Genomic DNA, 113444 nt, shown 5'->3' on the forward strand with positions numbered 1-113444 from the left:
CCGCGGCAGGCACCGGCCAGACCGGGGTGATGGTTGGCGTTCGTCATTCGTTCTAGGAGACACAGCATGAAGTGCACCTCGATCGCGCTTGCGGCCGCCGCAGCGCTCACACTCGCCGCGTGCGGCGGCAACGATCTCGGCAGCGCCGCCAACAGCAGCGCCAACAGCTCCGCGTTGCCGCAACTGAGCGCGGCCACGCCCGGTACGCTTGCGGGCAATTGCGCCGCACTCGCCGCGAAGCTCAGCTTCGCCAATACTGTCTTCACCACGGTGTCGGATGTCGCGGCGGGCACGCTCAAAGTAGCCGGCAAACCGATCGCCGAACATTGCCTGATTCAAGGCCGCATGAACCAGCGGGTCAGCAGCGTCGACGGCAAGACCTATGCGATCGGCTTCGAGATGCGCCTGCCGATTGCGTGGAATGGGCGTTTCTTCTATCAGGCCAATGGCGGTCTCGACGGCAATGTGGTCACGGCCACCGGCGAGATCGGCGGCGGTGGTCCCACCAGCGACGCGCTCAACATGGGCTTCGCAGTCATCAGCTCCGATGCGGGGCATAGTTCGGCGCAAAATCCGCTGTTCGGTCTGGACCCGCAGGCGCGCATCGACTACGGCTACAACGCAGTCGCCACGCTCACGCCGATGGCCAAGCAGGTCATCAAGCTCGCTTACGGCAAGGCGCCGGATCGCAGCTATTTCGACGGCTGCTCTAACGGCGGACGTCATGCAATGGTCGCGGCGGCACGCTCGTCGGCGGAATATGACGGCATCATTGCGGGCGATCCGGGCTTTCATTTGCCGAAGGCGGCCGTCGGCGAAATGTGGAGCGCGCAGCAGCTCGCGAAAGTGGCAACAGCGACGACCTCGAACGGCCTGCCCGATATCACGACCGGCTTCACCGCCGCGGAACGTCAAATGGTGGCGTCGAAAATACTGTCGAAGTGCGATGCGCTCGACGGCGTCAGCGACGGCCTCATTCAGGATATCAAGGCATGCCAGGCAAACTTCAGCCTTGCTACCGATGTCCCCACCTGCACGAACAACGTCCGCGACGGCACGTGTTTGACGAGCGCGCAGAAGGACGCCGTCGGCAATGTGTTCTCCGGCGCACGCAACAGTGCGGGCACGGCCCTCTATGCAAGCTTCCCATACGACGCCGGACTCGGCCCTGGCTGGTCCGGATGGAAGCAGGGCAACTCGATCACACTCGACCCGGCCGCGGCGGCCTTCACGTTCACCACGCCGCCGCAAACCGCTTCAGTGTTGAGCCAGTTGTCCGCGTATGCGCTGAACTTCAGCATGGACACCGACGCGCCGAAGATCTTCGCCACCAGCGGCGCGTATAGCGAGTCGGCCTGGTCGTTCATGACGCCGCCCGACGAGACCAATCTGAGCGCATTGAAGCAGCGCGGCGCGAAGCTGATGGTCTATCACGGCACGAGCGACCCGGTGTTTTCATCGAACGACACGACCGACTGGTATCAGCGGCTCACAGCCGCCAATAGCGGCGACGCGTCGAACTTCGCGCGGCTTTACACGATTGCCGGCATGAACCATTGCAGCGGCGGTCCGAGCACCGACCAGTTCGACATGCTCACGCCGCTCGTCGCATGGGTCGAACAGGGCAAGGCGCCGGACAGCGTGGTCGCCACCGCGCGCGACGCAGCCAATGTCGTGCCGAACTCGGACGTGCCCGCCGCCTGGGGCGCGGGACGCACGCGGCCGCTTTGCCCGTATCCGAAAGTGGCGCGCTATCAGGGCGGCGACGTCAACGCCGCGAGTAGTTTCGCTTGCAGCTGAGTTTGTAGCTGAATCAGGAGCGGGCCGTCGGTCCGCTTCACTGTCCCGCCTCGCTGTCCCGCCTCGCGCATGCAATGTGCTTGTGTACTACCGCCTGCGCGAGGCGCGGCCCCGTCTCTCCTCATCCCTGCATCGCGTTGAAAAAATCACCGCGATTCGGCGGTCGGCACTGTTTCTCCTCGCGCGCCTCGCACCTATGCCCGACTTACGGTTCGCCAAGCGCCTCGCCGCCAGTTAGAATCCCCTGCATCTCATGCCGACGCACAGCGTCGCCGCCCGGAGCGGGAACGCGAATTGCTGACAATGGTAGTTTGAGCAATGGACGGTTCCTGTGCGAACCATCGCTTCTCAGCACTTTGAACGACTCTTCGACAATGACTAACCACGAATCTCAGACGTCTCCCCGATCTAACGTGGAAACGGGTGTCCCCGGTCTCGACGAGATCCTGGGCGGAGGTCTGGTCCGCGGCGGCGTGTATCTGCTGGAAGGCATGGCCGGCGCCGGCAAGACCATCCTGTCGAGCCAGATTGGTTTTCATCGTGTAAGTCAGGGCGAAAAGGTGCTGTACATGACCTTGATCGCCGAATCGCACGACAAGTTGCTGGGTCATCTCAAGGGTCTCAGCTTCTTCGACGAAAGCGCGGTCGCCCAGCAGATGCTGTTCGTGTCCGGCTATCACGAACTGATGAACGACGGCCTCGACGGCTTCCTCAAGCTGATTGCCTCGATCATTTACGATTACCGCCCGAGCCTCATGATCATCGACGGGTTTCGGAGCGCGCGCGAGTTCAGCGAGACCGAGCTGTCGCTGTCCAAGTTCATCCACGAACTGAATGCACTGGTCGCGGCCATGGATTGCACGACCTTGCTGCTCGCGCCGCTGTCCGGGAACGAACCGCATCCGGAACATACGCTTGTCGACGGCCTGATCGAACTGAACCGCTACAGCGACGGCATGCGCCGCGCGCGCGAAATCGAAGTCCACAAGATGCGCGCGCGCAATCATTTGATGGGCAAGCATTTCTTCCGCATCGCCGAAAGCGGGCTCCTGATGTTCCCCCGCCTGGAAGCGCAGGGCGCCCTGCCGCCGGGTCCGGTGGATCTGAAAACGCGGCTCGGCTTCGGCCTGCCGCATCTCGACGCCCTGCTCGGCGGCGGCTTTGCGCAAGGCTCTACAACTACGCTGATCGGGCCGTCGGGCGTCGGCAAGACCCTCCTCTGTCTGCAGTTTCTCGCGGCCGGCATCGCGCGCGGCGAGCGTTGCGTGTACCTCGGTTTCTACGAGGGACCGCAGCGGCTGGTCGGCAAAGCTGAGGCCGTGTCGATCGGACTCGGGGACGCGTATGCGGACGGCCGCCTCCTGATTCAATGGCAGCCGGCCGTCGAACTCGCCGTCGACGAACTTGCGGCCACCGCGCTCGCCACGGTCAAGAAAATCGGTGCGTCGCGTATCGTTATCGACGGCGTGGAAGGTTTCCGCGATTCCGCGTTGCGCACCGAGCGCTTCGGCCTGTTCCTGAATGCGCTGCTACACCAGCTTCGCGAAGCCTGCATCACCACGCTGCTCACCGAAGAGTTGCCGCTTTACGCCGATCCCGGCCACGCGAAGAGCGTGCGCGTTTCGGCGCTGACCGAAAACCTCGTGCTGCTGCGTTACGCCGAAACGGAAACGGGTCTGCGCCGCATGATTTCGGTGGTCAAGCAGCGTGAAAGCGCCCACGACACTTCCTTGCGCGAACTAGTGATTTCGTCTCAAGGTCTCGATGTCAACGAAAACCCGGCGAGTGTGGCCAGCCTGCATGCGCCGGCCGGCCTTTCGGCCACACTCCAGCCGCGAAGAAATCCCTAGCCGACCATGAAAACCATTCTGGTCGTGGACGACGAGTTCGACATCCTGACAGTCTGGCGGCTGCTGCTGGAGCGGCACGGCTATACCGTGCTGACGGCGTCGAACGGGGCCGCCGCGCTCGAGCAGATACGCAAGACCCGGCCCGACATCGTCGTGTCGGACTGCATGATGCCGGTCATGTCGGGGCTCCAGTTGTGCGCGGAGCTGAATGCCGATTCCGATCTGCGCGCCATTCCAATCATCCTGTGCAGCGCTGCTGCGGATATCCCCGTGCAGCCGAATCCCCGAATTGAATATGCGCGCAAGCCGCTTTCATTCGATGCCTTGCTGGCCATGCTTCAGCGTATGGGTGCGTAAAGAGTGGGAGCGGAGTAGGAGCGCCGGAACGCCCGTGCGGCAGACCGGCGCAAGCGTCCATCCGCAAACGCTTATTCCTCCCTCTAGGTAAAACCCCGAATTCCTGGCACTTGCCACACCGACTACTCTCGGCACACCCATCTAACAGAACGTCGTTCTATCTAGTAGAACGACGTTGGCGAGAGACACCGACGGAGGAATTCCATGGCAAGCCTGCCGATCGACGACGCATCCGGCGCGTCGCCCCACTCGAGCGCCGACGCGCCGGCGCTCACGCCCGGCGTCAACGCGCGCATCGACCGCCTGCCCGCGACGCGCGCGGTGTGGATGCTGGTGTTCCTGCTGTCGATCGGCGGCTGGTTCGAGTTCTACGATTTGTTCTTCACCGCGTACGTCGGGCCCGGCCTCGTGAAAAGCGGGGTTTATTCGACCACCACCGCGTCCTTCTTCGGCGTGTCCGGCCTTGGCGCGTTCGTGGCGGCTTCGTTTGCCGGGCTCTTCATCGGCACGTTCTTTCTGGCGGGCATGGCCGACCGCTACGGCCGCAAGGCTGTGTTCACCGTGTCGCTGCTGTGGTACTCCGCCGCGACGCTGATCATGGCGCTGCAAAGCACGGCGCCCGCCATCAATCTTTGGCGCCTGATCGCCGGCATCGGCGTGGGCGTCGAACTGGTGACGATCGACACTTACGTCAGCGAACTTGTGCCTAAACATTTGCGCGGACGTGCGTTTGCATTCGTGCATCTGGTGCAGTACACCGCGGTGCCATCGGTCGCGTTTCTCGCGTGGTGGCTGGTGCCGCGTACGCCGTTCGGACTCGACGGCTGGCGCTGGGTCGTGATCATCGGCGCGTTGGGCGCGGTGGTGGTGTGGGCGATTCGCCGACGCCTGCCGGAAAGTCCGCGCTGGCTCGCGCAACAGGGCCGCGCCGCCGAAGCCGAGCAGGTGCTGCGGGCGCTGGAAGCGAAAGTCGCCGCGCAATACGGCAAGCCGCTGCCGCCCGCCGTGCCGACCGTCGAACCGGCGACCACCAAGGCCGCCTTCCGCGAAATCTGGCAACCGCCGTATCGCAAACGCGCAATCACGATGCTCGTCTTCAATCTGTTCCAGGCAATCGGCTTTTACGGCTTCGCTTCGTGGGTGCCGACGCTGCTCGTCTCCAAAGGCGTGACGATTACACACAGTCTGCTGTACTCGTTCGTGATCGCGGTGTCGAATCCGTTCGGACCGCTGATCGGCATGGCGATCGCGGACCGCATCGAACGGAAGACGTTGATTGTGCTGTCGGCACTCGGCATTGCCGTGTTCGGCAGCCTGTTCGCAACGCAAACCTCGCCTGCCATGCTGATGACGCTCGGCGTGCTGATCACGCTGAGCGGCACGCTGCTCTCGGTCGGCTATCACGCGTACCAGACCGAACTCTTCCCGACGCGTTTGCGGGCGCGCGCCGTCGGCTTCGTCTACTCGATGTCGCGTCTGTCAGCCATGTTCTCCGGCTTCATGATCGCCTTCGCGCTGCGTCACTTCGGCGTAAGCGGTGTGTTCGCGTTGATCAGCGCGTCGATGGTGATGGTGATGGGCGCGATCGGTATCTTCGGGCCGCGGACCAACCATCGCAATCTCGACGAGATTTCACATTGAACGCATTGAACGCATTCTGAACAAGAGGTTTTGAACATGACGCTGCCGTTGGCTGGAGTCCGCGTACTGGACTTATCGAATGTATTGGCCGGGCCGTTTTGCGCGTATCAACTCGCGTTGCTCGGCGCCGAAGTGATCAAGGTCGAGCATCCTGAAGGCGGCGATCTGGCGCGCCGCCTGGGCGCCGACAAGGAGGCGTCGGCGCGCAACATGGGCGCCTCGTTCGTCGCCGTGAACGCGGGCAAGCAATCCGTCACGCTCAATCTGAAAGACCCGCGCGGCAAGGCGATTCTGCGCGATCTCGTGAAAACCGCGGACGTGCTGGTGGAAAATTTCCGGCCCGGCGTGATGACGCGTCTCGGCCTCGATTTCGACGCGCTGCGCGAGGTCAATCCGAAGCTCGTGTATTGCGCGATCTCCGGCTTCGGCATGGACGGCGAGTTTTCGAAGCGCCCTGCTTACGATCAGATCATTCAGGGTATTTCCGGCGTGATGAGCGTGACCGGCGATGCCGACAGCGCCCCATTGCGCGTCGGCTATCCGGTGTCGGACACGGTGGGTGGCCTCACGGCGGCGTTCGGCATTTGCGCCGCGCTGCTCGACGCGCGCACCACGGGACATGGCCGCTTGCTCGATGTGTCGATGCTCGAAGCCACGCTCGCGACAATGGGATGGGTCGTCTCGAACTTCCTGAACGCCGGCGTCACGCCGACGCCGATGGGCAACGAGAATTTCACCGCCGCGCCCTCGGGCACCTTCAAAACCGGCGACGGCCCGCTCAATATCGCCGCTAACGAAAACAAACAGTTCGCGAGCCTGTGTCAGTTGATCGGCCGAACGGATCTGCTCGACGATCCGCGTTTTTCCGAGCGCAACGCGCGCAAGGTGAATCGCGCCGCGTTGAAAGCGGAAATCGAAGCGGCACTCGCGCGCGACAGCGCCGCGAACTGGGAGGACCGTTTCTTCGAAGCCGGCGTGCCGGCCGGCCGCGTGATGTCGGTGCCGGAGATTCTCGCGCATCCGCATCTGGAGTCACGCGGCTTCATCCGCGAATTTGCCGCCGATGCCAATACGGATCGTCAGCGCGTGACTCGCGCGGGCTTTCGTCTGCACGATGCTGACACGGCGCCGAGCACGCCCGCGCCGGTTCTCTCGGCCCACACACATGAACAGCTCGCCGCGCTCGGTTACGACGACGCACACATCGATCAACTACGCGCCGAAGGAGTGATCTGAACATGACGCATGCACTCGACGCAGCGAAGCTCGCTGCCGACTATTGGAGCACCTCGATCATCGACATTCACCCAGGCTCGATCAACGTGCGCGGCTTCCCGATTCAGGAGTTGATCGGCAACATCAGCTTTCCGCAGATGATCTGGCTGATGCTGCGCGGCGAATTGCCCGACACCGAGCAGGCGCGCTTGTTCGAAGCAGCGTTGGTGTCGTCGGTGGATCATGGGCCGCATGCGCCCTCGATTGCGATCTCGCGGATGGCGACCAGTTGCGGCTTGCCGCTAAACGGCGCGATGGCCTCCGCGATTAACGCGTTGGACGACGTGCACGGCGGCGCAGGTCAACAGGCGGTCGAACTGTATGACTCGATCGATGCGCGCATGCAGGCGGGCGCCACGTTGGACGACGCCGTAGAACAAGGCGTGGATGCGTTCATCGCGGAGCACGGTAAATATCTGCCCGGCTTCGGGCATCGCTTTCATCCGGTCGATCCGCGTGCGCCGCGGCTTCTTGCGTTGGTGGATGAGAACGTGCGTACGGAGCGCATCAGCGGACGCTATGCCGCGATTGCGCGCGGCATCGAAGCGCTGCTGATGAGCCGCAAGAGCAAGCCCGTACCGATGAACATCGACGGCGCCACCGCTGTGATTTACGCCGAACTCGGCTTTGCGCCGGAACTGGCGCGCGGCGTGTTCTGCCTTTCGCGCGCGGTCGGGATTCTGTCGCATGCATGGGAACAGCGCGGTCGCAAGGAACGCAACAAAGGTCCGATGCCGCGCCAGATGGCCTACACGTACACCGGCAAGCCCGAGCGGCATTTGCCTTGAGCCGTCCGCGTTGAACCGCTCACCCCAAAACTACTTGCCCTGAACTACTTGTCCTGAACTTCGGTCGCACGCCGCTGCGCGTTGCGCATGGCGCGCGAATCGCCGCCCAGGGCATCAGTGGCGCGCGCGGCGCAATCGAATAGCGCGCCGAGATTGCGTTCGAGGAATGCCTGATCGATACGCGAGCTCGGACCGGCCAGCGTCAGCACGCCACGCAGGCTCTGGCGCACGCCGAATACCGGCATGGAAATCCCCGCCGTCTCCCGGTCGCGTTCGCCAATCGACACACAGTAGAAGTCGTCGCGAATCTTCTCGTACGGTGCGCCCGGCATGCCACCGAAGGCGAGCAATGCAAGGCCGCCCGAACCGCTTTCCAGCGGCAGCACGTCGCCTTCGCGCACGTGAAAACGCACCGCGTGCTTCGAATCCACCCGATGCAAACACACCCGCACCGCTTCGTCACGCACATAGAACGACACGCTTTCGCCGCTGGTTTCCGCGAGATCGCGCATGAGCGGCACGACAATATCGCCGAGGTTCAGGCTGCGCTGGTATAGCGCGCCCAGCATGAAGGTGGCGGAGCCGAGCTGATAGCGGCCGTCGTCGAGACGCAGCAGCAAGCGGTGCTGGATCAGCGAGCCCGCGAGCCGCAACAACGTGCTCTTGTAAAGCCCCGTGCGCGCCGCCAGTTCGGCGAGCGTGAGCGCGTCATCGTCTGGCCGGAACGCGAACAGGATGGCGCAAGCACGATCGATGACGGCCACACCTTCGCTTTCCTTCGTGTTCGATTTGTCCGCGGGCGTTGGCATGGATGGCATAACTTCATAGGGAAGCGGAAATTTTACGCCATGACGCGGGGCTGTCATACCCGCCACACGCGCTTTGGCGCTGATTCCGTGCGCAATGCCGAACTCGAGCGGCCACCGCCGTGCGAACGCCTGCCGGATGCATCACGTTGCATCTTGAGACGATCGCGCGATTTGTTGAGCGCGCCCAGCATTCAGCGTTTGGCCGCCGCCTTTTACAGTACGTCATCGATCGCGCACAGCCGGAACAGCGGCGCGCGACGCAACTTTCGGAGGATCGGTGATGAACAGCAATCGTGGCACGATTCCAGTTGCTTTCTTCGGGATCGCGGTGGGCGTGTTGGCGTTCGCCAATTTGTGGCGCGTGGCGATCAGGCTCTGGCACCTGCCCGCCGTGGTAGGCGATGTGATGACAGTGGCCGCGCTCGTCGTGTGGCTCGTTATTCTGGCGGCCTACGGGCAAAAATGGCTGACGCATGCCGACGAAGCGCGAGCGGAAATGCAGCATCCGGTGCAATCGTCGTTTGCGGCGCTCGCTCCTATTTCGAGCCTGCTCGCGGCCCAGCTTCTGCAGCCTTACGCGCATACATTGGCGCTCGCGCTGTTCGGCGTCGCCGTAGTCGCGCAACTCGCGCTCGGAGCGTATTTGCATGGACGGCTCTGGCAAGGCGGCCGCAAGCCCGAACTGGTGACGCCCGCCATCTATCTGCCGACCGTGGGCGCGAGCTTCGTGGCGGGCACGGCTTCGGCCGCGTTCGGCTTTCACCAACTGGGCGAACTCTTTTTCGGAGCAGGTTTGCTGTCCTGGCTCGCGATCGAATCGCTGATCCTGCACCGCGCCGCCGTGCATGAACCGCTGCCCGACGCATTGCGCCCGGTGCTCGGCATCCAGCTCGCACCGCCGGTCGTCGGGGGCGTGACCTATCTGAGTCTGAGCAGCGGTACTCCTGACCTGTTCGCCACGATTCTGCTCGGTTATGGCTTGTACCAGGCTCTGCTGCTCCTGCGTTTGCTGCCGTGGATTCGCCAACAGGCCTTCGCGCCGGCTTACTGGGCCTTCAGCTTCGGCGTCGCCGCACTGCCGACGATGGCGCTCCGGATGGTCGAACGAGGTGCGACGGGTCCGGTCGAATACGCCGCGCCGGTTCTGTTCATCGCGGCGAATGTGATCATCGCGATTCTGGCGGGGAAGACGTTGGGCTTGCTGGTGCGCGGCAAGCTGATTCCCGCCACTGCGGTTACAAGTGCCCTGCCGGCACCGCAGGCATCCGTCGATTCACGCATTGCACGGGTCGGCTGAAGCGCCCGAACTGCGTCAGCGAGACGAGGCGCGTCCCGTCTCGCCGAAGCGTATCAACGCAACGCGATCACGATCAGCACGGCGCCTACGATCGCCACCGCGTCTTCGTTCAACGCGGCCGGCTGGTCCCGCCCAAAGGCACGCGCCAACGCGCCGCGGACTCTCGCGCCGCCCAGGGTGCCGATCACGGCGCCGATCAATCCCGCGATCAACCCGTTGCCCACTCCGCCATGCGCCGCGCCGATCGCCGCGCCGCTCAAGCCGCCAAGCACGAGACGCGCGCCGAATTGCATCGGCACGGTACGGCTAGGGGTTTTCGGCAGTTGATCGGTGATCAGTTCGACGATGGCCAGCACCGTGAAGATATACGGCGTGGCGGTAAAGCCGAGGAAGGCCAGCGGCGTGTCTTGCAACGGCAACCAGCCCAGATGCGCCGCCCAACTGACCGCGGCGGGCGCGGTCATCGCGCGAAGACCGGCCACGACGCCGATCAGCAATGCCAGCACATAGACAGACATAGGGGACTCCGAATCAAGGCAGCGATGCGTGGTTGATCAAGCCGACGGCTTACCTGGACGAACGTCGGCAGAAGGTGTCGAGCATTTCCATGGACAGTCAACTTCTCACCGCATCCATCGAGGCCGATTCGCTGTTGGCTCCTTTCGGTGTGGCCCTAGTGTCGCACACTTCGATCGGCGCTTCGTCCTCGCATCGCGTTGCGTGGAACGCGTGTGTGCCTGTCCCCGCCGGGATCAGATAGACGCCACCACCAAGGCGCCCACATCCGCGATCGCCGCATTGCTGCGCGCCGCTTTGCCATCCGTTTCGGTGAGGTACACGGTCACCAGCACCGGACCGCGTCCAGGCGGCCAGAGAATCGCTACGTCGTTGGCCGTGCCGTGATCGCCGGTGCCGGTCTTGTCGCCCACGCCCCAATCCTTCGGCAGCTTGGCGCGAATCCGCGCGCCGCCGGTCTCGTTAGCGGCGAGCCACGCCAACAGTTGCGCCCGCGACGATGACGACAGCCGCTCGCCGAGCAGCAGCTCGCGCAGATTGCCGAGCATGGCGTTGGGCGTGGTGGTGTCGCGCAGATCGCCGGGAGTCCCTTCGTTCAGCATCGGCTCGATGCGATCCAGCCGCGTGACGCCGTCACCGAGACTGCGAGCGAACGCGGTCAATCCCGCCGGGCCGCCAAACGTGGCGAGCAACAGATTCGCCGCCGTGTTGTCGCTGAGCGTGATCGCCGCCTTGCACAGCTCGGCGATGCTCATGCCCGCATTGCCGGTCAGTTCGCGCGTGTGCTTGCTCGTGGCCGGCGAATTGGACACCACGTCGCTTTGTGAAAACACCACGCGCCGCTGCAAGTCTTCCTCGCCACGATCCGTACGCGCCAATACAGCGCCCGCCACCAGCATCTTGAAGGTGCTGCACATGGGAAAGCGCTCGTCGGTCCGCAAGCCGGCGTGCAAGCCGGACATCGTATCGACGATCGAGACACCCAGCCGGCCGCCGCTCGCCGCTTCGATTTCAACGAGCCGCCGGCGGATCGCATCCGCCTTCGCCAACTGGCGCCCCTGCGCTGCCGCGCCCGTTTTCACCGCCTTGCCGGATGCCTTGCCAAACGCGCCGGCGCTCCCAACCGCAAGCCCAGCTATCGAAACGCCCAACATCGCCCCCGCGAACTTCCGTCTTGTGATCATCGCCGCTCCTTTGTGAAGCCGCCACTATCGGTTTTCCGCCGGTCGCTGACAAACGATGATAAGTTAGCCTACTCCCAAGAAAATCTTATGCCTTCGCCATGAGACCGTACCTTCCGTTGAACGCGCTGCGCGCCTTCGAATCGTCCGCGCGGCATCTGAGCTTCACGCGCGCGGCACTCGAACTGAACGTCACCCAGGCCGCCGTCAGCCAGCAGGTCAGAACCCTGGAGGAGCGGCTTGGCACCACGCTGTTCAAGCGTCTGCCGCGCGGCCTCGCCATGACCGACGAGGGCCTCGCGCTGCGTCCGGTGCTGACCGATGCATTCGATCGCATCGAAGCGGTGCTCAAACAATTCGAAGGCGGCCACTTTCACGAGGTCCTGACGGTGGGCGTGGTGGGCACCTTCGCGGTCGGCTGGCTGATGCCGCGCCTCAAGTCGTTCCGCGACGCGCATCCGTTCGTCGAACTGCGGCTGCTGACCAACAACAACCTGGTCGATCTCGCCACCGAAGGCCTCGACTTGGCGATCCGTTTCGGCGACGGCACGTGGCCCGGTTCGCTCGCGACGCGCCTGCTCGACGCACCGCTCGCGCTGCTGTGCACACCGGAGATCGCCGCGCGCCTGTCGAAGCCGGAGGATCTCGTCGACGAAACCTTGCTGCGCTCCTATCGCACTGATGACTGGCTGAGCTGGTTCGGCGCCGCGGGCATTCCGCCGCGGACGATTCGCGGGCCGGTGTTCGATTCGTCGCGGCTGATGGTGGAAGCGGCAATGCAGGGCGCGGGTATTGCGCTCGCGCCCGCGCTGATGTTCGATCACGAGATCAACACAGGCCGGCTGGTGCGCCCGTTCGACGTGGAGGTTCATGCCGGCAGTTACTGGCTGACATGGCTGAAGGGCAAAACCATGACACCGGCGATGCTGCTGTTCAATCAATGGATCATCAAGGAAGCGTCTGCGCAGACGTAGAACTAGGCAGCCAGCAATGCGCGGCGATGTCCGTTCATGGCAGGCCGTTCGGCTTGCGGCGGAAACACATTCCACGAGCCGTCGTCGTGACGGAAGAAGAAGATCGACAGCATGCCACCCGGGCGCAAGGCTTCCACGCATACATAGCGCTGATGTTGCGACGCACGGTGGCAGAACTGCACGACGCGTGCGGGCATCGACGGGGTCGGGGCAAGCCATTTGTCTACGGCCCAATGCAAGGTCTTTTCCGCTGCGGCCATGATGTTCTCCTTGAATCCTTGAACGGTTGAATTACTGAAACGAGTCGTTGAAGTTCGACGCTGTCGGTTCACGCCAACTGAGCGGCGCCGTGAACGCCCTTCGCGCTGCTTTCCACAAAGGCCTTCACGAGGCACACCAGCGCATGTATGCCGGTACGCGGATGGCGCAGGCAGCAATGCACTTGTTCGCTACGGCTTTCGCCAATCAGGCACCATGCGCAGAAGTGCTCGCAGTTGTTCGTTAGCAGCCGATAGTGGTTTTCGCCGAGACGGGAGCGTGCGCGGCGTACGGCTTCGTCGCCGACGTAGCGGGCGGATGGGGTCGGACGAATCGTCAACGGATGGCCGGCGGCGAAGCGTTCCAGTTCTACTTCTTCAACCGGGCCGCGATGCGCTGAACCCGCGAAGCCCGAGTAATGAACCACGCGTCCATTGCCCACATAAATGCCGTGGTGCTCGTAACCGCGACGTTGCGTGACGAGATGCGCGCCGATCGGCAGGTCGATGGTGGACGCGGCGTCGCAGCGGTCTGCACTGTGTTCGCTGCTGGTTTGGTTCGTGTTCATGGCTGTCTCGCTTCGATTCCAACACTGTTGCGAGATCTTTTGCATCATCCGGGCCATGTGCGCGAAAGCCTTCATTTAAAGGGCTTCGCGGGAAATGGTGGGATTCTGGAAGCGACGAGTGTGCGTTGCGGCCCGACAGAAATCCCGCCGAAGTGTCAGCGAGCGGCGCTCATTTTTAGCGCTGTAGATGGGGAAAGTACTTCGGGTTGAAGAGGTGTGACGAACAGCAGAAATGTGTTGGGTCGCGCATCGGTTCGAGTGCGGGCATGTTGGCTGCCAGCCGACCGATGAATTCATGCGCGTCCATGCACTGCATAAGCAGACGCTCGGAATCGCCCGGCAATCAAGGCGCTACGACAAAGCGCACGAATCATTCGCAAATTGGCATAGCACTTGCACTATAACGGCCAGATACATCTTAACCGCGCGTCACCGCGCGCGTTACACACGCGGCCAACCGGAGAAACGACATGGCTTCTATTACAGTGAGCGACCTCTCGCTGAACCTCGCGCTAGACCGTAAAGCGATGGCGGCGATCCGCGGCGGCGGCGGCGCCCCGTGGGTGTACGGCTGGATTCAGCCCTACGTGCGCGATACGCCGAGCATTGGACCCGTCGTGAACCTGTACGACGTCACCAACAACTTCTATGCTAACCAGATGATCAACACGTTCCAGTCGGTCGATGTACGCAACACCGGCGCGAACTCGAACATCCGTGTCTCTCCCGACGCACGCAGCACAAACGACATGGTGTAAACGTTGTGACCTGTGCGAGCCAATTTCGCTGGACGTCGTCCGCGCGTTCCGACGCCGGATGCGTCCGCGAAATCAACGAAGATTCGTGCCTCGACCAGTCCGCGCTCGGACGCTGGGCCGTCGCCGACGGCATGGGCGGACACGCGGTCGGCGATCTGGCGAGCCGTCTGGTGATCGACGCGCTCAGCGGGCTGACGCCGCCCGTCAGCATGAAGTCCTTCGTCGCCGATGCGCGCGCGCGCCTGCAAACCGCCAATCGCCAATTGCGGGAAGAAGCCGCGCGCCGCCAGGTGCAGCGTATCGGCAGCACGGTCGTCGTGCTGCTCGCCTGTGATCGCTTCTGCGGCTACATCTGGGCCGGCGACAGCCGCCTGTACCTGCTGCGCGAAAACAGCCTGCGGCAACTCACGCGCGACCACAGTCAGGTGGAAGCGCTGAAGTCGCTTGGCGTGCTTACCGAGGAAGAGGCGCGGCATCATCCGGCGCAACACATGATCACGCGCGCCGTCGGCGCCACCGATCTGCTCGAACTCGACGACGATGCGATCGAGGTCGCGGACGGCGACGTCTTCCTTCTCTGCAGCGACGGCCTGAGCAACGAAGTCAGCGAAGAAGACATGCTCGCTGTGCTGAGCAATGCGGCCAGCGCGAACGCGTCTGAAGAACTCGTCGACATGGCGCTCGCGCGTGGCGGCCGCGACAACATCACCGCCGTGGTCGTGCGCGCCGAAGACCCTAACGCGGCCGACAAAACGCTGCTCAACCCGGCGCCATGAAACTATTGGCGTGACGCCGCGGTCTCAGGTCTCGTTGTCTTCATCGTCGCGGTCTTCAGCGCCGTTCTTGTTCGCGGCCGGCTGATTACGATTGCGAAAATCCTTCGAATGCAAGCCGTGTTTCTTCAGAAGCATCTGCAGATGCGAGCGATTCATGTCGATACGACGGGCCAGTTCCGCGACGGTGCCGCTCACTTCGCGAAGGCCGCGCTCAAGGAAGGCTTTTTCGGCGTCGTCGCTGGCGGCGCGTTTCGCGTCGCTCAGCGACATCAGGTTCGCCACGCTGATCGGCTCCTGCCCACTTGCGGTCGCGGCGTTGGACGCCGCCGCCGACCCGGGCGCCGCCGGCCGCATATCCACAGGCAAATGATCGACGTCGGCCATGTCGCCGGCGAGGCACGACACGCGATACATCACGTTGCGCAACTCGCGGATATTGCCTGGATACGCATAGTTCAGCAGAAAGTCCCGCAAACGCGGCGTCAATCGCACGGGCCTGCGCTTTAACGTGCCGGCGGCTTCGTCGCCGAACCACGAAATCAGCAACGGAATTTCGTCGCGACGCTCGCGCAGCGGCGGCAACGTCACATGAATCACGCTAAGCCGGTAGAACAGATCCTCGCGGAATTTGCCCTCCTCGCTGAGTTGCCGAAGATTGCGATTGGTCGCCGCGACGATGCGTGTGTCCACCGCAATCGTTTCATCGGACCCGACGCGTTGAATCTCATGCGCTTCCAGCACACGCAACAGCTTGACCTGGCCGGCAAGCGGCAATTCGCCGATTTCGTCGAGAAAGATCGTGCCTGTATGCGCGCTTTCGAATTTGCCCTTGCGATCGTTCGAAGCGCCCGTGAACGCGCCCTTGCGATGCCCGAACAATTCCGACTCCAGCAGGTTGTCAGGAATCGCGCCGCAGTTCACGGAAATGAAGGGTTTGTCGGAACGTGAACCGTTGGCGTGAATCACCTTCGCCATCAGCTCCTTGCCGGTGCCGCTTTCGCCGTCGATCAATACCGGTAAATCGGTCGGCGCGGCTTTCTCAGCGATTTCCAGCGATTCGAGCAGGCGTGGATTGTCGCCGAACGTCCCTTCAAAAATGAAACTGCGTTCGAGCAACGCCTTGCGGCGCGCGCCACGCGACAGGTCGGCGCGCTCCTGCGGCTCCGCGGCCACCGCCGCCTGCACGAAGCGCTCCTTGTGCGAAAGCTGCATCACCTCGTCGCGCAGCGAGGTGGCTTGCCGGAGCAGCTTGTCGATGTCCGCGCGCTCCAGCCGCGACGACCAGCGCAGTGTCGAGCGTAGAATCTCGATCCGCTCGATCAGGCCCGCGTATGAAATCGCGGGGCTGGCCTCTTCAATCTGGTCGAGTATCTTCATCATCATGCACTCAACTGTTTCTGTACCAGCTGGTAATACATGCCGCCGCGCTGAATCAGTTCATCGTGGCGCCCCTGTTCGACAATCGCCCCTTCATACAGCACGAGAATCTTGTCGGCACGCATGATCGTGCTGAGCCGGTGCGCGATGATCACCGCCGTGCGGCCCTTCAGAATGTCGTGCATATTGCCGAGGATATTGCTCTCCGATTGCGAGTCCAGTGCCGAGGTCGCTTCGTCGAATACGAGCAGACGCGGATCGTGATACAGCGCCCGCGCAATGCACAGCCGCTGGATCTGCCCGCCCGACAAGCCGATGCCGCGCTCGCCGACAATCTGCTCATAGCCGAGCGGCATCTTGCTGATGAATCCGTGCGCGTCGGCCATCTTCGCGACCTCCTCGATGCGGCGCCGGTCGGGCGCGTCGTCGCCGCTCGCGATGTTCTCGGAAATCGTGCCGGAGAACAGCAGATTGCTCTGCATCACATAGCCGATCTGCGCACGGTAATAGGCTTTATCGACCACGCTGAGATCGTAGCCGTCGATCGTCATCTTGCCTTCGGTCGGCGTATAGAAGCCGACCAGCAATTTGGCGAGCGTGGTCTTGCCCGACCCGCTGCGTCCGACAATCGCCACCAGTTCGCCGGGCTTGATATCGAAGCTGATGTTTTCGAGCACGTACGCCGAGTCGTTTTCGCCATAGCGGAAATAGACGCCGCTGAGGCTGATCTCGCCTTGCAGTTCGGGCAACATCACGCGCGACGGCAAATCCTGGGGCTTCTGCTCGGGTTCGATATCGAGCACATCGCCCAGGCGCTCCATCGCCACGCCCGCGTCGTTCAACATGCTCCATAAACCGACCAGGCCCATGAGCGGACCCAGCACGCTCCCCATGAACGCATTGAACGCGATCAACTGACCAATCGTCATTTCGCGCGCCAGCACGAGATTCGCGCCGACCCACAGAATCGCGATCGTCGTCGCGGCGTTCAGCAACTGACTGCCGAGTCCCACGAGAATGTTGAACGCGTGGGCGCGATATTGCACTTCGAGCGCCTTCGCGTACTTCTTCTCCCAGCGCAAGCGCACCGGCCGCTCGATCCCCATGCCCTTGATGGTCTCCACGCCGGCGAGCGCTTCCATCAGAAACGACTTAGATTCGGTCGACGCGGTGAACACTTCGCGCGCATAGCCTTTGATCTTCGGCGTGGCGATCGCGGTCAGGGCCATGATCGGAATGACAAAAGCAATCAGCACCAGCGTCATCTTCACGTTGTAGACGAACATGATCGTGAAGTAGATGAAGACCATCAGCAGGTTCAACGCCGTGGTGACAGTGGACTCGGTCAGGAACGCACGGATCGTCTGGTTCTCCTGAAAGCGCGCGAAAATGTCGCCGGTCTTGCGCTTGGCGAAAAACGAGAACGGCAGTGACATGGTGTGCTTGAAGAACTGCGACATCATCGCGAAGTCCATATTGCGCACCATGAAGTTCGCCAGATACGCGCGAATCGACGACATCAATTGCGAAAAGACATTGGCGATGATCAGGCCGCCGATCAGCAGATGCAGCAGGCTGACATTCTGATGCACGATCACGCCGTCGAGAATGTTCTGGATAATCAGCGGCGGAATTACGCCCAGTACCTGAATCACGAAGGTGGCGAGAAACAGGTGGCCGAGAATCTTCTTGTACGGCTTGAGGTAACCGACAAAGCGAATCCACGGCGAACGCGCGGCGGACATTTGCAGCAGATGCGGTCCGCCGGTAAACAGCAGACAGGTGCCGCTCCAGCCGCGCTCGAAATCTTCGACCGTCATTTTCTTGAAGCCGACCGCCGGATCCGCGACCCACACGTAATCCTTGGAGAGCCCGTAGACCACGACGTAGTGATAGCCCTCCCAGTGGACAATGAACGGCAGATCGAAACCGCGCAACGAATCGAATGTGCATTGCACGCCGCGCGCTGTAAAGCCGAGCGATTCGCCGGCGCGCGCCAGACTGTCGAGCGTCGCGCCCTGGGTCGTGACGTTGGCGAGCTCGCGCAACTTACCTAGCGTCATTGGAATACTGTAGTGGCGGCATACCATCGCAAGGCACGCCGCACCGCAATCCATTTCCTCCGCCTGCTCGACCAGCGCGAAGCGTTTGATGACTTTCTCGCCGAACTCGGGCTTGCTTTGCAAATCGAGCATCAGCGGCAGCTTGCGGCGCTGTTCGACCCGTTTTTGCCGCTGCAATTCGCGGTCGCCGTAGCGAATGCGCTCGTCGAGCACTTCGCGCAGTTTCGGATTGCGTTCGAGAATGAAGTGAACGGTGCGCTCCGGAATCACCAGCAACCGCGTATCGGTTGTCGCGACCACCGACGCCATCTGCTCCTGGCGCATCAAACACGCTTTTTCGCCGAATATCTCGCCTTCTCCGAGCGTGGCGAGCGTGTAGTCATGCCCCTCCTCGTGCCGCACGATACGCACTTCGCCATGGCGCACCACGTAAAGGCGCCGGTCCTCGCGTCCGTCCTGCTTGAGGATTTCCTTGCCCGCGGCCACCCGTTTCACGCCGACGCTGCGCACATACTCTTCGAGTTCGGCCTTGTTCAGTTTGCCGCGCAGATCGAATAACTGCGCGACGAAACCGCCCGCCGAATTGATCGCCACATAGCTGGCAACGAACGCCAACGCGGCCTGATTGCCCGCGATCACAGGCTCGATCGCGGCGCGCGGAATGAACAGCAACTCGGTTTTCGCCGACGACCGCACCGACGCTTCGTGGACATAGGTGCGCAACATCGCGATATCGGCGAAGATCTCGCCCGACTTGCGCACCCCCATGCTGGTTTCCTTACCGTGCTCCTCAGTAAATATCCGCACGGAACCCGAACGAATCACATACAGCCCGTCAGCCGTCTCGCCCGCTGAGCAAACCGTTTCTCCGAACGAATAGAAGCGCGCTTGCGCGTATTCAGCAAGACGCTCGATCTCGTCGCGCGAGAACGGCGAAAAAATTTCCACCGAGGTGAGAAACTCGGCTGCGGAGGGCGCGGTCTGGGGTGCATCCATGTGCTTACGGACCTCGAATCGGCGTGTCGCGGTGTTGTTTCAATACGGCGCGTGGTCTCGAACGGCCTAGCGCGCTTCGATCACGTGCTCCTGGGCGCGTGAGATCAACCAGCTTTCGCGCAGCAGGCGCCGGACTTCGGAGGCCACGTCGGCGTCGAGCGTCGCCGGATATTTGGCCGTCACGGCGAAAATCTCGAAGCACGAACGATCCGCCGACGGAAACGGTCCCAGCAGATCGCCCACCGCCGCGTTGAAAATCTTCGCTTCGATATCGGGCTTCAACGAGCCGCGCAGCACCTTGCCGATCACGCCGCCCGCCTCGCGCGTATCCGCGATGGAATGCTCGCGCGCCATGTCGGCGAAACTGTCGGGATCGTCGTGCAGGTACGAAATCATTTCTTTCGCCTTGCCCTCGCTGTCCAGCACGATGTGGCTCACCTCGATCGCATCGAACTTCGGCGAATTGAGCGCGAAGTAATCCTTGATCGCGGCCTCGTTACCGATTTCGTCGAGCATCTTCTCCTGATACAACCCGTCCGTAATGAAGACCTCGAATTCGTCGAGACTGACATTCAGGGCGTCGAGATACTGATTCATATCCGTCGCGCGGTGCAGGCCGCGTACGCGGCGGAACTGATCGGCGCGTTGCTGGATTTCATCGGCGGTGACAGTGATGCCCTGCTTCTTCGCTGCGTGAACCGTGAGCTTGTCGCGCACGATCTGCTCGATCAGGCTCTCGAACTGGCCGGTCAGTTTCAGAAGACGAATGAACTCGGCCACGTCCACGACTTCGTCATCGATTCGCACTATCGCGGTCATTTCTTCCGCTCCTTTAATTGACGTGTGATCCGTGCGGTCATCCCGCCACCTGCCTGAACGGATCGAGACCCAGATCGATCAGGCGCCGTTCGCGCACCACGATCTCAGCGCTTGCCGTCATGCCGTAGCGCAACGGATAGCGCGTGTCGGCAATCTGGTAGTAATTTTTGTCGAGCGTGACGCGGCCTTCGTAGACCGGCTGCTTGTCCGTCGCCGACGGCTTGGTGGCCGGCGAAATATAGGCCAGCGTGCCGCTGATCAGCCCGTAGCGTTGATAAGGGAAAGCGTTGAATTTCAGTTTGACCGGCAGGCCCTCGTGCAGAAACGCACGATCGTGTTCGGCGATTTCGATCTTCAGCACGGGCCGTGCGTCTTTGGGCGCAATGCCACCAAGCGGCGCGTTTGCCTGAATCTTGTCGCCACGCTGGGTCGACGTCACGTCCGTGATGACACCCGAAACCGGCGCGAGAATCAGCAGGAAATTGTCTTTGTCGATGTTCTCGAAGCGAATCCGCGCAGCCGCCTCGGACACCAACCGTGCGCTTTGCAGTTGCAGGCGCAACTTGTCTTCGGCGTCGGTAATGTCGCGCACCGCCGAATCGTATTGAAGCTGCAGGTCGGTGGTCTGCTGGCCGCTGGTTTCCAGTTGCGCGTTCGCCTGCGTGTATTCGTGGCTCAAGCGGAAATCCAGCTCCGCGAGTTTCGATTGGGCGACACGGTACGCGTTATCCGCCTCCATTGCCGCCGTGCGTTTTTGCTCCACCTGCAATTCGGCAATGCCGCCGCCACCCGGCTGCGCGAACAGCCGCGAGTAGCGGTCCAGTTCCTGGCGCGCCGCTTCGCGCGTGCGCCGGGCGTTGTCGAGCATGCTGCGCGCCTCGTCGAGTTCGGCCTTCTGTCCTTCCGCTAGTTTGGTCGTGCCTTCGGAGACGCGCGTCTCGTGCTGGCGGGCCTCCACTTCCATCTGCGTTTTGAGCGCGGCGGCCTTACGCTCCATTAGCGCTTTCTTCTCGGGGAACTGCTTCCAGTCGCGCTCGGCGTCTTCCAGTTTGAGCTGTGCTTGCAATGCATTGCTGGCGGCCTCGATTGCGCCGCGCGCGTTCAGGCGCGCCAGCACATCGCCTTTCTGCACCGGCTGCCCTTCGGCGATATACAGATCGGCGAGTTCGCCGTCGATCGGCGCATAGATGCGGCGCACCTCCGATTCCGGCGACAAGGTGCCTTGCGCGCTGACGATCACGTCGGCCCGCCCCACGAACGACCACAACAGCCCGACCACGACCAGCGCGACCATCGCCCAGATCAGCGCGCGCGCGAGCCGCACCGGCTCCGCCATCAGGATCGCGATGCCCTCGACGCTGTGATCTTCCAGCGCCTCCGACAACGGCCTAGGGTGATTGTCGCGTTTCACTCTGCTCGCCTCCGATCAATGCCAGCTTCGCTTTCAGAAGGCCCGGGTCTAGCACCATGCGCAACTCCGTTAGCGACCGGCGCTGCAAATTCGCTTCGGCTTCGATGTCCGCCAGCAGACGGTCGAAGTCGGCCGGATGATCCGCCTTCAGTTGCGTGTAGATACGCATGCCCTGTTGCGCCGACGTTTGCGCATCCGAAAGCAGACGCGCTTCACTGCGAAATCCCGGTGAAATGCCGGCTTCGAGCCGCTGCGTACCGCCGATCGATCCGCCCGCGCGATACTGCTTCCACAGGCTCTGGGCGCGCAGCAGCAGATCTTGCGCACGCGCGAGCGCTTTGTCATGCAAGGCGGCGACGTCTTTCTGGATCGACTGCAGGAACCACACGTCCGTTGCCGGATCGAGGCTGGCGTAGAACGACAGCAGACGCTGGTCGTAATCCTTGTCGCCGCGCGTCTTCTGCAACTGTGCGTAGTGTTCGAGCAATGCCTTCTTGTGCGCCAGTTCCGCCGCGAGCACGTCGGACCACGGCCCTGCGGGCATGGCCTGCAGACCGGCGAGTGCCTGTTGCGCGTCGCCGCGTTGCCAGGCCGCCGTCACCGCATCGTGGCGAGCAATCACGTCCGGCGAAGGCAAACGGCTCGCCGCCAGCTGTTGAAACTGCGCCTGAAACGGCGGCGTGCTGAAGCGCGCCGTTTTCAACATCGCGAGCAACGGCACCAGTTGCCGGCTCAGCGCGGCGTTCAACAAATCGGTGTATCGGCGCAAATCCTGACGCACCCGATCGATGCCCGCGAGACGCGGGTAACGCTGCGCGTAATCGTCGAGCACGGGCGGCAGCGCGTCGGGCTTATCGCGCGCCAGTTCGGTGCGGATCGTCCCATTCAGACGGTCGATGGCGGCGAGATACACCGAATCGTCGCTTTCCAGTTTGCGCAGATGGCTCAGCGCCTGCGCATAGGGATCGGCGAACACGGGCACGTAGGAGGCGATGCGGTCGAGCGCGCGCTGGTGGCTCTTCGCGTCGTCTTCCCAGCGTTGCAGCAGGTTGTTGATCGTGCCCTCGTCCGCGTACATGCGAATCGGCGCGTCCATGCCGCCGCGCGCCGCGACGAAACGCTCCAGATCGCCTACCCATTGCAATTCGTTGATCAGCGACGCGGCGTCCGCGTTATTCGCGCTCAACGAACGCATTTCCGTGAGCAACGCGTCGGCCTGATCGAACTGCGCCTTTTGTAGCGCATTCAGCCAACTGGGGAGCTTCGCCTTCAACAACGCTTCGCTCGCGAGCGCGCTGACTTTAGTGTCGGTGGGATGGCTCGCCAGATAGCCCGATGCCGCCGTGACCGCGCTCGTGTAATCGCCGTTCGCCAGCAAATTCTTCAACTCGCGCTCCGAGGAACCGCGCATATACAGCGTGGTTCCAATCGCCGCCAACACCACGACGCCCGCGCCGCTCCATATCGCCACGCGCCGCACGCTCGCGCGATCGTCGATCGCAAACGCCTTGCCGAGTTCGCCCGCGAGCAAACGCCAACGGCGCGGCCGGCCTTTCGCGGCGGCCGCGTTTGCAGCGCCATGCGCACCGTTGGTTCCTTGCGTGCCGGTCGCCCCTTTTGCCGAGCCGGTCGGCGTGTCGCGCTTCGCATGCGCGGACGCGGGCTGTGCCGCCTCGTTGACTTCATCTTCACGTTGGAGGCCAGGGTCGACGCAAAAGATATCGAGGAATGAATGCGCGGCGCCGACGAAAGTGGTCTTGTCGGGATCCACCGCCTCGTCGGCGGCCGGATTGACGAATAGTTGTGTCACGGTGGGCTCGACTTCAGGGGGTTTCTGCAGCGTCACCCTGTAGACGAAGTGGTCTCCGCCAAATGCAACGAGGTCTCCTTCGACCAGCGGCAGCGCGGATTCATCCAGCCGCTTTCCACCGACAAATGTGCCGTTGGTGCTACCGAGATCCTCGACGTAGAGCTCGCCGCCCTTCAGAAAGATGTGCGCGTGACGGCGTGAGATGTAGTTGACCTGATGCGGATAGCGGTCCTTGTAGCGCGCAAAGACGTCGTCTGTCTTACTGACGAGAAACGGGAATGCCTGCACCTCGATAGGTTGCAGGCCGAGATCGTCGCGCTGCGGCACCAGCAGCAATCCCGGCGCGGCGGAAGGACTGGCGGCCGCCACGATACGCGCGCGCGGTTCGATGCTCACGCGGTAGCAGAGTTCGCCACCAAAGCACAGTTCGTCGCCGGCGCGCAGACGCGCCGGAGTCTGCCGCACCGCCACGCCGTTCACCGTCGTGCCGTTCTTGCTGCCGAGGTCGGCGACGTAGACCGCGCCGTGTTCCGTGAAAACCCGCGCATGACGGCGCGACAGGCGCGCAATCCGTTCGGCCGGATAATCGGTAAAAGGTGCTTCGCTGCGCCCGATTGCAAACAGGTTGTCGACGATACGAATCGCGTCGAGCGCGGGACGTTGCGCGGACGCGACCGGCGACAGCACCACGTCGAACGCGGCGTCTTCTGTCGCGCGCATCTCAGCAATCGGAGCTTCGCCGGCGGCCATTTTATCTGGATCACTAAGCGTTTACCCGTTGCGGCGAGAGCGCAACGGAAACGGGACGAAGGACTACGGCGAAAAGATATTGTTCATGTGAGCCGTGCAAAAGCCGACTCCTTAATGATTGTAAGTCACACATGGCGAGTGTCAATTTTCCGATCATCGGTTATGAACGCAACAAGTGCGTCGAATGCAGCCGAAATACCCCACGCTGCACGCCACGTTGCGGATTAGCTCAGTGTTCCTTTACTTGTGCCTGCACGTCGACGCTCGGCCAACCTCCGCCCAGCGCCTTATAAAGCAGCACCGTGTCGGACAGAATCTGTTGATGGTTGGCAAGCAGTTCCTGCTGCGCCTCCAGCAAGGTCCGTTCGGTTTCGAATACCTCCAGTTGCGACACCACGCCGAGGCGCAATTGCGACTGGATCTGATCCGCGACGATCTGCAGCCGCGACACCTCCTGCTCCAATTCCACGCGCTGCTGCTTGTGCGAATTCAGGTTGACCAGCGCGTTTTCCACTTCCTCGAACGCACCCATCACCGCCACGCGATACTGTTGCTCGGCCACCGTCGATTGCGCTTTGGTAACTTTCACATGCGCCCGCACGCCGGGATCGAGCACCGGAATGTTGATGCTGGGCATGAAGCCATACGTGAACGATTTCAGCAGATCGGTCAACGCGAAACTCGCGGTGCCGGCGTGGCCGGTCAGGCTGATGGTCGGCAGTTGCGCGAGCTTGGCCTGCCCAACGAGGTCGTACGCTTCCAGCACTCTGAACTCGGCGGCCACCACGTCGGGACGCCGCGCGAGCAGTTGCGCGGGCAAGCCGTCCGGCACGGACGGCAGTTGCACGCGCTGCTGCAAATGCCCTTTGGGCATCTGGAATTCGCCCGCCGGCACGCCGATCAATGTACAGAGCGCGTTGTTGGCAAGCGCGCGCGAACGGCGCAGGTCGAGCAACTGATTGGTCAGGCGGTTGATCTCGGCCTGCTGGCGCAACACCTGGGTTTGCGGCACGAGCCCGTTGCGGCGCTGCCCGTCGTAAATGGCGAGGATTTGCCGGTTCGTTTCGAGCGTTTTCTGTTGTTGTTCGATCTGGTCGTCGAATTGCAGAATCTGGAAGTAGGTGCTCGATACGTTCGATACCAACTCAAGATAGCCGGCGCGCCAGTCGGCCTCGCTGGCGTGAAATTCCGCCTTCTGCGCCTGCACGCCTTTTTCGACTTTGCCCCAGATGTCGATGTCCCAGTTCACCTGCGTCGCGAGGTTGTACTGCTTGGAGAAAGTTTGATGCGTGGTCTTTTCGAAATCGGCGCCGGCGCCGATATCCATGGTCGGCAAGGCACCGGCCCTGGCTTCGCCGATCTGCGTGCCGGCCACGTCGATACGCGCGGCCAGCACCTTGATATCGAAGTTGCCGGCAATCGCCTTTGCAATCAGCGTGTCGAGATAGGGATCCTGGAAGCCTTTCCACCAGTCGGGTTCGATCGTCGCGGCGGCCGAGACGGGCGAGCCTTTCTGATCCGACCACGAGGCTTTGGCGGGCGTGTCGGGACGCTTGTAGTCGGGCATGCTGACATCGATACAGGCCGACAGCGAGAGCGCGCATACCGTCGCCGCGCAAACGCTGCGCAGTGCGGATGTCCTGCGGAAAAAGCGCTGACGAGCTGACGAAAGCAACGCTGACACGATGGTCTCCGATGACGCCCACTTCGTTGCACGAGAAGCACGCGCCCTTTAAGTAAAGCATCTCCTGCGCGGCTTCACCATCGAAGCGAGGCGGGAAGATCGGCGCGGGAATGGGGCGGTGGAACGGGGGTGGCGTGAAAAGAACGATTGGCTGTGAAATCTTTTTGAGGAGCGGCCGGTAAGCGTCCGCGGAGGCTGTCGCGCCTCCGCGGCGGCCTGCGCCGTTTAGTGCACGTTGATGTTGTTGCTCGCGGTCACGTGCGGGTCGATCGTGCTCGAGATGCCGGCGACGAACGCTGCGTTGTTGCCGTTGGCGTTCTGGATGTTCATCGTCGTGTTGATCAGTTGGGTGGCGTCGACGGTCTTGCTGTTGTTCGGCGCATACACCGGCATGAAGTTGAAGTACGACGAGGACGGATAGTAGCCGGTACCGCCACGCACGGCGCTCATGGCCTTGCTGTCGAGTTGTTCGGTGATGGACAGGTCTTTAATCATCAGCGTGTTCATGGTAAATCTCCTGGAAGGGAATACAGCACAGTTTGCGGTTGGGTTCGAGCAACTTGTCTGCTCGAGTGTCACTAATGCATGGGCTGTGCCAGGATTGTTTTCCTATCCTAAGAAATGTGCCTGAATGCCGTGGATAAAGGGTTGCGGAGCCGCAGGGACATTGAACGCGAGATGGAACGGTGAAACGGCGCGCGGAGGATGGTGGATCGTGGCCAACAACCCGCGCGAAATTGTTGGTTGCGGCGTGACACTGAGGCGTTAGGCAGCGCGCCGCGTCAAGCCGCGCAATGAACAAGCGCGCGTCACCGCGCGATGACGGTGATCTTCTTCGAATACACCGGTGGATTGTGCGGCACATGCATGTCGTCGCCCATCAGCAACTGCAGTGTGTGCTTGCCTGGGGGGAGTTGAATCATGGTCTCCGTTTCACCCGCGCCGAAGTGCAGATGATTGCGATCCGACGGAATCTCCTGATCCATTGGCGGCAAGTCCGTGTCGATCAGCAAGTGATGGTGGCCGGTATTCGGAAACTTGACGCCTTTCGGCGCCACGCCCATGTACCGCAGGCCGAACCACACCTTGAACGGCTTGTTGGCAGGCACCACCTGGCCGTCATTGGGATAGCCGATGTACGCATAGGCGCCGGCGGGCGCCGGCGTCGTACCTGCAAGGGTGGCATTCGGCGAAGCCAATGCCGCCGACATGACGAGCGCCGCGACCGCGATGATCTTGTACATGAAGGTCTCTCCGTCCTGACGGATTCGCTTTGAACGAACGGATCGCGCTAGTCTTTTAGCACGGTGATGGTGATCTTTTTCGAATACACAGGCGGCACATGCGGCACGTGGTTGTGGTCGCCGAGAATGAGCTGCAACGTGTGCTTGCCCGGCGGCAACTCGATACGCGCGTCCGTCTCGCCCGCACCGAAGTGCAGATGATTGCGATCCGATGGGATCTCCTGATCGAGCGGCGGCAGGTCGGTGTCGATCAGCAAATGATGATGGCCGGTGTTCGGGAACACGACGCCCTTCGGGCACACACCCATATTCCGCAGTCCCATGCGCACCCACAACTTGCCGCCGTGAATCACGGTGCCGTCCGATGGCCAGATGATGTATTCCTCGGCGCCCGGCGGCGACGCCGTATGCTCGGCCGCCGCGAATACGCTCGGCACCATGTTGCCGACCATGAGGAACAGCGTTGCGCGCAACGTTCGGCGCAATGCGTCGCGACGCGCTTTCGATCCATGACGCGCGTCGAGAACAACGGGGGTAACGGTTCTTCGCATAGCGCACTCTCCCGAAGAGTGGTCATGGCCAATGGCGCTCGGCTGGATGTCGCGGATGTGTGCGAGATTGGACGGCCACCTGCTTAAAACGAGCTTGCCGCCCTACTTTGTGAAACTAGCTTAGGACGTAACTTGCCAAAAAGATACGCCACGCTCGTTAACCGTATGACGCATTCGGGGCACGCCGACAGTTGTGGCGCGCAAAGCGCGTGCTATCGTTATTAAGAGGTTGCAGATGGATGGTCGATAAGGGGCGTCGGTGTTTCGCGCGATTTATTCCGGCGGCGGCCGCGAGTTGTGCGGTCCTCGATTGCCTATGTTCTGTCCGGAACAAACAGGATGTGAAGATGTGGCGAATATTCATGCTGGTGTGCGTGGCCGGGGCAATGCAAACGCATTGGGGCGATGCGTTTGCAGCGCAACAACGTGAGGGCGCCGAGCACGGTGGGAGTGCAACAAGCTTGCCGCTCTCGCTGGTTACTCCGTTCGCGCCGCAACCTGGCAACGCGCGTTTTCCCCGGATCGCGCTTGTGATCGGCAATGGCGCATATGGTGCGGACGGTGTGGGCGGTGCGGGTCGCGATGGCTCACAAGTGGAGGCGCTGCGGGAGAACGCGCCACGCGACGCCGCCGCCATGCGCGACAGGCTCCAGACGCTTGGCTTTGACGTCATCATGCGCACGAACGCGACGCCGCGGCAAATGCGCGAGGCCATTGGCGAATTCCATCGGCGCTTGCAGGCAGGCGGCGTCGGTCTCTTTTATTTCGCGGGACATGGCATGCGGATCGGCCCCCAAACACTGCTCATTCCCGCAGGACTCGATGCTCGCTCACCGGCTGCGATCGTGAGCAACGGTGTTGATCTGCACACCGTATTGCAGGCGATGCGCGGGCCGCGAGACGGCCGGCTCAATCTCGTGATCCTCGATACGTGTCTGAACGATCCATTCTCGCCGAGCCCGACGCACGATACATCCGCGCTTCCCGCCAATACGGTGGTTACCTACGCAACCGCGCCCGGCGGTTTCGCCGCGGACGGTACACGGCATGGCGTCTATACGAATGCATGGCTGCACGTACTCGACAGCGCGCCGTCGCTGACGCTGGCGGCCCTGTTGCAACGTGTCGCAGCACAGGTACGCGAGGCCACCGGCGGCCAGCAATCGCCGTGGCTTGCCTCGTCGCTTCCTCGGCCCTTGCTGACGGCCGATGCCGCATCCACAGCGCGGGACAATCCCATCGTCACGCTGCACAGTAGAGGCATTCTGCCGAAAGACAGCAGCGAACAATACGAAATCACGTTCTGGAACTCGATCAAGGATAGCAACTACCCGGGCGACTACGAGGCCTACCTGAAGGCCTATCCGAACGGCCGCTTCGCCACGCTCGCTCATGCGCGCATCGACCGTTTGCGTGCTGCGGCGTCCTCGAACGCGCCGTCCGCCGCCACGCCTGCTGCGCCTTCAGCAGCACCCGCGCCACAGGCCGCACGGCCGACAGCGCCGGCCAGTACCCCGGCACCCAAGCCCGCTCCGAGTGCCGCCGCAGCCGCTGCGCCACCCGCGGCGGCGGTCGCGCAAAAGCCCGTCACGCATACGCCAGTTGCCGGCGAAAGCCGCGATTGCGCGACCTGTCCGATCATGATTGCCGTGCCCGCCGGTTCGTTCTCGATGGGCAGCAGTACCGACGACCCGTCCGAAAAGCCCGTTCATCACGTGACCATCGGCGCGCCGTTCGCGATCGGCAAGTATGAGGTAACGGTCGACCAATGGAACGCGTGCGTCGCCGCCAATGCGTGCCAGAAACTCACGCCGGAGAGCAACACCAATAAAGCCGCACCGGCGCGCGACCTCAGTTGGGACGACGCGCAGCAATACGTGAAATGGCTGAGCAAGGCCACCGGCAAACCGTACCGTCTGCCCACCGAAGCGGAATGGGAATACGCGGATCGCGGCGGCACCACCACCGCCTACTGGTGGGGCGACCAGATGCGCAAGGGCAACGCCAATTGCAAGGACTGCGGCGACCCGTGGCACAAGGAAGGACCCGAGACTGCCGGCTCCTTCGCACCGAATCCGCTCGGCCTGTACGACATGAACGGCAGCGTCTGGGAATGGACCGCCGATTGCTGGCACAACTCCTACCAGGGCGCGCCCGCCGATGGCCATGCATGGGACAGCCCCGGCTGCGACATGCGCGTGATTCGTGGCGGTTCGTGGCGCGAAGGCGGCGGCTACATGCTTAGCGCGACGCGCTTCAAGTACAGCGCGGGCGTGCGCCAATCGCAGGACGGCTTCCGCGTGGTCAAAGATCTGAAGTGACTTGCCGGGGGGGCCGCGTTCGAGTCTCGATCGGACTCACAGCCTATTACGAGTGAATACGAGAGAAACCGCGTTCCCGCTCCTGTCAGGGCGAGCGCGGTTTCGTCGTGATCGGCGCGAAATCGGCGACGATGTGATCGCGGCCGTATTTGCCGCCGATCTGCGCGAGGCGCGCATCGAGCGCCCGCAGATAATCGGCGCGCGACTCGCTCTCCGGGCGTGGCTTGTCGAATAGCGGCGCCGGCGTGATCAGCAGCACCACCATCTCCGATCCGAACGGCTTCGAAATGATCCAGTCACCGGCGCCGCCGACCGTCGCGGCATAGTGAGGCGGCGCCTGATTGTCCTTCGCGCGCGGGCTCGGCACCATGTGCACGACGCTGCCGTCGAGCTGGTAGTAGTCGAGGTTCACATACGAGTCATAGCCGGGCGTGGTGATGTCGACCACCAGCGGATCGCCGTCGCTCAGCTGACCGCCCGGCGGCCGCACATGCAAGGCCGCGAGGTGGCCCGCCTGCATGTTGTGAATCCAGTAGGGCGCGAACGCCTTGATGGTGTCGCATTTGTCGTCGGCGAGCGGCTCGACCTGGAGCGTCAGTGTATCGATGCCCGGCAACGCCGCGAGCGTGTCCTTCAGATGCGCCGCGCCATAGCGTTGCGAGACGTAGCCCCTCACCGTCAACGAGTGGTCCTGTACTGAGGCGGATAGCGCGGAACAAGGCACTTGCGTCAGCGCCGGTGTCACGGCGGCAAGAGTCAGCGCCGGCTTCGGCGAGGGCTTCGCTGCGGGCGCCGCCGGTGGCGTGACGGGCACTGCCGCGACCGGACTTGCCGGAGGTGCGACGGGCGGCGCGCTCACTGTCCCTTCCGAATTCGACGAAGCCGCCTGCTCGGTCAAAGCCTGCGATGCGCCTGCTTCCGTCTGTGCTCCGTTATGCCGGTTCGCCCCCGAGCGGAAGGCGAACACGCCGACCGCCGCGGCGCACACCACCGCGAAACTCGCGAGCCCGACCTTCGCCAGCGTGCCCGACTTTTCCGCGCGCGCTTCGTTATCGAACTCCGCGATGAAGCGCGCCACGCTCGGCATGCGCGTATTGCGATCGAACGACAGCGCGGCCCGCAGCGCGCGCCATTGTTTTGAATCGAGATTGGCCGGCCGCTGCGGTTTGAAATCGGAGTTGCGGGCTTGCGTCGCGGACAAGCGGTCGAACGGATGGTGGCCGGTCAGCAATTCATACGTGATGCAGCCGAGCGCGTAAATGTCGTCGCGCGGATCCGGCTCGCGGTGCTCGATCATTTCCGGGCTGGCATACGCGGGCGTCAACGCACCGAGGCTGCCCGGATCGAAGACGGTTGCATCGCTCTCTTCTTCCGGACGCTGGAACACGCGTGCAATGCCGAAGTCGATCACTTTCACTTCGGCGTCCGTCGTGAGAAACACGTTGGCGGGTTTGAAGTCGCAATGCACGAAGCCGCGTTCATGCGCGTAGGCAAGCGCGCTGCACATGCCGCGCACGATCGGCAGCGCCGCGCGCACCGGCATGCCCTGATAGCCCGGCGTGCGCAGCAACTGACTGAGCGGCTTGCCGGACAGGTACTCCATTGTCAGATAGACGATCGGCCCGTCGCGGTCGAAGTCGTACACCGTGATGATGTTGCGATGCGCGAGCACTTGCGCCTTGCGCGCCTCGCGCTGCAACGCGACGAGTGAATTCGGGTTGCCGCGAAACTGGACGTTGAGCACCTTGATCGCGAGATACGGTTTGCGATCCGATGCCTCGAGCTTGCGCAGATCCAACGCCTTGTAGACCGTGCCCATGCCGCCCACGCCGAGGCATTCCTCGAGCACGAAGCGGTTGTTGAGCGTATCGCCGGTGCCTTTGATCTGGTCGTGGCCCGCGGTACTGCCGGCGCCAGCTGCGTTCGCTGCGCTGCCCGCACTTGCTGACCGTATCGACGGAATCTCGACCGTGGTCTGGATGCCGGTTTCGTCGCCGCCCGCGGCCACGTTCGAGACGCGCAACTGCTCGATGCGCCGCCGCACTTCCACGTAAAGATCGTCGGGTAGCGGCGCCTTGCGATGTGCCGCGCCAAGCATGTCCAGCAGCTGCGTAGGGCCGAGTCCTTCGGTGGTCAGCGTGCTGTCGAGTTGAGCCACGAACTCGTCACGGGACAGCTCGCCGTTCTGAAAGTCGTGAATCACACGCGCAAGGCTAGCCATATGTGCGAAGCGCCGCCGCTGCCGTTGGGCCGGATCGCGTGCGACCCAGGCCTGTCGGGCTGATAGAGAACCTTTCGTAACCAGTTACATGTGCCGCTTCGATACTAGCTCCCGCTCCGTCCTTTCGCAAACCAGGATTGCCCCGCTGCCGGCGCAGCGCGTCCGTGTCGCGCGATCTCCAACAGCATGCGGTGGTCTGTCGGCCGCATACCGTCGGCCGGTCATCGCGTCCGCGCCGCAGTGCGTTCGCGCGCGCCCGGCACGACGACGCGAAACCCTTATGCCGCAAGCCTTCGCGAACTTTCTTAGGAACCTTGAATAAAACTGGCACAGCCTGTGCATGAGTGACACCCGAGCAGACAAGTTGCTCGCACCCGATCGCAGCACCCTGACCTTTACCCTCTGGAGACTCACCATGAACGCACTGATGATCAAAGACCTGTCCATCACCGAACAACTCGACAGCCGCGCCATGAGCGCCGTGCGCGGCGGCACCGGCTACTATCCGTCCTCGTCGTACTTCAACTTCAGCCCCGTCTTTGCTCCGAACGACAGCAAGAAGGTCGACGCCACCCAACTGATCAACAACCAGCTGAACCTGCAGAACGCCAACGGCAACAACGTCGCGTTCGCCACCGGCATCAGCTCGACGGTCAACCCGTACGTCACGACCAGCAACAACATCCACGTGTAATACGTCGCGACACGGGGCGCCCGGCTCGCCGGCGCGCTTCGTCCGCCGACGATTACCCCCGTCTTCCGCGCACCTTTGGAGAAGCACCATGTCATCCCTCATGATTCGCGATCTGTCCGGCACCCGCGAGCTCGACCGCCGCGCCATGTCGGCGGTGGCCGGCGGCACCGGCAGCAGCGTGCCCGGCCTGCCCTCGGCCGCCGGCCTCGGCGGCATTGCCAACGTCAACGTCTCGATCAACCAGAACCTCAACCAGATGCAGTACGTCAACGTCGCCGCACTCAACAACGTCGGCGTGATCGGCGCGGGCTTCGTGCCGCTGCACCTGAACGTCAGCCCGTCGCTGTGGGGCGCTAACTACGCCAACGTCTGACCGCTTGGCGTCGCAAGGGCCGGGGGGCCTCAACCGTGCCGGCAGATCATCGCCGGCCGGCGAGTCGCAGCGAGATTTCCTATACTGATTGTGCGGGGAGACCGCAGCACATTTCACGACACATCCGGGCGGCGGCCGGCGCATTGCACCGGCCCACCGCCCGATTTCATTTCCGGAGCCATCATGGCCAGGCTGATCATCAAGGACCTCACCAACAGCGTCGAACTCGATCGTCAGGCAATGACGGCCATCGTCGGCGGCGCGCGTATCGGCGCGCGGCTGAACGCGGCCGTGCCACTGGTGCCGGCCTCGGCACGCGTGGTCGAATATCCGCCGGGCTTCGCCGCCGCGCATCAGACGATTGCCAAAGCGGCCATGCAGCGCAAAACATAGCGCGCCCCGCTTCGGCGTTGCACAGTCACAGCAACGGCACGCGTTACACACGCGTGCCGTTTGCTTTTGTTGTCGGCGGAGCGCCATAAGCCGACATCCCACCCTCGATTGGTGGGAACTCGCCGAACAGTTTCTCCGAATCTCAAGCTCACTTAACGCCATATTCGAAGAACGCAAATCGTCTATTGCCTGCTGGCCTTGCGTCGCCGCCCCGCATTCTGTTCCTCGTTTATTGCTCATAGAAATTGGCATGCCCCTTGCAGAACCACGGTCGAGCACCACACCGTGCTCACTCATCCACCCTCAGGAGTATTGCCATGAAATCCATCGTCATCATCAAGGATCTGCCACGTTCCGCGGATCGTCCAGACGACGAAACGACACTCACTGCCGCGCAGATGAAGGCTGTGCGCGGCGGCCGTTCCGTCATTGTCACCGTCGATCATGGCCCTCTCGGCCAGGTCGACGACTTTGGAATCAACACCGCCATCTTCGAAGGACGTATCAAAGGGCCTTACTTATAGGACGCGCGAAGTGTCCGCAATTAGAAACGGGCCCCCTTCACATCTTTGCCGTTGGAGGGGGCCTGTTCATTGATGGGATTCTGATTTCAACGCTCTGGTCAGGTCGAATACCGTCGCCGCGGCCCGTGTCGCGCGATCTCCAACAGCATGCGGTGGTCTGTCGGGTGTGCGCCGTCACTCGTTCGCGGCTCACGTGTGACCATCGACTGGCGCCGTGGCAGCATCTCGACGCGAAACCCTTACGCCGCGAGCCTTCCCGAACTTTCTTAGGAACCTTGAATAAAACTGGCACAGCCTGTGCATGAGTGACACCCGAGCAGACAAGTTGCTCGCACCCGATCACAGCACCCTGACCTTTACCCTCTGGAGACTCACCATGAACGCACTGATGATCAAAGACCTGTCCATCACCGAACAACTCGACAGCCGCGCCATGAGCGCCGTGCGCGGCGGCACCGGCTACTATCCGTCCTCGTCGTACTTCAACTTCAGCCCCGTCTTTGCTCCGAACGACAGCAAGAAGGTCGACGCCACCCAGCTGATCAACAACCAGCTGAACCTGCAGAACGCCAACGGCAACAACGTCGCGTTCGCCACCGGCATCAGCTCGACGGTCAACCCGTACGTCACGACCAGCAACAACATCCACGTGTAATACGTCGCGACACGGGGCGCCCGGCTCGCCGGCGCGCTTCGTCCGCCGACGATTACCCCCGTCTTCCGCGCACCTTTGGAGAAGCACCATGTCATCCCTCATGATTCGCGATCTGTCCGGCACCCGCGAGCTCGACCGCCGCGCCATGTCGGCGGTGGCCGGCGGCACCGGCAGCAGCATGCCCGGCCTGCCCTCGGCCGCCGGCCTCGGCGGCATTGCCAACGTCAACGTCTCGATCAACCAGAACCTCAACCAGATGCAGTATGTCAACGTCGCCGCACTCAACAACGTCGGCGTGATCGGCGCGGGCTTCGTGCCGCTGCACCTGAACGTCAGCCCGTCGCTGTGGGGCGCTAACTACGCCAACGTCTGACCGCTTGGCGTCGCGAGGGCCGGGGGGCCTCAACCATGCCGGCAGATCATCGCCGGCCGGCGAGTCGCAGCGAGATTTCCTATACTGTTTGTGCGGGGAGACCGCAGCACATTTCACGACACATCCGGGCGGCGGCCGGCGCATTGCACCGGCCCACCGCCCGATTTCATTTCCGGAGCCATCATGGCCAGGCTGATCATCAGGGACCTCACCGACAGCGTCGAACTCGATCGTCAGGCAATGACGGCCATCGTCGGCGGCGCGCGTATCGGTGCGCGGCTGAACGCGGCCGTGCCACTGGTGCCGGCTTCGGCACGCGTGGTCGAATATCCGCCAGGCTTCCCCGCTGCGCATCAGACGATTGCCAAGGCGGCCATGCAGCGCAAAACATAGCGCGCCCCGCTTCGGCGTCGCACAGTCACGGCAACGGCACGCGTTACACACGCGTGCCGTTTGCTTTTGTTGTCGGCAGAAGCGCAGCGCCGCAACCCGTTAACGCAAACGACCTACGAAATATTCCCCTCTGGCGGCAGCGCTCTCCGCTTTTTCGCCATGAAAGTTGGCTTGTGCAATTAGCCTGGCGAATGTCCGCACGCGGCGACGCCGCCCGCTCTACGCTCACCTATGATGCTTAGGACGCCACGTGGATTTTTTTCGCTGTCCGCCAATAGCACGCTCTATCCGGACAGCTTGCTGGCGCAGAACTGAACACGACGCACCGCATCCGCGACGCGCCGTAACCACAAGCGACGATGGCAGCGCGCCACGAGCCGGCATCGCCATTCCCGGATTGGAGGAACGCAATGAAATTTATCGTCCTATGGAACGGTCTGCCGACCGCAGAGAGTTCCGTTATAGAACGTTTCATGAAGACCGGCGGCCAGGTGCCGGACGGCGTCAAATTGCTGGGACGCTGGCATGCTATAGGCGGCTTGCGCGGTGTTGCAATCGTGGAGGCCGACGACACCCGTGCGATCGCGGCGCTGGCGCTCGGATGGGGCGACCTGCTGACGATGGACATCTCCCCGGCCCTGACCGACGAAGACCTGGGCGCCGCGCTCGGCAAGCATATGGCCGCGGGCAACAAGTAAGCACGCCATGAGCACCGGGTTCACCGCGCCGCCTCCGAGCGGGCAACTGCTGCCGTTCCGCGAATCGCTGCTTGCGATGCTCGGCATCGCTTTCGTCGCGATGCTGGTGGCGCTGGATCAAACCATCGTCGGCACCGCGCTGCCGCGCATCGTCGCCGATCTGAAGGGCTTCGACCTGTACGCGTGGGTCGCGACATCGTACATGCTGGCCTCCGTGATCACGATTCCCATCTTCGGGCGGCTAGGCGATCTGTTTGGCCGCAAGCGGTTCCTGATCGCGGCGATCCTGTTGTTCACCGGCGCCTCTGTGTTGTGCGGCCTTGCCAGCAGCATGTTGTTGCTGGTGGTTTCGCGCGGACTGCAAGGGATTGGCGGCGGCATTCTGATCGGCACGGTGTTCGCCACCGTCGCCGATCTGTTCCCGAATCCGAAACTGCGGCTGCGGTGGCTCGTGTTCGTCACGTCCGCCTTCGGCGTGTCCAACATGGTCGGGCCGACGCTCGGCGGAATGTTGACGCAGTATGGCGGCTGGCGGCTGGTGTTTTTCGTCAACGTGCCGGTCGGGCTCGTCTCGCTGCTGTTCGTGCAGCGCTTTCTGCCACCGCTGCTTCACCTGCGGCGCAAAGGTCCCGTGCGGCTCGACTGGCTCGGCGCGTTCGTGCTCGCGGTTACGTTCGGCTCACTGCAAGTGCTGATCGAACTGTTTCCAAGGCGCGGCGTCGATACGACTACCATCGTGCTGACCGTCGTAGCCGTGACTTGTGGACTGATTCTCTGGCTATGGGAGCGGCGCATCGGCTATCCGATCGTGCCGGTCGATATGCTGATGGACCGCAAGCTCTCCGCGTTGTTCGCGATGTCGGTGCTCGGCGGCTTCGCGCTCTTTTCGCTGGTGTTCTATGTGCCGCTGCTGTTCCAGGGCGGCTACGCGATGTCCGCGCATGACTCGGGCATGCTGATCACACCATTGCTGCTCGGCACAACCGTGGGCAGCGTGCTCAACAATCGTATCGTCACACGAGTCCGCCGCGCGAACGGGATCATGTATGTCGGCTTTGCGCTGTCCGCGCTCGCCTGTCTGAGCGTGGTCGTCTTGCGCGGCACGGAACCGCATCTGGTGTGGGCCTCGTGCATGGGCATCAGCGGGCTCGGCCTCGGTCTGGTGGCGACCAGCCTGACCGTCTGCTCACAGCAGATCGTCGGACGGGACCATGTCGGCGCGGCCACCGCGCTGCTTCAGTCGCTGCGGACATTCGGCGGCATGCTCGGCACGGTGATGACGGGCGCGTTGCTCGGCCACCTCTATTCGCGTGGGGTGCATCGCTCGCTCGATTCCTACCAGGCGACGCAGTGGTTCAAGTCCTTCGCCAGTCCCGAGTTGCTGGTGGATCGCGCGGAACAGGCCGCGCTGATCAATCGTCTGGTGAGTGCCGGCCAGTCGGGCGACGCCATGATGCGCTCCGCGCGCGAGGCGCTGGTGCAGTCCATTCACATCGGCATTCTGGTGGCCGGCGCCGCCGCGTTGACCGGTCTGTGCCTCGCCTGGTTCGTGCCGCCCGTGCGCATCAGCTATCCGGAAACCGAACTCGCGCCGGATGGGCAACCATCCGCCGACGCCATTCCTCCGCACCGCAGCGTACTTTGAGCGCGCTGCCGGTACACCCTCGAATCTTCTTCTTGCGTTCTGTATCAGTCGATATATAATCGCTTTTTATATCGACCGATACAGAACCAGTCCTCAGTGACGCCGGAAGGATATTCATCATGGCAAGACCCCGCCAATTCGACGAACAAGAGGTGCTGGAAGCCGCCAGCGCCGCCTTCTGGACGAAGGGCTATGACGCGACCTCCACGCGCGACCTGGTTAAATCCACCGGTCTGACGCAGCCGAGTCTCTACAACGCGTTCGGCGACAAGCGCACGCTGTATCTGCGCGCGCTCGAGCATTATCTGGAGCACACGTTGCGCGAACGGATCAGGCGTTTAGAGCAGACCGTATCGCCGGCTCTAGGCATCACGATGTTCTTCCACGAGATCCTTGAACGATCGCTCGCCGATCCCGCGCAACGTGGCTGCATGCTGGTGAACTCGGCGCTGGAAACCACATCGGAGGACGAAGCATTCCGCGCGATCGTCGCCACGGAATTCTCGGAAATGCGCGCGTTTTTCTACCGCCGCATGATTGCTGCCAGCGAGAGCGGTGAAATCACCACAGCCGTTTCCGCCGATGACGCCGCCACTCACCTGCTTGCCACGCTAATCGGCGTTCGCGTTCTCGCGCGGGTCAATCCGCAACAAACGCTGCTTGTCGGCGCGATTGCACCCGTGTTGCTGCTGCTTGGTTTGCCTGCTCTACCGCCGACCGGCTTCAACGCCTGAGTCACGCGCCTGACAAGGCGCACCCCTTCGCTTTCCCACCGACATCCGGCAGCGCCGCCACCAGCGCGCGCACCGGTAAAGGAACCGTCATGTCCGCTGCTCCGATAACGTCAGCTAGTCCGGTCTCACTCGATGCCCGCGCGCTCTTCGCAACGCTCGCGGGTCTGTGCGGCAGTCTGGTCGCCATTGGCCTCGCGCGCTTCGCGTACACGCCGTTGATTCCCTCGCTGATCCAGGCGCATTGGTTCACCTCGTCGCAAGCGGTAACGCTCGGCGCGGCGAACTTCGCCGGCTATCTGGTCGGCGCGTTGATCGGCCGTCCGCTCGCATCCGTACTGTCGAACCGCAGCGCGTTGCGCCTGCTGATGGCGGTCGTGACCGCCGCCTTCTTCGCCTGCGCGTATCCGCTTTCGGTGAGCTGGTTTTTCGCGTGGCGCTTGTTGTCGGGCATTTCCGGCGGCGCAATCATGGTGCTGGTGGCGACGTCGATTCTTCCGCACATTCCCGTGCCACGGCGTGGCTTCGTGAGCGGCATGATCTTTCTTGGACTCGGTCTCGGCATTGCGGCATCCGGCACCTTGATTCCAAAACTGCTGCACTATGGCTTGCAAACTACGTGGATCGGTCTCGGTGTCGTGGCGCTGGTGTTGACGGCGGTGAGCTGGTGCGGCTGGCCTTCGACGAATCCGCCCGCGCCGGTCGCGCCTTCCGGTGCGCATCACGCAGCGCGCCCTCACGGCTTGACGCTTCGCGTGCTGTATGCGCAATACGCGGCAAACGCACTCGGCCTCGTCCCGGCGATGGTGCTGCTCGTCGACTATATCGCTCGTGGCCTGGGACGCGGCGCCGCTATCGGCGCGGACTACTGGGTGCTGTACGGCCTCGCTGCAATCGCCGGCCCGGTGATCTGCGGCAACGTGGCCGATCGCATCGGCTTCGGCAAGGCCTATCGCGTCGGATTGATTCTGCAAGCGGCCGCCGTCGCCATGCTCGCGTTCTCGGGCAGCACGTTGGTGCTGGCTGCATCGACCGTGATTCTCGGCATCTTCACACCGGGCATCGTGCCGCTCGTGCTCGGCCGCATTCACGAACTCGTGCCACACGATCACACCGAACAGCGAGCCGCATGGAGTCGCGCGACGACAGCCTTCGCGCTGTTCCAGGCGCTCGGCGGCTATGGGTATTCGTATCTCTTCTCGCATACGCATAACGACTACGCGTTGATCTTCACTTGCGGCGCGGCTGCGCTCGCTCTCGCCTTCGTCGGGGATTTGATTGCGTCGCGTAACAGCACCGCCCGCTAAACGGCGGCGTGACGGTTCCACGCCGCTTCCGGCTCGGCTTTTCGCCTTGGGCATGCGGTTTGCTCAGCAGTTACACCGATACTGCCTTTCGCAAGAACACTCGCCATGCGGGGCTTGCGCGGCTGTCGTGAAGGCAGATCCAATCAACCAGGCGGAGGTCATTCATATGTTGGGAACTATTCTTCTAGTCGTGCTGATTCTTCTCCTCATCGGTGCGCTCCCCACGTGGCCGCATAGCCGCGCGTGGGGTTACGGTCCCACCGGCGGTCTCGGACTCGTCGTGATCGTGGTGATCGTGTTGCTGGTCGTCGGCGTCATATAGCCTTAATTGCCATGGCGTCGCGTAGTACCCGCACTGCTTGAAAGCGGGCCGGCCGCCGGATATCCGAGCAGTTCGCTGCACGGATATCCGGCGGCCTTGCTATGTCGACGGTCGATGCACATCCTTATCTTGTCACCCTGGGAGCAGCAATGGAAAAGTTACTCGCGAATCAGGTCGCTCTGGTCACGGGCGCCAGTTCGGGCATTGGTTCAGGCGTCGCCAAAGCGCTCGCGGATGCGGGCGCGGCCGTCGTCGTGAACTATCACTCACATGCCGAAGGGGCGGAGCAACTTTGCGCCGAGATCGAGAAAGCCGGCGGCGCCACTCTCGCGGTGCAGGCCGACGTCGCCAACTCCACGCAGGTCGAGAAGATGTTCGCAGCATGCCGCGCGCGTTTCGGCAGCGTGGATATCGTGGTCGCGAATTCGGGCGTGCAGAAAGACAATGCATTTGCCGATATGACGCTGGACGACTGGCAGCAGGTGCTGGCGACCAATCTCACCGGCCAGTTCCTGACGGCACAAGCGGCCGTGAAAGAGTTTCGGCGACGCGGCCCGACGACAACGTCCAAAGCGCTCGGCAAGATCATCTGCATGAGCTCGGTTCACGAAGTCATTCCGTGGGCGGGGCACGTCAATTACGCGGCGTCCAAAGGCGGCATTCAGATGTTCATGAAATCGCTCGCGCAGGAGGTCGCGCCCGAACGCATTCGCGTCAATTCCATTGCGCCGGGCGCGATCCGCACGCCGATCAACAAGGACGCATGGGACACCGAAACCGCGCTGCAGAAACTATTGAAGTTGATTCCCTACGGGCGTGTGGGCGAAGCGGACGACATCGGCAAGGCGGCCGTCTGGCTCGCATCGGATGAAAGCGACTACGTGGTCGGCACGACGTTGTTCGTCGACGGCGGCATGACGCTCTATCCCGGTTTCACCGACAACGGTTAGCCGTTGCCGTCGAGCAGTTGCTCGAACAGATCCGCGTGGCCCATTTGGCCGCCCTTAAGCATGATTTCCATACCGTCGAGTTCCGCTTGATCGGCATGGAGACGGCACACGGTAACGCCCGCCGATAACGGCGCGAGATACGACAATCCCCAAGCGCCGAGTGCGTGCACGGCAAAACTCGACGTGTCGCCGCCCGCAATGCCGATGCGTTGCAAGCGCACGGCACCGAGCACCTGTTGCAGCAGTGACGCACAGGCGTGCGCGAGTTGCGGCAACGCGCCGGCTTCGCTCGGCGCGCGGCGTGTCGTGAAAGCGAGCACATTGCGTCCGTCGCGCAAGGGGCCGGCTATCGCCGCCACGCGTTCCACCAGATAGTCCGAGGCTGCGTCGCCGGTCATTTTCAGCGGGTCCAGTTCCACACGCAGATAGGATTGCGCGGCAGCGATCTGTATTTCGGTCAATGGCGAGAGGCTGCCTGCAAGCACGAACACGGGGCCGTGCGCGCGCGCCAATGGCGGCGTGGTTCGGGTCTGTAAAACGCCGGGCTCGGCGGGAGTTTCACGCGCCAACACATAAGCCTGCGCAACGCTGCTCGCACCGACCGCGAGCAATGGCGCCGTCACGGCGGCATGACGCACGATCACGCGGCCAACAGCTTGCAGATGCGAATCGTCGAGTACGTCGAACAGCACGGCGTCGGGTTTCGAATCGAGCCGGCGCTGCACTTCTTCCTGCAATTCGGCGGCACCGCGCGCGTAGCAGCGCCAGTCGATCGATTGCACATTCTTCACACCTTGCCGCACAAGATGCACGCGCAAATCCGCTTCATTCATGGGCGTGACCGGATGGCGGCTCATGGTCGGATGACGATCGATGCGATAGATCGACTGCGCGCTATTGTCCGCGCCGGCTGCCGCAAACAGTTCACCGAACACGCAATAGCGCCGCAAATTCGGCTGACCGCCGACCACCACGACGAGTTCGTTCGCGCAGTACTCGCGCAACGTACGAATCGCCACGCCGATGCTGCCGGTTTCCGGCGCGCTATCGAACGTCGAGCACACTTTGTAGTGCATCACCCGTACGCCGAGCGCGGCGAAGGCGGCGCCGACGCGTTCGAGTTCCTGTCGCTGCACCGCGGGCGCCATGGCCCGCGCGGCGCCGGCAACGCCAATCGCGTCGAGACGGCCGAGCATCGAAAGACGCGCGGCATCCGGTGGTGCGAAGAACAGCATGGTGCGCAAACCGGCGCGGGCGAGATGCGCCAGCGTGTCGGTTGCGCCGGTGAAGTCGTCGCCGTAGAAAGCGTAAGCCGGACCGCTGCTGTTTGCTTCGTCGCTCATCTTTTGGTCCGTCTCGCCCGAAGCGTTCACGTGCGGCTGCCGAAAAACGCCAGCGCGCGCCGCAGTTCCGGCATGTGCTCGGCGTACACCGGCAGCGGTGTGCCGGCCTGCATCGCCGCCCATGCCTGGCGCACACTCGTGACGCCTGCTGCCGGGCCATCCGGATGCGCGAGAATACCGCCGCCCGACATGAACAGCAGATCGGTGGAGCGCACCGCGTCGAAGGTCGCTTGCACGGTGCCGGCCCATTGCCCAGACGAAAACGCGGGCAGCACCGTATCGTCGCAACCCGGGGCAAGCGGCGTCGCGCAGTCGCGCGCCGACTCGATTACTTCGGCGTCGCTCTGCGCGAATTTGCCGGCGAGACCGTGCACATGCATATGATCGACGCCGCTCAAACGCCAGAGCGTCTGATACGCTTGAAACGACATGCCCAGCGCCGGATCGCGCGACATCATGCCGTAGCCGTTACGGTGCGCGTGCAGCACGAGCGGCGTCGCGCGGCGCAGTGTCTGGATCGCGGAAAAGCCGCACCAGTTGATGCTCGCCATCACGCAACTGCCGCCTTCGCGCTCGACCAGTTCCGCGTGACGGCTCATGGCGTCGAGGTCGTCGGTGATATTGAACGCGACCATTACGGGGCGGCCGCTGCGCTCACGGTAGCGGCGCACTTCGGACATCACCGCGCGCACGCGTTCCGCCAGCGGCGCATGCGCGGGGTTCGCGCATACTTCGTCATCCTTGATGAAATCGACGCCTGCTTCGCACAGATCCCGCACCAGCGCCGCCGTTTCCGCCGCGCTCAGGCCGACGTTCGGCTTGATGATCGTGCCGATCATCGGCCTGTCCTTCACCTCCGTCAGCGCGCGCGTGCCGGCCACGCCATGACGCGGCAATTCGAAACGCTTGCGGTACGAAGCCGGCAAGCGCAACGACAACAGCCGCATGCCGGTCACTTCGCCGAGATCGTACAGATTGCCGGCGACGGTCGCGGCCAGCGTGGGCAGGTTCGCATCGATATTGGCGAGGGGAAACGACAGCGTAATGCGCGCGCGCCGCCACGGCCCTGGCGTGCCTTGACGCTCGAGCCAGGCGTTCGGCAAGCTGGGCCGCGCCGCTGCTTCGAGTTCTTCGACGCGCAACACGCTCGCGCGGCTGCGTGCGCGCAGCGCATCGGATTCGTTGGCGACGCGCACGAAGGTGCCGCTTGATTGCTCGCCGGCCATGACGTCGGCGACGCGTGCGGGATCAAGCGGCGTCTCGATCAGGTAGTCGGCCTCGAGCGTGTCGTTATCGACCGCTTGCTGTTGCAGCGTCTCGTTCATAGCGTGCCCAGATCGGGGAAACGGCGCACCGGCTCGCGGCCGTCCCAATCGCGCGACGCCGCGTAGATCATGTCGAAGAGCTTGCCTTTCGGCCCGGCGATCTCGGACAACTCGATCACGGTGCCCGGATGATTTTCCGTATCGAAGTACACGAAGCGTCCGTTGCGCCCCACTTCGCCGCTCATGGCGACTTTGAAACCCTGCTCCCGCAGTCGCGCGAGATCCGCGTCGAATGAAGTGGTCCAGTACGCGTTGTGCTGCAGGCCGGTATGGCCCGCCGCGAGAAAGTCGCGGTACATGGACGGCGCGTCGTTGCGTGTCTGAATCAGTTCCACCTGCAGCGGCCCCGAGTTCGCCAACGCCACCGAGTTATGCACCTCGTACGATTGCCCACGGTAGGTGTAGTTCTCGATCGGCACGCGTTCGTTGTAGAACCACGGACCCACGCCGAGCACGCGGCTCCAGTAGTCCATCGCGGCTTCGATATCCCGCACCACGTATCCTGCCTGCCGGATTTCGCCAAAGAAACGACTCATGAAACTCTCCCGATGCTGCGGGGTTGAAAGACGAGCGACGCCCCGGCGCGGCGATGACGCAGCACCCGAAGGTCGAACCTGCTAATGAACTTGAGATATCTGCTTAAAGAAACCCGATCGAAATCCAGGGAATCGCCGCGACCAGAATCAGGCCGACGAGCAATGCGCCCATATAGCCGACAATCGGACGAATGCCCGCATCAGGATTGACCTTGCTGATCGCGCACGCCGAGTAGTAGCCGACCCCGAACGGCGGTGAGAAGAGGCCCACGCCCATCGAAAGAATCACGACGATCGCGTAATGCACTTCATGCACGCCCGCGAGCCGCGCGATGGGAAACAGCAGCGGCCCGAACAGCACAATGGCGGGAATTCCTTCGAGCACGCTGCCGAGCATCACGAACACGACGATCGACACGGCGAGAAAACCGTAAGCGCCGCCGGGCATCGAGCCCATGAACTGCGCGAGGTCCTGCGAAAAGCCGGATTGCGTGAGCGCCCAGGCCATCGCCGTGGCGCAGCCGATGATAAAAAGAATCGCGCCCGACAACGTCGCCGCATCCACCAGCATGCGGCCGAGCCGCCGCCATTCGAAACGGCGATACACCAGCAGACCGATCAGCATCGAGTAAGCGATGCCGATGGTGGAGACCTCTGTCGCCGTTGCCACGCCTTCAACCACGGCCATGCGAATCAGGAACGGCAACGCCAGCGCCGGCAGCGACACGACGAACAGTCGCCCGATCTGCCGCTTGCTGAAACGCTGCGCGCCGCTCAGATCTTCCTTGCGATAACGCCACCACACCACCACGCACAGAATCAGCGCGAGCACCGCGCCCGGCAGCATGCCCGCAGTGAAGAGCGCGGAGATGGACAACCCCGTCACCGAGCCGATCGTGATCAGCACGATGCTCGGTGGAATGGTTTCGCTTTGTGCGCCGGTCGTGGCGAGCAGCGCGACCAGATCGCCTTCGGAAGCGCCGCGTTTTTTCATCTCCGGAAACAACACCGGCGCGATGGCCGCCATGTCCGCGACTTTCGAACCGGAGATGCCCGACACCAGATACATCGCGCCGATCAATACGAACGACAGCCCGCCATGCACATGACCCACAAGGCTCGCGAGAAACTCGATCATCGCGCGCGCCATGCCGGTCATTTCGATCAGCAAGCCGAGAAAGACGAAGAGCGGCACCGCGAGCAGCACGAGATGCGACATGCCTTCGTCCATGCGGCCGACCACGACTTCGAGCGGCGTAAAGGTCGAGAGACCGAGATAACCGAACGTAGCGAGCGCAAACGAAAACCCGATGGGCACGCCCGAAAAAATCCCGATCCCCACCACGCCGACGAAAAAGATCACCAGATTGGTTTTGCCGAGCGTCTGAAACCACGGGCCGGCAAACACGGCAACCGCGGCCAATACAGCGGCGATCGCGAGCACGATCAGGACGTCGCGCATGCGGCTCACCTGAGCAAGACGAATCAGGCCGACCAGCAGCATGAGCGCCGCACCGACCGGCAAGGCGAGCGCGCGCCACGCGTTGCTGATCTGCAGAGCGGGCGTCACGATTGCCGCCTCGCCGGACGCATAGTCGTACGCTGGTGCGATCAACAGCGCAAGCAAGCCGATCGATGCCGCGATCGCCAGCGTATCGACGAACGCGCGCCGCTGCGGCGACAGGCGGCTGACCAACGCCGTCATCCGCATATGTTCGCCGCGCCGCAACGCGAGCACGGCGCCGAGCATGGCGAGCCACAGGAACAGAATGCCGGCCAGTTCATCCGACCAGACTAGCGGCTGATGCAGCACATAGCGGCACACCACGCCCGCCAACATCACGACGATTTCCATCGCAAGCAGCGCCGCCGCGCAGACTTCGACGAGCGCGATCAGACCGCGATCGAAACTCCTCAGCCAGCGCCGCGACGTGCTCGCCGCGTGCAATGGCACGCCCGCGTCCGCCGGATTCAATGCGTGATTCGACATGCTGCTGCCTCCTCGCGGCGGCTCGCCGCGCTTCGTCTCAGGCTCACCCGCATGCAGCACGATCAGGCCAGCTTGCCAACCGATTGTTCGAGCAGGTCCCACGCCTGATTGCCAAACTTGCTCTTCCATTCGGCGTAAAAACCCGCCTGACGCAGCGCCGCGCGGAACGTGTCCGGCGTGGGACGATTGATCGACAGACCCTTGCTTTGCAGATCCGCGACCGCCGCGTCGTTCAGCTTGCGCACGTCTTCGCGCTGCTTCAACGCCGACTGGTTGAACGCATCGCTGGCAATGCCTTGCAGATCCTTCGGCAAGCGCTGCCACGCGCGCGGATTCAGCACGAACCAGTAGCCGTCCCACATGTGATTGGTGAGCGAGCAGTACTTCTGCACTTCGTAGAGTTTCGCGACCTGCACGATCGGCAGAGGATTTTCCTGCGCGTCGACGATATGCGTTTGCAGCGACGAATAAACTTCGCTGAATTGCAGGCTGGTCGGCGAAGCGCCAAGTCCCTTGAACATATCGATGCTGAGCGGACTCACCGGCACGCGAATCTTCAGACCGCGCATGTTCTGCGCGCTCGTAATGGGACCGTTGCTCGTTGTGGTTTGACGAAAGCCGTTGTCCCACATCTTTTCGAACGATTCGAGGCCGGCCTTCTGCATCGCGGCGCGCACGTAAGCGCCGAGCTTGCCGTCCATCGCGCCCCACACCTGGTTGTAGTCGCTGAACGCAAAGCCCACCGCGTTGATCGCGACCGACGGCGCGAGCGTCGATACCACCAGCGCCGACGGCGTGAACATCTCGATGCCGCCGCTGCGCACCTGCGCGAGCATGTCGGTGTCGCCGCCTAACTGGTTGTTAGGGAATATCCGGATCTCCATGCGCCCTTTCGACGCCTCTTTGATCTGATTGGCCGCTTCCTGCGAGCGCACGTTCAGCGGATGCGTGAGCGGCAGGTTGTTGCCGTACTTGAACACGAACTCCGGGCCGGACGCCGCGCGCACGATCGCCGGAAAGCCCAGCGCGCTGGCTACCGGCACGGCGGCTGCCGCACGCAGCAGGGTGCGTCTCGCGAGGTTGGTCATTTGAGCGTCTCCTTGCTTATAATTGATGTGACTGTTGAATCCATCAAAAACCATCATCGTCCGCTCGCTGCGCGCTGATTTATAGTCACCGGTGCCGCGTCGTCGTGTGATAGCTGCAAGACTAGGCGTGCGCGGCTAGCGCTGTCAAACCGCGAACCTGATGTTTTTTGATGGACTTCCGTTCTGCGAAGGAAGGACTGCCATGTCCGATACGCTTCTCCTCACCGCCGCCGCGCGTGCCCGCATTCCCGACATTGCGCGGGCCGCCGGTGTGTCGACCGCCACGGTGGATCGCGTGCTCAATGGCCGTGAAGGCGTGCGCGCCGTGACGGCGCAACGCGTGCTACAAGCGGCCGCCCAACTCGGCTATCTGCTCACGCCCGAGGCGCCCGTCGTGCCCGCCTCGAAGCCGATGCGCATCGCGTTCCTGCTGCCTGCCGGCACCAATCGCTACTTGCACATGCTCGGCGACTACATCGACTTCGCACACGATCAGTGGAACGCGCTGGACATGAAATGCCGCGTGCACTACGTCGAGAGTTTCAACCCGAAGGAATTGGCCGACCGTCTGTTGCACTACGGACAGCGTGCGGATGGGGTGGTGTTCATGGCGCTCGAACATCCCGTAGTGCGCGACGCCGTGAATGCATTAGCGGATCAGGGCGTGCCGGCCATCACGCTGATTTCTGATTTATCGAATGCGCGGCGACTGGCTTATGTGGGCATCGACAATCGTTCGGCGGGACGCACGGCGGCGTTGCTGCTCGGGCGCTTCATGGGCCCGCGGCCGAACGGAAAGATCGCGATGCTCGCGGGCAGTCTCAACTATCGTGGCCATGAAGAGCGCGAGATCGGTTTTCTGCATTTGATCGAATCGACGTTTCCACAAGTGCGCGTGATCGGATTGCGCGAGGGACACGACGATAGCGAACGAAACTATATGCAAACGCGCAAGCTGTTGGAGCAGCATCCCGACCTTGCCGGCATTTACAACAGTGGCGGCGGATCGGATGGCGTGGCGCGCGCGATCGTCGAAGCGCGCTCAGAGCAGAAGATTCTGTTTGTCGGCCATGGCTTGACGCCTGACACGCGAGCGTTGTTGATCGACGGCACCATGGATGCGTTGATCACGCAAACGCCACAAGCCATGGTGGGAAATTGTCTGCGCATATTCCGCAACGTGCGCGAGAAGCGTGACGCGATGAGCGACGTTAAGCCAGTGCAATTCAGCATTGTTCTGCGGGAGAATCTGCCTTGACGTTGCCGTGGCCATGCCGACGGCTCAGACCACCACGTCAGGCACGCGGGATGCTCAATCAACTTCGTATTCCAACCTCGATACGAAAGGAGATCACATCATGCCTTACCTTCTCGGCTGGCTGCTTGGCGTCCCGTTGATCGTACTGGTCATCCTGTACCTCATCTTCCATTAATCGTTGCTACATACTCGCAAGCGCGGTTGATCGGAGGTTCCGTTCTACCGCGCCGCAGCCCTTCCGGCTACGGCGCGAAAGGCGATGCCAGCGTCCGGGCGTCGCCTTTCGCGTCTGTGCGATGCTCGTTTTGTCGACGTATGGACGCGCGCATCTTTCCGCTTGTACCGCAAGCGATGGCGCGTAAAACTAACCTTTCCTAGTCCGCGCAAATTGCCATTTCTGCACACGTGCGCTCAGCAGGCGTACGAGCAAGGAGGGACCGATGGCAAGCAATGAGTACACGCTGTCACACCAGGACGTGGTGAAGGCCGTCATTATTCATCAGGATATTCACGAGGGTTTCTGGACGTTGAACATCCAGTTCGACGTCGCGGCCGGGCACGCTGCGCAACTCCCGGACCCTTGCCTTAACGTGACGATCAAGGGCATTGGCATCATGCGCGCTTCGCCTTCTGATCTGTTCGCGATCGACGCCGCTATCGTGAATCCGCCGGGGCCTCAGCATGTGGAGGGAACGGTACGCATCGCGGCGGGTGTCAACGGCACGCAACAAGGCGGCATGCAATTTTGCCGCGACGTCTATCGCAGTGTCGCTGTACAGAGTGCGGCCAAAGCGCCGACCAAACGAGGTTGATCGAGCGGCCGCGCGTCGCTTGCCAATGCACTGCCTCAATCGATGCGGGGCGGGGGTCGGTTGTCGCGCGGACGGTCTTGTTGACAAGCATCGGTCGGGAACATGCATCCACGCCCGGCGAGCGCGTCTTGCGGCGCTGATGACGCCGCAATTCGCCCGCGTGCCGTCCTTCCTGTGAAAGACGGCGAGACACCGGACGGCAGCTTGTGGCCGCGCGAGGCTGCGGGCGCGAGGCCCGTGGCCCGGACGGTTGTCCCGGGCATGAATGCACCCTGAAAATATACCGGGACGCCGGCTGGATAGGCTTCTTAAAGCAACAGGCTTCCCGCACGATGTCGGGACGATCTTCCTTTAGAATGCAATTTTCAGGGATAAACTTCCAGTGACGGCCACGACCATCCGAAATCGCCCGCTCGACAACCAGGATCGCAAGATCATGCGCGAGTTGCAAAAAAACGCGCGTCTGAGCAATGCCGAATTGGCGGAACTGGTCGGCATGTCGACCACCGCATGCTGGAATCGCACGCGTCAACTGGAAACCGAGGGGTATATCCGCGGCTACGTCGCGCTGCTCGATCAGCAGAAGCTCGGCTTCGCGGACATCGTCCTGCTCGAAGTCACGCTCGACCGTCACGACGACGACGCCCTCGCCCGCTTCGGCGCCGAACTGGCGACGCTAACCGAAGTGCTGGAGGCGTATCTCGTATCGGGCGATTACGATTATCTGGTGAAGGTTGCGGTCGACGGCACGGCGGGCTACGAGCGTTTTCTGCGTGAGAAGCTCTACAAGATCGCCGGCATCCGTCATAGCCGCTCGATGTTCGCCTTGCGTTGCATGAAGAGCATCCCGTCCGTGCAGGTGTGAAAAGCGTGCAGCGCGCGGGCCTGAATGCGTGGACTCATATTCGGCGCAATGCTTTCTGACACGCCGCCAGCACCGCGCCCGCCGCGAGCAGCAGCGCGGAATAGACCAGCCCGCGTGCGAGACCCGCGCCGTCCGAGACCCAGCCGATCACCATCGGCCCGACAATCTGCCCGAACGCAAACACAATCGTGAATGCGCTGATGCCCTTGGCCCAATGACTCGCGGGCAGATTGTGGCGCACGAAAGCCGTGGTCGACGCTACGGCGGAAAGAAACGTCGCGCCGAACAACACACCTGACACGAACGCCACCCACGGCTGCGTAAACAGCGCAGGCAGCAGCGTCGCGATCGCGAGCAAAGCGTTCAGCACCGCGAGCGCCTGGCCGCCGCGCATGCGATCCAGCAATCCCGACCACACTCGCGCCGAGATCACGGTCGCCACGCCGAGCAACAGATAGAAGCACGTGACAACAATTGCGCTCATGCCCGCATTGCGCAGCAGTGCGACGATAAACGTCATGTAGCCGATATAACCGACGCCAAACAGCGTGTAGCCCGCCAGCGCCAGACTGAATCGCGGCCAGCGGGGTGCATCGGCGGCAGCGTGTGATTGCGTGGCCGACGACGCCATCGCGTGCACGCGTTCGACTTTTCTCGCCGCGCCGACGGCCGCCGCCGCGAGCGCCGCACACGCGAGCGCTAGCGCGAACCACGCGAACTGCCAGCCGTGCGGCACGTTGAAGATAGTCAGCGGCACCAGCAGCGACGACGCCACAATGCCCCACCCCGTGCCGCCGTAATACAAGCCGAGGACGAGCCCCGCATCGTGCGGTCTCGCCGATGCAAGCCGCGCCGCCAACACGCCGCCGCTGATGAAGATCGCCGCGCTGCTCACGCCGGTGATCACGCGCAAGGTGAGCAGCGCGTTCGTGTCGGCAAGCAGACCGCTGCCTGCCATCAGCAGCGCCGTCGCCACGCAACCGCCGCCGAACAATGCCCCAGCCGACCAGCGGCGCGCAAGGCGCGGGAAAGCCAGCGCGCCGAGCAGATAGCCCAACGCGTTGGCCGTATTCATCGCGCCGGCTTGCGCGAAACTCCAGCCGAGGTCGAGTTTCATCGACGGCAACAGCAGCGCGTACGCGAAGCGGGCGAGGCCGAGCGCGATCGCGCTGCCCAGCGATAGAGACGCGGCGAGCATCAGCGTGGGGAGTCGTTGCGCTGCTTCGGTCGCCTCAGAAGTCGATGCGGCGTCGAGTGTTTTTATCGGCATGGGCGAGCGAAAGTGGGCAAGGAGGCTACGAGCCGCTTTTGCCAGAAGGGCTGAATTCGGCACTTCGTCATCATATCCGCGGACGCCGGGCGCGGTTGACCGTTAGTTGCGTGAATGGCTTGCCGCGTGTGGCTCGGATAGCGCCCGCGTTTGGCGCGGAGCGTCGGACAGACGCTAAACCCAACCAAGAAGTCATTTTCTAAATGCGAATGATTTGCATTTACGTGTAAATTAGCTCATTATTCAGCCCATACCATCCGCCGAACCCGAAATCATGACGACGCTAGACATCAGCCGCCCCGAAACCGAAAGCCCGCGCCCAGCGATGGCCAAGCCTGCCACTGGCGCCGGCCCGCATGCTTCGGCGGCGCTCGACGTTCTGCTATCGCGTCAATCGCAATGGCCGCTGACCGAGCCCGGCCCGGCGGACGCCGAACTCGACCTGATTTTCGACGCCGCCTTGCGCGCACCCGATCACGGCAATCTGCGTCCCTGGCGCTTCGTGACGATTCGCGGCGATGCGCGCGGCTCACTCGGCGACGTACTGGTCGACCTCGCCAACGCCCGCTCACCGGACGAGCCGCGTTCGGCGCATGCGCATCGCCGGCAGAAAGCATTCGCGGCGCCGCTGGTGATCGCGCTCGGCGCGGCGATCTCGGCGCATCCCAAGGTGCCCGAGATCGAGCAGCTGCTGGCTGCCGGCGCGGCGGCAATGAACATGCTCAACGCGATCCACGCGCTCGGCTACGGCGGCTTCTGGTCCACCGGACCGGACAGTTACGAAGCACGCCTGCACGACGCGCTGGGTTTCGCTGCGAACGAGCGGCTGCTCGGCTTCCTCTTTGTCGGTACACCGAAAACACTGGGGCAAGCACCGGTGCGTGCGGCGCGCAGCGCGCACGTGCGCGAATGGCAGCCGGCGCAACCTCCGCGGTAACCGCGACCAACGCATAAGCACCCGACGCAGGCTCTGCGTCATCGCCCATTCGTCGCACGCGACAAGCGCTGGCCTGCGACGCGGCACCCGTCCCGTCCGGGCAGCGCGATTCATTGGACCGTGTCCATCCAGGAGCATCGATGAACTTTCGCTCTCAGCACAGCAGCCGTCCGGAACTGATCGACGATCATCCGACCGACACCGCCAACGCGCCCGACCGCACCGTCCTGAGCGCCGTGCGCACATGGCTGCGGCCCGCTTGCGAAACGGCGCGCGGCGGCGTGCACTGGCGCGACGTTCTCAGCGGCGTCGGTCTGCGGCAGGACGGCATCGAACACTTCGATCTGCTGATGCGTTCGCTGATGCACGTGTCGTATCGTCCGCTCGATATGCGCTGCCGTTGCGCAAGCGACCTCGGCAAGGACGAAGCCGTGATTCTGCAAACCATCGCGTTGCTGCAAAAAACGCATAGCGGCGCAGCCTTGCGCCTGCTGAACGAATGGCTTCCCGCGCCCGCGGTGAGTGGCGTCCTGAAGCTGATTCGCTGGTTCGCCATCGACCTGCTCGACGCCGGCGTCGAACTCGACGTGCAAGCACGGCGCGTCACCTACATGCATTGAGGAAGCAGGCCTATGTCATTGGAACTGGACCAGGCTTGCCCGGCGACTTCGCCTGAGCGCGGCAGCCGCGAGTCGCGCGAAGTCGCAGTTGAACGCAGCGCCGGCGAATCTGCCGTGCAGCCCGCCAGCGTCGCACCTCCCGCCGCAGCCTTCCTGTGCCATCCGCTGACGCGCAGCTATCCGTACAACGTCGCCGCGCCACGCGCAGGCGAACTGCATCTTTGGCGATTCCGCTGCGAATGGCTGCCGGTGCCGGTGCAGGAAGGCGATACCTGGTTGTCGAAGAGCGAACGCGAGCGCGCGCGGCTGCATCCGAACGCCGCGTTGCGCAAACGCTTTATCAGCGCGCGCGTGGTGGTGCGCTGGATCGTCGGGAATCTGTTCGACTGCGAGCCGAACGCAGTGGATCTGCGAGACGACGGCAACGAGAAGTTGCAGGCGCGTCATCCTCGCGACGGCCGCAGTATCACGATCGATATCGCGTACGGCGGCATCTGGATCGTGATCGGCGTTGCATCGGCGACGCTGGGATTGAGCGTCGTCGTGCCCTCGCCCGGCGCGGCGCCCGACGAAACGCCGGAAGCCTCGCGGCGGCGCGCTCGCTACGGCAGTCTGTGCAATGCTTTGCGTTACGCGCCCGTCGACATCGATATCGAACTGCTGTTCAGCCACACCGCAACCGGTGCGTTCAATCTCGCAGAACATGGCCGTTGGCATGTGCTCGATATCCCGATGGCCGGCAAGATTCGCGCGGCGGTCGCGCTTGCGCAGCCGGCCACGCAGCCGCTCACCCACGTGCATACGTTCGGCTGGCCGAAGGCTTTGGCGTTCGGGCAGGCCAACGATTAGGGCGCTCAGTTTCTTTACGCTTGCCGCAATGTGGTCACCGACCACGCCACGCACGCTGCGTAGGCGGCCGGTGGGGCGAGCCAGTGTGCGGCGACACCGCGCATATCCGCGGGAATCTGTTCGCGCAGCGTCACGCAGGCGCTTTCACGCGGCAGCACTCTCAGATGCTGCAACCCGCGCGTTAGGCCCACGCCCGTCGTTTTAACGAGCGCTTCCTTGGCGACCCACGCGTCGTAAAACGCAGCGCTCTGCTGTCCCGCGTCGAGACGTGCGATCCACGCGGCCTCTTCCTCGTCGAGCGTCAAGGCCGCGATCGAACGCCAATCGAATTTGTCGCTGCGCTGCTCGATATCCACGCCGACGCGCCGAACCGGCGACATCGCGATCAGCCCGTGCGCGCCCGCATGCGATACATTGAAATCGAAGCGGTCCGAATCCGCGAGATGAGGGCGGTGATTGGCGTCGAGCGCAAAACGCACGGCGTGCGCCGCGATGTCGAGCCGCCGCGCGAGCTCTTCACGCAGCACGGCGCGCACGCTGGCGAAGCGCAACGCGTCTTCATGGCGGCGAAAGTGATGAGCGCGGGTGCGTTCGTCGTCGCTGAGGGAGGCGAAGGCAGGTGCGTCGAGCGACGCAGTGAAGTCGATGTCGATCCGCCACAATGCAATGTCGGGCGGGCCGTCGTGAGGCAGAGGAACAGGGTCGATGGAATGCATGGTTCGGACGTGATGGGTGCAATCGCGGACGCATAGCCGCGACTCTACCCGATATAACGTCCGAAGCCTTCGATCTTCAGCGACGCTTCATGTCTTCGACGTATCGCTGACATGGCCCATCAACTGACAAAGGGTGGGGTGACACCCAAGACGCTGCGGCGCGTTCCTCACACAGCTCGCGAACTGTCGCGACCAGAATGCATCATTCGACGATGCCGTCTCAGAACCACTCGAGATTTTTTCGCGGCATGCTGCAAGCGTCGCGGCCAACGCTTTCGCGCTCAAAGGATGCGCGTAATTTACCGTTGGATAGTCGCCGAATAACTGCGATAACGGCGAATCTTCGACTGCCGCCAATTCTTTGACCGCGAGTTGCGTGGCTATCTGCAGCACTTCGCACTCGACTTCGGAAAAAAAGGCTTCAGGCACGTCCAGACCGGGCGCGTAATGGTTGATCCAGAGCAACGCCGATTCGGCAAACAGCGCTGGAGAAAGCCATTTTCCGTCGACTTTCATCGACGCCAACTCCTGAACGACAAGGTCGCTTATCAAAAACAATTTCATCTCGTGTCTCTTTCCAGCCGAACGCGGGAAATTTCCCGCCGGCAACGCACGAGGACATGGTGCGCCGGCACGAAACAATGTGGCCCACCGGAACGTCACACCCTATGCATCCTAGCTCAACAAGCCAGCTAGTATGAGGCAGAGCACCAGCCGCTTTGCTAAGAAGAATCCGATAGTCGGAAAGAAAAAAGTGAGAGAAGTCACGGGTTATCAACCGCGAGTTTTAGAGGAAACGCGTGCAACAAATCGTTACTATCGACGTCTCCCGACATCTGCCTTACGCGAAGATAATTTTTTGGTCGCGCGAGTTGCTTAAGCGGCCCGCGGCTGCGTTTCACCATTTCGGGCCGGCATGTCGGTTGCGCCCTCGCGGGCATGCCGTAGCGCTTCGAGCAGCGTGGCGTGATCGCCGATATGGTTGGCGAGCAGCAGGATTAACTGAGCATTGGCCGACTGGCTCTGCGCATCGTCCAGATCGCGATGCATATCGATCAATGCCTCGTAGAAATCATCGGGGCGGGCGAGATTCGGTTGCGTGTTGAGTGTCATGTTTGTCTCCAGCCATTTTTTCGCTGATGCCGCGAGCGGACTTCGCCGCTCATTCAAGCAGTACCTTCGACGCACAACGCGCGTTTCAACGCATTCCCGACATCACCCGCATCGAGTTGCCGCCAACGCGCGCAAACATGCTGGTCCGGACGGATCAGATAGAACGTGCCGGGCTTTGCGTCGTAGCGTGAGTGAGCCAGCCCTTCGGTATCGTGTACGAGTTGCGCGCCCGTAGACGCAACGGTCTGCGGATCGCCACACGTCACCACGACGAGCTTCAACAAAATCGGTCCCGCACGCAACGTGTCCAACGCGGCCTGAATCGACTGATCGATTCCTTGTTCGCCGCAGAACAGCACGCCGGTGAATTGCTGGCCGAGTTGCTGCAGCAGCCATGCCGGTTGTGCCGCGACTTGCACCGGTGCATCGACGCACGACGCCCCCGGCACCGTCGCCCCTTCAAACTCGTCACAGTCCGCTGTATTCAGCGGAGAATCACGCAACACCGCCGGCACGGACAACCGGCCGCTATTGGCCAACTGCCGCGCAAACGGATGACGCCGCGAGAGCTTCAGCACCGCATCGCGGAACACGCGGCTGACAGGAGTCTTCGGCGTAATGAAATCGGTGGAGCGCGTGGAGTTGCGGATGTTTTCATCAGCGGCGTATTCGCGTTCGCTTGCATAGGTGTCGAGCAAGGCGTCCGCGGCTTTGCCTTCGAGCACCATCGCCAGTTTCCATGCGAGGTTTTCCGCGTCCTGCACGCCGCTATTTGCACCCCGCGCGCCGAACGGTGACACGCCATGCGCTGAGTCGCCGGCGAACAGCACGTTGCCGTGCCGGAAGCGCTCCATGCGCAAACACGAAAACGTGTACACGCTGACCCATTCCAGCTCGAACTTCGCGTCAGGCCCGAGCAACGCGCGCACGCGCGGGATGACGCGCTCCGGTGTTTTTTCCAGCACCGGATCGGCGTCCCAGCCTAACTGGAAATCGATTCGCCACACGTTATCCGGCTGACGATGCAGCAGCACCGATTGATTCGGATGAAACGGCGGATCGAACCAGAACCAGCGTTCAGTCGGAAATTCTGCTTCCATCTTGACGTCGGCGATCAGGAAACGATCTTTGAACGTCACACCTTTGCTGTCGAGTCCCATCAAATTGCGGATCGGGCTGCGCGAGCCGTCGGCGGCGACCACGTAGCGGCCGCGCAATGCGTACTCGCCATCGGGCGTGTCGACTGTCAGCGTCACGCCGGCGTCGCGCGTGCCGGGCGCACCATCTTGCCGCACGCCGACCACTTTGCTTTTCCAGCGGATCTCGAGGTTCGGCATCTCCTGCGCGCGTTCGAGCAGGAAACCTTCAACGTAGTATTGCTGCAGGTTGATGAACGCGGGCCGGTTGTGGCCCGCTTCCGGTTGCAGATTGAACGTGTACACCAACTCGTCTTTCAGGAACACCTTGCCGACATTCCAGCTGACGCCCTTGTCCACCATCCGCTGACCACACCCCAGGCGATCGAAAATATCGAGCGAACGCTTCGAAAAGCAGATCGCACGCGATCCCGTGGACAACGAACAATCGTCGTCGACCAGCACGACCGGCACGCCCTGCTGCGCGAGATCGATCGCGGTGGCGAGACCCACCGGGCCCGCGCCGACCACGATCACCGGATAGGCCGCCTGGTTCGCGCCGCCCTGTGCGCTCTGCTCACGGCACGGCCGGTATTCGAACGACAGCGTCTGGTAGTTGATGCTCATCTTGTGTCTCCGTCCTTCTCCGCTTTGCCTCGTCTTGCTGTGCGTCTGTTCTTATCAGGCTTGCAGTGCGTCCCACATTTCCTTGTCGCGCTGCGCGGTCCAGATGCGCGGATGCGTGATACCGCTTGCTTCATCGAAAGCGCGCGACACGTCGAACGGCAGACAGTGCTCGTAGATGAAAACGTGACCGAACTTCGGGTCCATGGCCTTGCGCGTGTGTTCCATCGCGGCCTTCAGATCGAGCTTCTGTTCGACGGCTTCACGGCCTTGTTGCAGCAGCGTGGTGACGAAATCTTTCGTGTAGTCCAGACCTTTTTCGACATCTTCCGGCGTGGTCAGCGCGGGGCCGCGGCCCGGCACGAGTTTGTCGGCCTTCAGCGCGCGCAATGCCTCGAGCGTGGCCGGCCATTGTTCGAGCTGCGCGTCGCCGCAATAGCAGGCCGCGTCGTATTCGACCAGATCGCCGGAGAACAGCACCTTCTGCGACGGCAGCCACACTACCGTATCGCCCTTCGTATGACCCGCGCCGAGATGCGCGATGCGCACTTCGAGCTTGCCGAGGAACAGCGTGATTTCCTTTTCGAACACGAGCGTGGGCCACGTCAGGCCCGGCACCGTTTCGACACCGGCGAACAGACGCGGGAAGCGTTCAATTTCCGACTTCATGTCCGCTTCGCCGCGCTCGACGATCATCTCGTACGTGCCGCGGCTCGCGATCACCTCCTGCGCGCCTTCCTCGAAATACGCCGATGCACCGAGCACGCGCACCGCGTGGTAATGCGACAGCACGACATATTTGATCGGCTTATCCGTGACACTGCGAATCTTCGCGATGAGGTCTTGCGCCATGGCCGGCGTGGCGGTGGTATCGACGATCAGCACACCGTCGTCGCCGATGATCACGCCCGAGTTCGGATCGCCCTCGGCGGTGTACGCGTAGGCGTTCTCGGATAGCTTGGTCCACGTGACTTTCTTGACTTCCAGGTCGGCCTGGGATGCGAATGCCTTTGCCATGCTTGTCTCCCTCAAAAATTGGACGTGAGGCGAGACGGCCGGCTGCGCGAAGGCCGCGCGGGCTGACGGTATTGCAGGATTGTCTCGCCCCGTTTCTTGACTCTATAACTGCGCCGGTATGTCGGGGTGAATGCATCTTAGGGCGGCGCCTGTTTATTTGTCAATAGCGAAATGTATCGCTATACACAAATCTTGCGAGGCCTAAGATGAGGACTGGAAGGCACGGGCCTTCGGTTAACATGGACCCTTTTTCACGGACGAGCGCGGGTGTGAGCAAAGCAGCGAAACCGGCCACTGGCAAAGGCGCGGGCGGCAGTGAGACGGCGGACGGCGGCAAAACGCAGCGCGGCATTCAGAGCGTCGAAGTGGGCGGCCGCGTGTTGCTGGCGCTGGCGCAGGCGCGCACGCCGCTCGCTCTCTCCGACCTTGCCAGCGCGGCGCAGATCGCGCCGGGGCAGGCGCACGCCTACCTGGTGAGCTTGAGCCGGCTGGGTTTGATCAAGCGCGACGAACTGTCGGGCCGTTACGAGCCCGGCCCGCTGTCGTTGCGGCTCGGTTTGCTGCATCTGGAAAACCAGCCGGCATTTCGCGCCGCAGTGCCGCGCGTGACCGCGTTGGCCGAAGCGGTCGGCTTCAGCGTCGCGATCTGCATTGCCGGGCCGCAAGGGCCGACTATCGTTCGCTATGAACATGCGGGCTTTCCGTTGCACGTCAATTTGCATGTGGGCACGGTGATGTCGCTGCCGGCTACGTCGACGGGGCGGGTGTTTTGCGCTTATTCGCGACGCGAGGTGCTTGACGCAATGTGGGCGAATCAATCGGGCGCGATCGGCAATGCCATGACGCCGCCCGACGAAAGCGCCGTCTTTGAAGCCACGCTGGACGCGATCCGCGCGCGCGGCCTGGAGTGCAGCGTGGATGTGCCGAGTCCGGGCATCAGCAGCCTGAGCGCGCCCGTGCTGGATGCCGACGGCCGCTTGGCGCTGGCGCTGACGGTGATCGGCTCGACCGGCGCGATCGACGTCGCCGCCGACGGTCCGATCGCGCGTGCACTGCTTGCGACGGCGCGCGACATCGGCGCTGAACTGGCTATCGCCCCTTCCTTGCTGGCTTCTTCCGCATCGTGACCGATTCGCTCGACACTTCTCACACTCACCCAGCCGCCGATGCGAAACCGCAGCGCGGCATCCAGTCGCTCGATAGCACGGGCGAATTGTTGGCGGCGCTGGTCGCGGCGGCGCGGCCGTTGAACCTGCGCGATCTTGCGGGCGCGGCGGGCATGCCGCCGGCAAAGGCGTTTCCGCATCTGGTGAGCCTGCTGAAAATCGGCTTGCTCAATCGCGATGCATCGGGCTGTTTCGAAGCCGGGCCGCTCGCGCTGCAGCTGGGGTTGATCGGCTTGCAGCGCTTATCGCCGACGCGTGAAGCGGAGCCCGAGGTGGTCGAACTGGCGGCGTCGACGGGCATGAGCGTCGCGATGGCCGTGCTCGGTCCGCTCGGGCCGACCGTCGTGCGTCTGGAGGAATCGGCGCGGCCGCTGCATGTGAGCCTGCGGGTCGGCACGGTGATGTCGCTGGCGAATACGGCGATCGGCCGCGTGTTCGCCGCCTATGTCGCGGACGATGTGCGCGCGGGTTTGCTGGTGCAGGATCATCTGCGGTTGGCGGGCGCGGATGCGGCGGATGTTTTCGAAGGAAAGCCGGCGCAGGCGGCCAAAGGTAGAGCGACAGGCGACACGAACGCGCCGTCGGCAGTGCCGCCGCTGAAGCAAGCCTACGCGCAGCGTCTCGCGCAAATCCGCGCGGATGGAATCGACACGGCGCTCAGCCGGCCTGTACCGGGCATCAATACGCTCGCCGCGCCGGTGCTGGATCACACGGGCAGTATCTGCCTCGTTCTGGCGTTGATGGGGCCGAGCGGCAGCTTCGACAGTGAATTGGCGGGTGGGCCGGCGCAGACTTTGCGCGCCGCGACGTCGAGGTTGTCGCGGCGCTTTGGGTGGATGGGTGGAACCTCTTAGTAATCGTTTTTCTTGAGAATGGCCCGTTTTTAATCGTTTTGCGACTCGAATAAGCGAAACGATACGCCAGACCGTATAATCGTTTTTTTCGAAACCCCGCATTTTTTAATCGTTTTGAGAGCCAAGTAATCAAAACGGACGGGAAGCGGAGAGCGACGCGGGCGCGCTCCGGACCAGCACGGATCGAAATCATGCCGCAGATCGGTTATCAATGGCTGTCCACCAAGTACGGCGTCGTGCCGGTGCATCCGTTTGCCGTCCAAAGCGAAATCGGCCGAACCCGCTCCACCTCGACGGAGGATGACATTCGGCGGGAAATCTATCCCGAACCTTATCGCCCGGGCAGCGGCATGACCGATAACTTGAGTTTCGCCTTCCGGCATGAGGGCGTTCATCTGGAATTCCTCGCGCGCCTCTACGCGTTGCCATCTGTGCGCGAAGAGCTGCAGGCATGGATCGCCCGCGAACCCACGGGTGCGTATGCGCGCCGGGCCTGCTTTTTTTATGAATGGCTGATGCCGGAGGCGCTGGACGCACCCGGCGTCTCTAAGGGAAATTACGTCGACGCATTGAACCCGGAAGACTTCGTCGTCGGCACATCGGTCAACAACACGCGCTGGCGTGTGCGCGACAATCTGCCGGGAAATCGCGATTTTTGCCCGGTCATTCGACGCGTAGAAGCGGTCCAACGTGCCGAAACCTACGACCTTGCCGCGCGGCTAGCCGAACTGGAAGCGGACTACGGCATTGATCTGGTTCTGCGCAGCGCTGTCTGGCTGACGGTTAAGGAGAGCCGCGCCAGTTTTCTCATCGAACACGAACAGGATAACGAAGACCGCATACACCGTTTCGCTGCCGTCATGGAAAGCGAATGTGGGCAACATGCCAATCCATTCGAGGTCGAGACACTCAACGTTTTGCAACGCGGCATCCTCGGCCCGTCGGCGCTGCGCTACGGGATCCGGCGATCGCCAGTGTATGTGGGGCATATCGCGCGCTATCAGCCAGTAGTCGACTACATCGCACCGCACTGGCAGAACATCGAGGCCATGCTGGCCGGTCTCACGCGCTTTCTCGAACGAACGGTGGGTGGCGCGCCAATTGTCCGTGCAGCAACGGCATCGTTCGGTTTTGTCTACGCCCACCCGATGGCCGATGGTAACGGCCGCATTTCGCGATTCCTGATCAACGACATTCTGCGCCGCGACGGTGCTGTGCCGGCGCCGATCATCCTACCGGTGTCAGCAACAATCACTCATAGCACACGTGATCGCGCTGCCTACGACAGGGTGCTGGAACGCTTTTCGCGCCCCTTGATGAAACACTATGCCGATCAGTACACGTTCGGAAAGAATGAGAAGGGCGAAGACGGCGTTGAATACAATCTGCATTTTGGCGCTTACGACGATGCATTACCGGCGTGGCGTTATCCCGATTTGACCGCTCACGTCAGCTATCTCGCCAACGTGATCGACGCGACGCTTACGCATGAGATGCGCACTGAAGCGCGCTTTCTGCATGCTAACGACAAAGCTCGACGCGCCATCAAAGAGTTCCTGGAAGCGCCCGACATCGACTTGGACAGTATTATTCGCAGCATCCGGCAAAATGGAAACAGCGTATCGAACAATTTACGCAAACGGTATCCGCTTCTCGCTGAGCGTCCGGAGTTGAGCACACAGATAGTGAACGCAATTACAGAAGCGTTCACCGACGAAGGGAGCCATTGATTCAAAGGCGTGCGACATGGTCGCTTGCTGCATTTCGCTCTGCGTCCGACTCAACCATCCGATAAAACAACCTTCCCATACGCCGCCAGGTTAAAGCGGCCTCAATCCCCCGCCGCCTCCGGCTCATGCGAAGCCAGCCTTGCCTTCGCGTGCCGCATCTTCTCGAGCGTCTTCGGCCCGGCCTTGAGCGCGACGCCGATCGCCAGCGCGTCCATGATGCAAAGATGCACGAGCCGCGACACGCCCGGCGTGTTCGGATCGATCGGGCTCGGTACGCGCAGCAGCAACGGAATATCCACCAACCACGCAAGACGCGAGCCGACATTGGTCAGCGCGATCGTAGTCGCGCCACGCTCCTTGGCAATCTGGATGCTCTCGTTGACTTCGACACTGCGGCCCGAATGCGAAATCGCGAAAGCCACATCGCCGGGCTCCATCAGGCCTGCGTAAAGACGCTGCAAATGCCCATCCGTAAACGCCGTGGATGCAATATCGAGCCGCAGAAACCGCAGCGCCGCATCTTGCGCGACCAGCCCCGAGCCAGAACCTACACCGAAGAAAAACACCCGCCGCGCGCTCGACAACGCCGCGATCGCACTCTCGACCACCGCCGGATCCAGCGCGCCACGCGCATGCGTGATGCCGTCGACCGCCGCCTCGCCCACCTTGTCCATGAGCGTCTGCACGTCGTCGTCGCGCGCCACCGCCGTGGATGCATACGGCAGCCCGCCCGCCACGCTCTGCGCCAGTTGCATCTTGAAGTCGCGCAGACCATGCGCGCCGATGGCGCGGCAAAAGCGCGTGACGGAAGGCTCGGACACCTCGGCGCGCTGTGCGAGTTCGGTAATGCTCGCGCGCATCGCGAAGTCGACGTCGCTCAGCACCATCTCGGCGACCTTGCGCTCGGCGGGCCGCAAATTGGCGAGTGCGCTGCGGATGTGGGGAATCAAGTTCGGTGCGGACACCCGGTGTTCCTTCAAAGCGCCCCCAGACCTGTCGCTTCGCGCCAGGCCCCCGGACGGGGTGAGAAAACCTGGAGCGGTCTGGCGCATTCTCATGCGTTGAATAATCCACGTCGCGTCGCAGCTTCGGTGAGCCTGAGGCGAGCTCGTATCGACCGCAAACGGCAACGCGCGGGTCAGACCAGCCTGCGCCCACTCTCCGTCTCGAACAGATGAATATGCTCGGCAGGCAAACGCAGCGTGACGCGCTGGCCGGGCTCGATTTTCGAGCGCTGACGTGTCGTCACGCACCACGTGCTGCCGCCTATTTTCCCGTACAAGTGAGTCTCCGCGCCAGTCGGTTCGACCACTTCGACTTCCATCGTCGCGTCGGGCGTCGGAGTCATGGTTTCGATGTGTTCCGGCCGCACGCCGAGCGTGACCTTCGCGCCGATCACCGCCGAAGCGGGCGCACCTTCCAGCACGATCTCGCCGCCATCCGTGAGATTCAGCGCGAGACCCTGACCTTGCGCGCGGCTCGCGATCACGCCTTCGGCAAAGTTCATCGACGGCGAGCCGAGAAAGCTCGCCACGAACAGATTCGCCGGATGGTCGTACAGTTCCAGCGGCCGGCCGATCTGCTCGATGCGCCCCGCGTTCATGACGACGATGCGGTCCGCCATCGTCATGGCTTCGATCTGATCGTGCGTGACGTAGATCACCGTGTTCTTCAGCCGCTGATGCAGCGCCTTGATTTCGGTGCGCATCTGCACGCGCAGTTTGGCGTCGAGATTGGACAGCGGCTCGTCGAACAGGAACAGCGAAGGCTCGCGCACCACCGCGCGGCCCATCGCCACGCGTTGCCGTTGGCCACCCGAGAGCGCGCGCGGCAAGCGGTCCAGATAGCCGCCGAGGTTCAGCATCTTCGCCGCGGCTTCGATCCGCGGCTTGAAACTCGCCGACGACTCCTTGCGAATCCGCGGCCCGAACGCGATGTTTTCGTAGACGGACAGATGCGGATACAGCGCGTAGCTCTGGAACACCATCGAGATATTGCGCTGCTGCGGCGCGAGACTGTTCGCGCGCGTGCCGCCGATCAGCAGATCGCCGCCGCTGATTTCCTCGAGCCCGGCCACCATGCGCATCAACGTGCTCTTGCCGCAGCCCGACGGGCCGACCAGCACGACGAACTCGCCGTCGTCGATGTCGAGATCGATGCCGTGCACCACTTGCGTGTCGCCATAGCGTTTGAAGATGCCGCTCAGTTGCACTGCTGCCATGCTGTCCTCATCGTCTTGCCTGGTTGACTCGATCTCGTGCTGCTTGCAATGCCGCTGCGGGCGGGTCAGAGCGACTCGAGTGTCAGTTCTTCCGCCATCAAACGGTTGCCGGCCATCAGGCCGCCGTCGACCGGCAGCGCGACGCCGGTAATCACGCGCGCCATCGGCGAGGCCAGAAACAGCACCGCGTCGGCGATGTCGTCAGGCGTCGCGAAGTCGCGCAACGGGTACCACTTTTTCAGATCCTCGAAGACCTGCGGATTCTTGTCGACGCGCGCCTGCCACGCCTGCGTCTTTACCGTGCCCGGACACACGATGTTCGCGCGAATGCCGTAGCGGCCGAGTTCGAGCGCGAGCGCTTTCGTGTAACTGATGAGCCCGGCCTTCGCCGCGCTGTACGCCGGATGACCGAGCGCGGCCATGCCGTTCACTGAGCCGATCAGCACCAGCGCGCCGCGCTGCCGCTCGATCATCGACGCGCGCACCGCTTCAACCGTGTGATACGTGCCGTTCAGATTCAGATGGATGTCGCGCTGCCAGCTCGCGACGTCGGTCGTGGCAAGCGTCAGACCTTCGGCGGCGCCCGCGTTGGCGACCAGCACATCCACCGGACCGCGCAGTTCGACCGCAGCGGCCACCGCTTGCTGCACTGCGGCGGCGTCGCCGAGATCGACCGCGATCGGCGTGACATGCGCCTCGCCGAGTTGCGCGCCCAACGCCTGCAGCGCGGCGGCGTCGATGTCGAGCGCCAGAACCGTATCGCCCTGCTCCACGAAGCGCTTGCACAACACGCTGCCGATGCCGCCGCAAGCGCCCGTTACCAACACCACACGATTCATTGTCCGCCTCGCTGTTCGACCACGCCGCCAGCCCGGATTAGCGTGTAAATTTCCTACAAATCCAAACGCGACATAGTTGTCTAGTCATCCCGAAGATTGGGTATCCGTGACATCGCGTCGTGCAGAATATCCCTGCTTTACAGCATCTTATGCACAAAACCAGCCGGGAAAAAATATGGCAGACCCTACGTGACAAGCAATTTTGCGTCATGTAGGATTTTTACAAACAATTCACCCGAAGCGGCCGGCGACGGCAGCAAACCATCCAGGAGAGAGAGAAATGTCGTTGCATGCCCGTGCTTCCCTCGCGCTAGGCAAAGTTGCCGTGGCGCTCGCGTTTGCAGGTATCGCCGTCGCGGCTCACGCCGATACGGTTCGCGTGACTGTCGCACACTACAGCGACGCGACCGCGCCGTACTTCGAAAAAATGGCCCGCAACTTCGAGAAGGCCAATCCCGGCACGACCATCAAGATCGAAGACGTGAACTGGGACACGCTGCAGCAGAAACTGCAGACAGACATTTCCGGCAACGCCAACGCCGATCTCGCGATCGTCGGCACGCGCTGGCTGCTCGACTTCGTGAAGGACGACGTCGCCGAGCCGCTCGACGGCTACATGGACGCGAACTTCAAAAGCCGCTTCATCGGCCCATTCCTCGCACCGGGTGAGATCAACGGCAAGGTGTACGGCCTGCCGATCGCCGCGTCCGCGCGTGGGCTGTACTACAACAAAGACCTGCTCGCCAAGGTCGGCTATCCCGACGGCCCGAAGACCTGGAACGACGTGATCGAAGCGTCGAAGAAACTGAAGGCGCAGGGCATTGCCGGCTTTGGTCTGCAAGGCAAGGAAATCGAAACCGACGTCTACTATTACTACGCCCTGTGGACCAACGGCGGCGACGTGGTCGGCAAGGACGGCAAGGCTGCCTTCAATTCGCCGGCCGGCATCAAGGCAGCCACGCTGTACAAGACGATGATCGACCAGGGCCTGACGCAACCGGGCGTGACCGGCTATAGCCGTGAAGACGTGCAGAACCTGTTCAAGCAAGGCCGCGTTGCGATGATGATCTCCGCACCGTTCCTCGCCAAACAGATCAAGAAGGAAGCGCCGAACCTGAAGTACGGCATCGATCCGATTCCGATGGGCACGACGCACGCTACGTACGCCGTGACCGACTCGATCGTGATGTTCAAGAACTCGAAGGTGAAGAAGTCGGCATGGAAGTTCCTCGACTATCTGTTCACGAAGGAACCGCGCGTGGAGTTCACCACGACCGAAGGCTTCCTGCCGACCACCAAGGCTGAGGCGACCGATCCGGCGTTCAACGATCCCGACACCAAGGCCTTCGTCGCGCTGCTGCCGACCGCTCACTTTGCGCCGACCGTGACCGGCTGGGAAGACACCGCGAAGGCCGTGACCGACGCAATGCAGTCGATTTATTTGGGCAAGGCGAAGCCGGCCGACGCATTGAACGCGGCGGCCGCCCAAGCGAACAAGTCGCTTGGCAAGTAATCGCGCTGTCTCGTAGCGATCTGCTGAACCCGGAACGCGCACCGTCATTGCAAAGGCGGCGCGCGTTTCGGTCGTAATGCACTATCCGGCCCATCCCGTCGCGCCCGCTCCTTGATGTGGACGCGTCTTACGATCGAGCACGCATGAGCCGCTCCGCTTCTTCGCGCCTGCAAGCGCCCTGGTTGCTGATAGCGCCAAGCCTGGTGCTGGCGCTTTTCATCATCAGCTATCCGATTTTCAACATCGTGTGGCAATCGCTGCACGAGGTCTCGCGCTTCGGTGCCATTCGCGATTTCACTGGTCTGCAGAATTTCTACACGATCTTTGGCGATCCCGCGTTCCTTGCGGCAGCCAGGCGGACCATTGTCTGGACCATCTGCGTGGTGGGTGGCACGGTGCTGATCTCCGTGCCCGTTGCGCTCGTGCTGAACCAGGATTTCTATGGGCGCGGCGTGGCGCGTACGATCGTGATGCTGCCGTGGTCCGTCTCGCTGACCATGACCGCCGTGGTCTGGCGCTGGGCCTTCAACGACGACTACGGCATGGTCAACGTCACATTGCAGAGGCTCGGCCTGATCAGCGGACCGATTCATTGGCTGGCCACGCCGGAACTCGCGTTTCCGGTCGAAATCGCGGTCGGCATTCTGGTGTCGGTTCCGTTTACCGTGACGATTCTGCTGGGCGGCTTGTCTTCGGTGCCCGGCGATATTTACGAAGCCGCACGCATGGACGGCGCAAGCGCCTGGCAGCAGTTCCGCAAACTCACCATGCCGCTGTTGCGGCCGTTCATCAACATGACGATTCTGTTGAACGTGATCTACGTGTTCAACTCGTTTCCGATCATCTGGGTGATGACGCAGGGCGGCCCCGACAACAGCACGCACATTCTCGTCACATATCTTTATGAGCTCGGCTTCCGGCTCGGGCGTCCCGGCGAAGCCGCGGCGGTGTCGCTGATCATGCTCGTCATGCTGTTCATTTTCTCGATCGCCTATCTGCGCCTGCAGCCCGCAAAAGAAGGGGATCCGTCATGAATCTCAGCGTCAAGATGAAGCGCACGCTGTGGTGCTGGCTCGCGTTGTCGCCACTGATCGTAGTGGTGCTGTTTCCGTTTGCCGTCATGCTGTTCACCGCGTTGAAGCCGGCTTCCGAGATTTTTGTGTACCCGGCGCGCTGGCTGCCCGTGCATTGGCAGTGGAGCAATTTCTCCGATATGTGGGTGGCGGCCAATTTCGGCGTGGCGCTGCGCAACAGCACGGTAATCAGCTTGCTGTCGACCGCGCTTGCATTGGCCGTCAGCTTGCCCGCGGCCTATGCCCTGGCGAGATTCCCGTTTCGCGGACGCGGGCTCTACCGTCAGTTTCTGCTCGTCACACAGATGCTGTCGCCGATTCTGCTGGTGGTCGGCCTGTTCCGGCTGGCGGCGATGATTCCCTATGGCGACGGGAATCTGGTCGATTCCAAGATCGGCGTGATCGTGTCCTACGCTGCATTCAATATCGCGTTTGCCGTGTGGATGCTGTCTTCGTACTTTCAGACGGTGCCGCGGGATCTGGAAGAATCGGCGTGGCTCGAAGGATGCGGACGCACCAAGGCGGTCTTCAAAGTGTTTCTGCCGCTCGCGGTGCCTGCGATCGTCGTCACCGCGATCTTCACGTTCATCAACGCGTGGAACGAGTTTGCCGTGGTCTATACCTTGATCCGCTCACCCGAGAACAAGACGCTGACCGTGCAGGTGACCGACATGGTTGCCGGGAAATACGTGGTCCAGTGGCATCTGGTGATGGCCGCTACACTCTGCGCGACGTTGCCGGTCTCTGTGGTGTTCGCGTGGTTGCAGAGGTATCTGGTGAAGGGGCTCGCGCTAGGGGCCGTGAAATAGATGTTGGGGCGAGCGCACAACTGCATGAGCAGCTCGCGCTCGCCGTTTCATTCGCTTTCGGGTTAATCCGTGCCGCGCACAATCCGCAGATCGCGCTCAACGCCGTCGCCCAATGCGGCCAGCGCTTTCTTGTAGGGCTCGCTCTCGTAGGCGGCGACGGCCGCCTCATAGGTCGGAAATTCGATCACGACCGTCCGCTCCTTCAAGCCCTGCTCGCGAGCCTCCTCGGCCACACCGCGCACGATGAACTTGCCGCCGGCAGCCGCCACGGCGGGCGCGGCGAGCTGCGCATACGCGGCCAGTTTTTCCGCGTCTTTCGTCGCGCGATATGACGTCACCCAGTATCCCTTGCTCATTTGAGGCTCCTTTCAACGTTGGAAAAGCAGTCGTTGTCGTGCACGACGGCGAACGGGGATTATGACGCCTCGCGGCGTCCCCATCGCCCGCACGGTCAATCGCTCAACTGCGGCTGGTGAATTGTAAGGCGCCGGCTCGCGTTACGTCACGAGGGCGGTCCTGCAAATAATGGCAATACCGGTTACGCTGTCTGCGGATTTCGCTTTGACACACGACCGGAACACAGCAATGACTCAAGCGCTCACTATCGATTTTGTCTCCGATATCGCATGCCCGTGGTGCGCGATCGGCCTCTCCTCGCTCCAACGCGCGATTTCGCGTCTCGGCGACGCCGTCGACGCGCAAATCGTCGTGCATCCGTTCGAATTGAATCCGGACATGGGACCGGACGGCGAGGCCATTGTCGACTACCTCGGCAAAAAATACGGCCGCACGCCGGAGCAGATCGCCGAAACGCAGGCCGCGATCCGCGAGCGCGGCGCGAGCGTCGGTTTTACTTTTGGCCCGCGCAACCGCGTGTACAACACTTTCGACGCGCACCGTCTGCTGCATTGGGCGGGCATCGAGGGCAAGCAGTTGCCGCTCAAGTTGGCGCTGCTGCAGGCGTATCACGCTGACGGCAAAGACCCAAGCGATCATGAAGTGCTGATCGAGGCAGCGCAGTCCGTCGGGCTCGATGCCGCGAAGGCGCGTGACGTACTGCAAAACCGAACCTATGCCGCTGAAGTTCGCGCAGAGGAGCGGAATAACGAGGCGATGGGTATTCAGTCGGTGCCGGCCATTATCTTCAACCGTCGCTATCTGGTGAGTGGCGGACAGCCTGTCGAAACTTTCGAGCAAGCCATCCAGCAGATTCTGGCTGAAGCGAAGGACGAAGGTTCACAGAACACGTAACGCTGAACGTCGTGCCCTGATCGTTCCGAGCATGACGACGCATACCCTGCAAAAACAGGGCATGCGTGTTCACCTCACTTGAAGCGAGCCTGCTTAGAACGCGTGACGCATGCCCACGGTGACCGCCACTTGCGTGTTGGTCGCGGACGGCGACAACGTGTTGATCATGGCATGCGAGAGCACGGAGTCCGCAGGCGCGCCATGCACGTTCTGATAGACGCCTTCCAGATAGAAGTCCGTGCGTTTGCTGATCGAGTAGTCGGTTTGCAGCATGGCCGTATTCCATCCCGGCGAGGAACCGTTATACGCGCCATGTGTGTACGTGTACGCGCCGGATACGCTCAACGCCGGCGTGAGCGCGTACTTTGCGTTCACCTCGTAGTTGTCGAGACGCAGCGAACCACCCAGCGATCCCGCGGAGGTATCGCCCGAACCGAGATAGCTGCCCGTGCCGAACGAGAACACGCCCGACGCGTTGTCGATCTGAGTGTGGCTCCAGACTAGCCCGACCGTGGCCGGCCCGAACGTGTAGTTACCACCCAGCGACCAGATACGCTGGCGTTCTGCGAGGAAGTTCGCGCTGGTATCGCTCGAAGTCACCGCGCCGCTGCCATTGCCCGCGTTGTTCAGTTGCAGATAGCCGGCGGCAAGATTCAGCGGACCTTGCGCATACGAAACGCCGAAACCGTAAGACCGGTTATTCCCGAAGTCGCCCGCCTTGTTGCTGAACGAATACATCGTTTCGAACGTAACGCCGCGGTAAGTCGGGCTCGCGTACTTGACCGAGTTGTTGATCACGACGGAATTCGCAGCAAGGTTGTCGTTTTCAAACGGATGCGCGGCCATGCTGCCGCCCCACGTGTTGAACTCCGCAGTAAGCGGTCCGACGAGGTCGTTCATCACGTCGAACTGGCGGCCGAACGTCAAGGTGCCGTAAGGATCGCTTTGCAGGCCGACCCATGCCTGAGAACCGAAACCATCGCCGGAGAATGCCTGCGCCCCGTTGTTCAGCAGAAACCCTTGTTCGAGCTTGAAGATCGCGTGCAAGCCGCCGCCCAGATCCTCCGAGCCCTTGAGACCGAACACCGTGTTCTGGGTCGAACTGCTCAATACCTGCCAGTTGCTGTGCCCAAACTGATTGTTCGTGTAAACCAATCCCGTATCGATGAGGCCGTAGAGCGTCACGCTACTTTGCGCATGCGCCGACATCGTAAATGCGCCGAAGAGCGCGGCCGCGAGTAAAGACTTTTTCATACTTGTTGGCTCCGTGATCAAGCGGTAATTGAGGGTATCAATTGCTCTTTCCACCAACGCCGTAAACACGCATGCAATACATTCGAAACGGTTGTTGCGCAAACTGCGAGAAGCATAATTAATTATTGGATGTTTATTGCGCGACACGTCATTTCAATGGCTATGCCAAAGTGTGCGCTTATCTATTGCATGGTTTTCAAGTCGGCTCAGTCGGCGCGTGCTAGCTAGCGCGGCGGAAACGAGCCCCCCGATCATAGGACGATGAAAATAAATGCGTCGTCAAAAAAATAAGCGGCGTGGCGTCAAAGGAACAATGAGGGGCGGGAGCTTAACGTGTTGCGGCGTGTGACGGAAGTGTGGTGCGGGATTAACGACAACAATCGCGCGAAAGGATTACGTAATTTGGCGGGAAGAACTCGTTTCGGCACATCGATCCGCGGTCGTCCAATGCGTCCCGAAACTGCCGCTTAAGGTTCTCTTAAGGACGCGGCTTACATAGTTCGGCCACTCGCGGTTCGTCTTGCCGAAACAGCACGACGTGATCCCCGACGACTTCTTCATGGCGGCGACCTGGAATCCTACGGGGCAGCCGCCGGTTCTCCATTGCCACGACATCCATGCACATTCATCGTATTCTGGAGCGAGCCCGCCTGCGGCCGACGTTCCCGCGAGTCCTGGTGCTGGAGTTTTTTCACGAGCACGCTCGCGACCACTTCACAGCTGAACAGGTCTATAAGCTTCTCAACGAAGACGTGCGCAACATGAGTCTCGCCACGGTCTATCGCGTGCTCGGTCAACTCGTGGATGCGGATTTATTGTCCGGCGTGGCCTTTGGCGACGGCCGCATGGTCTACGAACTGAATGACGGGACCCGGCACGACCATCTCGTCTGCACGGTCTGCGGTCGAATCTATGAGTTCTTCGATGCGGAAATCGAGGCGCGACAGCAGTCTATCGCGAGCAGCCTCGACTTCGCGGTGACGGGACGTCAGTTGGTTCTGTTCGGCATGTGTGCCAGTTGCAGAAAGAGCGGCGCGCGGGCAAAAGCCGTAGTCAGGAGCTAGAGACCCGCGACACCGCTTCTCGACTCATACTTGCGCCGCTGAAGCTTCTGCCGCAGCAGCCGCAAACGCGCGGAAGTTCGCTGGCGTGGCAAAGGCCAGATACTGTTTCTGCATCTCTTCCGTCAGCACTTCGATCAGCAGAACGTTTTCGATCCACAACTCGATCACATCGAAAAAGTCGTGACCGCGCGTGCAGCGCACCGCACGCCAGCCCTCCCGGTCGCCGATCGCCAATACTTCCTCGGGGGACAGTTTGCTCGCGATGGCAATGTGAAATGCGCTGTATCGCGAGGCGGTGCCCGCCTCCGCAACAAACGAGCCCTGTTCGCCGCCGGGGCTAAGCACGCGATCGTTGGGATAAGTCTCGATGATCGAGCCACGGTCGTCGCCGGCAATCGCCATCCAAGAATCGGGAAAGGAAGGGAACGGTGCGTGAAATCCGCCCCACAGTTCGGCAATGACACGTGCGACGTGTTCCGGATTGTGTGCCGGGATGGAAGCATGAAACAGCATGAGTGACCTCCGTCGAAAATCTATAGTGAGGGATCGGTCCTTGTATACGTTCCAAAGGCGGTCTTTTTCAAACCGCTCTATTTAGTTTTCTTGTGTGCCGACGCGTGCCGCGGCTGGCCATTTCGCCAGTCATCCGTGCACGCGGCACATGCACCCGCAGCGTTCAGCAATTGTGTTGCAGCGCGCGGAGCCTGCTGCGAATCAGCAATTCATGCTCATTGGGCGGCGATACTCGCACTCGGAAGATGCACCGTCAAGTGGGGGTATCACCTCCACTTTCGTGTGATGAATTGCGTTGCGACTCGGGACCCGTTTCTTTCTGTGAGTGCGGCTCGTCTTAACTAGCGCAGAGATATCTGCATCGGCGCAACGAGGCTCAGGTTTTCTTGAAAGCGCTGTACAGCGTCTTTGCAAGCGCGCTCAACTCACCACCGCTCTCGCGAAGCGACGCGATCTCCGCGCCACTCTCCAATGTCCGTTCCACTCTGTGACTCCGATCGCGTTTGACAGCGTCCACAACTGCCTGGGGCAACGCGGACAGTTGGTCGACCAAGTGGAAATCGGCCAGGCCCGTGAGCATTGGATTGTCGGAGCCGCTGAGCATGGACCGTGCGTCAGCCTTGAAGAGCACGAGCGGTTTGCCCGCGTGCCACGCCAACGATGCCTCGACAACCGTGCCTTCATCGGCGACGCGGCCGTTGAGATTGGCGACGACCACATCGCAACGCCTGAGCAACTGATACGTATCCAGGCTGAAGATTGCGCGGTCGAGCATGTCCGCGGCTTCTTCAACCGACGCGCCGAGTTTCTCGAGTTCCGGCTTCAGCTTCGCGAACTCGAGACCGTCGCGATGCGGAAGAAATGTCGTCAAGCCCGCCGCCTCCAGCGTGGCGGCGATCGAATCCATTTCGGCTCGTTCGGCTGCGTTGAAGAGCGGACCAGCGCAATACACTCGTGGCATCTTTGTTTGTCTCCTGAGGACGGAGGAATCGTGAAGTATTCTCGCAACGCGTGTCGGCATGCGACTGCGCTGCGAGGACCGTTTACGATAACCATCGAGGAAGCAAAGTCAATGCAGAGCGTCGGCCACTTATCGTCCGGCACTCTGGGCGCGCAGACACGTATCTGTGCTACGCACTACGCCGGCCTCTCGCGTGCCGCTCAGTCGTAATGCCGATGCTTATGATGACGCTTGCCCGATCGGTCGCCGCGGGAATAGTCGTCGGCATACGAGTTGGAGCGCGAGATGTTGCCGCCGAGCGCCGAACCCGCGCCGCCGCCCAACGCAGCGCCGACAAGACCACCGCCGCGACCGCCCATCGCATTGCCGGCCGCCGTGCCCGCGCCGCCGCCCAGCGCGCCGCCAATAATGGCACCGGTGCGCTCCCTGCGGTTCGACGTGACCGCGCCGCCGGCGCCGCCACCCACTGCGCCGCCGAGCACGGCGCCCGTGCTGCCGCCTACCGCGCCGCCCAGCGCAGCGCCGGCCACGCCGCCGAGCGCGCCACCCAGCGCGTTGTTCATATCGCCGGCCATTGCCGACAACGACGCCGAAGCCGCGAGCGCCGCAACGGCAACAATCTTGAGGATTTTCTTCGACATAAAAAGCTCTTTCATTGTTGTTGACGGCGCCGAGTATAACCGCGCTTTTGAAAGGCTCTTGTAACCACGTCGCAGCACATCGGTAAGACGTGTAACAAAATGATCTGAGGGTCGAGAGCGGAAGCTTTTATCGCTTCAAGCCGAAACGGAAGAGAACATCGTCCGGTGTTTTCCAATATCCATCGGACAGCCAACCATATTGATTATCGCGCCGACAATACTGGCGAGCTGTCGCAATCCGCAGCCCGCCAACCGCTCATTCGAACCCTATCCGCGCCGCTTCTTTTTCAACTCGACGGTCTCGAACAATTCGTAGTTCTGCGTCGGCACCTGGTCCGCGCCGGGCGCGTGATAGTAGTTCATCGTGATCGTAGTCTCGCCGCCCGGATGCCCCGGATCATGATCGAACACCGCGATCCCATAACCGGTGCCGGTATCGCGTTGCGCCGACCAGATCGCATCTTCCACGGCGTCCGCGCTGGCGCGCACGAAAGTCCCTGCCGTCGTGCCGGCCACCGGGCGGTTCGGACGCGTAAAAATACGCGCCTGCGGCTGCCCCGTGCCGACATCCACGCCATAGACGTCCAGCGGCGCGCTCGTGCCGCCGCCGCCGAGAATCAGGTGAATCGTGCCGTGGCTCGTATCGAACGTCGATGCACCCGGCGACACCGCCGACATCACCGGTTTCGGCTGCAACGTATCCACCGGCCGGCCCGTCGCGATGTCGGTGCCCTTGTTGTGGTTGCAGCCGCGCACGGGATAGCTGCGTTCGTAGTCGTGATCGTGACCGCACAGTACCAGGTCCACGCCGTAGCGATCGAACAGCGGCAGCCACGCCTCGCGGATGCCTTTATCGGACCCGTTGCCGGTCTTCGACGAACTCAGCGCGTCCTGATGCATCTGCACGATGACCCAGTCGACCTCGCCGTCTTCGGCGGCATGGCGCAATGTCTTCTCGAGCCACCGCGTCTGTTCGCCGGCGCTATAACCGCGCACATAGAGCGAAGTGCCGGGCTGGATGGGCGGATTGCCGGTGCTCGCAACCGGCACCAGCGGATCGGGGCCGGCAACGAACGCGGCGGCGTCCTGATAGACGACGTCGTCCGCATCGAGCGAAATGAACAGCACGGAGCTTACGCGGAAGCTGTACCAGCGGCCCTGAAAGCGCGTGTGATTGTCCGGCAGCGTATAGCGCGCGAGATACGAAGCGAGGCCTTGTTCGCCGTTATGAAACTCGAGCTCGTGGTTGCCCGGACACGGCATCCACGGCCGGTTCGACGCGGACGTCTGGCAGTTGTTGCCGAAGTCGCGCCACACGTCCGGCTGGTGCGTCGGATTCAGATTGGCATAACACAGGTCGCCGTTGAGCAAGTGGAACAGCGGCTGAAAGCGCTCGACCGCCTGCACCGCGAAGCGGCTTTGCGGCGATGACAGAACCCAGCCGGTGTTCGGCGTCGCGAGATCGCCGTAGCTGGTCCAGCGAAACGGCGCACGTCCGCGCGGCGCAGTACGGAAACTGGCCGTGAAAGGTTGTGCCGCATTGCTGTCGTTGTCGGCGGTCACTTCGTATTCGTAGCTCGTATCGGGCTTCAGGTCTCGCAGACGCGCGTGATACGTGAACACGACTTCGCCGTTGAGGCCGTCGGTGTAGGTGCTTTGGATACCATGCACCGTATGTCTCCCCTCGCGCGCGCCGCTAACGCGCACCTGCGGGTTGACCGCCGGCGCAAGCGACGCCCACGACACGGTGACCTCGTGGGTCGGATCGTTGCCCCAGGTCAGGTGGACCTGCTCCGGCGTGCCATCGGGCGTGCTGTTCGCCGCGCGCGCGGCCGACGATAGGGTGCCGGCCGCCGTAGCGAGACTGGATGCGCCGGCAAACTTCAGGAACCCACGACGCGAGACGATGGAAGCGCCTTGATCGATCGGCGAAGCCTTAGCGATTTTTTTGTTCGACATGTCTGGTGTTGTTGTACGGGGGTGGAAGGACGCCGACGCGCAGGCGCGGCACACCGCGTTCTTCGTGAACGGCGAGTGCGCTGGAAACCGGCGCGCAACGGAAACGACCAGCCATCGTAGTCGCCAGGCTATGACACTCAGATGAAACCGCGTGAGGCGCAGAGCGTTCGCCCGCATTCGAAGCGCAAGGGCGCGGCGACGACACGCAATGATGTGATGGTGAACGGCGAGCGAGTTTGGTGTTGAATGCCGTTCCGCACCGAGCGAACGCCGGGCAACGGCACATGCAGAGAATGACGATTCGCTGACAACGTTGAAAGGCTGGACGAACTTTACGTTTAGTAAGTGTCGCGCCTAACGCCGGGGCGGTTGCGGGTTATTCGCCGGATTGGTATCGAATCGGGACACGCGTTGTATTCCGTCTTCACTGACCAGCTGCAATAGTTCGTTCTCCAAGATATCGGCGGCATCTTTACCGTAGACTTCGCCGCCATTCACATAAACAGTAAACGACCGCAGGTACTTCGCCTTCTTCTCCGGGTTCTCGATTGTCTCGCGGGTCCATTGATAGAGCGGATAGTTTTCCGTGCCCTCGCGTTCTGCTTCGCTCACATAGTCGGCGAATGCATCGAACTGGCATTTCAACGTCGCGTCGTGCCGGCGCAGAACATCGCGGAGCGCGCTATGCGACGCACCGGTGGGCTCGGTATGTAACGTGTCGGCCAGTTCCGGCGAGACAGTAATCCGCAACTGGAATTGCAAGGCAGGTTCCATAGTCGCCTCGGTGTCGGCATTCGTGAACGCTCATTCCTTGTCAGCGGAATGAGCAGCAACCTTCTCTTCTATCCGCGCAATCTCGTGGCTTGGCACTGGCATGCCGAGCAGAAAGCCTTGGGCGTGCGTGCATCCGCAGGCGCGCACGAAATCCAGTTGCTCTTGGGTCTCGATGCCTTCCGCCGTGGTCGGTATGCCGATTTCCCGCGCCAACGCGACGATCCCACGCACTACCGCCGCCGACTCCCGACGATGCACGGACTCCTTGACGAACGAGCTATCGATCTTGAGCTTGTCGAACGAAAAGCGCACGAGGGTCGACATGGTCGAAAAGCCGGTGCCGAAATCGTCGAGCGCGAGCCCGATGCCCAACGCTCGCAGCCTTCCGACGTTGCGCCGGGTCACGACATCGTCGTTCAGCAGCACCGTTTCCGTGACCTCGATATTCAGGCGCTGCGGCGGCAACTTCGTCTTGCGCAGAATCGCCGAAACGGTCGACGCAAAAGACTCCTCCCGCAATTGCACCGGCGATACATTCACGGCGACGGTCACCTTGTCTCGCCAGGTCACCGCTTCCTTGCACGATTGCAGCAAGGCCCACTCGCCCAGGGACAGAATGAGGCCCGTACGTTCGGCGGTAGGAATGAACGCGGCAGGCGAGAGTTCGCCGCGCGTGGGATGGGTCCAGCGGATCAGGGCCTCGCGGCCGGACACCGCACCGCTGCTGAGATCGACAATGGGCTGGTACTCCATGCGCAGACCGCTGAAGGAATGCAGCGCGCCTTCCAGATCGCTGCGCAGAAGGCTCAGGCTTTCATCCGACGCGTGCTTCGCGGCGTCGAAAATAGCGAACGCGCTTTTGCCGCTGCGTTTCACGGCATACAACGCGCGATCGGCGCAAATCAGCAGTTGCGGGCCGGTTTTCGCGTGGTCTGGATAGAGCGAGACACCCACGCTCGCGCCGATATGCACCAGCGCCTCGCGCAGCGCGAACGGGCGGGCCAAGGTCTTCACGATGCGGTCCGCCAGAATGCGCACGTCGCGAGCCTGGCCCGTGCCATCGGAAAGCGCCACGAACTCGTCGCCGGCCAGGCGTCCGACGAGGTCGCCGCTCGGCAACACTTCGCACAAGCGAATTGCCGCTTCCTGAAGAATCTGATCGCCAGCGGCATGGCCCAGGCTGTCATTGATGGCCTTGAAGCCGTCCAGATCGATCAATAGAACAGCGAACGATTGATCTTCGCGCATGGCGTCCATCTCTGTGCGTTCGAGCAGCAGTTCACTGATACGCGCGCGATTGGGCAAGCCGGTTAGGCTGTCGTGATGAGCGAGCCGGTGGCTGTTTTCCCGCGCCAGAAGCAACGCGACCGTGTCGCGATTGCTGCGCAGCGCAACCGTAAAGAAGCCGGCGGCGCAGAACGGCGCCTGGAACAGCAGCACCAGTTTTCCGGAGCCGGGCGACAGCGCCGCCCCGAGAGCCAGGAGTCCAAGAATGAACGTGATTTGCAGCAATACGAGCCGAGGGGTGCCGGCATTGCGGCCGGCCAATCCGCCAATGACGCCCACGGCGCAAACGTTGCCGAGCAGGAACAGCGTCTGGTCTCCGCTGATATTGCACAGCAGGGTGCCGTAGCCGAACAGCACGCTCCAGAGGAGGCTCGCAAACAGGAATGCGGAGGTAGGAGTGGGCCGGCCGTTGGCGCTGCGCGAGCAGCACAACCAGATCAAGGCGAGCCGGGCAATCAGCAATGCGACAACGGCGCCGCCCCAACTCGCGTAAAGAGCCTTGGGATAAAGGTAGTAAGCGGTAGCGCAGACGCTGATTTCACAAATCGATGCGAACACGATCGACGCGGTTCGCGTGAACAGATTGGCAAGCAGTATCTGGCGATTATCCGCGCTCAGATCCTGAGAGGAAGAGACGACCCACTTGAAAAATGGAGACCTTGGTTCGCTGAAAGCCATGACCTACGCATTTTTGATGGTTGATAAATCGAAACCCGCGCGTATCGCGATTATTGCGTAAACGCAGAGGATCGGGTTAATTCGACTGACAAAACGAGTCGACTTCCCTCTGGGCCGGAAAAAATGACTTGCAGCGTGCCGTATCCAGCATTAAACGCGGGTTGGTTCGTGCGCCCGACCGTTTTCGGCGACGTCACGAACGACATGACGACTGCGCGTGAGAGGATATTTGGCCCAGTGCTGTCGATCGTCCCCCTATGGCGACATAGACGATGTCATCACGATCGCCAACGATACGCGCGACGGTTTGCCGGCTTATCCGTTGTCACAAGACACGCCGCGCGCGCACGAGGTCGCGGCGCGGATCGAAGCGGAACGCGCGCCGGTCAACACGCTGGCGCATGAGCCGGCCGCGCCGTTCGGCGGCTTCGGGCAATCCGGTATTGGACGTGAATACGGTACGTTCGCGCTGGAAGCGTTTCTGGAGCCGAAGTCGGTGCTGGGGGGTTTCGGACTGTTCATCGCGGCCCCCCCCCCGGAAGCCGCGCGAGTCGAGTATCGATGTACGATGCCGTATAGTGGATGAACCGCTGATTTCCAGCGGCGTACCCGTAGATCGGCGCGATGGGGGACTACGAGATGACAGTCGCAAATACATTGATGAACGGCTCTCGCGAGCCCGTGCCAGAGTCGCTCCAGACGTTGGTCGAGTATCTCGAACTCTCGCTCGACAAGGCGTCGAGCGTGGTCATGACGCGCCCCGCGAACGACGTTTGCACCGTCTACCTGGGCGACCCGTCCGGTCTGATCGAGGAAATGAAGAAGCTCGGCACGATTGCCATCCCGCTCGCCAATGAGATGCTGGAACTGACGCGCTCGGGCGTCAACGAGATGGAGATCGGTGGCCAGGCCTATCGCTTTGTGCGCACTTTCACGCAGGTCGAGGACGCCGCGGCGGTTGTTTTTTCGGCGGCCTAGACAGCGGTGCGATTCGGTTGTACGGCGGGTTGCGGGGCACGTCGCCGTCACTCGTCCGCACTCGCGGGTGCGGCGTTGCCGACGCACTTTCCGGGACGCCGTCGACGACCTGGCGATCCGCCGCGTTATACTCTGCCGATGGATACGAAGCCGATCACGCTGAACTGTTGGTGGCGCGCCTGACTTAGGCGGCCCGTTTTCACTCGACCATCGAAACGTGATGCCGCCAGTCCTGGCGGCATTTTCGTTTCTGCGCGCCGACGGCTGGTGGTATCGACAAACGCACAACCCCAGACCATGACAGACGCAAAAACGACCACGAACCAACCCATTATCCTGACCGGCGACCGCACGACCGGCCCGCTGCACCTTGGCCACTATATCGGCTCGTTGCGCTCGCGCGTGCGGCTCCAGCACGAGGCGCAGCAGTTCCTGCTGCTGGCCGATGCGCAGGCCATGACCGACAACGTCGGCCGGCATCAGAAAGTCACGGAAAACGTCATCGAGGTCGCGCTCGACTATCTCGCCGTCGGCATCGATCCGGCGAAGTCGACCATCTTCATCCAGTCGCAGGTGCCTGAACTGGCGGAACTGACCCAGTACCTGCTCAATCTCGTCACGGTCGCACGCCTCGAGCGTAACCCGACCATCAAGGCGGAAATCGTGCTGCGCGGTTTCGAGCGGGACATCCCCGCCGGCTTTCTGACGTATCCGGTCAGCCAGGCCGCCGACATCACCGCGTTCAAGGCGACGCGCGTACCTGTCGGCGACGACCAGTTGCCGATGATCGAACAAACCAACGAGCTGGTACGCCGTTTTAACAACACAGTCGATCGACAGGTGCTGGTCGAATGCGAAGCCGTGCTCTCGCACGTTGCACGGCTGCCGGGCATAGATGGCAAAGCGAAAATGAGCAAGTCGCTCGGGAACGCGATCACGCTGGGCGCGACGCCGGACGAGATCACCAAGGCAGTGAACAACATGTACACCGACCCCAACCATCTGCGCGTCAGCGATCCGGGCCAGGTGGAAGGCAATGTGGTGTTCGCGTTTCTCGACGCGTTCGAGCCGGACGTCCCGATGGTCGACGAACTCAAGGCCCACTACCGCCGTGGCGGCCTTGGCGATAGCGCAGTCAAGCGCGTGCTCAACGAACGCCTGCAGTCATTGATCGCCCCGATTCGCGAGCGCCGCCGCGAGTTCGAAGCCGACCGTGCCGAGGTGCTGAACGTCCTGCGCCGCGGGACGATGCGCGCGCGGGAAGTGGCGGGCGCGACGGTATCCGAGGTCAAAAATGCGCTCGGTCTGAACTATTTTCAGAACTGAGCGGCTGGCGGCGAGGACGCTCTGCAATTGAGTGTCCGCTCGCCCAGCCTATGATTTGCCCTTGAGCGTGAACGGAGCCAGCAGCGACTGTACATCGATCTGCCGCCCCTGAAGCAGAAGCAGCCTTGCGTGGAGCACGGTGTTTTCAAGAACCAGCTTGGCGGTGCTCAGCAGGTACAGCGCATGGATGTCGGACACCGACATGTTGCCGGCCTCGACCTGGTGGTGGCGCTCGACGAGCGAGGTCATCACCAGACGCCTGAGTTCCTGTTCTCCGAAAGGAAGGTCGGCGTAGTCGATCGGGTCGTCGGCTTCGACTTCTCGCAGCATGTCAACAAGCGCTTCCGTGCTCACTTCCATGTTTCTGCTCCCACGTTGTCGGTTAGGAACTGCATCGCCAGATTGCTTCGTGCAACGTTCCCAGACTAACGGGTCTATCTGGGCGAGTCCAGTGCGAATGCGAGGCAACGCGCATAGCGGGTTAGGTCGTGCTGCGCGCGTGACGTGTGGCCAGCGTCAGCGCGACGTTCCAGCAAAGCGCCGCCAGCAACGACAAACCGATCGCCAGGCGCTCGATAAACACTTCGGCATTGTGCGCGATGGGTGCGAGACGTCCGCGTTGCTTCCCAAAACCGACAACACGGATGAGCGATCCGCGTTCGCGTGATAACGTCTAGCGGAGCCACCGTAGTCGAACCGGCGCAACACGGCGCTGTGTTTTCCGCTTGAAGATAGCCAACGGCGCCACCTTCACCCCGCTTTGCTTTTGACCACTTTCGCCCGCGTGCTCGCGGACGTTTTGTTCTTCTTCAAATGGGTCTGGTTGTACGCAATCGCAGCGCGCACGAGATTTTTTAGCGCGCGCGCATTGACCTTATCGCCTTCCAAAAAATCGATGGCGCGTCGCGCGTTGCCTTCAAGACCCGCGTTGAATAGCTTGTCAGGATCATCGAGGCTGGCCCCATGCGCAAAGGTAACCTTCACCTTCCCCTTGTGCGCGTTGGCGACCGCGATCATGCCGTCCCGGGACCACACCGGGCTACCCATCCATTTCCATTCCTCGATGATCTCCGGGTCGGCCTCAAGGATGACCTTGCGGACACTCGCGAACGTTTTGCCACGCCAGTCCGTTAGACCCGCAATCAGTTCGTCGATCCGTTCCGATGCATTGACCAATTCTTTATTCATCGATTCTGGTCCCCTTTAATGCCACCACAATTTGAATCAGTGGCTGCATCGTTAATCGTCTGGAATATAAGCGCTGAGGTCGCGTGCAAGCCAAGCGGGATACGGCGTGCCGTCCTTATGCGCGAACCGGCCGTCGGCGTTGGCACTCATCATGCCGATGTCGGAACAGGTTAGGTCACGTGTCGTTTGAAGACTCGCGGAAGGAAAGTCGCAAGTGCGCCAATCCGCAGCGGGACATGCCGATCGATTCTCTACGATTTCCCGCGACCTGTCGAATCAGGAAATCAGCGCGTGTGTACCGCCGACAATTGGTATCCTGTCAGACCGAACCCACGGAACATGCGATGACAAAACCAAAAAAACTCGCGCTTCTCGCGCTGGCATTCACGCTGTTCGGCTTGTACAAGTTATTTGTCGTTTTCCAGGACATGCAAACCGGCTGTATCCAGTTTCAGACTCATCGGACATGCAGCTACGAAAATGCGGAGAATTTCCAGGGCATGCTCGATCTCGAACTGATGTTCGCATGCGCTTGGGCCGCGGGTGCAGTGGTCTGCTGGATGGTCGCCGCGCAGGCGCAAAAAAAGGAGCGGTGAATCGTTCGGCAGTTACCGGAACGCAGCCTTTATCCCCTGACTCAGCTTGGCTTGATTGCACGGCGACAAAGCCAGAAAAGAGAAGAACGCCTTCGCGGCATCTTTCCGCCGGGATGCCATACGTATGCCGGCTGAGAAGACGGTTACGAACTTAACGTCCGCAGGCATAGGACCCGTCACATGGATGCATGGCAAGTGCATCAATTCACTTAACTGCTGAAAACCCAACTCGATGTCCCTGCGCGCGACCAGCGCGCCGACCGGAACACCGGGCGGGCCCGCACAATGGGCCACGCCGAGGGAGTAAGCTTGCCGTCGATTGCGAATATGAACCGCACAACGCCTGAGGGTTTTTCCTGGTCTCAACCTGCGTCGATATCGGCGTCGTCGGATCGTCGTAGGAGTATGTCCAACTTCTGTAATGTAAGGAGAACACACCATGGCTACCGGAACGATCCACCTCCACCGAGTCTTGCGTGCCACGCCCGAACGCATCTATCGCGCCTTCCTCGAACCGGATGCGATAGTCCGGTGGCTTCCGCCGTACGGTTTCACCTGTCAGGTACACCACATGGATGCGAAGGTCGGCGGCACCCATAAGATGTCTTTTCGTAACTTCGGCACCGGCCACAGCCACTCGTTCGGCGGCGAGTATCTCGAACTGCTGCCGTTCGAGAAAATCCGCTACTCGGACCGATTCGACGACCCGAATCTGCCGGGCGAGATGCTGGCCACCATTTCATTGCGGCAATTGTCGTGCGGAACCGAACTCACCGTTTTGCAGGAGGGCGTGCCCGAGGTCATTCCTGTGGAGATGTGCTACCTCGGTTGGCAGGAGTCGCTTGTCCAACTAGCTAGGCTCGTCGAGCCTGTGATTCCTGATTAACGACGCACGCGTAACGGCGTGCACGCCAGCGTTCAAGATGCCTGCAGACGCGATCAGTCGAACTCGACCTCTGCCTCGCATTCCACGGGCACGTTGAGGGGGAGCGTCACGCCGACTGCCGACCGGGCATGCGTTCCAATATCCGGCCCGAACAGCTCAAGGATCAAATCCGAGAAGCCATTGGCGATCCGTGGCATCTGGTCGAAAGTTGGCGCTGCGTTGATCATTGCGAAGACACGTACCCACGCCGTAATGCGGTCCAGGTCGCCGAGCGCTTTCTGAAGACTCGCCAATTGTGCGAGCGCTACAAGGCGTGCTGCTGCGTAGCCTTCGTCCGGCGAAACTTCCGCGCCGACTTTGCCGACGGGCTGCGCGATCGTCCCGTCCGCATTGAGCGGCACGTGGCCCGAGACAAATGCTCGCGTGCCGCTCACGCGCACCCAGGCGAAGGGCAACGACATGCGCACGTTTGCTGGCATCTGCAACGGCTGCGGCAAGGTCAATCCCATTTGCGCCAGCTTTGCTTCGATTCTTGTCATCGTCGTCTCCTCGGCATCCACGCAGAACGTTAGATGCCGGCAATCCGCTTTTCGAGTCGTAACGTGAGGATTAACAATCACGCGCACCCTACCCGAGTTCGATCGGCTGTCCGTGCGGCGTGCGGCGCGCTGCTGCGTCCCATGCGTCGCGGCGATGCAAAAGCGAGTCGTCGGTTACGAGTCCCTTGATCGTGCTGATGCGCTCCAGTGCAGTCAGCCAATGCGAGTAATAAGTGTCGCCGTGGTCCTCGTCGCCGGCGGCCTGCGCGTCGCGAATTGCCTCGTTCAGGCACACAGCCCACTCGCCCCAGCTGAACATGCCGCGCTCGTGCAACGCCAGCGTCATCGCAAACGCCTGCGCTTCCCACGGTGCGTTGAAAACCGGCCCTGCGTCGTCGCAAGGCAGTGTCGGCAATGCGGCGCGCAGTGCGGGCAGTTTAGTTCGAGCCTCAGTCATCGTGAGTAGAAGGCAGCTCGAGATAGGGTTCCCAGCAGTCGACGCACACCGACGCCGCCGTCGTATCAGACCCCCACAACTCCGCACCGTCGAAGCACACCGTGTAGAGCCATTGCGGCTGCTCGCCGAGGCCGATCGCATTGGCGTCGGGAAAAACGTGCGCGCCGTGCACGGCGACAATGCGCCCGCGTTTGCCCCGACAATAACGCGGCAAACGAGTGTGCGAAGAAGGATTGATTTGCCGGACCCGCACTCTATCGCCGATTGCAAACTTGGCTGCCACGGTTGCGGGCCGATCGACGGGACTGCCGCGAAACAGCGCCGCCGATACATCTTTAGCCATCAACACGCGCGGAACCGGCACCGCTGGATTCGTCGACTCGCCTGATTCGATTTCGCCGGCCGTGGCCAGACCTGTACTCAGGATGAGTTTCTCCAAACCCTCGAACCAGATCTGGTAGTAGCTACTAGAAAGGTATTGCGCTGGCGGCAAACTCTCCCGCGCCGCGCGCGACATGTCGATGTTCCACTTGCCGGTCGCGCCCATGGCGATTGTGGTCGCGTGGACTCTTCGCTCCCAGTCGGCGTGAAACGGCGAAATGTCGTTATCAGGGCTTATCGGACCGAAAGACTGCATGCCACCGAGGTCCTGCGCGCCGTTCATGGTGTCCCCCGTGTCGACTCAGGAGTCTTCGGCAATCCAGTGCCGATCATCGAATCGCGCGTGACCAGTTCGGCTAGCGCCTCTTCGGAGAAGCCGTCAGTCCCTGGCGGCTGCATAGGCAAAACGAGGTACCGGACTTCAGCGGTGGAGTCCCACACACGGAACTCGACCTCCGCAGGTAATTCGAAGCCGAACTCCTTCAATACAGCGCGCGGATCGATGACGGCACGCGAACGGTATGGCGCCGACTTGTACCACACCGGCGGCAGTCCGAGCACAGGCCACGGGTAGCACGAACACAATGTGCAGACCACCATGTTGTGGATCGCGGGTGTGTTCTCCAGCACGATCATGTGCTCGCCCTGCCGGCCCGTATAGCCGAGTGACGCGATCGCTGCGGTGGCGTCGTGGAGCAGCCATTGCTTGTACGCCGGATCACGCCACGCTTTTGCAACTACACGGGCACCGTTGCGCGGCCCGACTTTGTGCTCATAGGTTTCGACGAGTGCGTCCAGCGCCTGCGGATCGACATAGCCTTTTTCGACCAGCAGAGACTCCAGAGCACGAACACGCAGATCCAATTCCGACAAAGCACTGCCGTGATGGTCGTGCGTGTGGGTGTGCGGGTGCGGGTGGGGATCGCCGTCAGGATCGTTACCGTTCATCGCCGTTCACCGCGAGCAATAAAGGAAAAAACAAGTATGGTTCGCGCGGAGACCAAATGCAATCTCGGTTAAGTCGAGCGTGCATCGCAGGGGCATCCTGTGAGGATAAAACCGATCAGCGCCCGCAAAATTCAATTAGAAAGCACCCTTCATGTGATCCGCTTCAACCGCGAAGCTCCCGCCGTCATTTCAACAATACTTGAAATATAAAAGCGAAGGGCGTATCGTTCGGTCATGAACTCGAACCTCGTGGTACGCGCGCTTGGCGCACTCGCTCATGAATCTCGCCTGGCGATTTTCCGCCTACTGGTTGTCGCCGGAAAAGACGGCGTGGCGGCCGGTGAAATCGCGCAACAGCTCGGACTCTCGCCGTCCAGCCTGTCCTTTCACCTCAAAGACCTGACGCATGCTGAATTGGTGACGCCGCGGCAAGACGGCCGCTTCGTCATCTATTCGGCGAATTTCGATGCCATGACGGATCTGATCGGCTTCCTCACGGAAAACTGCTGTGCCGGCGCGACGTGCAGCGTCACGGATCTTCCGGGCTGCTGCGAAAAATGACCAGTACTGTCGAGACGATTCGCGGCCCGCAGCCCGCGATTGGGTTCTTCGAGCGTTACCTGACCGTGTGGGTCGCGCTGTGCATCGTATGCGGCGTCGCACTTGGACAGTGGCTGCCCCTGCCATTTCAGGCGATCGGCCGTATGGAAGTGGCGCAGGTCAATCTTCCGGTCGGCGTGCTGATCTGGGTGATGATCATCCCGATGCTGATCAAGATCGATTTCACCGCCATGACGCAGGTGAAAAGCCAATGGCGCGGCATCGGCGTCACCCTGTTCGTGAACTGGCTCGTCAAGCCGTTTTCAATGGCGCTGCTCGGCTGGATTTTTATCCGGCATGTCTTCGCGCCGTGGCTTCCCGCCGCTCAACTCGACAGCTATATCGCAGGCCTCATTCTGCTGGCCGCGGCACCCTGCACGGCCATGGTGTTCGTCTGGTCGCAGCTTTGCAAAGGCGACCCGTATTTCACGCTCTCACAAGTGGCGCTGAACGACTCCATCATGATCGTGGCTTTCGCGCCGCTGGTCGCGCTTTTGCTGGGTCTATCAGCCATCACGGTGCCATGGGACACGTTGATCACATCAGTCGGTCTCTACATCGTCGTTCCGGTCATCCTCGCCCAGTTGCTGCGGCGGCGTCTTCTGACCAGGGGCGACGCCTATTTCCAGCAGGTCGTCGCACATCTCGGCCCCTACTCGATCGGTGCGCTGCTCGCCACACTGGTGTTGCTGTTCGCCTTTCAGGGACAAGCCATTGTCGACGAACCGCTGGTCATCGCCATGCTCGCGGTGCCGATACTGATTCAGGTGTTTTTCAACTCCGGGCTTGCGTATCTGCTGAATCGCCGGCTCGGCGTTGCGCATTGTGTGGCGGGTCCGTCGAGCCTGATCGGCGCGAGCAATTTCTTCGAACTGGCGGTCGCCACGGCGATCAGTCTGTTCGGATTCCACTCGGGCGCCGCGCTGGCTACCGTTGTCGGCGTGCTGATCGAAGTGCCGGTAATGCTGCTGGTGGTCGGCGTCGTCAATCGTTCGCAGCACTGGTACGAGACGAAACACAACGTGAAGGGACAACGTGTATGAGCGTCACGATCTATCACAATCCGGATTGCGGCACTTCGCGCAACACGTTGGCGATGATTCGCAATGCCGGCATCGAGCCGGAGATCGTCGAATATCTGAAGAGCCCGCCGGATCGGGACACGCTGAAGAACCTGATCGAACGCGCGGGCCTTACCGTGCGAACCGCGCTACGGGAAAAAGGCACGCCCTATGACCAACTCGGCCTCGCTAATACAACCCTGAGCGATGAGCAGTTACTCGAGGCGATGCTGGCCCATCCAATCCTCATCAATCGTCCGATTGTCGTCACACCGCTCGGCGTGCGCTTATGCAGACCTTCCGAAATCGTGCTCGACATCCTGCCCGCCGGTCAGCAACGCGCGTTTGCAAAAGAGGACGGTGAACAGGTGATCGATAGTACCGGACGAAGGGTACGTTGATGCTGGAGGAACAATCCGGCCGTTACTGACCCGACGCATGTGACCTGAGAAACGCCACATAGCCGTTCTGCGTCTTGAGGATTTTTTCGGCGCACTCGTCGTAGTCCGAACCCTTCGCATTCTCCGGCCCGTACATACCGCGGCATTGCGCGAAGAGCGTCAAAGTCGCACCCGCACCTTTTGCGGCGCGGGTCGCGGAAAAGGCAACCTTGCCCGAACCACCGGGCACATCGGTGTCGATTGCGACCGCGTCCGCCCGCGTAACGGCCGTATCGGAATGCTGCTCGATATAGCGTTTCGTCAGCGCCCAGGCGGCGTCGCAGTTCGCCGGTTGGCAATCGACTGCCGCATTGCGTTGAGCGGCGGCAAGGTTGGTTTCGTTGTGGAGGAACTTCTGTTCCTGCTGCTCCCGCTTTTCGGCAGACGAGCAAGCGGTCAATACAAGCGCGGCGAGCGCAAATGCGGCGATCTTTTTCACGAGTAACTTCCTCTGGCCATGTTCGAACGCGATTATAGCCGCGCGCCGGAAGCGTTCGCAGATCCGCCCGAGCGTTCCACGTCACGTCACTCGCCTTGCTGTTCCTCCTTTAATTCGCTACCGGCAACTCCAGCTAACTCGGCGGAAACTCCTTGGGCGCTAAGGCTTAGGTAACGACTGTGCGGTGCTGAGCAGATTTTGAGGTGCGACGCGGATAATACCGTTACGCGGGCTATCAATGTCCGCGATCAACAGGAATGAGAGAGACACAGTGAGCGGCATGACCAGAAGGAAGCGCTTTTTCACATCCGTATGTGCTACTCCGTATCCCACGAGCAGATTGGCGAACAATCCAATCATGATCATGAGTATCCACGCGGCCACCGGGATGCGATTCCACCAGGCCGCCTGCGTGTAGCCTTGGGCGTTGATTACGTCGTTCATACCCGCGACAACGAGTGCGCTTAGCGGGTTGGGCTGTTTGACCGCGCCGCTCTTGGCAGCGGCCCACAACCTGTTTTGCAGATCGGCGGTGGCCGTATTGATCTGCTCGACCCGATGCAGATCGCGCGTCTGGTAGAACTCGACACGCATCATCAGATATTGAGCGAGGAGCGAGCGTATCTCGGCCGCTTCGCTTGAGGCCAGGAGGTCGGCACGAATGAACTCGGTTCCGATCGCGTTGGCTTCTTCCTCTTCGAGGTTCTTCCGCTGGTCGTAACGGCCCACCGCCATCGACAGGCTGAAACCGATGACAAGCGCGAGCAATGTCAAGGTCGCCGACTGGACGAGCTTGAAGTCGTCGCGCGTGTCTTCATCGATTGGCATGCGTGAGCGCAGAAACCCGCTTCCAATCCATGCGGCCATGAACATGAGCACGAAGGAGATGACGAACAGGATGATTGGATGCCTGACCAATTGCTGCATGGGTTGCTTCCTTGTCTTGTGTTTGGTCTGCCGGGCCAGGTCGATCAATCTATGCGTTCCGACCTTGCCCGGATAGCAGGTTGCGATTGGCTGCAATGATATCTGGCGCCTCCTTCAACAGCTCCGTTTTTATGAAGCGAATCGCCGCTCAGCATCGCAAAAGCGGAAATTCGAACTGCAATTTTTTCCGGCATCCTCGAGAAACGGGAAATGGCTCGGAGCAGTTTCCTATTGTTGTCGCTTTTCTCGCAGTTGTCCTTGCTTTTTTGTCGGCCTTTGTATACCGCATCTGACGGATAACGCGCGTTGGCCCCTGTCCAATACTGCTCGTCGCCGTCCGCATGGTAGTCATTCGGAGAAGCGTTGTATGCGGCTAACAGCGACGCGCTTCCGACAACTGACCTGCGACGAGCGGCTTACCGTGTTCAGACCCAGGCGGGGACGAGCACCTGCCGTAGTGCACATTGATTTTCGCACTGCGGTTGAAAAACAAAATGCGTGGCCGATTGGCATGCTAAGGCAGTGCTGACGGACAATCCGAGAACTGTTCAGATGCCAAGGCTCCGCCGGATTGCGAAGACGTGTGGTTGTGCGACATTTTGCCTCCTGGCGTCATCGCCGGCTTTCGAGAAAGTCAAACGGCCGTGGTGAGTCGGGTTCGCCCGACGGGCGTCCACACCTGAAAGCTCGATCAGCCACCGCAGGTGGCGAGCCCGAAAACATCTAAGTTCTCAATTGCCCAATTTGATCTTACGATACAAGCTGGTAGCGATTGCGGATATGTCGAGGGGGCAAGGACGTGGAAGATTTTCAAATACTCGATCACATCACGGACGGCGTCATGGCGCTCGACCGGGAGTGGAAGTTTCAGAACATTAACGAGACCGCCGCGCGGCTGCTGAAACGTCGGCCCGCGGACCTGCTGGGTCGCGAGATCTGGGCCGAATACCCAGACCTCATCGGGTCGAGCTACGAAACAGCCTATCGGCAGGCGGCCGAGACACATATGCCCAGCAGCGCGACTGACTTCTATGCGCCGCTCAACACCTGGTTTGAAGTGCGGGCATTCCCGCGCGACAGCGGTGTCATCGTGCTGGTTCGCGATGTCACCGAAGCGCGCGCGACCTCTGAACGCTTGTCGCGCCAAGCCACGCATGATGAACTGACCGGCCTGATCAACCGGCGGGAACTGCTGCTGCGCCTAAACCATCTCGGCGATGAAGGCGGGGCCGCTTCCGTCGATCTGCTTTTCATCGACCTCGACCGCTTCAAGGATATCAACGATTCGTTTGGCCACGCGGCCGGCGATGAAGTGCTGCGTGTCATCGGCGAGCGTCTTTCGGACATGGTCACCGAACGCGTCCATGCATCGCGCGTTGGCGGCGACGAATTCGTGATTCTCATCGTCGACGCGCCCGAGGGCGAGGCCGCGAGCGTGGCGCGCGACGTCATCGCACGTTTGCGCGAGCCGATTCAGACGCCGTGCGTGCGGGCATCGTTGGGCGCGAGCATCGGCGTGGCGCGCTACCCTGCGTCAGCGTCGAATGCGGCCGAGCTGCTGCGTAACGCGGACACCGCGATGTATCACGCGAAGCGCGCGGGAGGTTCGCAAGTGTGGTCGTTTGGCCAGGAGGATGCGCAGCGCCTCGCGCATCGCCTGCGGCTGCGCGCGGATCTGGAGAGCGCCAGCGCCGCGCGCCAATTCGAACTGCATTACCAGCCGCAGCTGGACCTGCATGCTGGCCGCATCTACGGAGCGGAGGCGCTTCTGCGATGGAACCACCCGCAACTGGGGCTGCTCGCCCCGGGCGACTTTCTCGATGTGCTGCTTGAATCGCCGGCCTATGAGGCAACGGGCGAATGGCTAATTCGCCTCGCGCTCCGCCAGGCGGCGCAATGGCAGGCGACCGACCACAGGCCGTTCAAAGTCGCTGTCAACCTTTCGGCCACGACGATCCAGAACTGCGATCTCGCCGCACTCGTCTCGCAGGCGGCCGAGGCGGCCGGCGTAGGCGCTTCCGTACTTGAAATCGAGGTGACGGAGAGCGCCGTGATGAGCGACTTCGCCGCCGCGTCGCGTGCGCTTTCGGCTGTGCGAAAACTCGGCGTGACCGTCTCGCTCGACGATTTCGGCACCGGCTACTCCAGCCTTGCATACCTTGCACGGCTACCTGTCGACTGCATTAAGATCGACAAGTCGTTCGTGCAGGAGCTCTCCGTGAAGGAGACCTGTCACCGGGCGCGCGCGATGGTCGAAGCGGTGGTGGCGCTTGCGCGCGCGCTGGGCATGAGAACGGTCGCGGAAGGCGTCGAGACCGAAATGCAACTCGCGCTCGTCACCGAGCTTGGATGCGATGCCGTGCAGGGATATTTCATTGGCAAGCCCGTACCGGCCGCGCGAATTAAACCTTACGCCGGGACATGGTCGGTGCCGGCGGCTGGAATTTCGTCGTTGCAGGACACGCGTGGCGGATCGCGCTAGCGGTCAACGCGCAGGCGGCCGCTCTCGTTGCTCGAGGCTCGGGCCGAGCGCTGGCATCTGCGTCCGTGACACTGCATGCGGGCGAATGCCAACCAAAGGACACGTTGGTCGCCATTCGTATCGCCGCGATGCGCGAGAGTGTGGAGCGTATCGGCCGTTTCGATCCGCAGCGTGCTCGCGAGCGCTTCCTGGCGTCATTCGATCCTGCGCTTTGTCGATTCATAGAGATCGATGGCGTGCGGTCGGGCTTTATCCTTATTCGCCCGCAGGCAGACCACTGGCTACTCGACCACCTGTACATCCCGCCGGAGCATCAAGGGAAAGGAGTCGGCGCGGCCGTCTTGCGGGACGTGTTCGCACGCGCCGACGCGCAACGCCTGCCAATCCGGGTCGGTGCTTTGCGCGGCAGTGATTCAAACCGCTTCTACCAGCGCTATGGATTCGTACAGACGGACGAAAGAGAGTGGGATGTCTACTATGTGCGTCAGCGAGTCGAACCGAAGGTATTGCCCAAGGCAATCACGCTTAACCAGCTCGAGTGAACACCACCGGGCTTACAACGCCGTCGCTTCAGCAGCGAGGCGGCAGGAGGTCCGCTAGATGATTTTTAATTGGTGAATATAAACAAACCTCGACGGAGGACTTGAGATGCTGCTGCGGCCGACGGAAATTCAGATTGAATCAACCCGGCTCCTGATCAAACCGTTCTCGGCCAGCGACGCCAATGCGACGTTTTCATGCATCACCCCTTCGCTCACCCGTCACATGGCATGGGACCCGCCGGCATCCCGGGATGATTTTGACGGTGTTTGGCGGTCCTGGATACCGTCGATAGCCGATGGGTCAGACTATGTATTCGCAGTGCGTCAACGCGCTGAGGGGAGTTTCCTTGGGTTGGCCGGACTTCACCGCGTACATACCGCGAGCCCGGAACTCGGCATCTGGATTCGTGAAGATCGTCATCGAAATGGCTTTGGTCGTGAAGCTGTAACGCTAGTTGCACGCTGGGCAACGCGAACCATTGGCGCTGAAAGCTTCACCTATCCGGTTGCTGAAGAGAACCGCCCCAGTCGGCGTATCGCCGAGTCGTTGGGAGGTGTCGTTGTGGAAAGCCGGCTGACACCGAAGTACATGTCCGTGGTCTACCGAATTCCTCGCCAGCCGGTGACGAACGACGTATAGGTGGTTCGGTTCGGCCTTCGCATCGACCTCCGCCCCCATGAACAACCAGTCGACATAGCTCCGCGAATTGCCGGCAATCGTGACCCGAAGCGTCGCCAGAGTGAATCGGGTAAGGCATCCACTAGTGAAACGTCGGCCTCTGGAGACGAGCATTAAACGGAGAGAAAAATGTTGAGGTAGCATCACGAGCTCAACAGGGGGAAGACGGTGATTCGGGAAATCAAGGCTCGCGTAAGCTCGATCGGCGTCCCTCTTGCCAGTCTGCTTCTCAGCGATCTGATGAGGATCCTGGCAGAAATGGTTGGCTATATCACGCTCCCTTGGTGGATCGTTCACCGGGGCGGCGCGCATGATTTGGCGATCTACAGCGTAAGCATCGCCATTACCACGATTTTTGCAATGCCACTGCTTGCGCCACTCGGCGATCGCTACGCAAAGAGACAGCAGATTGCATGGGGTATGTGCGCCCTGATGGTCGTCGCCTTCATCCTCGCGACGCTCGCCTCGCTGTCCGACTACCGACTCATGCTCATCATCTGCATAGGCGTGGTCAGTGTCATAGCCAAAGCTTTCGTCGACCCGGCCAGCTCCACCATTTCGGCTGAACTTGTTCCGGCGAATCGTTTGGCCGAAGCGCTTCGTCTTCGTAAATCGACGCAGGCAGTTGGCCGTGCCTTAGGGCCGGCATTGGCCGGTGCGACACTGGCCTTGGGCGGTATAGCTGCAACATTTTGGATGAACGGCATTCTGCTCGGCGTCGCTGCTTACGTGACTTTGCATCTTCCATCCCAATCTCAGCATCGCGAACATCATCGCGGACTCGCCCGTTGGTGGAAAGACCTGCGCGCCGGGCTGCATGCTAAGTGGATCGTCCCGTTGGAGCGCGGCTGGACACTCGTAAACTTCCTCGTCTGGATATTCCAAGGCCCCGCAGTCGGCATGCTGATCCCGCTCAAAGTCCAATCGCTCGGGCTGTCGGGTCTGTGGCTAGGTGTTTGCGAAGCGGCCTTATCCATAGGTTTACTACTCGGAAGCTTTCGTGGTTCTGATGCACTGGTCAGTCGTTTCGGCCGATTCAACGTCCGGGTGGGGGCCGCGATGTGCGAAGGGCTGGCACTCGCGGCTTCAGGCTGGGCGCATTCACCTGTCGTTCTCGTATTGACGCTTACGTGTGTGGGTTTCGCCAATGCATCGATGGGCCTCGTCGGCGCGACTCACCGCTCGTTGGCTATCCCGCAGAATTTCCGCGTGCGCATTCTCGCTGCGAGCATGATGACCACGCAGATTGCGGGCATTCTTGGTCCGATGATCGCAGGTGCGGCGCTCACGCATTGGGCAGTAGGCAAGGTCTATACATGCTTCGGTCTCGCCACCTGTCTGCTCGCTTTTGGTTTTGTCTTGATACCGCGATCGCGCGAATTCTTTGCGCTCAACCACGAGCAGGTGAAAGACTGGTTTCGTCACGAATATCCCCATGCATTCGCATCATCCGTGGTGCCCGAATCGACACAGACCACGTAAATCACGGCACGGCAACGTTCAGGAAATGCCAGGCCGCCCGGGGTTGCGTGTTGCCGATCGCCGTGGGCGAGGTCTCGCGATGTATGGCGTTCGCATGAGACAGCAGCCCGCCATGAAGGGCGACCTTTGCCCGAAATTGCTCAATCAACTCTACGGCGCACAAGTCATCGTACAACTAGCCCCTCCCCGGCGATCGAGGCCAGCGGACGACCGGCCGCGCCCGGCCAAAAATAGAGGAACGGCCGTCGAAATGTCTATTTTTCTAAGGAAATCGATCGGTCTGCCGTAAACAAGTCATCGTACAACGATGGACTAAAAGCGGTATGCGGAACGTATCGGTTCGAAAAAGCCTCCTTGCTATCTTCGTGATTTTCGCCACGATGATTTTGTTTGGCGGGGTGCTCGGCGTCACCACGCTCAGTCGGGCGAATGCCAACCTTGCTCGCATTCATCAGATTGCGACGCAGGAAATCCTTGTCAACGACGGATACAAGGACTCCACACGCACCCGAGCCGCGCTGACACGGGCCTATTCGGCCTTGAAGGAGCGCAACGACGAGGCGACGCGAGACTCGGCGTTGAAAAGCGCCGGGACGACGCTGGACCGGGCGGCCGCAGAAACGCAGTCGTTTCGTGATGCGGCCTCTTTTAGTGGTCAGGATGACGGGTTGAAACAACAGTTGGTCGAATCGTCGAACAATCTCGCGGCAATCCTGAAGAAAGCCGTCGATGCCGTGCGTGCCGGTGATACGAACGCCTATGTCGCGATCAACGATCGCGACATTACGGCGGCCGGCGCAGCGTATTCGGTGAACGTCGAGAAATTCCAGAGCATGGCGAACACGCTGTCGAACGATGCTATTGCGCAGGCCGAGCGCGAATATCAATGGGTCGTCAGTCTGGTCGTTATCGGGATGGCCGGCGCGCTTGCGCTGATCGTCGCCACCCATTTCGCGCTGCGGCGTATCGTGACGACGCCGCTGAAGGAGGCCGCTGACCTGCTCGATCAGATCGCGGCGAACGATCTGACGGCGCTCATCCCCGAAGCGAGCGGTAACGAGATCGGTCAGCTTTTCGCAGCGATGCAGCGGATGCAGCGCGGCTTATCGCAGACCGTGGCAAACGTGCGCAACAGTTGCGAAGCGATTTATGGTGGCGCGCGGGAGATCGCGGCGGGCAACCTCGATCTGTCGAGCCGCACCGAGCAGCAGTCTGCGGCGCTGGAACAAACCGCCGCGAGCATGCAACAGCTGACGTCGACCGTCAAACAGAACGCGGACAATGCGCAGCAGGCAAGCACACAGGCTTCGAGCGCCGCGGATGTCGCGCAGGGCGGCGGCGAAGTGGTCGAGCGCGCCATCCAGACGATGAGTGCCATCAGCGAAAGCTCGCGCAGGATCGCCGAGATTACCGGGATGATCGACAGTATTGCGTTTCAGACCAATATCCTCGCGTTGAATGCAGCGGTTGAATCGGCACGGGCGGGCGAGCAGGGACGCGGTTTCGCCGTGGTCGCAAGCGAGGTTCGCAGTCTCGCGCTACGTAGCGCGGACGCTGCTCGTGAAATCAAGGCCTTGATCGGCGCCTCGGTCGAGGACGTGGCGAACGGGAATAACCTGGTCGCGCAGGCGGGGCAGTCGATGAAGGAAATTGTCGGCGCCGTACGCAGCGTGGCCACCATCATGAATGAGATCAAGGCGGCGACGATCGAGCAGAGCACTGGCATCGAACAGGTTGGCCAGGCGGTGACGCAAATGGACCAGGTGACCCAACAGAATGCGGCGCTCGTCGAGGAGGCCGCCGCCGCCGCGAGCGCTCTCGAGCAGCAGGCGCAGTTGCTGACGGATGCTGTCTCGGCGTTTCGTCTTGCCCGTTGACAGACGGCGCGAACGATCAACGCCCGTCGCCGATCAAGCAACCGTTTCCCAGGTAAAGCCGCATCGCTGTTCGTCGTCCGATGGTGGGCGCCGGCGGCGTTCGGCGACTTCAACCATTTGTATCCGGAGTGTGAGCATGAACGTTAAAGGTGTTCTCGGTGTAGCGGCAATCGGGTTGGCCGCTGTGGTGTCCAGCGCCTCGCAGGCCGCAACGTACGCATACGTATCGAATGCCGATAGCAAGGATATTTCTGTTTTCAGCCTCGACAAGTCGAATGGCTCGCTGACGGCCGTGGAGACCGTGGCGGTCGGCGCAACGGTGATGCCGATGGCGTTTTCGCCCGACCATCTCCGGCTTTATGCCGGGCTGCGCTCGCAGCCGTATCGCGTGGTGAGTTTTGCGGTTAATCCGCTCGATGGCCGGTTGATCGAACTCGGCAGAGCGCCGCTCGCGGAAAGCATGGCGTATGTCTCGACGGATGCGAACGGCCGCTACCTGTTTTCCGCGTCGTACGGCGGCAACCTTCTGGCGGTGAATCGGATCGGTGCGGATGGGGTGGTCGGCGAAGTGCAGCAGATCGTCAAGACGGGCCCAATGGCTCACGCGATTCGCAACGCGCCTGACAATCGCTACGTGTTCGCGTCGGTGCTCGGCTCGGATGCCTGGCTGCGTCTCAAGTTCGACGCGTCGAACGGCCAGTTGACTGAGGACGCCGCGCCCGCGTATTCGTTGCCACCGAAATCGGGACCGCGCCATTTCATCTTTTCGCCGGATCATCGGTTCGCGTATCTGATCGATGAGCTTGACGGCAAACTGCATGTGCTCGCCTTCGATGGCACCCGCGACACAGTCAAGCCGATTCAGACGATCTCCATCCTGCCGCCTGATTTCTCGGGTGACAAACCGTGGGGAGCCGATCTCCACCTGACTCCCGACGGGCGTTTTCTGTATGCGTCGGAGCGCACGTCCAGCACGCTCGCCGCGTATAAGGTCAGCATGCGCTCGGGCAAGCTGACGCGTATCGGCACGTACCAGACTGAAAAGCAGCCGCGCGGGTTCAATATCGATCCGTCTGGCGCGTACCTGCTGGCGGTCGGTCAGTTGTCGGCGAATCTAGGCGCTTATCGTATTGACCGGAAGTCCGGTGCGCTGAGCGCGATTGGACAGTATCCGGTGGGTAAGGGAGCGAACTGGGTTGAAATCGTCGAGTTTGATGGTACGAGTACCAATTGACGGTTGGCGAGGGGTCGCCGCGCAGTCCCGGGGTTTGACGGCGGCGCGAACCGGGGGCGGCCTGGACGTAGACCCGGGTTCGACCAGACGCCTCGTATTGCGAATAGCGAACCGGTGCAGCGTTATTGACCGACCACCTGCGGCGGGCCGATACAAGCCTGGAAGGGCACGGCCGCCATTCATGTTCGAATGACTCCAACGACCTCAGCGAGTCGTCGTCCAGCTCAGTTCGTCGGCCACGAAGAGACGCCCACCTCTCGGTCACGAATAACCACCGACACGACGCCCCTCGATCCCCACTCCGCCAACCCCTCGCGGTCTAACCACCGAATGTAGTCCTCGATGGGCGCTTTCACCCGCATCATGCAAAATAGCCACATCGACAATGCGGAGGATGTCTCGTGGGTGTCAACTTCGACCTGAACGATCTGCAGGCGTTTCGAGCCGTCGTGGAGTTGGGTAGCTTTCGCAAAGCAGCGGAGGCGGTCAATATTTCGCAGCCGGCGCTGAGCCGGCGCATCGAAAAGCTCGAAGCGGCGCTCGGCGTGCGGCTCTTCGAGCGGACCACCCGCAGCGTGACGCTCACCACCACAGGTCGCGTGTTCGCCCCAAGCGCGGAACAGCTTCTCGACGATCTCGATGTCGCATTGCTCGGCATTCGCGACGTCTCCAGCAGCCGCCTCGGTCATGTCACCATCGCATGCGTGCCGTCGGTCGCCTACTATTTCCTGCCAAGCGTCGTTGCCGCCTATCACAGCCGCTATCCGCGCATCCGGGTCAAGCTGCTGGACTCGAGCGCCAACGAAGTGCTCGGCTCGGTTATCAGCGGCGAAGCCGATTTCGGCGTCAGCTTCATGGGCAGCCAGGAAACCGAAGTCGAGTTCAAGGTGCTGCTGCAGGAACGGTTCGTCGCCGCGTGCCGTCGCGATCATCCCCTTGCCCGGAAAAAACGGGTGACCTGGAGCGAGCTTTATGAACACGAATATGTCTCCGTGGACAAGACTTCCGGCAACCGCCTGCTGCTCGATCAGGCGTTGATCAACGTGGCGCCGGCAGTGCCGAGCGTCTGCGAGACGCGCCATGTCACCACCATGCTCGGCCTGATCGAAGCGGGACTCGGTGTGGCAGCGGTACCTTCAATGGCAATGCCCATGCGGGGCCATCCGATTTTGACCAGCGTGCCGCTCGTCGATCCGGTCGTGACGAGGCGAGTCGGCATTGTCAGACGCCGGGGGCGTCCGCTCGCGCCGGCCGCGCAGCAGTTCTATCAGATGATTCTCGACGCGAAACCCAGCGGCGTGGCCCGCGCGGCGAAGAAGACCTCGACATGACACTGCCAGGGCCGTTCCGGCTGCTTTACGTCCAGGTCCTCGTTGGAATGGCGCTCGGCATGACCGTCGGCCACTTCTGGCCACAGGCCGGCGCGTCGCTCAAACCGCTCAGCGATGCTTTCGTCGCACTGATTCGGATGATGATCGCGCCAATCGTCTTTTGCACGATCGTCACCGGCATCACGTCGCTTGCAAGCGGCTCGAAAATCGGCCGGATCATCCTGAAAGCGCTCGCGCTGTTCTACGCTCTTACCATCGTTGCGCTTGGTCTGGGCCTTGCGACCGCGTTCGCGCTGCATCCGGGTGCGGGTTTGCACATCGACGCGCATCATCTGGACACGGCCTTCCTGGCGCAGTATTCAACGCGCACGCAGCCGCACGGGCTTGTCGAATTCGCACTGCATCTGATTCCGGAGACGCTCGTCGGCGCCTTCGAGAAAGGCGAGGTTCTGCCGGTCCTGCTGCTTGCCCTTCTGTTCGGCTTCGCATTGAACGCCGGCGGAAGCGTCGGACGGCGAGTGCGGGAATTCATCGATAGCGTCGCGCATGTGCTGTTCCGCATCCTCGCGCTGATCATGCGGCTAGCCCCGATCGGAGCATTCGGCGCGATGGCGTTCACTGTGGGCCGTTTCGGCATCCATTCGATCGGTTCGCTCGGCATGCTGATGTTGTCGTTCTATGCGGCGTGCCTGCTGTTCGTGGTCTGCGTGCTCGGTCCCCTCGCACGCCTGCATCGCTTCTCCCTCTGGCGTTTGCTGCGCTACATTCGCGAGGAACTCGTCATCGTGCTCGCGACGTCGTCGACCGAACCGGTGCTGCCCCGTCTCATCGTCAAGCTCGAAGCACTTGGCTGCGACAAGGGCATTGTGGGTCTCGTGCTGCCTGCCGGCTATTCCTTCAACCTCGACGGCACGGCGATCTACCTGACACTCGCCTCGATGTTCATCGCGCAAGCGTGCGATGTGCACCTGTCGAGCGGCCAGATCGCGACGATGCTCCTGGTCATGCTGATCACGTCGAAGGGCGCGGCGGGCGTGTCGGGCAGCGGACTGGTTGCGCTCGTCGCGACGCTCGCTGTCATTCCCGATCTGCCGGTGGCAGGCGTCGCGCTGCTGGTCGGCATCGATCGCTTCATGTCCGAGGCGCGTGCGCTGACGAGCGTTATCAGCAACGCCTGCGCGGTGATCTTCGTATCGATGTGGGAGCGCGCCTGCGACCGAACACGTCTGCAGAACGCATTGAGTCTGGCGCACGAGCCCGAAGAGGCTTTCGATCAGCCCGCCGACCTGCCGGGCTGAATCGTTGCCGTCGTCTCAGTGCGCGGCGACGGAATCGAGCCCGGTCGATGTCACCACCGGCTGCACGGCGGGCGACGCGAGATAGTCGAGCAGCGCTTTCGCTTCCTTCGGATGCTGCGCGCCGACCGGGATGCCGGCCGCATAGCGCGTGACGGACTGCATCGACTCCGGAATCTTGCCGACGTACGCCGCGCCCTTCACCGGGAGCAACTCGCTCACCTGCTGAAATCCCACTTCGTAGTCACCGGTCGCAACCACCGACGCCACCGGAATCTTCGGGATCATCTTCGCCTTGCTCTTCACCTGCTCCTCGATGCCGAGACGCTTGAACAACTCGCGCTCGATATAGACACCGCTCGCGCTATCCGAGTAAGCGATCGACCGGGTATGCAGCAAGGTTTCCTTGAGCGCCGCCTCTGACCCGATGTCGGGCTTCGGCGCGCCATCGCGCACGACCATTCCGATGCGAGAATCCGCGAGCTCCACGCGTGAATCGGGGATCACCTTGCCCTGCTTGATGAGGTCGTCGAGTGCATAGCCGACCATGATCACCACGTCGGCGGCCTCGCCGCGCTGAAGCCGGTTCGGAATGGCCTCCGGCGACTTGCCCATCGACGGTCCGAGCGCGGTATCGAGCGTGTTGCCCGTGGACGCCGCGAACTTCGGGCCGAGCAGCTTGTAGGCGGCGGTGAAGCCGCCGGAGCTCATCACGTGCAGTTCGGCGGCCTGCACGTTCGCTGCGGCGGCGCCGCCGAGGAGCGCTGTGGCGCAGAGTTTCAGAAGGATGGATTTCATGGTTGAATGAACGTCGGGATGAAGTTCGAGGAGCGAAGCGATGCTTCAGGAAGCCGCATGCAGCGGAGCACGACGGCGCCGATACAGTGCGAGCGTGGCACCGAGCCCGCATACCGCGGCAAAGCTCATCCAGTAGCCCGGCGCGGCTTTATCGCCGGTCATGTGAATGAGCGCGGTCGAGATAACGGGCGTGAAACCGCCGAAGACCGCCGTCGCGAGGCTGTAGGCCAAAGAGAATCCGGCAACACGCACTTCGACCGGCATCACTTCGGTGAGCGCGACGACCATCGCGCCGTTATACATGCCGTACATGAACGAGAGCCAGAGCAGCACAAGCAGCATGTTGACGAAGCTCGGCGCATGAGCCAGCAGCGATAGCGCGGGGTAGGCGGTCGCAATCGCTAGGCTCGTCATTCCGAGAAGGAGCGGACGGCGTCCGATCCGGTCCGACAGCGCGCCGCCGATCGGCAGCCAGATGAAGTTCGAGATGCCCACGCACAGCGTGACCAGCAGACTATCGGCCGTGCTCAGATGCAGGACGGTCTTGCCAAAGGTCGGTGCGTACACCGTGATCAGATAAAAGCTCGTCGTGGTCATGGCGACCAGCAGCACGCCTGCGATCACGACATTCCAGTTCTGCACGAGCGTCGTAAAGACTGCTTTCATGGTCGGGCGACGCTGGCGCTGTTTGAATTCTTGCGTTTCCTCAAGATTGCGCCGCAAGATGAAGATAAAAGGCACGATCATGCAGCCGACGAAGAACGGCACGCGCCATCCCCACGCGGCGATCGCCGCCGTGTCCAGCCAATGATTGAGCGCGAAGCCGAGCGCCGCAGCGACGACGATCGCCACTTGCTGGCTCGCCGACTGCCAACTCGTGAAGAAACCCTTGTGGCCCGGCGTCGCCATCTCTGCGAGATAGACCGATACCCCGCCCAGTTCCGCACCCGCGGAGAAGCCCTGCAGCAGACGGCCAAGGAGAACCAGGGCCGGAGCGAACAGTCCGATCGTCGCATAGCCGGGCACGAACGCGATCAGGATGGTGCCGCTCGCCATGATCGACAGCGTGACAATCAGGCCCTTGCGGCGGCCGACATCGTCGATATACGCGCCGAGGATGATCGCGCCGAGCGGCCGCATCAGGAAGCCTGCGCCAAACACTGCGAACGTCATCATCAGTGAGGCGAACTCGCTCCCCGCCGGGAAAAAGACCGCGGCGATCTGCGTGGCGTAGAAGCCGAACAGGAAGAAGTCGAACTGCTCCAGGAAGTTGCCTGCCGTCACGCGCAGCACGGCGGAAGCCTTCGATTGCCCGGGGGCCAGCGGGGGTGAGGAGGGATGCATCGAGGTGTCTCCAGAGATTTTTAACTTGCGGTGTTCGGGCGCTTTGTTGTTTGGCGAATATTCGCCCGAACCGCGCGAAACGATAAGTGCTATTTTTGGAACGATTAATGTGCGTTGGTTATCAGTGTCGGCGAATCGCTCGAGCTACGAAGCGGCGCCGGGATGCGGGCGTTCGGCTCACCGCGGCGCCCCGCCACCTCCCCACCCATATTTAGTTGACATCTAAACTATCTAAGCCTAAATTACCCCCGTCAGCAGCGTTCACACATGGGGAACAAGCATGCGCATCGTTTGCATTGGTGGCGGCCCAGCCGGTCTGTACTTCGGCCTTTTGATGAAGAGCCGGAACCCGGCCTACGATGTCACGGTCGTCGAGCGCAACCGTCCGTACGACACCTTCGGCTGGGGCGTCGTCTTCTCCGACCAGACGCTCGGCAATCTGCGCGCCGCCGACGCCCCCAGTGCCGATGCCATCCTCGACGCCTTCAATCACTGGGACGACATTGAGATCAATTTCCGCGGCCGGCAAATCCGTTCGTCGGGTCACGGCTTCTGCGGGATCGGCCGCAAACGTCTGCTGAATATCTTGCAGGCACGCTGCGAAGAACTGGGCGTCAGGCTGGTTTTCGAAACCCAAGTCACGGACGACAGCGTCTACGAAGCCGACCTGATCATCGCCTGCGACGGCGCGAACAGCGCAGTCCGTCAAAAGTACGCGGCCACCTATCGGCCCGCCATCGACATGCGCGACTGCCGCTTCGTCTGGCTCGGCACCAAAAAACTCTTCGACGCCTTCACGTTCGCCTTCGAAGAAACCGAATTCGGCTGGTTCCAGGCGCACGCTTATCGCTTCGACGATCAGACCTCCACGTTTATCGTCGAAACGCCGGAGCGCGTGTGGCGCGCCGCCGGCCTCGACGAAATGAGCAAAGAGGACAGCATCGCCTTTTGCGAAAAGCTGTTCGCGAAGTATCTGGACGGCAATGCGCTGCTATCCAACGCGGCGCATTTGCGCGGCTCGTCGCAATGGATTCGCTTCCCGCGTGTCGTCAACGACGAGTGGGTGCATTGGCGCAACAACGCTGACGGCACGCAAACGCCAGTCGTCCTCATGGGCGACGCCGCGCACACTGCTCATTTCTCGATAGGCTCGGGCACCAAGCTCGCGCTTGAAGATTCGATCGAACTCGCCAACAGCATGGGCGCGCATCCGGGTGATCTGGCCGCCGCGCTGAAGCATTACACCGAGGTGCGCAGCATCGACGTATTGCGTATTCAGAACGCGGCGCGCAATTCGACGGAATGGTTCGAGCATGTGGACCGCTATACGTCGTTCGAGCCGGAACAGTTCGCGTATTCGCTGCTCACGCGCTCACAGCGCATCTCGCACGAAAATCTGCGTGAACGCGATGCTCAGTATCTATCAAGCTTCGAAGACTGGCTCGCCCAGCGCTCCGGCGTGAATCGCTCGCCCGAGAAGCACTCCGTCCCGCCCATGTTCACGCCCTTCACGTTGCGCGGCGTGACGCTAAAAAACCGCGTAGTCGTTTCGCCGATGGCGCAATACTCCGCCGTCGAAGGCATTGCGGGCGACTATCACCTGATGCATCTCGGCGCTCGCGCGATGGGCGGCGCGGGGCTGGTCATGACGGAAATGACCTGCGTCTCGCCCGAAGCGCGCATCACGCCCGCGTGTCCCGGCATGTATGCGCCGGAGCATCTCACCGCATGGAAGCGCATCGTCGACCTGGTGCATCGTCAATCGGATGCGAAGATCGGAATCCAGCTCGGCCATTCGGGAGCGAAAGGTTCGACACGTGTCTCGTGGGAAGGCATCGATCAACCACTCGCGGAAGGCAACTGGCCGCTCATCTCTGCGTCGCCGCAACAATATCTGCGCGGCGTCAGCCAGCAGTCGCGCGAAGCCACGCAACACGAGCTGCGCGAAATCGAAGCGCAGTTCGTCCGCGCCACGCAAATGTCGGCGGAGGCAGGGTTCGACTGGCTCGAATTGCATTGCGCGCACGGCTATTTCCTGTCGAGCTTTCTGTCGCCGCTCACCAATCATCGCACTGACGACTACGGCGGCTCGCTGGAAAATCGTCTGCGCTATCCGTTGCAGGTTTTCAAGGCGATCCGCGCGGTCTGGCCGCAAGACAAGCCGATTTCCGTGCGCATCTCCGCGAACGATTGGGTCGAAGGCGGCACGACACCCGACGACGCAGTCAAGATCGCTGAGGCTTTCAAGGCGGCCGGCGCCGACATGATCGATGTCTCGTCGGGCCAGGTCAGCAAGGAAGAAAAACCGGTTTTCGGCCGCATGTTCCAAACGCCGTTCGCCGACCGCGTGCGCAACGAAGCGGGTATCGCGACGATCGCGGTCGGCGCGATCTCCGAAGCGGATCACGTGAATAGCATCATCGCGGCAGGCCGCGCGGATCTGTGCGCGATTGCGCGCCCGCATCTGGCGAATCCTTCGTGGACGTTGAACGAAGCGGCCAAGATCGGCTATTTCGACGTGATGTGGCCGAAGCCCTACACCGCGGCGAAGTCTCAACTCGAACGCAACCTCGAACGCGAGCGCGCTCAAGCCGCCGCAAACGCGGGGCTGTCGCCGCAAGAACGCGCGCAACGCGCCGAAGGAACCGTGTGAACACCCTCAATTCGACACTCGCGGGACAGCACGCGGTCGTCACTGGCGGCGGCAGCGGCATCGGCGCCGCCGTCGCGGAAGCGCTGCTGCGTGCCGGAGCGCGCGTCACGTTGATGGGCCGCAACGCGGAACGTCTCGACGTACAGCGCGAGAAATGCCGGACGCTGGGCGACGTCGCTTGCATTAGCGTCGACGTCACTCAGGAAGACTCCGTCGCAAGCGCTTTTGGTGAAGCCGGCGAAGTCGACATCCTCATCAACAACGCGGGCCAGGCGCAAGCCGCGCCGTTCACACACACCGACACGGCGCTCTGGCAGCGCATGCTCGACGTGAACCTTACCGGCGTCTTCCTCGGCACGCGCGCTGTGTTGCCACGCATGCTCGAACGCGGGCATGGACGCATCATCAATGTGGCCAGCACGGCGGGACAAATCGGCTACGCGTACGTCGCCGCCTATTGCGCCGCGAAACATGGCGTGATCGGTCTCACGCGCTCACTCGCGTTGGAAGTCGCGACGAAAGGCGTCACCGTCAACGCCGTGTGCCCCGGCTACACGGAAACGGAACTGCTGCACGCATCGCTCGAACAGATCACCAGCAAGACCTCGCGCACCGAACAGCAGGCGCGCGAAACCTTGCTTCGCTCGAATCCGCAACGTCGCTTCGTGAGTCCGGAACAGGTTGCCAATGCCGTCCTCTGGCTTTGCCAACCCGGCTCGGACGCCGTCACGGGGCAATCCATTTCCATCTCTGGTGGAGAAGTGATGTGACCAAGTCATCCAACATCAAAAAGCCCACGGCGGCGGCTGAAACGAAGCCGCCGCGCAAAGGCGTGCCGAAACCCGCGGAGAACGTCGTGGACCTCGAAATGAGCACGGGCGCGGATAGCCACATGGGCCTGCGTCTGTGGCTGCGCATGCTGACCACGACCAACCTTGTGCAAGCGGAATTGCGCAAGCGTCTGCGCAACGAATTCGACACCACGTTGCCGCGTTTTGATCTGATGGCCCAATTGGAACGACATCCCGAAGGCCTGAAGATGACCGAGTTGTCGCGTCGTTTGATGGTGACAGGCGGCAACATCACCGGTATTACGGATCAGCTCGAAAAAGAAGGCCTGGTGTCGCGCGACAACGATCCGAACGATCGACGCTCGATCAGCGTGTGCCTGACGCCCGCCGGACGCAAAGCGTTCGACAAGATGGCGATCGCACACGAGCAATGGGTAGTCGAACTGTTCGGCGGTTTGAGCCTCGATGAAAAATCGCGCACTCATCAGCGCCTGGGCAAACTCAAGCAACATCTACTCGACAGTCTGAAAGACTGATCGGCATCGAACCGCGGAGAGAGACTCATGACACGATCCAACGCCGACGCCTTGCTGGCCGGCAATCGCCTCACGCTAGCCGGCTACGAAGCGCGGCACTTCGGTTGGCAGGTCGCCGGCAAGGTCGCGACGATCACGATGAATCGCCCCGAGCGCAAGAACCCGCTGACTTTCGAGTCGTACGCGGAGTTGCGCGATCTCTTCCGGCAATTGACGTATGCGACCGACGTCAAAGCTGTCGTGATTCACGGCGCGGGCGACAACTTCTGCTCCGGCGGCGACGTGCACGACATCATCGCGCCGCTGATCGATCTGCCGATGCCTGAACTGCTGCTCTTCACGCGCATGACCGGCGATCTGGTGAAAGCCATGCGCCATTGCCCGCAGCCGGTAATTGCCGCGGTCGACGGCGTCTGCGCCGGCGCCGGCGCGATTCTCGCCATGTCGTCCGACATGCGGCTCGGCACCGCGCGCAGCAAGCTCGCTTTCCTGTTCTCGCGCGTCGGTCTCGCCGGTTGCGATATGGGCGCCTGCGCGATTCTGCCGCGCATCATCGGCCAGGGACGCGCCGCCGAACTGCTCTTCACCGGACGCTCGGCAAGCGGCGAAGAAGGCCACGCGTGGGGCTTCTACAACCGGCTGTGCGAACCCGCCGCGCTCCTCGAAGAAGCGCACAAGCTCGCCGCCGATCTCGTCGCCGGTCCGACTTTCGCGCACGGCATCACCAAGAAGATGCTGCATCAGGAATGGAGCATGAGTATCGACGAAGCGATCGAATCGGAAGCGCAAGCCCAGGCCATCTGCATGAGCACTCGTGATTTTGAGCGCGCTTACAGTGCGTTTGCCGCGAAATCGCGTCCGGTGTTCGAAGGAGATTGAGTTGAGCGCTAACACCGAACTGGATCTGCATAGCGCGCTGGCGTGGCCATTCTTCGAGCCGCGTCATCGCGAGCTGGCTGCAGGTATCGAAGCATGGTGCCGCGAGAAGCTCAAGCACGAAGACCACAAGAATGTCGACGCAACCTGTCGTCACCTGGTGCGTGAACTCGGCGCGGCGGGCTGGCTGAAATATGGCGTGGGCGGCGTCGCATACGGCGGCCACGGTGACACGATCGACACGCGCGCCGTTTGCCTGCTGCGCGAAACGCTGGCCAAACACTCCGGCCTCGCGGACTTCGCTTTGGCCATGCAAGGACTCGGTTCGGGCGCGATCTCGCTCGGCGGCACGCACGAACAAAAGACCCGCTATCTGCCTCGCGTCGCTAACGGCACGGCGCTCGCGGCGTTCGCGCTGTCCGAACCCGAAGCCGGCTCCGATGTCGCCGCCATGGCGCTCTCCGCCCGCGAAGACGGCGACGCCTACGTGCTCGACGGCGACAAGACGTGGATCTCCAACGGCGGCATCGCCGATTTCTACGTGGTGTTCGTGAGAACCGGTGAAGCGCCGGGCGCGCGCGGCATCAGTGCATTCGTTGTCGATGCGGATACGCCGGGACTCGAGATCGCGGAACGCATCGACGTGATCGCGCCACATCCGCTCGCACGTTTGCACTTTGCCGGCGCGCGCGTGCCGCGCAGCCAGATGCTCGGCGTGCCCGGCGAAGGTTTCAAGCTCGCCATGCGCACGCTGGATATTTTCCGCACGTCCGTGGCGGCCGCATCGCTCGGCTTCGCGCGTCATGCGATGGCGGAAGGTATTTCCCGCGCCGCGTCGCGCAAGATGTTTGGCCAGACGCTCGGCGATTTTCAACTGACGCAAGCCAAACTCGCGCAGATGGCGTTGACCATCGACAGCAGCGCGTTGCTGGTCTACCGCGCCGCGTGGCTGCGCGATCAAGGCGAAAGCGTCACGCGCGAAGCCGCGATGGCAAAGTGGCACGCAAGCGAAGGCGCGCAACAGGTGATCGACGCTGCCGTGCAACTCTACGGCGGCATGGGCGTGCAAAGCGGCACGGCCGTCGAAATGCTGTATCGCGAGATTCGAGCGCTGCGCATTTACGAAGGCGCGACCGAAGTGCAGCAACTGATTATCGGACGCGATCTGTTGAAAGCGCACGCTGCCGCGACTGCCGGAGACAACGCCAAATGAGCGCGTCTTTCGAACGGCCCGTGCGCATCCGTTTCTCGCACTGCGATCCGGCGGGCATCGTGTTCTTCCCGCAATATCTGGTGATGACCAACGCGCTGGTCGAAGACTGGTTCAACGAAGGCCTGCATATCGACTACGCGCACATGATCTCGCAACGCCGCCTCGGTTTGCCGATCGTCAAACTCGATTGCGAGTTTTCACGGCCGAGCCAGATGGGCGAAACCATCAGCCTGACCCTTAACGTTACAGCGATCGGGCGGCGTTCGGTCAGCGTCGATATTGTCGGTCATTGCAACGGGGAAACGCGTTTCCGCGCGAAGCAGGTGCTCGTCACGACGTCGCTCGAGCGCGGCACATCCATCGACATTCCCGCCGACATCGCGAGCGCCCTCGCGACGTTCGCCCCACAGCCCGACTCCACTGAGGCGCATCGCTCATGAAAAAAGCTCTTCTCCCCGCTGGCTGGGTCAAGCCGCGTGGTTACGCTAACGGCGTCGCGGCAACCGGCACGCAGGTGTTCATTGCCGGTCAGATCGGCTGGGACGAACAGGCGCGTTTCCAGACCACCGACTTCGCCGCGCAAGCCATCCAGGCGCTCAAGAATGTGCTCGCCGTTTTGCATGAAGCGGGCGGCAAGCCTGAGCATCTGGTGCGATTGACGTGGTACGTCACCGACAAACGCGAATATCTCGCGTCGCTGAAAGACATCGGCCGTGCGTTTCGCGAGTTGATCGGCGACTACGACATTGCGATGAGCGCGGTTCAAGTGGTTGCGCTCATCGAAGATGAAGCGAAAGTTGAAATTGAAGGCACCGCCGTGATTCCGCACTAGCGCAGCACATTCAAAAAAGCCACCAAGCCAACCGAAGCGCATTTAGCCGGCTCAACGCCCGGGAGACCATGATGGAACCGTCAGCACACGTCGATACCTTCGCGCGCGACAATCTTCCGCCGCAGGATCAATGGCCCGTCTTTCTGCTCGACCACCCGGACGTCGCGTACCCGGCGCGCTTGAACTGCGCCACGGAGTTGCTCGACAGAACCATCGATGCAGGTCACCGCGATGATCCGGCAATCTGGTCCGATGTCGACGGAACACCGCGCGCCACCACTTACGGCGAACTGCTGGCGCTCGTGAATCGCAGCGCGCACGTGCTGGTCGACGAAATGGGACTGCAGCCCGGCAACCGCGTTTTACTGCGCGGCCCGAACACGCTGCATATGGCCGTGACCGCACTCGCCGCGCTGAAGGTTGGGCTCGTCGTGGTGCCGACCATGCCGCTTTTGCGCGCCAAGGAGTTGAAGCAGATCATCGAGAAAGCGCAAGTTGGCGCGGCGTTGTGCGACGCGCGCCTGACCGCCGAACTCGCGCGTTGCAGCGATCCAGAAGACGAGTTTTACTGCGCGGGCTTGAAGCAAACCCGCCTCTTCCACGACGACGCCGCTGATTCCCTCGATACGCTCGCGATCAACAAGCCCGACCACTTCACCGCGTGCGACACCGCCGCTGACGACGTCTGCCTGATCGCCTTCACCAGCGGCACGACCGGCGCGCCGAAAGGCTGCATGCACTTTCATCGCGATGTGGTGGCAATGTGCGATCTGTTTCCGCGTCACGTGCTCAAGCCCACGTCGAACGATATCTTTTGCGGCACGCCGCCACTCGCGTTCACGTTCGGACTTGGCGGCTTGCTGTGTTTTCCGTTGCGAGTGGGCGCGTCCACAGTGCTGATTGAGAAGCTCACGCCTGAGACTTTGCTGCAGACCGTCGAACGTTTTCATGCGACCGTCATGTTCACTGCGCCGACGTTCTATCGGCAGATGGCGCCGCTCGTTGCGCGCCACGATGTCTCCTCGTTGAAGAAAACCGTGTCGGCGGGTGAGGCGTTGCCGGATTCGACGCGGCGTTTATGGCGCGACGCGACCGGCATCGACATGATCGACGGTATTGGCGGCACGGAGTTGATCCACATTTTCATTTCGGCTCAGGGCGACGAGATTCGCCCGAACGCCATCGGCCGTGCGGTGCCGGGTTACGCCGTGCAAGCGGTGGACGACGACATGCGGCCGGTCGCGCCAGGTACGATCGGCAAACTGGCGGTGCGCGGCCCGACCGGCTGCCGCTATCTCGCCGACGAGCGGCAGAAGAAGTTCGTGCGCGAAGGCTGGAACTTGCCAGGCGATTCCGTCTATCTCGACGAAGACGGTTACGTGTTCTACCAGGCGCGCGCCGACGATATGATCGTCTCCGCCGGCTACAACATCTCCGGGCCCGAAGTGGAGAGTGTCCTGCTGCAACACGACGCAGTGTCCGAATGCGGCGTGATCGGCGTGCCGGACGAAACTCGCGGGCAGATCGTCAAGGCATTCGTCGTGGTGAATCCCGGTTACGAGCGCGACGACAAACTGGTCGCGCAACTGCAGGATTTCGTGAAAAATAGCGTGGCGCCGTATAAATATCCCCGCGTCATCGTTTTCGTCGATTCATTGCCGCGCACCGAAACCGGCAAGCTCAAACGTTTCGAGTTGCGTACCATGGCATAGCCCAAACTATCTGCATGGAGACACACCGCATGGCCGCCTCTTTCATCGAAGTCGTCGCCCAGGATGGCGGCCGTTTCAATGCCTACGTCGCGCGCCCCGCGCAAGGGTCGGGCCCGGGACTCGTGCTCCTGCAGGAAATTTTCGGCATCAACGACACCATGAAGGCGATGGCCGACCGCTTCGCTGAAGAAGGTTATGTGGTGCTGGTGCCCGATCTGTTCTGGCGGATCAAACCGGGCATCGTGCTCGGTTATGGCGAAGCCGACATGAAACAGGCGCTCGACTATCTCGGGCAATTCGACACGGATCTGGCCATCGACGATATCGCCGCCACCGTCGCTGCATTGCGCGCCATGCCTGAACAGGCCGGCAAAGTCGGTGCGGTGGGCTACTGCCTCGGCGGCAAGCTCGCGTTCCTCAGTGCAGCGCGCACCGATGTCGATTGCGCGGTCAGCTACTACGGCGTCGGCCTCGAAGCGCATCTGGATAAAGTGCCCGCAATTCGCTGCCCGATGGTGTTTCACTTCCCTGAAAACGACTCGCACTGTCCGGCGGAAACCCGCGAACGAATCAGCGCCGCATTGCGTACGCGGCCGCAAATTGAGCAATACGTGTACCCGGGTTGCGATCACGCGTTCGCCGCGCCGTCGCGCCCGCAATACGACAAACCCGCCGCGATGATGGCGTATTCGCGCACGCTCGCGCTGCTGCGCAAGGTGCTCGGCCCGGTCTACGATCTCAACGCGCTGTGGGAAGCGCATTGCTATTACGAGTTCGCCACGCGCGACGTGGACGCCGTCATGCCGACCATGGTCGCGCAACCCTACGTCAATCACGTTCCGACCATGACCGGCGGCGTGGGTCACGACAACCTGAAGCGTTTCTATACGCATCACTTCGTCAACTCGAATCCCGTCGATACGAAGCTGATTCCGATTTCACGCACCATCGGCGCGGATCGCATCGTCGATGAATTCATTTTTAGCTGTACGCATAGCTGCGAAATCGACTGGTTGCTGCCCGGCGTTGCGCCGACCGGTAAGTATTTCGAGGTACCCATGCTCGCCGTCGTTTGTTTCCGAGGCGACAAGCTCTTTAACGAGCACATCTATTGGGATCAGGCTTCCGTGCTTGTGCAGGTGGGCTTGCTGAATCCCGAGGGATTACCGGTGGCCGGCATCGAGAGCGCGCGCAAGCTACTCGACGAGACGCTGCCGTCGAACCAGTTGATGGGCGGCAAATCACGCGTGTGAGGGTGCGACTAGAGGCCCGCCTCTGCGCAACATCCTTATGATGTGACACTCAACTCGCCACCGTCACTCGACCCATGCTGATCGTCCATCATCTGAACAACTCCCGCTCGCAGCGTGTGCTGTGGCTGCTCGAAGAACTCGGCGTGCCGTACGAGATCAAGCGTTACCAGCGCGATCCGAAGACGATGCTCGCGCCGCCCGAGTTGCGCGCGGTGCATCCGCTCGGCAAATCGCCGGTGATTACCGACGACGGCCAGACGATCGCCGAATCGGGCGCCATCATCGAATATCTGATCGACAAATACGGGCAGGGACGATTTGCGCCGGCGCCGGGTACACCGGAGCGGCTACGCTACACGTACTGGCTGCATTACGCGGAAGGTTCGGCAATGCCGCCGCTGCTGCTCAAGCTCGTGGCGCTGCGGATTGCCAGCGCGCCGATGCCGTTTTTCGCGAAGCCGATTGCGCGCAAGATCGCCCGCACGCTGCAATCGAGTTTCATCGATCCG

At 61.9% G+C, this 113444-nt stretch carries 113 protein-coding genes and 1 pseudogene (2 of these 114 running past the window's edge); 65 read left to right on the top strand and 49 right to left on the bottom strand.

The features are described from left to right. The 7 genes from B0G82_RS25060 to B0G82_RS25090 all read left to right on the top strand — a co-directional run. Positions 1-56, top strand: partial view of a porin gene (locus B0G82_RS25060; protein ID WP_121309401.1) — the final stretch only. The gene continues 1084 nt to the left of window position 1, outside the view; only the last 56 of its 1140 coding nucleotides appear in the window; its start codon lies beyond the left edge, outside the window; its stop codon occupies positions 54-56. A gap of 10 nt (positions 57-66) precedes the next feature. Beyond that, on the top strand, positions 67-1800 hold the full coding sequence (locus tag B0G82_RS25065) for a tannase/feruloyl esterase family alpha/beta hydrolase (RefSeq protein ID WP_121309402.1): 1734 nt from the start codon (positions 67-69) through the stop codon (positions 1798-1800). 374 nt (positions 1801-2174) lie between these two features. After that, a complete protein-coding gene (locus B0G82_RS25070; RefSeq protein WP_121309403.1) occupies positions 2175-3650 on the top strand; it encodes an ATPase domain-containing protein in 1476 nt (491 codons plus the stop codon). A gap of 6 nt (positions 3651-3656) precedes the next feature. Beyond that, positions 3657-4007 (top strand): response regulator, encoded by a 351-nt coding sequence (locus B0G82_RS25075; protein ID WP_116146321.1) that lies wholly within the window; start codon positions 3657-3659, stop codon positions 4005-4007. Between the two features lie 204 nt (positions 4008-4211). Continuing rightward, positions 4212-5648 (top strand): MFS transporter, encoded by a 1437-nt coding sequence (locus B0G82_RS25080; protein ID WP_121309404.1) that lies wholly within the window; start codon positions 4212-4214, stop codon positions 5646-5648. Between the two features lie 36 nt (positions 5649-5684). Continuing rightward, a complete protein-coding gene (locus B0G82_RS25085) occupies positions 5685-6884 on the top strand; it encodes a CoA transferase (RefSeq protein WP_121309405.1) in 1200 nt (399 codons plus the stop codon). Positions 6885-6886: 2 nt separating this feature from the next. Beyond that, complete coding sequence (locus B0G82_RS25090; protein ID WP_121309406.1) at positions 6887-7711, top strand: citryl-CoA lyase; 825 nt, start codon at positions 6887-6889, stop codon at positions 7709-7711. A 44-nt stretch (positions 7712-7755) separates the two neighbouring features. Here B0G82_RS25090 and B0G82_RS25095 read toward each other — a convergent pair whose 3' ends face one another. Beyond that, entirely contained in the window at positions 7756-8520 is a 765-nt protein-coding gene (locus tag B0G82_RS25095; protein WP_121309407.1) for an IclR family transcriptional regulator, read from the bottom strand. Between the two features lie 280 nt (positions 8521-8800). On the opposite strand from B0G82_RS25095, the gene tehA reads away from it, so the two are divergent. Beyond that, positions 8801-9817 (top strand): dicarboxylate transporter/tellurite-resistance protein TehA, encoded by a 1017-nt coding sequence (gene tehA / locus B0G82_RS25100; protein WP_121309408.1) that lies wholly within the window; start codon positions 8801-8803, stop codon positions 9815-9817. Between the two features lie 53 nt (positions 9818-9870). On the opposite strand, the gene B0G82_RS25105 is transcribed toward tehA, so the two are convergent. Together B0G82_RS25105 and bla are read right to left on the bottom strand one after the other, a co-directional pair. Continuing rightward, positions 9871-10335 carry a DUF4126 domain-containing protein gene (locus B0G82_RS25105; RefSeq protein ID WP_121309409.1) on the bottom strand — a complete coding sequence of 155 codons (465 nt, stop codon included), beginning with the start codon at positions 10333-10335 and terminating at the stop codon, positions 9871-9873. A 234-nt stretch (positions 10336-10569) separates the two neighbouring features. Then, positions 10570-11517 carry a class A beta-lactamase gene (gene bla / locus B0G82_RS25110; RefSeq protein ID WP_121309410.1) on the bottom strand — a complete coding sequence of 316 codons (948 nt, stop codon included), beginning with the start codon at positions 11515-11517 and terminating at the stop codon, positions 10570-10572. A gap of 98 nt (positions 11518-11615) precedes the next feature. Here bla and B0G82_RS25115 point away from each other — a divergent pair, with 98 nt between their 5' ends. Further along, positions 11616-12488 (top strand): LysR substrate-binding domain-containing protein, encoded by an 873-nt coding sequence (locus B0G82_RS25115; RefSeq protein WP_121309411.1) that lies wholly within the window; start codon positions 11616-11618, stop codon positions 12486-12488. A 2-nt stretch (positions 12489-12490) separates the two neighbouring features. On the opposite strand, the gene B0G82_RS25120 is transcribed toward B0G82_RS25115, so the two are convergent. Then, positions 12491-12748 carry a hypothetical protein gene (locus B0G82_RS25120; protein WP_012425909.1) on the bottom strand — a complete coding sequence of 86 codons (258 nt, stop codon included), beginning with the start codon at positions 12746-12748 and terminating at the stop codon, positions 12491-12493. A gap of 68 nt (positions 12749-12816) precedes the next feature. Continuing rightward, complete coding sequence (locus B0G82_RS25125) at positions 12817-13314, bottom strand: lecithin retinol acyltransferase family protein (RefSeq protein ID WP_121310832.1); 498 nt, start codon at positions 13312-13314, stop codon at positions 12817-12819. A gap of 470 nt (positions 13315-13784) precedes the next feature. Here B0G82_RS25125 and B0G82_RS25130 point away from each other — a divergent pair, with 470 nt between their 5' ends. Beyond that, a complete protein-coding gene (locus B0G82_RS25130; RefSeq protein WP_116122949.1) occupies positions 13785-14072 on the top strand; it encodes a hypothetical protein in 288 nt (95 codons plus the stop codon). Between the two features lie 5 nt (positions 14073-14077). Then, positions 14078-14848, top strand: a complete 771-nt coding sequence (locus tag B0G82_RS25135; protein WP_116146335.1) for a protein phosphatase 2C domain-containing protein — start codon at positions 14078-14080, stop codon at positions 14846-14848. Positions 14849-14872: 24 nt separating this feature from the next. On the opposite strand, the gene B0G82_RS25140 is transcribed toward B0G82_RS25135, so the two are convergent. From B0G82_RS25140 to B0G82_RS25180, 9 genes are all read right to left on the bottom strand, one after another. Continuing rightward, complete coding sequence (locus tag B0G82_RS25140) at positions 14873-16228, bottom strand: sigma 54-interacting transcriptional regulator (protein ID WP_106278789.1); 1356 nt, start codon at positions 16226-16228, stop codon at positions 14873-14875. Next, the gene (locus B0G82_RS25145) at positions 16228-19284 is read right to left on the bottom strand and encodes a peptidase domain-containing ABC transporter (protein ID WP_121309412.1); all 3057 of its coding nucleotides are present in this window, start codon (positions 19282-19284) and stop codon (positions 16228-16230) included. Before B0G82_RS25145 ends, B0G82_RS25140 begins: the two co-directional genes overlap by 1 nt. Positions 19285-19350: 66 nt before the next feature. Continuing rightward, a complete protein-coding gene (locus B0G82_RS25150) occupies positions 19351-20103 on the bottom strand; it encodes a peptidylprolyl isomerase (protein ID WP_106278795.1) in 753 nt (250 codons plus the stop codon). Positions 20104-20140: 37 nt separating this feature from the next. Next, entirely contained in the window at positions 20141-21514 is a 1374-nt protein-coding gene (locus tag B0G82_RS25155; protein WP_116146338.1) for an HlyD family efflux transporter periplasmic adaptor subunit, read from the bottom strand. Next, a complete protein-coding gene (locus B0G82_RS25160) occupies positions 21492-24074 on the bottom strand; it encodes an FHA domain-containing protein (RefSeq protein WP_121309413.1) in 2583 nt (860 codons plus the stop codon). Before B0G82_RS25160 ends, B0G82_RS25155 begins: the two co-directional genes overlap by 23 nt. Before the next feature lie 229 nt (positions 24075-24303). Continuing rightward, complete coding sequence (locus B0G82_RS25165) at positions 24304-25758, bottom strand: efflux transporter outer membrane subunit (RefSeq protein ID WP_121309414.1); 1455 nt, start codon at positions 25756-25758, stop codon at positions 24304-24306. A gap of 225 nt (positions 25759-25983) precedes the next feature. Beyond that, a complete protein-coding gene (locus tag B0G82_RS25170) occupies positions 25984-26265 on the bottom strand; it encodes a hypothetical protein (RefSeq protein WP_116146342.1) in 282 nt (93 codons plus the stop codon). 302 nt (positions 26266-26567) lie between these two features. Beyond that, entirely contained in the window at positions 26568-27002 is a 435-nt protein-coding gene (locus B0G82_RS25175; protein ID WP_116146343.1) for a DUF4399 domain-containing protein, read from the bottom strand. Between the two features lie 47 nt (positions 27003-27049). Next, positions 27050-27553, bottom strand: coding sequence for a DUF4399 domain-containing protein (locus B0G82_RS25180; protein WP_121309415.1), 504 nt, complete (start codon positions 27551-27553; stop codon positions 27050-27052). 347 nt (positions 27554-27900) lie between these two features. On the opposite strand from B0G82_RS25180, the gene B0G82_RS25185 reads away from it, so the two are divergent. Continuing rightward, positions 27901-29874 carry an SUMF1/EgtB/PvdO family nonheme iron enzyme gene (locus B0G82_RS25185; RefSeq protein WP_121309416.1) on the top strand — a complete coding sequence of 658 codons (1974 nt, stop codon included), beginning with the start codon at positions 27901-27903 and terminating at the stop codon, positions 29872-29874. An 85-nt stretch (positions 29875-29959) separates the two neighbouring features. Here B0G82_RS25185 and B0G82_RS25190 read toward each other — a convergent pair whose 3' ends face one another. Next, a complete protein-coding gene (locus B0G82_RS25190; protein ID WP_121309417.1) occupies positions 29960-32095 on the bottom strand; it encodes a serine/threonine protein kinase in 2136 nt (711 codons plus the stop codon). 415 nt (positions 32096-32510) lie between these two features. Between B0G82_RS25190 and B0G82_RS25195 the strand changes: the two genes are divergently transcribed. From B0G82_RS25195 to B0G82_RS25255, 13 genes are all read left to right on the top strand, one after another. Beyond that, positions 32511-32789, top strand: coding sequence for a hypothetical protein (locus B0G82_RS25195; protein ID WP_012425894.1), 279 nt, complete (start codon positions 32511-32513; stop codon positions 32787-32789). Between the two features lie 88 nt (positions 32790-32877). Next, on the top strand, positions 32878-33162 hold the full coding sequence (locus tag B0G82_RS25200; protein WP_116146349.1) for a hypothetical protein: 285 nt from the start codon (positions 32878-32880) through the stop codon (positions 33160-33162). A gap of 183 nt (positions 33163-33345) precedes the next feature. Next, positions 33346-33555 (top strand): hypothetical protein, encoded by a 210-nt coding sequence (locus B0G82_RS25205; protein ID WP_121309418.1) that lies wholly within the window; start codon positions 33346-33348, stop codon positions 33553-33555. Positions 33556-33872: 317 nt separating this feature from the next. Further along, the gene (locus B0G82_RS25210; RefSeq protein ID WP_116146352.1) at positions 33873-34079 is read left to right on the top strand and encodes a hypothetical protein; all 207 of its coding nucleotides are present in this window, start codon (positions 33873-33875) and stop codon (positions 34077-34079) included. Between the two features lie 376 nt (positions 34080-34455). Next, positions 34456-34734, top strand: a complete 279-nt coding sequence (locus B0G82_RS25215; RefSeq protein WP_012425894.1) for a hypothetical protein — start codon at positions 34456-34458, stop codon at positions 34732-34734. 88 nt (positions 34735-34822) lie between these two features. After that, positions 34823-35107: a hypothetical protein gene (locus B0G82_RS25220; RefSeq protein WP_121309419.1), complete on the top strand. Its 285-nt coding sequence runs from the start codon at positions 34823-34825 to the stop codon at positions 35105-35107. Positions 35108-35290: 183 nt separating this feature from the next. Continuing rightward, entirely contained in the window at positions 35291-35500 is a 210-nt protein-coding gene (locus B0G82_RS25225; protein WP_116122936.1) for a hypothetical protein, read from the top strand. Between the two features lie 410 nt (positions 35501-35910). After that, positions 35911-36198 (top strand): DUF3303 domain-containing protein, encoded by a 288-nt coding sequence (locus B0G82_RS25230; protein WP_121309420.1) that lies wholly within the window; start codon positions 35911-35913, stop codon positions 36196-36198. Between the two features lie 7 nt (positions 36199-36205). Beyond that, entirely contained in the window at positions 36206-37843 is a 1638-nt protein-coding gene (locus B0G82_RS25235; protein ID WP_121309421.1) for an MFS transporter, read from the top strand. 119 nt (positions 37844-37962) lie between these two features. Continuing rightward, positions 37963-38577 carry a TetR/AcrR family transcriptional regulator gene (locus tag B0G82_RS25240; protein WP_121309422.1) on the top strand — a complete coding sequence of 205 codons (615 nt, stop codon included), beginning with the start codon at positions 37963-37965 and terminating at the stop codon, positions 38575-38577. An 89-nt stretch (positions 38578-38666) separates the two neighbouring features. Further along, positions 38667-39881: a YbfB/YjiJ family MFS transporter gene (locus B0G82_RS25245; protein ID WP_121309423.1), complete on the top strand. Its 1215-nt coding sequence runs from the start codon at positions 38667-38669 to the stop codon at positions 39879-39881. A 166-nt stretch (positions 39882-40047) separates the two neighbouring features. Then, entirely contained in the window at positions 40048-40203 is a 156-nt protein-coding gene (locus B0G82_RS25250) for a DUF3309 family protein (protein WP_012429014.1), read from the top strand. A 149-nt stretch (positions 40204-40352) separates the two neighbouring features. Continuing rightward, positions 40353-41153 carry an SDR family oxidoreductase gene (locus B0G82_RS25255; protein ID WP_121309424.1) on the top strand — a complete coding sequence of 267 codons (801 nt, stop codon included), beginning with the start codon at positions 40353-40355 and terminating at the stop codon, positions 41151-41153. Here B0G82_RS25255 and B0G82_RS25260 read toward each other — a convergent pair. The 5 genes from B0G82_RS25260 to B0G82_RS25280 form a co-directional block, all read right to left on the bottom strand. Next, positions 41150-42496, bottom strand: coding sequence for a four-carbon acid sugar kinase family protein (locus B0G82_RS25260; protein ID WP_121310834.1), 1347 nt, complete (start codon positions 42494-42496; stop codon positions 41150-41152). The two genes, B0G82_RS25255 and B0G82_RS25260, sit on opposite strands and share 4 nt — an antisense overlap. 26 nt (positions 42497-42522) lie before the next feature. After that, positions 42523-43821, bottom strand: a complete 1299-nt coding sequence (locus tag B0G82_RS25265) for a ribulose-bisphosphate carboxylase large subunit family protein (protein WP_121309425.1) — start codon at positions 43819-43821, stop codon at positions 42523-42525. After that, on the bottom strand, positions 43818-44357 hold the full coding sequence (locus B0G82_RS25270; protein ID WP_116146365.1) for a VOC family protein: 540 nt from the start codon (positions 44355-44357) through the stop codon (positions 43818-43820). The genes B0G82_RS25265 and B0G82_RS25270 overlap by 4 nt, the downstream gene beginning before the upstream one ends. Before the next feature lie 103 nt (positions 44358-44460). Then, positions 44461-46347, bottom strand: coding sequence for a TRAP transporter large permease subunit (locus B0G82_RS25275; RefSeq protein ID WP_116146367.1), 1887 nt, complete (start codon positions 46345-46347; stop codon positions 44461-44463). A 62-nt stretch (positions 46348-46409) separates the two neighbouring features. After that, positions 46410-47435, bottom strand: coding sequence for a TRAP transporter substrate-binding protein (locus B0G82_RS25280; protein ID WP_121309426.1), 1026 nt, complete (start codon positions 47433-47435; stop codon positions 46410-46412). A gap of 202 nt (positions 47436-47637) precedes the next feature. On the opposite strand from B0G82_RS25280, the gene B0G82_RS25285 reads away from it, so the two are divergent. From B0G82_RS25285 to B0G82_RS25295, 3 genes are all read left to right on the top strand, one after another. Beyond that, the gene (locus B0G82_RS25285; RefSeq protein WP_121309427.1) at positions 47638-48693 is read left to right on the top strand and encodes a LacI family DNA-binding transcriptional regulator; all 1056 of its coding nucleotides are present in this window, start codon (positions 47638-47640) and stop codon (positions 48691-48693) included. A 440-nt stretch (positions 48694-49133) separates the two neighbouring features. Continuing rightward, the gene (locus B0G82_RS25290; protein WP_121309428.1) at positions 49134-49505 is read left to right on the top strand and encodes a hypothetical protein; all 372 of its coding nucleotides are present in this window, start codon (positions 49134-49136) and stop codon (positions 49503-49505) included. A 382-nt stretch (positions 49506-49887) separates the two neighbouring features. Continuing rightward, positions 49888-50370, top strand: coding sequence for an Lrp/AsnC family transcriptional regulator (locus B0G82_RS25295; protein WP_106278848.1), 483 nt, complete (start codon positions 49888-49890; stop codon positions 50368-50370). Positions 50371-50404: 34 nt separating this feature from the next. Here B0G82_RS25295 and B0G82_RS25300 read toward each other — a convergent pair whose 3' ends face one another. Next, positions 50405-51640 (bottom strand): YbfB/YjiJ family MFS transporter, encoded by a 1236-nt coding sequence (locus B0G82_RS25300; protein WP_121309429.1) that lies wholly within the window; start codon positions 51638-51640, stop codon positions 50405-50407. A 325-nt stretch (positions 51641-51965) separates the two neighbouring features. On the opposite strand from B0G82_RS25300, the gene B0G82_RS25305 reads away from it, so the two are divergent. From B0G82_RS25305 to B0G82_RS25315, 3 genes are all read left to right on the top strand, one after another. Continuing rightward, positions 51966-52577 (top strand): nitroreductase, encoded by a 612-nt coding sequence (locus B0G82_RS25305; RefSeq protein WP_241975006.1) that lies wholly within the window; start codon positions 51966-51968, stop codon positions 52575-52577. Positions 52578-52717: 140 nt separating this feature from the next. After that, a complete protein-coding gene (locus tag B0G82_RS25310; RefSeq protein ID WP_116122927.1) occupies positions 52718-53197 on the top strand; it encodes a hypothetical protein in 480 nt (159 codons plus the stop codon). Between the two features lie 12 nt (positions 53198-53209). Further along, positions 53210-54046, top strand: coding sequence for a hypothetical protein (locus B0G82_RS25315; RefSeq protein WP_121309431.1), 837 nt, complete (start codon positions 53210-53212; stop codon positions 54044-54046). A gap of 14 nt (positions 54047-54060) precedes the next feature. Here B0G82_RS25315 and B0G82_RS25320 read toward each other — a convergent pair whose 3' ends face one another. The 5 genes from B0G82_RS25320 to B0G82_RS25340 form a co-directional block, all read right to left on the bottom strand. Further along, on the bottom strand, positions 54061-54762 hold the full coding sequence (locus tag B0G82_RS25320) for a 4'-phosphopantetheinyl transferase superfamily protein (RefSeq protein ID WP_116146377.1): 702 nt from the start codon (positions 54760-54762) through the stop codon (positions 54061-54063). 87 nt (positions 54763-54849) lie between these two features. Next, the gene (locus tag B0G82_RS25325) at positions 54850-55326 is read right to left on the bottom strand and encodes a hypothetical protein (RefSeq protein ID WP_121309432.1); all 477 of its coding nucleotides are present in this window, start codon (positions 55324-55326) and stop codon (positions 54850-54852) included. Positions 55327-55638: 312 nt separating this feature from the next. After that, positions 55639-55875 carry a DUF2783 domain-containing protein gene (locus tag B0G82_RS25330; protein WP_121309433.1) on the bottom strand — a complete coding sequence of 79 codons (237 nt, stop codon included), beginning with the start codon at positions 55873-55875 and terminating at the stop codon, positions 55639-55641. Between the two features lie 53 nt (positions 55876-55928). Continuing rightward, positions 55929-57638 (bottom strand): FAD-dependent oxidoreductase, encoded by a 1710-nt coding sequence (locus B0G82_RS25335; protein ID WP_121309434.1) that lies wholly within the window; start codon positions 57636-57638, stop codon positions 55929-55931. A gap of 54 nt (positions 57639-57692) precedes the next feature. After that, positions 57693-58652, bottom strand: coding sequence for an MBL fold metallo-hydrolase (locus B0G82_RS25340; protein WP_116146383.1), 960 nt, complete (start codon positions 58650-58652; stop codon positions 57693-57695). Positions 58653-58891: 239 nt separating this feature from the next. Here B0G82_RS25340 and B0G82_RS25345 point away from each other — a divergent pair, with 239 nt between their 5' ends. The 3 genes from B0G82_RS25345 to B0G82_RS25355 all read left to right on the top strand — a co-directional run bounded on the left by B0G82_RS25345 (position 58892) and on the right by B0G82_RS25355 (position 62402). Continuing rightward, complete coding sequence (locus B0G82_RS25345; RefSeq protein ID WP_121309435.1) at positions 58892-59779, top strand: IclR family transcriptional regulator; 888 nt, start codon at positions 58892-58894, stop codon at positions 59777-59779. Beyond that, on the top strand, positions 59776-60672 hold the full coding sequence (locus B0G82_RS25350) for a helix-turn-helix domain-containing protein (protein WP_121309436.1): 897 nt from the start codon (positions 59776-59778) through the stop codon (positions 60670-60672). Before B0G82_RS25345 ends, B0G82_RS25350 begins: the two co-directional genes overlap by 4 nt. 191 nt (positions 60673-60863) lie before the next feature. Next, the gene (locus B0G82_RS25355) at positions 60864-62402 is read left to right on the top strand and encodes a Fic family protein (protein WP_121309437.1); all 1539 of its coding nucleotides are present in this window, start codon (positions 60864-60866) and stop codon (positions 62400-62402) included. A gap of 101 nt (positions 62403-62503) precedes the next feature. On the opposite strand, the gene B0G82_RS25360 is transcribed toward B0G82_RS25355, so the two are convergent. The 3 genes from B0G82_RS25360 to B0G82_RS25370 all read right to left on the bottom strand — a co-directional run bounded on the left by B0G82_RS25360 (position 62504) and on the right by B0G82_RS25370 (position 65462). Next, positions 62504-63367, bottom strand: a complete 864-nt coding sequence (locus B0G82_RS25360; protein WP_012428992.1) for an SIS domain-containing protein — start codon at positions 63365-63367, stop codon at positions 62504-62506. A gap of 173 nt (positions 63368-63540) precedes the next feature. Beyond that, complete coding sequence (gene ugpC / locus B0G82_RS25365) at positions 63541-64623, bottom strand: sn-glycerol-3-phosphate ABC transporter ATP-binding protein UgpC (RefSeq protein WP_121309438.1); 1083 nt, start codon at positions 64621-64623, stop codon at positions 63541-63543. Between the two features lie 65 nt (positions 64624-64688). After that, positions 64689-65462, bottom strand: a complete 774-nt coding sequence (locus B0G82_RS25370; RefSeq protein ID WP_121309439.1) for an SDR family oxidoreductase — start codon at positions 65460-65462, stop codon at positions 64689-64691. A gap of 280 nt (positions 65463-65742) precedes the next feature. Here B0G82_RS25370 and B0G82_RS25375 point away from each other — a divergent pair, with 280 nt between their 5' ends. The 3 genes from B0G82_RS25375 to B0G82_RS25385 all read left to right on the top strand — a co-directional run bounded on the left by B0G82_RS25375 (position 65743) and on the right by B0G82_RS25385 (position 68857). Next, positions 65743-66975, top strand: a complete 1233-nt coding sequence (locus B0G82_RS25375) for a sugar ABC transporter substrate-binding protein (RefSeq protein WP_012428989.1) — start codon at positions 65743-65745, stop codon at positions 66973-66975. Between the two features lie 143 nt (positions 66976-67118). Next, positions 67119-68009: a sugar ABC transporter permease gene (locus B0G82_RS25380; protein ID WP_106278889.1), complete on the top strand. Its 891-nt coding sequence runs from the start codon at positions 67119-67121 to the stop codon at positions 68007-68009. After that, the gene (locus tag B0G82_RS25385; RefSeq protein ID WP_121309440.1) at positions 68006-68857 is read left to right on the top strand and encodes a carbohydrate ABC transporter permease; all 852 of its coding nucleotides are present in this window, start codon (positions 68006-68008) and stop codon (positions 68855-68857) included. The genes B0G82_RS25380 and B0G82_RS25385 overlap by 4 nt, the downstream gene beginning before the upstream one ends. A 62-nt stretch (positions 68858-68919) precedes the next feature. Here B0G82_RS25385 and B0G82_RS25390 read toward each other — a convergent pair whose 3' ends face one another. Then, the gene (locus B0G82_RS25390; RefSeq protein ID WP_116122916.1) at positions 68920-69213 is read right to left on the bottom strand and encodes a DUF1330 domain-containing protein; all 294 of its coding nucleotides are present in this window, start codon (positions 69211-69213) and stop codon (positions 68920-68922) included. A gap of 229 nt (positions 69214-69442) precedes the next feature. Between B0G82_RS25390 and B0G82_RS25395 the strand changes: the two genes are divergently transcribed. Next, positions 69443-70108 (top strand): DsbA family oxidoreductase, encoded by a 666-nt coding sequence (locus tag B0G82_RS25395; protein ID WP_121309441.1) that lies wholly within the window; start codon positions 69443-69445, stop codon positions 70106-70108. A gap of 93 nt (positions 70109-70201) precedes the next feature. Here the strand turns inward: B0G82_RS25395 and B0G82_RS25400 are convergent, their stop codons facing one another. Next, positions 70202-71362 (bottom strand): porin, encoded by a 1161-nt coding sequence (locus tag B0G82_RS25400; protein WP_106278896.1) that lies wholly within the window; start codon positions 71360-71362, stop codon positions 70202-70204. A 617-nt stretch (positions 71363-71979) separates the two neighbouring features. Between B0G82_RS25400 and B0G82_RS25405 the strand changes: the two genes are divergently transcribed. Further along, complete coding sequence (locus B0G82_RS25405; RefSeq protein WP_116146395.1) at positions 71980-72426, top strand: Fur family transcriptional regulator; 447 nt, start codon at positions 71980-71982, stop codon at positions 72424-72426. Between the two features lie 24 nt (positions 72427-72450). On the opposite strand, the gene B0G82_RS25410 is transcribed toward B0G82_RS25405, so the two are convergent. The 6 genes from B0G82_RS25410 to B0G82_RS25435 form a co-directional block, all read right to left on the bottom strand. After that, the gene (locus B0G82_RS25410; protein ID WP_241974832.1) at positions 72451-72828 is read right to left on the bottom strand and encodes a hypothetical protein; all 378 of its coding nucleotides are present in this window, start codon (positions 72826-72828) and stop codon (positions 72451-72453) included. 487 nt (positions 72829-73315) lie between these two features. After that, positions 73316-73960, bottom strand: coding sequence for a nucleoside 2-deoxyribosyltransferase (locus B0G82_RS25415; protein ID WP_347237562.1), 645 nt, complete (start codon positions 73958-73960; stop codon positions 73316-73318). 140 nt (positions 73961-74100) lie between these two features. Next, a complete protein-coding gene (locus tag B0G82_RS25420) occupies positions 74101-74541 on the bottom strand; it encodes a hypothetical protein (RefSeq protein WP_106278903.1) in 441 nt (146 codons plus the stop codon). A gap of 267 nt (positions 74542-74808) precedes the next feature. Then, a complete protein-coding gene (locus tag B0G82_RS25425) occupies positions 74809-76500 on the bottom strand; it encodes a metallophosphoesterase family protein (protein WP_121309444.1) in 1692 nt (563 codons plus the stop codon). Positions 76501-76854: 354 nt separating this feature from the next. After that, positions 76855-77274 (bottom strand): hypothetical protein, encoded by a 420-nt coding sequence (locus tag B0G82_RS25430; RefSeq protein ID WP_121309445.1) that lies wholly within the window; start codon positions 77272-77274, stop codon positions 76855-76857. A 30-nt stretch (positions 77275-77304) separates the two neighbouring features. Then, on the bottom strand, positions 77305-79239 hold the full coding sequence (locus B0G82_RS25435; RefSeq protein WP_121309446.1) for an EAL domain-containing protein: 1935 nt from the start codon (positions 79237-79239) through the stop codon (positions 77305-77307). 150 nt (positions 79240-79389) lie between these two features. Here B0G82_RS25435 and B0G82_RS25440 point away from each other — a divergent pair. The 3 genes and pseudogenes from B0G82_RS25440 to trpS all read left to right on the top strand — a co-directional run. Then, positions 79390-79825 (top strand): annotated as a pseudogene (locus tag B0G82_RS25440) (aldehyde dehydrogenase family protein); the annotation flags it as partial. Positions 79826-79878: 53 nt separating this feature from the next. Further along, the gene (locus B0G82_RS25445) at positions 79879-80217 is read left to right on the top strand and encodes a hypothetical protein (RefSeq protein ID WP_121310836.1); all 339 of its coding nucleotides are present in this window, start codon (positions 79879-79881) and stop codon (positions 80215-80217) included. A 297-nt stretch (positions 80218-80514) separates the two neighbouring features. Continuing rightward, a complete protein-coding gene (gene trpS / locus B0G82_RS25450) occupies positions 80515-81543 on the top strand; it encodes a tryptophan--tRNA ligase (RefSeq protein ID WP_106278916.1) in 1029 nt (342 codons plus the stop codon). A 48-nt stretch (positions 81544-81591) separates the two neighbouring features. Here trpS and B0G82_RS25455 read toward each other — a convergent pair whose 3' ends face one another. Continuing rightward, complete coding sequence (locus B0G82_RS25455) at positions 81592-81903, bottom strand: hypothetical protein (protein ID WP_012428971.1); 312 nt, start codon at positions 81901-81903, stop codon at positions 81592-81594. A gap of 390 nt (positions 81904-82293) precedes the next feature. After that, positions 82294-82731 carry a DUF1801 domain-containing protein gene (locus B0G82_RS25460; protein ID WP_116146406.1) on the bottom strand — a complete coding sequence of 146 codons (438 nt, stop codon included), beginning with the start codon at positions 82729-82731 and terminating at the stop codon, positions 82294-82296. 344 nt (positions 82732-83075) lie between these two features. On the opposite strand from B0G82_RS25460, the gene B0G82_RS25465 reads away from it, so the two are divergent. Beyond that, positions 83076-83327 (top strand): hypothetical protein, encoded by a 252-nt coding sequence (locus B0G82_RS25465; protein ID WP_106278920.1) that lies wholly within the window; start codon positions 83076-83078, stop codon positions 83325-83327. A gap of 12 nt (positions 83328-83339) precedes the next feature. On the opposite strand, the gene B0G82_RS41250 is transcribed toward B0G82_RS25465, so the two are convergent. Continuing rightward, positions 83340-83822: a substrate-binding domain-containing protein gene (locus B0G82_RS41250; protein WP_347237563.1), complete on the bottom strand. Its 483-nt coding sequence runs from the start codon at positions 83820-83822 to the stop codon at positions 83340-83342. Between B0G82_RS41250 and B0G82_RS25475 the strand changes: the two genes are divergently transcribed. Then, positions 83767-84213 (top strand): SRPBCC family protein, encoded by a 447-nt coding sequence (locus tag B0G82_RS25475; protein ID WP_121309448.1) that lies wholly within the window; start codon positions 83767-83769, stop codon positions 84211-84213. The two genes, B0G82_RS41250 and B0G82_RS25475, sit on opposite strands and share 56 nt — an antisense overlap. A gap of 53 nt (positions 84214-84266) precedes the next feature. On the opposite strand, the gene B0G82_RS25480 is transcribed toward B0G82_RS25475, so the two are convergent. From B0G82_RS25480 to nthA, 4 genes are all read right to left on the bottom strand, one after another. Beyond that, positions 84267-84752 carry a RidA family protein gene (locus B0G82_RS25480; RefSeq protein ID WP_116146411.1) on the bottom strand — a complete coding sequence of 162 codons (486 nt, stop codon included), beginning with the start codon at positions 84750-84752 and terminating at the stop codon, positions 84267-84269. Positions 84753-84840: 88 nt separating this feature from the next. Continuing rightward, positions 84841-85209, bottom strand: a complete 369-nt coding sequence (locus B0G82_RS25485) for a nitrile hydratase accessory protein (RefSeq protein ID WP_116146412.1) — start codon at positions 85207-85209, stop codon at positions 84841-84843. Further along, positions 85202-85873, bottom strand: a complete 672-nt coding sequence (gene nthB, locus B0G82_RS25490; protein WP_121309449.1) for a nitrile hydratase subunit beta — start codon at positions 85871-85873, stop codon at positions 85202-85204. The genes B0G82_RS25485 and nthB overlap by 8 nt, the downstream gene beginning before the upstream one ends. Further along, positions 85870-86538, bottom strand: coding sequence for a nitrile hydratase subunit alpha (gene nthA, locus B0G82_RS25495; RefSeq protein WP_121309450.1), 669 nt, complete (start codon positions 86536-86538; stop codon positions 85870-85872). The genes nthB and nthA overlap by 4 nt, the downstream gene beginning before the upstream one ends. A 234-nt stretch (positions 86539-86772) precedes the next feature. Here nthA and B0G82_RS25500 point away from each other — a divergent pair, with 234 nt between their 5' ends. From B0G82_RS25500 to arsC, 3 genes are read left to right on the top strand one after another with little or no spacing between them, the layout of a single operon-like run. After that, positions 86773-87099, top strand: coding sequence for a metalloregulator ArsR/SmtB family transcription factor (locus B0G82_RS25500; RefSeq protein WP_121309451.1), 327 nt, complete (start codon positions 86773-86775; stop codon positions 87097-87099). After that, on the top strand, positions 87096-88181 hold the full coding sequence (gene arsB, locus B0G82_RS25505; protein ID WP_121309452.1) for an ACR3 family arsenite efflux transporter: 1086 nt from the start codon (positions 87096-87098) through the stop codon (positions 88179-88181). Before B0G82_RS25500 ends, arsB begins: the two co-directional genes overlap by 4 nt. Further along, a complete protein-coding gene (arsC, locus tag B0G82_RS25510; protein ID WP_121309453.1) occupies positions 88178-88600 on the top strand; it encodes an arsenate reductase (glutaredoxin) in 423 nt (140 codons plus the stop codon). The genes arsB and arsC overlap by 4 nt, the downstream gene beginning before the upstream one ends. Before the next feature lie 22 nt (positions 88601-88622). On the opposite strand, the gene B0G82_RS25515 is transcribed toward arsC, so the two are convergent. Next, on the bottom strand, positions 88623-89078 hold the full coding sequence (locus B0G82_RS25515) for a hypothetical protein (RefSeq protein ID WP_116146423.1): 456 nt from the start codon (positions 89076-89078) through the stop codon (positions 88623-88625). Positions 89079-89237: 159 nt separating this feature from the next. Then, positions 89238-90005 carry a hypothetical protein gene (locus tag B0G82_RS25520; protein WP_121309454.1) on the bottom strand — a complete coding sequence of 256 codons (768 nt, stop codon included), beginning with the start codon at positions 90003-90005 and terminating at the stop codon, positions 89238-89240. Between the two features lie 799 nt (positions 90006-90804). Here B0G82_RS25520 and B0G82_RS25525 point away from each other — a divergent pair. The 4 genes from B0G82_RS25525 to B0G82_RS25540 all read left to right on the top strand — a co-directional run bounded on the left by B0G82_RS25525 (position 90805) and on the right by B0G82_RS25540 (position 95190). After that, on the top strand, positions 90805-92487 hold the full coding sequence (locus B0G82_RS25525; protein ID WP_121309455.1) for a GGDEF and EAL domain-containing protein: 1683 nt from the start codon (positions 90805-90807) through the stop codon (positions 92485-92487). Positions 92488-92552: 65 nt separating this feature from the next. Further along, a complete protein-coding gene (locus B0G82_RS25530) occupies positions 92553-93029 on the top strand; it encodes a GNAT family N-acetyltransferase (RefSeq protein WP_241974834.1) in 477 nt (158 codons plus the stop codon). A 106-nt stretch (positions 93030-93135) separates the two neighbouring features. Beyond that, on the top strand, positions 93136-93669 hold the full coding sequence (locus B0G82_RS25535; protein ID WP_121309456.1) for a GNAT family N-acetyltransferase: 534 nt from the start codon (positions 93136-93138) through the stop codon (positions 93667-93669). 207 nt (positions 93670-93876) lie between these two features. After that, positions 93877-95190, top strand: coding sequence for an MFS transporter (locus B0G82_RS25540; RefSeq protein ID WP_241974835.1), 1314 nt, complete (start codon positions 93877-93879; stop codon positions 95188-95190). A 1-nt stretch (position 95191) separates the two neighbouring features. Here the strand turns inward: B0G82_RS25540 and B0G82_RS39825 are convergent, their stop codons facing one another. Further along, a complete protein-coding gene (locus B0G82_RS39825; RefSeq protein WP_158608192.1) occupies positions 95192-95365 on the bottom strand; it encodes a hypothetical protein in 174 nt (57 codons plus the stop codon). 148 nt (positions 95366-95513) lie between these two features. On the opposite strand from B0G82_RS39825, the gene B0G82_RS25545 reads away from it, so the two are divergent. The 4 genes from B0G82_RS25545 to dctA all read left to right on the top strand — a co-directional run bounded on the left by B0G82_RS25545 (position 95514) and on the right by dctA (position 100930). After that, the gene (locus B0G82_RS25545; RefSeq protein ID WP_121309457.1) at positions 95514-97067 is read left to right on the top strand and encodes a methyl-accepting chemotaxis protein; all 1554 of its coding nucleotides are present in this window, start codon (positions 95514-95516) and stop codon (positions 97065-97067) included. A gap of 136 nt (positions 97068-97203) precedes the next feature. Beyond that, a complete protein-coding gene (locus B0G82_RS25550) occupies positions 97204-98301 on the top strand; it encodes a beta-propeller fold lactonase family protein (RefSeq protein ID WP_121309458.1) in 1098 nt (365 codons plus the stop codon). Positions 98302-98702: 401 nt separating this feature from the next. Beyond that, positions 98703-99632, top strand: coding sequence for a LysR family transcriptional regulator (locus B0G82_RS25555; protein ID WP_121309459.1), 930 nt, complete (start codon positions 98703-98705; stop codon positions 99630-99632). Further along, positions 99629-100930: a C4-dicarboxylate transporter DctA gene (gene dctA, locus B0G82_RS25560; RefSeq protein WP_121309460.1), complete on the top strand. Its 1302-nt coding sequence runs from the start codon at positions 99629-99631 to the stop codon at positions 100928-100930. Before B0G82_RS25555 ends, dctA begins: the two co-directional genes overlap by 4 nt. 15 nt (positions 100931-100945) lie before the next feature. On the opposite strand, the gene B0G82_RS25565 is transcribed toward dctA, so the two are convergent. Both B0G82_RS25565 and B0G82_RS25570 read right to left on the bottom strand, forming a co-directional pair. Next, entirely contained in the window at positions 100946-101725 is a 780-nt protein-coding gene (locus B0G82_RS25565; protein WP_116146434.1) for a substrate-binding domain-containing protein, read from the bottom strand. 45 nt (positions 101726-101770) lie between these two features. Next, positions 101771-103069 (bottom strand): MFS transporter, encoded by a 1299-nt coding sequence (locus B0G82_RS25570; protein ID WP_121309461.1) that lies wholly within the window; start codon positions 103067-103069, stop codon positions 101771-101773. Between the two features lie 280 nt (positions 103070-103349). Between B0G82_RS25570 and B0G82_RS25575 the strand changes: the two genes are divergently transcribed. The 10 genes from B0G82_RS25575 to B0G82_RS25620 all read left to right on the top strand — a co-directional run. Further along, positions 103350-105722 (top strand): bifunctional salicylyl-CoA 5-hydroxylase/oxidoreductase, encoded by a 2373-nt coding sequence (locus B0G82_RS25575; protein ID WP_121309462.1) that lies wholly within the window; start codon positions 103350-103352, stop codon positions 105720-105722. Beyond that, on the top strand, positions 105719-106492 hold the full coding sequence (locus B0G82_RS25580) for an SDR family NAD(P)-dependent oxidoreductase (protein ID WP_116146445.1): 774 nt from the start codon (positions 105719-105721) through the stop codon (positions 106490-106492). The genes B0G82_RS25575 and B0G82_RS25580 overlap by 4 nt, the downstream gene beginning before the upstream one ends. Then, positions 106489-107049, top strand: a complete 561-nt coding sequence (locus B0G82_RS25585) for a MarR family transcriptional regulator (RefSeq protein WP_116146447.1) — start codon at positions 106489-106491, stop codon at positions 107047-107049. The genes B0G82_RS25580 and B0G82_RS25585 overlap by 4 nt, the downstream gene beginning before the upstream one ends. Before the next feature lie 27 nt (positions 107050-107076). Beyond that, complete coding sequence (locus B0G82_RS25590; RefSeq protein WP_121309463.1) at positions 107077-107928, top strand: enoyl-CoA hydratase family protein; 852 nt, start codon at positions 107077-107079, stop codon at positions 107926-107928. 1 nt (position 107929) lies between these two features. Further along, on the top strand, positions 107930-109138 hold the full coding sequence (locus B0G82_RS25595) for an acyl-CoA dehydrogenase family protein (RefSeq protein ID WP_121309464.1): 1209 nt from the start codon (positions 107930-107932) through the stop codon (positions 109136-109138). After that, positions 109135-109578 carry a thioesterase family protein gene (locus B0G82_RS25600; RefSeq protein ID WP_121309465.1) on the top strand — a complete coding sequence of 148 codons (444 nt, stop codon included), beginning with the start codon at positions 109135-109137 and terminating at the stop codon, positions 109576-109578. Before B0G82_RS25595 ends, B0G82_RS25600 begins: the two co-directional genes overlap by 4 nt. Beyond that, positions 109575-109970, top strand: coding sequence for a RidA family protein (locus B0G82_RS25605; RefSeq protein WP_121309466.1), 396 nt, complete (start codon positions 109575-109577; stop codon positions 109968-109970). The genes B0G82_RS25600 and B0G82_RS25605 overlap by 4 nt, the downstream gene beginning before the upstream one ends. Positions 109971-110041: 71 nt before the next feature. Continuing rightward, on the top strand, positions 110042-111682 hold the full coding sequence (locus B0G82_RS25610) for an AMP-binding protein (RefSeq protein WP_121309467.1): 1641 nt from the start codon (positions 110042-110044) through the stop codon (positions 111680-111682). 29 nt (positions 111683-111711) lie between these two features. Continuing rightward, a complete protein-coding gene (locus B0G82_RS25615) occupies positions 111712-112935 on the top strand; it encodes a dienelactone hydrolase family protein (RefSeq protein WP_121309468.1) in 1224 nt (407 codons plus the stop codon). Between the two features lie 74 nt (positions 112936-113009). Then, on the top strand, positions 113010-113444 hold the 5' portion of the coding sequence (locus tag B0G82_RS25620) for a glutathione S-transferase (RefSeq protein ID WP_121309469.1). Its footprint extends 243 nt past the window's final position; 435 of the gene's 678 nt are visible here — the first part of the coding sequence; the start codon lies at positions 113010-113012; its stop codon lies beyond the right edge, outside the window.

The organism is Paraburkholderia sp. BL17N1 (assembly GCF_003634175.1).
Lineage (GTDB): Bacteria > Pseudomonadota > Gammaproteobacteria > Burkholderiales > Burkholderiaceae > Paraburkholderia.

What these genes read in the sequence shown, in the direction of transcription:
- B0G82_RS25065 (WP_121309402.1), top strand. Translation starts at nt 67, where the DNA reads ATGAAGTGCACCTCGATCGCGCTTGCGGCCGCCGCAGCGCTCACACTC.
- B0G82_RS25070 (WP_121309403.1), top strand. Translation starts at nt 2,175, where the DNA reads ATGACTAACCACGAATCTCAGACGTCTCCCCGATCTAACGTGGAAACG.
- B0G82_RS25075 (WP_116146321.1), top strand. Translation starts at nt 3,657, where the DNA reads ATGAAAACCATTCTGGTCGTGGACGACGAGTTCGACATCCTGACAGTC.
- B0G82_RS25080 (WP_121309404.1), top strand. Translation starts at nt 4,212, where the DNA reads ATGGCAAGCCTGCCGATCGACGACGCATCCGGCGCGTCGCCCCACTCG.
- B0G82_RS25085 (WP_121309405.1), top strand. Translation starts at nt 5,685, where the DNA reads ATGACGCTGCCGTTGGCTGGAGTCCGCGTACTGGACTTATCGAATGTA.
- B0G82_RS25090 (WP_121309406.1), top strand. Translation starts at nt 6,887, where the DNA reads ATGACGCATGCACTCGACGCAGCGAAGCTCGCTGCCGACTATTGGAGC.
- B0G82_RS25095 (WP_121309407.1), bottom strand. Translation starts at nt 8,520, where the DNA reads ATGCCAACGCCCGCGGACAAATCGAACACGAAGGAAAGCGAAGGTGTG.
- tehA (WP_121309408.1), top strand. Translation starts at nt 8,801, where the DNA reads ATGAACAGCAATCGTGGCACGATTCCAGTTGCTTTCTTCGGGATCGCG.
- B0G82_RS25105 (WP_121309409.1), bottom strand. Translation starts at nt 10,335, where the DNA reads ATGTCTGTCTATGTGCTGGCATTGCTGATCGGCGTCGTGGCCGGTCTT.
- bla (WP_121309410.1), bottom strand. Translation starts at nt 11,517, where the DNA reads ATGATCACAAGACGGAAGTTCGCGGGGGCGATGTTGGGCGTTTCGATA.
- B0G82_RS25115 (WP_121309411.1), top strand. Translation starts at nt 11,616, where the DNA reads ATGAGACCGTACCTTCCGTTGAACGCGCTGCGCGCCTTCGAATCGTCC.
- B0G82_RS25120 (WP_012425909.1), bottom strand. Translation starts at nt 12,748, where the DNA reads ATGGCCGCAGCGGAAAAGACCTTGCATTGGGCCGTAGACAAATGGCTT.
- B0G82_RS25125 (WP_121310832.1), bottom strand. Translation starts at nt 13,314, where the DNA reads ATGAACACGAACCAAACCAGCAGCGAACACAGTGCAGACCGCTGCGAC.
- B0G82_RS25130 (WP_116122949.1), top strand. Translation starts at nt 13,785, where the DNA reads ATGGCTTCTATTACAGTGAGCGACCTCTCGCTGAACCTCGCGCTAGAC.
- B0G82_RS25140 (WP_106278789.1), bottom strand. Translation starts at nt 16,228, where the DNA reads ATGATGAAGATACTCGACCAGATTGAAGAGGCCAGCCCCGCGATTTCA.
- B0G82_RS25145 (WP_121309412.1), bottom strand. Translation starts at nt 19,284, where the DNA reads ATGGATGCACCCCAGACCGCGCCCTCCGCAGCCGAGTTTCTCACCTCG.
- B0G82_RS25150 (WP_106278795.1), bottom strand. Translation starts at nt 20,103, where the DNA reads ATGACCGCGATAGTGCGAATCGATGACGAAGTCGTGGACGTGGCCGAG.
- B0G82_RS25160 (WP_121309413.1), bottom strand. Translation starts at nt 24,074, where the DNA reads ATGGCCGCCGGCGAAGCTCCGATTGCTGAGATGCGCGCGACAGAAGAC.
- B0G82_RS25170 (WP_116146342.1), bottom strand. Translation starts at nt 26,265, where the DNA reads ATGAACACGCTGATGATTAAAGACCTGTCCATCACCGAACAACTCGAC.
- B0G82_RS25175 (WP_116146343.1), bottom strand. Translation starts at nt 27,002, where the DNA reads ATGTACAAGATCATCGCGGTCGCGGCGCTCGTCATGTCGGCGGCATTG.
- B0G82_RS25180 (WP_121309415.1), bottom strand. Translation starts at nt 27,553, where the DNA reads ATGCGAAGAACCGTTACCCCCGTTGTTCTCGACGCGCGTCATGGATCG.
- B0G82_RS25185 (WP_121309416.1), top strand. Translation starts at nt 27,901, where the DNA reads ATGTGGCGAATATTCATGCTGGTGTGCGTGGCCGGGGCAATGCAAACG.
- B0G82_RS25190 (WP_121309417.1), bottom strand. Translation starts at nt 32,095, where the DNA reads ATGGCTAGCCTTGCGCGTGTGATTCACGACTTTCAGAACGGCGAGCTG.
- B0G82_RS25195 (WP_012425894.1), top strand. Translation starts at nt 32,511, where the DNA reads ATGAACGCACTGATGATCAAAGACCTGTCCATCACCGAACAACTCGAC.
- B0G82_RS25200 (WP_116146349.1), top strand. Translation starts at nt 32,878, where the DNA reads ATGTCATCCCTCATGATTCGCGATCTGTCCGGCACCCGCGAGCTCGAC.
- B0G82_RS25205 (WP_121309418.1), top strand. Translation starts at nt 33,346, where the DNA reads ATGGCCAGGCTGATCATCAAGGACCTCACCAACAGCGTCGAACTCGAT.
- B0G82_RS25210 (WP_116146352.1), top strand. Translation starts at nt 33,873, where the DNA reads ATGAAATCCATCGTCATCATCAAGGATCTGCCACGTTCCGCGGATCGT.
- B0G82_RS25215 (WP_012425894.1), top strand. Translation starts at nt 34,456, where the DNA reads ATGAACGCACTGATGATCAAAGACCTGTCCATCACCGAACAACTCGAC.
- B0G82_RS25220 (WP_121309419.1), top strand. Translation starts at nt 34,823, where the DNA reads ATGTCATCCCTCATGATTCGCGATCTGTCCGGCACCCGCGAGCTCGAC.
- B0G82_RS25225 (WP_116122936.1), top strand. Translation starts at nt 35,291, where the DNA reads ATGGCCAGGCTGATCATCAGGGACCTCACCGACAGCGTCGAACTCGAT.
- B0G82_RS25230 (WP_121309420.1), top strand. Translation starts at nt 35,911, where the DNA reads ATGAAATTTATCGTCCTATGGAACGGTCTGCCGACCGCAGAGAGTTCC.
- B0G82_RS25235 (WP_121309421.1), top strand. Translation starts at nt 36,206, where the DNA reads ATGAGCACCGGGTTCACCGCGCCGCCTCCGAGCGGGCAACTGCTGCCG.
- B0G82_RS25240 (WP_121309422.1), top strand. Translation starts at nt 37,963, where the DNA reads ATGGCAAGACCCCGCCAATTCGACGAACAAGAGGTGCTGGAAGCCGCC.
- B0G82_RS25245 (WP_121309423.1), top strand. Translation starts at nt 38,667, where the DNA reads ATGTCCGCTGCTCCGATAACGTCAGCTAGTCCGGTCTCACTCGATGCC.
- B0G82_RS25250 (WP_012429014.1), top strand. Translation starts at nt 40,048, where the DNA reads ATGTTGGGAACTATTCTTCTAGTCGTGCTGATTCTTCTCCTCATCGGT.
- B0G82_RS25255 (WP_121309424.1), top strand. Translation starts at nt 40,353, where the DNA reads ATGGAAAAGTTACTCGCGAATCAGGTCGCTCTGGTCACGGGCGCCAGT.
- B0G82_RS25260 (WP_121310834.1), bottom strand. Translation starts at nt 42,496, where the DNA reads ATGAGCGACGAAGCAAACAGCAGCGGTCCGGCTTACGCTTTCTACGGC.
- B0G82_RS25265 (WP_121309425.1), bottom strand. Translation starts at nt 43,821, where the DNA reads ATGAACGAGACGCTGCAACAGCAAGCGGTCGATAACGACACGCTCGAG.
- B0G82_RS25270 (WP_116146365.1), bottom strand. Translation starts at nt 44,357, where the DNA reads ATGAGTCGTTTCTTTGGCGAAATCCGGCAGGCAGGATACGTGGTGCGG.
- B0G82_RS25275 (WP_116146367.1), bottom strand. Translation starts at nt 46,347, where the DNA reads ATGTCGAATCACGCATTGAATCCGGCGGACGCGGGCGTGCCATTGCAC.
- B0G82_RS25280 (WP_121309426.1), bottom strand. Translation starts at nt 47,435, where the DNA reads ATGACCAACCTCGCGAGACGCACCCTGCTGCGTGCGGCAGCCGCCGTG.
- B0G82_RS25285 (WP_121309427.1), top strand. Translation starts at nt 47,638, where the DNA reads ATGTCCGATACGCTTCTCCTCACCGCCGCCGCGCGTGCCCGCATTCCC.
- B0G82_RS25290 (WP_121309428.1), top strand. Translation starts at nt 49,134, where the DNA reads ATGGCAAGCAATGAGTACACGCTGTCACACCAGGACGTGGTGAAGGCC.
- B0G82_RS25300 (WP_121309429.1), bottom strand. Translation starts at nt 51,640, where the DNA reads ATGCCGATAAAAACACTCGACGCCGCATCGACTTCTGAGGCGACCGAA.
- B0G82_RS25305 (WP_241975006.1), top strand. Translation starts at nt 51,966, where the DNA reads ATGGCCAAGCCTGCCACTGGCGCCGGCCCGCATGCTTCGGCGGCGCTC.
- B0G82_RS25310 (WP_116122927.1), top strand. Translation starts at nt 52,718, where the DNA reads ATGAACTTTCGCTCTCAGCACAGCAGCCGTCCGGAACTGATCGACGAT.
- B0G82_RS25315 (WP_121309431.1), top strand. Translation starts at nt 53,210, where the DNA reads ATGTCATTGGAACTGGACCAGGCTTGCCCGGCGACTTCGCCTGAGCGC.
- B0G82_RS25320 (WP_116146377.1), bottom strand. Translation starts at nt 54,762, where the DNA reads ATGCATTCCATCGACCCTGTTCCTCTGCCTCACGACGGCCCGCCCGAC.
- B0G82_RS25325 (WP_121309432.1), bottom strand. Translation starts at nt 55,326, where the DNA reads ATGAAATTGTTTTTGATAAGCGACCTTGTCGTTCAGGAGTTGGCGTCG.
- B0G82_RS25330 (WP_121309433.1), bottom strand. Translation starts at nt 55,875, where the DNA reads ATGACACTCAACACGCAACCGAATCTCGCCCGCCCCGATGATTTCTAC.
- B0G82_RS25335 (WP_121309434.1), bottom strand. Translation starts at nt 57,638, where the DNA reads ATGAGCATCAACTACCAGACGCTGTCGTTCGAATACCGGCCGTGCCGT.
- B0G82_RS25340 (WP_116146383.1), bottom strand. Translation starts at nt 58,652, where the DNA reads ATGGCAAAGGCATTCGCATCCCAGGCCGACCTGGAAGTCAAGAAAGTC.
- B0G82_RS25345 (WP_121309435.1), top strand. Translation starts at nt 58,892, where the DNA reads ATGGACCCTTTTTCACGGACGAGCGCGGGTGTGAGCAAAGCAGCGAAA.
- B0G82_RS25355 (WP_121309437.1), top strand. Translation starts at nt 60,864, where the DNA reads ATGCCGCAGATCGGTTATCAATGGCTGTCCACCAAGTACGGCGTCGTG.
- ugpC (WP_121309438.1), bottom strand. Translation starts at nt 64,623, where the DNA reads ATGGCAGCAGTGCAACTGAGCGGCATCTTCAAACGCTATGGCGACACG.
- B0G82_RS25370 (WP_121309439.1), bottom strand. Translation starts at nt 65,462, where the DNA reads ATGAATCGTGTGGTGTTGGTAACGGGCGCTTGCGGCGGCATCGGCAGC.
- B0G82_RS25375 (WP_012428989.1), top strand. Translation starts at nt 65,743, where the DNA reads ATGTCGTTGCATGCCCGTGCTTCCCTCGCGCTAGGCAAAGTTGCCGTG.
- B0G82_RS25380 (WP_106278889.1), top strand. Translation starts at nt 67,119, where the DNA reads ATGAGCCGCTCCGCTTCTTCGCGCCTGCAAGCGCCCTGGTTGCTGATA.
- B0G82_RS25385 (WP_121309440.1), top strand. Translation starts at nt 68,006, where the DNA reads ATGAATCTCAGCGTCAAGATGAAGCGCACGCTGTGGTGCTGGCTCGCG.
- B0G82_RS25390 (WP_116122916.1), bottom strand. Translation starts at nt 69,213, where the DNA reads ATGAGCAAGGGATACTGGGTGACGTCATATCGCGCGACGAAAGACGCG.
- B0G82_RS25395 (WP_121309441.1), top strand. Translation starts at nt 69,443, where the DNA reads ATGACTCAAGCGCTCACTATCGATTTTGTCTCCGATATCGCATGCCCG.
- B0G82_RS25400 (WP_106278896.1), bottom strand. Translation starts at nt 71,362, where the DNA reads ATGAAAAAGTCTTTACTCGCGGCCGCGCTCTTCGGCGCATTTACGATG.
- B0G82_RS25405 (WP_116146395.1), top strand. Translation starts at nt 71,980, where the DNA reads ATGCACATTCATCGTATTCTGGAGCGAGCCCGCCTGCGGCCGACGTTC.
- B0G82_RS25410 (WP_241974832.1), bottom strand. Translation starts at nt 72,828, where the DNA reads ATGGCGATTGCCGGCGACGACCGTGGCTCGATCATCGAGACTTATCCC.
- B0G82_RS25415 (WP_347237562.1), bottom strand. Translation starts at nt 73,960, where the DNA reads ATGCCGACACGCGTTGCGAGAATACTTCACGATTCCTCCGTCCTCAGG.
- B0G82_RS25420 (WP_106278903.1), bottom strand. Translation starts at nt 74,541, where the DNA reads ATGTCGAAGAAAATCCTCAAGATTGTTGCCGTTGCGGCGCTCGCGGCT.
- B0G82_RS25425 (WP_121309444.1), bottom strand. Translation starts at nt 76,500, where the DNA reads ATGTCGAACAAAAAAATCGCTAAGGCTTCGCCGATCGATCAAGGCGCT.
- B0G82_RS25430 (WP_121309445.1), bottom strand. Translation starts at nt 77,274, where the DNA reads ATGGAACCTGCCTTGCAATTCCAGTTGCGGATTACTGTCTCGCCGGAA.
- B0G82_RS25435 (WP_121309446.1), bottom strand. Translation starts at nt 79,239, where the DNA reads ATGGCTTTCAGCGAACCAAGGTCTCCATTTTTCAAGTGGGTCGTCTCT.
- B0G82_RS25445 (WP_121310836.1), top strand. Translation starts at nt 79,879, where the DNA reads ATGACAGTCGCAAATACATTGATGAACGGCTCTCGCGAGCCCGTGCCA.
- trpS (WP_106278916.1), top strand. Translation starts at nt 80,515, where the DNA reads ATGACAGACGCAAAAACGACCACGAACCAACCCATTATCCTGACCGGC.
- B0G82_RS25455 (WP_012428971.1), bottom strand. Translation starts at nt 81,903, where the DNA reads ATGGAAGTGAGCACGGAAGCGCTTGTTGACATGCTGCGAGAAGTCGAA.
- B0G82_RS25460 (WP_116146406.1), bottom strand. Translation starts at nt 82,731, where the DNA reads ATGAATAAAGAATTGGTCAATGCATCGGAACGGATCGACGAACTGATT.
- B0G82_RS25465 (WP_106278920.1), top strand. Translation starts at nt 83,076, where the DNA reads ATGACAAAACCAAAAAAACTCGCGCTTCTCGCGCTGGCATTCACGCTG.
- B0G82_RS25475 (WP_121309448.1), top strand. Translation starts at nt 83,767, where the DNA reads ATGGCTACCGGAACGATCCACCTCCACCGAGTCTTGCGTGCCACGCCC.
- B0G82_RS41250 (WP_347237563.1), bottom strand. Translation starts at nt 83,822, where the DNA reads ATGCGTTCGGGCGTGGCACGCAAGACTCGGTGGAGGTGGATCGTTCCG.
- B0G82_RS25480 (WP_116146411.1), bottom strand. Translation starts at nt 84,752, where the DNA reads ATGACAAGAATCGAAGCAAAGCTGGCGCAAATGGGATTGACCTTGCCG.
- B0G82_RS25485 (WP_116146412.1), bottom strand. Translation starts at nt 85,209, where the DNA reads ATGACTGAGGCTCGAACTAAACTGCCCGCACTGCGCGCCGCATTGCCG.
- nthB (WP_121309449.1), bottom strand. Translation starts at nt 85,873, where the DNA reads ATGAACGGCGCGCAGGACCTCGGTGGCATGCAGTCTTTCGGTCCGATA.
- nthA (WP_121309450.1), bottom strand. Translation starts at nt 86,538, where the DNA reads ATGAACGGTAACGATCCTGACGGCGATCCCCACCCGCACCCGCACACC.
- B0G82_RS25500 (WP_121309451.1), top strand. Translation starts at nt 86,773, where the DNA reads ATGAACTCGAACCTCGTGGTACGCGCGCTTGGCGCACTCGCTCATGAA.
- arsB (WP_121309452.1), top strand. Translation starts at nt 87,096, where the DNA reads ATGACCAGTACTGTCGAGACGATTCGCGGCCCGCAGCCCGCGATTGGG.
- arsC (WP_121309453.1), top strand. Translation starts at nt 88,178, where the DNA reads ATGAGCGTCACGATCTATCACAATCCGGATTGCGGCACTTCGCGCAAC.
- B0G82_RS25520 (WP_121309454.1), bottom strand. Translation starts at nt 90,005, where the DNA reads ATGCAGCAATTGGTCAGGCATCCAATCATCCTGTTCGTCATCTCCTTC.
- B0G82_RS25535 (WP_121309456.1), top strand. Translation starts at nt 93,136, where the DNA reads ATGCTGCTGCGGCCGACGGAAATTCAGATTGAATCAACCCGGCTCCTG.
- B0G82_RS25545 (WP_121309457.1), top strand. Translation starts at nt 95,514, where the DNA reads ATGCGGAACGTATCGGTTCGAAAAAGCCTCCTTGCTATCTTCGTGATT.
- B0G82_RS25550 (WP_121309458.1), top strand. Translation starts at nt 97,204, where the DNA reads ATGAACGTTAAAGGTGTTCTCGGTGTAGCGGCAATCGGGTTGGCCGCT.
- dctA (WP_121309460.1), top strand. Translation starts at nt 99,629, where the DNA reads ATGACACTGCCAGGGCCGTTCCGGCTGCTTTACGTCCAGGTCCTCGTT.
- B0G82_RS25565 (WP_116146434.1), bottom strand. Translation starts at nt 101,725, where the DNA reads ATGAAATCCATCCTTCTGAAACTCTGCGCCACAGCGCTCCTCGGCGGC.
- B0G82_RS25570 (WP_121309461.1), bottom strand. Translation starts at nt 103,069, where the DNA reads ATGCATCCCTCCTCACCCCCGCTGGCCCCCGGGCAATCGAAGGCTTCC.
- B0G82_RS25575 (WP_121309462.1), top strand. Translation starts at nt 103,350, where the DNA reads ATGCGCATCGTTTGCATTGGTGGCGGCCCAGCCGGTCTGTACTTCGGC.
- B0G82_RS25590 (WP_121309463.1), top strand. Translation starts at nt 107,077, where the DNA reads ATGACACGATCCAACGCCGACGCCTTGCTGGCCGGCAATCGCCTCACG.
- B0G82_RS25600 (WP_121309465.1), top strand. Translation starts at nt 109,135, where the DNA reads ATGAGCGCGTCTTTCGAACGGCCCGTGCGCATCCGTTTCTCGCACTGC.
- B0G82_RS25605 (WP_121309466.1), top strand. Translation starts at nt 109,575, where the DNA reads ATGAAAAAAGCTCTTCTCCCCGCTGGCTGGGTCAAGCCGCGTGGTTAC.
- B0G82_RS25610 (WP_121309467.1), top strand. Translation starts at nt 110,042, where the DNA reads ATGGAACCGTCAGCACACGTCGATACCTTCGCGCGCGACAATCTTCCG.
- B0G82_RS25615 (WP_121309468.1), top strand. Translation starts at nt 111,712, where the DNA reads ATGGCCGCCTCTTTCATCGAAGTCGTCGCCCAGGATGGCGGCCGTTTC.